The organism is Oceanobacillus sp. FSL W8-0428 (genome assembly GCF_038004405.1).
Lineage (GTDB): Bacteria > Bacillota > Bacilli > Bacillales > Amphibacillaceae > Oceanobacillus > Oceanobacillus sojae.
Genome location: NZ_JBBORB010000001.1, coordinates 173015 through 288357 on the forward strand (window position 1 = coordinate 173015; position 115343 = coordinate 288357).

The 115343-nt window shown below is 38.4% G+C and carries 95 protein-coding genes (2 of these 95 running past the window's edge); 25 read left to right on the plus strand and 70 right to left on the minus strand.

Annotated features, from left to right (window positions below; all coding sequences use genetic code 11):
• The 13 genes from MKY30_RS00780 to ilvD form a co-directional block, all read right to left on the minus strand.
• Nucleotides 1–845, minus strand: the 5' portion of a protein-coding gene (locus tag MKY30_RS00780; protein ID WP_339282780.1) for an ABC transporter permease. Its footprint begins 52 nt before the window's first position; only the first 845 of its 897 coding nucleotides appear in the window; its start codon is at nucleotides 843–845; its stop codon lies off the left edge, out of view.
• Between the two features lie 28 nt (nucleotides 846–873).
• Nucleotides 874–1836 (minus strand): oligopeptide ABC transporter permease, encoded by a 963-nt coding sequence (opp4B, locus tag MKY30_RS00785; RefSeq protein ID WP_147210594.1) that lies wholly within the window; start codon nucleotides 1834–1836, stop codon nucleotides 874–876.
• 7 nt (nucleotides 1837–1843) lie between these two features.
• Nucleotides 1844–2776, minus strand: coding sequence for an ABC transporter ATP-binding protein (locus tag MKY30_RS00790; protein WP_147210595.1), 933 nt, complete (start codon nucleotides 2774–2776; stop codon nucleotides 1844–1846).
• The gene (locus MKY30_RS00795; protein WP_341082542.1) at nucleotides 2763–3770 is read right to left on the minus strand and encodes an ABC transporter ATP-binding protein; all 1008 of its coding nucleotides are present in this window, start codon (nucleotides 3768–3770) and stop codon (nucleotides 2763–2765) included. Before MKY30_RS00795 ends, MKY30_RS00790 begins: the two co-directional genes overlap by 14 nt.
• A 1034-nt stretch (nucleotides 3771–4804) precedes the next feature.
• Nucleotides 4805–5821 carry a threonine ammonia-lyase gene (ilvA, locus tag MKY30_RS00800; RefSeq protein ID WP_156984923.1) on the minus strand — a complete coding sequence of 339 codons (1017 nt, stop codon included), beginning with the start codon at nucleotides 5819–5821 and terminating at the stop codon, nucleotides 4805–4807.
• 77 nt (nucleotides 5822–5898) lie between these two features.
• Complete coding sequence (gene leuD / locus MKY30_RS00805) at nucleotides 5899–6480, minus strand: 3-isopropylmalate dehydratase small subunit (RefSeq protein WP_339282784.1); 582 nt, start codon at nucleotides 6478–6480, stop codon at nucleotides 5899–5901.
• Nucleotides 6481–6491: 11 nt separating this feature from the next.
• Nucleotides 6492–7898 carry a 3-isopropylmalate dehydratase large subunit gene (gene leuC, locus MKY30_RS00810; RefSeq protein ID WP_147210599.1) on the minus strand — a complete coding sequence of 469 codons (1407 nt, stop codon included), beginning with the start codon at nucleotides 7896–7898 and terminating at the stop codon, nucleotides 6492–6494.
• A 101-nt stretch (nucleotides 7899–7999) separates the two neighbouring features.
• Entirely contained in the window at nucleotides 8000–9106 is a 1107-nt protein-coding gene (gene leuB / locus MKY30_RS00815) for a 3-isopropylmalate dehydrogenase (RefSeq protein ID WP_147210600.1), read from the minus strand.
• Nucleotides 9107–9124: 18 nt separating this feature from the next.
• The gene (locus MKY30_RS00820) at nucleotides 9125–10669 is read right to left on the minus strand and encodes a 2-isopropylmalate synthase (RefSeq protein WP_341082544.1); all 1545 of its coding nucleotides are present in this window, start codon (nucleotides 10667–10669) and stop codon (nucleotides 9125–9127) included.
• Nucleotides 10656–11693, minus strand: coding sequence for a ketol-acid reductoisomerase (gene ilvC, locus MKY30_RS00825; RefSeq protein ID WP_147210602.1), 1038 nt, complete (start codon nucleotides 11691–11693; stop codon nucleotides 10656–10658). Before ilvC ends, MKY30_RS00820 begins: the two co-directional genes overlap by 14 nt.
• A 104-nt stretch (nucleotides 11694–11797) precedes the next feature.
• Nucleotides 11798–12325, minus strand: coding sequence for an acetolactate synthase small subunit (gene ilvN, locus MKY30_RS00830; RefSeq protein ID WP_147210603.1), 528 nt, complete (start codon nucleotides 12323–12325; stop codon nucleotides 11798–11800).
• Nucleotides 12322–14043 carry a biosynthetic-type acetolactate synthase large subunit gene (gene ilvB / locus MKY30_RS00835; RefSeq protein WP_341082546.1) on the minus strand — a complete coding sequence of 574 codons (1722 nt, stop codon included), beginning with the start codon at nucleotides 14041–14043 and terminating at the stop codon, nucleotides 12322–12324. Before ilvB ends, ilvN begins: the two co-directional genes overlap by 4 nt.
• Nucleotides 14044–14882: 839 nt before the next feature.
• Complete coding sequence (gene ilvD, locus MKY30_RS00840) at nucleotides 14883–16568, minus strand: dihydroxy-acid dehydratase (RefSeq protein ID WP_147210605.1); 1686 nt, start codon at nucleotides 16566–16568, stop codon at nucleotides 14883–14885.
• Between the two features lie 518 nt (nucleotides 16569–17086).
• On the opposite strand from ilvD, the gene MKY30_RS00845 reads away from it, so the two are divergent.
• Together MKY30_RS00845 and serA are read left to right on the plus strand one after the other, a co-directional pair.
• Complete coding sequence (locus MKY30_RS00845) at nucleotides 17087–18244, plus strand: pyridoxal-phosphate-dependent aminotransferase family protein (protein ID WP_341082549.1); 1158 nt, start codon at nucleotides 17087–17089, stop codon at nucleotides 18242–18244.
• Between the two features lie 3 nt (nucleotides 18245–18247).
• Nucleotides 18248–19834: a phosphoglycerate dehydrogenase gene (serA, locus tag MKY30_RS00850; RefSeq protein ID WP_341082550.1), complete on the plus strand. Its 1587-nt coding sequence runs from the start codon at nucleotides 18248–18250 to the stop codon at nucleotides 19832–19834.
• A 105-nt stretch (nucleotides 19835–19939) separates the two neighbouring features.
• Here the strand turns inward: serA and MKY30_RS00855 are convergent, their stop codons facing one another.
• Complete coding sequence (locus tag MKY30_RS00855) at nucleotides 19940–20728, minus strand: HAD family hydrolase (RefSeq protein WP_147210608.1); 789 nt, start codon at nucleotides 20726–20728, stop codon at nucleotides 19940–19942.
• A gap of 139 nt (nucleotides 20729–20867) precedes the next feature.
• Here MKY30_RS00855 and MKY30_RS00860 point away from each other — a divergent pair, with 139 nt between their 5' ends.
• Entirely contained in the window at nucleotides 20868–21962 is a 1095-nt protein-coding gene (locus MKY30_RS00860; protein ID WP_147210609.1) for a branched-chain amino acid aminotransferase, read from the plus strand.
• 120 nt (nucleotides 21963–22082) lie between these two features.
• Here MKY30_RS00860 and MKY30_RS00865 read toward each other — a convergent pair whose 3' ends face one another.
• Nucleotides 22083–23000 carry an aldo/keto reductase gene (locus MKY30_RS00865; RefSeq protein ID WP_147210610.1) on the minus strand — a complete coding sequence of 306 codons (918 nt, stop codon included), beginning with the start codon at nucleotides 22998–23000 and terminating at the stop codon, nucleotides 22083–22085.
• Nucleotides 23001–23690: 690 nt separating this feature from the next.
• Nucleotides 23691–23891, minus strand: a complete 201-nt coding sequence (locus tag MKY30_RS00870; RefSeq protein WP_040978737.1) for an alpha/beta-type small acid-soluble spore protein — start codon at nucleotides 23889–23891, stop codon at nucleotides 23691–23693.
• A gap of 416 nt (nucleotides 23892–24307) precedes the next feature.
• On the opposite strand from MKY30_RS00870, the gene MKY30_RS00875 reads away from it, so the two are divergent.
• Complete coding sequence (locus MKY30_RS00875) at nucleotides 24308–24769, plus strand: SRPBCC family protein (RefSeq protein ID WP_341082552.1); 462 nt, start codon at nucleotides 24308–24310, stop codon at nucleotides 24767–24769.
• A gap of 81 nt (nucleotides 24770–24850) precedes the next feature.
• Nucleotides 24851–25717, plus strand: a complete 867-nt coding sequence (locus MKY30_RS00880) for a YitT family protein (protein ID WP_147210612.1) — start codon at nucleotides 24851–24853, stop codon at nucleotides 25715–25717.
• A gap of 75 nt (nucleotides 25718–25792) precedes the next feature.
• Here the strand turns inward: MKY30_RS00880 and MKY30_RS00885 are convergent, their stop codons facing one another.
• Both MKY30_RS00885 and mbcS read right to left on the minus strand, forming a co-directional pair.
• Nucleotides 25793–26731 carry a dipeptidase gene (locus MKY30_RS00885; protein WP_341082554.1) on the minus strand — a complete coding sequence of 313 codons (939 nt, stop codon included), beginning with the start codon at nucleotides 26729–26731 and terminating at the stop codon, nucleotides 25793–25795.
• Nucleotides 26732–26756: 25 nt separating this feature from the next.
• Entirely contained in the window at nucleotides 26757–28328 is a 1572-nt protein-coding gene (gene mbcS, locus MKY30_RS00890) for an acyl-CoA synthetase MbcS (protein WP_341082555.1), read from the minus strand.
• 212 nt (nucleotides 28329–28540) lie between these two features.
• Between mbcS and MKY30_RS00895 the strand changes: the two genes are divergently transcribed.
• Nucleotides 28541–29551: a YcjF family protein gene (locus MKY30_RS00895; protein ID WP_341082556.1), complete on the plus strand. Its 1011-nt coding sequence runs from the start codon at nucleotides 28541–28543 to the stop codon at nucleotides 29549–29551.
• Nucleotides 29552–29595: 44 nt separating this feature from the next.
• Here MKY30_RS00895 and MKY30_RS00900 read toward each other — a convergent pair whose 3' ends face one another.
• On the minus strand, nucleotides 29596–30153 hold the full coding sequence (locus MKY30_RS00900; protein WP_147210616.1) for a GNAT family N-acetyltransferase: 558 nt from the start codon (nucleotides 30151–30153) through the stop codon (nucleotides 29596–29598).
• Nucleotides 30154–30278: 125 nt separating this feature from the next.
• On the opposite strand from MKY30_RS00900, the gene MKY30_RS00905 reads away from it, so the two are divergent.
• Complete coding sequence (locus tag MKY30_RS00905) at nucleotides 30279–31049, plus strand: class I SAM-dependent methyltransferase (protein WP_147210617.1); 771 nt, start codon at nucleotides 30279–30281, stop codon at nucleotides 31047–31049.
• Nucleotides 31050–31093: 44 nt separating this feature from the next.
• Here MKY30_RS00905 and MKY30_RS00910 read toward each other — a convergent pair whose 3' ends face one another.
• The 4 genes from MKY30_RS00910 to MKY30_RS00925 all read right to left on the minus strand — a co-directional run bounded on the left by MKY30_RS00910 (nucleotide 31094) and on the right by MKY30_RS00925 (nucleotide 36571).
• Nucleotides 31094–32512 (minus strand): SpoVR family protein, encoded by a 1419-nt coding sequence (locus MKY30_RS00910; protein WP_371863295.1) that lies wholly within the window; start codon nucleotides 32510–32512, stop codon nucleotides 31094–31096.
• A 180-nt stretch (nucleotides 32513–32692) separates the two neighbouring features.
• Nucleotides 32693–33865, minus strand: a complete 1173-nt coding sequence (gene yhbH, locus MKY30_RS00915; RefSeq protein WP_147210619.1) for a sporulation protein YhbH — start codon at nucleotides 33863–33865, stop codon at nucleotides 32693–32695.
• 237 nt (nucleotides 33866–34102) lie between these two features.
• Nucleotides 34103–35998, minus strand: coding sequence for a PrkA family serine protein kinase (locus MKY30_RS00920; protein WP_341082557.1), 1896 nt, complete (start codon nucleotides 35996–35998; stop codon nucleotides 34103–34105).
• Nucleotides 35999–36130: 132 nt separating this feature from the next.
• Nucleotides 36131–36571, minus strand: coding sequence for a hypothetical protein (locus MKY30_RS00925; protein WP_341082558.1), 441 nt, complete (start codon nucleotides 36569–36571; stop codon nucleotides 36131–36133).
• Nucleotides 36572–36729: 158 nt separating this feature from the next.
• Between MKY30_RS00925 and MKY30_RS00930 the strand changes: the two genes are divergently transcribed.
• The gene (locus MKY30_RS00930; RefSeq protein WP_147210622.1) at nucleotides 36730–37527 is read left to right on the plus strand and encodes a Cof-type HAD-IIB family hydrolase; all 798 of its coding nucleotides are present in this window, start codon (nucleotides 36730–36732) and stop codon (nucleotides 37525–37527) included.
• Between the two features lie 117 nt (nucleotides 37528–37644).
• Here MKY30_RS00930 and MKY30_RS00935 read toward each other — a convergent pair whose 3' ends face one another.
• Nucleotides 37645–38187 (minus strand): GNAT family N-acetyltransferase, encoded by a 543-nt coding sequence (locus MKY30_RS00935; protein ID WP_341082559.1) that lies wholly within the window; start codon nucleotides 38185–38187, stop codon nucleotides 37645–37647.
• Between the two features lie 322 nt (nucleotides 38188–38509).
• On the opposite strand from MKY30_RS00935, the gene MKY30_RS00940 reads away from it, so the two are divergent.
• Nucleotides 38510–40561: a catalase gene (locus tag MKY30_RS00940; protein ID WP_341082560.1), complete on the plus strand. Its 2052-nt coding sequence runs from the start codon at nucleotides 38510–38512 to the stop codon at nucleotides 40559–40561.
• 140 nt (nucleotides 40562–40701) lie between these two features.
• On the opposite strand, the gene MKY30_RS00945 is transcribed toward MKY30_RS00940, so the two are convergent.
• From MKY30_RS00945 to MKY30_RS01020, 16 genes are all read right to left on the minus strand, one after another.
• The gene (locus MKY30_RS00945; protein WP_156984933.1) at nucleotides 40702–41526 is read right to left on the minus strand and encodes an aldo/keto reductase; all 825 of its coding nucleotides are present in this window, start codon (nucleotides 41524–41526) and stop codon (nucleotides 40702–40704) included.
• Between the two features lie 114 nt (nucleotides 41527–41640).
• Nucleotides 41641–42591 carry an MBL fold metallo-hydrolase gene (locus MKY30_RS00950; protein WP_341082561.1) on the minus strand — a complete coding sequence of 317 codons (951 nt, stop codon included), beginning with the start codon at nucleotides 42589–42591 and terminating at the stop codon, nucleotides 41641–41643.
• A gap of 39 nt (nucleotides 42592–42630) precedes the next feature.
• Nucleotides 42631–43410, minus strand: a complete 780-nt coding sequence (locus tag MKY30_RS00955) for an enoyl-CoA hydratase/isomerase family protein (RefSeq protein ID WP_341082563.1) — start codon at nucleotides 43408–43410, stop codon at nucleotides 42631–42633.
• A gap of 37 nt (nucleotides 43411–43447) precedes the next feature.
• Nucleotides 43448–44404: an NAD(P)H-dependent flavin oxidoreductase gene (locus tag MKY30_RS00960; protein WP_147210627.1), complete on the minus strand. Its 957-nt coding sequence runs from the start codon at nucleotides 44402–44404 to the stop codon at nucleotides 43448–43450.
• Between the two features lie 136 nt (nucleotides 44405–44540).
• Nucleotides 44541–46160, minus strand: coding sequence for a long-chain fatty acid--CoA ligase (locus MKY30_RS00965; RefSeq protein WP_147210628.1), 1620 nt, complete (start codon nucleotides 46158–46160; stop codon nucleotides 44541–44543).
• A 14-nt stretch (nucleotides 46161–46174) separates the two neighbouring features.
• Complete coding sequence (locus tag MKY30_RS00970; protein WP_156984936.1) at nucleotides 46175–47332, minus strand: acetyl-CoA C-acyltransferase; 1158 nt, start codon at nucleotides 47330–47332, stop codon at nucleotides 46175–46177.
• 466 nt (nucleotides 47333–47798) lie between these two features.
• Nucleotides 47799–49217, minus strand: a complete 1419-nt coding sequence (locus MKY30_RS00975; RefSeq protein ID WP_147210630.1) for a hypothetical protein — start codon at nucleotides 49215–49217, stop codon at nucleotides 47799–47801.
• Nucleotides 49218–49335: 118 nt separating this feature from the next.
• Nucleotides 49336–50295 carry a 5-oxoprolinase subunit C family protein gene (locus tag MKY30_RS00980; RefSeq protein WP_147210631.1) on the minus strand — a complete coding sequence of 320 codons (960 nt, stop codon included), beginning with the start codon at nucleotides 50293–50295 and terminating at the stop codon, nucleotides 49336–49338.
• Nucleotides 50292–51062: a 5-oxoprolinase subunit PxpA gene (locus MKY30_RS00985; RefSeq protein WP_156984938.1), complete on the minus strand. Its 771-nt coding sequence runs from the start codon at nucleotides 51060–51062 to the stop codon at nucleotides 50292–50294. The genes MKY30_RS00980 and MKY30_RS00985 overlap by 4 nt, the downstream gene beginning before the upstream one ends.
• Nucleotides 51059–51793, minus strand: coding sequence for a 5-oxoprolinase subunit PxpB (gene pxpB / locus MKY30_RS00990; protein WP_147210633.1), 735 nt, complete (start codon nucleotides 51791–51793; stop codon nucleotides 51059–51061). The genes MKY30_RS00985 and pxpB overlap by 4 nt, the downstream gene beginning before the upstream one ends.
• 158 nt (nucleotides 51794–51951) lie before the next feature.
• Nucleotides 51952–53178: a CynX/NimT family MFS transporter gene (locus MKY30_RS00995; RefSeq protein WP_147210634.1), complete on the minus strand. Its 1227-nt coding sequence runs from the start codon at nucleotides 53176–53178 to the stop codon at nucleotides 51952–51954.
• An 86-nt stretch (nucleotides 53179–53264) separates the two neighbouring features.
• A complete protein-coding gene (locus tag MKY30_RS01000; RefSeq protein WP_147210635.1) occupies nucleotides 53265–54488 on the minus strand; it encodes a NupC/NupG family nucleoside CNT transporter in 1224 nt (407 codons plus the stop codon).
• 157 nt (nucleotides 54489–54645) lie between these two features.
• Nucleotides 54646–55464, minus strand: coding sequence for a purine-nucleoside phosphorylase (locus MKY30_RS01005; protein ID WP_147210636.1), 819 nt, complete (start codon nucleotides 55462–55464; stop codon nucleotides 54646–54648).
• Between the two features lie 54 nt (nucleotides 55465–55518).
• On the minus strand, nucleotides 55519–56097 hold the full coding sequence (locus MKY30_RS01010) for a TetR/AcrR family transcriptional regulator (protein ID WP_147210637.1): 579 nt from the start codon (nucleotides 56095–56097) through the stop codon (nucleotides 55519–55521).
• 248 nt (nucleotides 56098–56345) lie between these two features.
• Complete coding sequence (locus MKY30_RS01015; RefSeq protein WP_147210638.1) at nucleotides 56346–57509, minus strand: toxic anion resistance protein; 1164 nt, start codon at nucleotides 57507–57509, stop codon at nucleotides 56346–56348.
• 13 nt (nucleotides 57510–57522) lie between these two features.
• Nucleotides 57523–58146: a 5-bromo-4-chloroindolyl phosphate hydrolysis family protein gene (locus tag MKY30_RS01020; protein ID WP_147210639.1), complete on the minus strand. Its 624-nt coding sequence runs from the start codon at nucleotides 58144–58146 to the stop codon at nucleotides 57523–57525.
• A gap of 364 nt (nucleotides 58147–58510) precedes the next feature.
• Between MKY30_RS01020 and coaW the strand changes: the two genes are divergently transcribed.
• Genes coaW through MKY30_RS01035 form a run of 3 tightly spaced genes read left to right on the plus strand, consistent with a single transcriptional unit; the run spans nucleotide 58511 to nucleotide 60769 of the window.
• Nucleotides 58511–59302 (plus strand): type II pantothenate kinase, encoded by a 792-nt coding sequence (coaW, locus tag MKY30_RS01025; protein WP_156984939.1) that lies wholly within the window; start codon nucleotides 58511–58513, stop codon nucleotides 59300–59302.
• 30 nt (nucleotides 59303–59332) lie between these two features.
• Nucleotides 59333–60487, plus strand: coding sequence for an MBL fold metallo-hydrolase (locus MKY30_RS01030; RefSeq protein ID WP_341082570.1), 1155 nt, complete (start codon nucleotides 59333–59335; stop codon nucleotides 60485–60487).
• 15 nt (nucleotides 60488–60502) lie between these two features.
• Nucleotides 60503–60769, plus strand: a complete 267-nt coding sequence (locus MKY30_RS01035; RefSeq protein WP_147210641.1) for a DUF3006 domain-containing protein — start codon at nucleotides 60503–60505, stop codon at nucleotides 60767–60769.
• Between the two features lie 96 nt (nucleotides 60770–60865).
• Here MKY30_RS01035 and pdxT read toward each other — a convergent pair whose 3' ends face one another.
• Together pdxT and pdxS are read right to left on the minus strand one after the other, a co-directional pair.
• A complete protein-coding gene (pdxT, locus tag MKY30_RS01040) occupies nucleotides 60866–61468 on the minus strand; it encodes a pyridoxal 5'-phosphate synthase glutaminase subunit PdxT (protein WP_156984940.1) in 603 nt (200 codons plus the stop codon).
• Between the two features lie 30 nt (nucleotides 61469–61498).
• Complete coding sequence (pdxS, locus tag MKY30_RS01045; protein WP_341082573.1) at nucleotides 61499–62389, minus strand: pyridoxal 5'-phosphate synthase lyase subunit PdxS; 891 nt, start codon at nucleotides 62387–62389, stop codon at nucleotides 61499–61501.
• Between the two features lie 114 nt (nucleotides 62390–62503).
• On the opposite strand from pdxS, the gene pdxR reads away from it, so the two are divergent.
• Nucleotides 62504–63901 carry a MocR-like pyridoxine biosynthesis transcription factor PdxR gene (pdxR, locus tag MKY30_RS01050; protein WP_156984941.1) on the plus strand — a complete coding sequence of 466 codons (1398 nt, stop codon included), beginning with the start codon at nucleotides 62504–62506 and terminating at the stop codon, nucleotides 63899–63901.
• Nucleotides 63902–64345: 444 nt separating this feature from the next.
• Nucleotides 64346–65761 carry an alanine/glycine:cation symporter family protein gene (locus tag MKY30_RS01055; RefSeq protein ID WP_147210645.1) on the plus strand — a complete coding sequence of 472 codons (1416 nt, stop codon included), beginning with the start codon at nucleotides 64346–64348 and terminating at the stop codon, nucleotides 65759–65761.
• 51 nt (nucleotides 65762–65812) lie between these two features.
• Here the strand turns inward: MKY30_RS01055 and purU are convergent, their stop codons facing one another.
• Together purU and MKY30_RS01065 are read right to left on the minus strand one after the other, a co-directional pair.
• Nucleotides 65813–66712 carry a formyltetrahydrofolate deformylase gene (gene purU, locus MKY30_RS01060; protein WP_147210646.1) on the minus strand — a complete coding sequence of 300 codons (900 nt, stop codon included), beginning with the start codon at nucleotides 66710–66712 and terminating at the stop codon, nucleotides 65813–65815.
• 180 nt (nucleotides 66713–66892) lie between these two features.
• The gene (locus MKY30_RS01065; protein WP_198048536.1) at nucleotides 66893–68416 is read right to left on the minus strand and encodes a TcaA 3rd/4th domain-containing protein; all 1524 of its coding nucleotides are present in this window, start codon (nucleotides 68414–68416) and stop codon (nucleotides 66893–66895) included.
• Between the two features lie 187 nt (nucleotides 68417–68603).
• Here MKY30_RS01065 and MKY30_RS01070 point away from each other — a divergent pair, with 187 nt between their 5' ends.
• Nucleotides 68604–69074: an Hsp20 family protein gene (locus MKY30_RS01070; RefSeq protein WP_156984943.1), complete on the plus strand. Its 471-nt coding sequence runs from the start codon at nucleotides 68604–68606 to the stop codon at nucleotides 69072–69074.
• Between the two features lie 224 nt (nucleotides 69075–69298).
• On the opposite strand, the gene MKY30_RS01075 is transcribed toward MKY30_RS01070, so the two are convergent.
• The 7 genes from MKY30_RS01075 to MKY30_RS01105 all read right to left on the minus strand — a co-directional run bounded on the left by MKY30_RS01075 (nucleotide 69299) and on the right by MKY30_RS01105 (nucleotide 75262).
• Nucleotides 69299–70261 carry a Gfo/Idh/MocA family protein gene (locus tag MKY30_RS01075; RefSeq protein ID WP_147210649.1) on the minus strand — a complete coding sequence of 321 codons (963 nt, stop codon included), beginning with the start codon at nucleotides 70259–70261 and terminating at the stop codon, nucleotides 69299–69301.
• 177 nt (nucleotides 70262–70438) lie between these two features.
• Complete coding sequence (locus tag MKY30_RS01080; protein ID WP_147210650.1) at nucleotides 70439–71389, minus strand: sugar kinase; 951 nt, start codon at nucleotides 71387–71389, stop codon at nucleotides 70439–70441.
• A 54-nt stretch (nucleotides 71390–71443) separates the two neighbouring features.
• Nucleotides 71444–72070, minus strand: coding sequence for a bifunctional 4-hydroxy-2-oxoglutarate aldolase/2-dehydro-3-deoxy-phosphogluconate aldolase (locus MKY30_RS01085; protein WP_147210651.1), 627 nt, complete (start codon nucleotides 72068–72070; stop codon nucleotides 71444–71446).
• A 56-nt stretch (nucleotides 72071–72126) separates the two neighbouring features.
• The gene (locus MKY30_RS01090) at nucleotides 72127–73131 is read right to left on the minus strand and encodes a LacI family DNA-binding transcriptional regulator (protein WP_147210652.1); all 1005 of its coding nucleotides are present in this window, start codon (nucleotides 73129–73131) and stop codon (nucleotides 72127–72129) included.
• Between the two features lie 251 nt (nucleotides 73132–73382).
• Nucleotides 73383–73694, minus strand: a complete 312-nt coding sequence (locus tag MKY30_RS01095) for a hypothetical protein (RefSeq protein WP_147210653.1) — start codon at nucleotides 73692–73694, stop codon at nucleotides 73383–73385.
• 153 nt (nucleotides 73695–73847) lie between these two features.
• A complete protein-coding gene (locus MKY30_RS01100) occupies nucleotides 73848–74531 on the minus strand; it encodes a hypothetical protein (protein ID WP_147210654.1) in 684 nt (227 codons plus the stop codon).
• A gap of 446 nt (nucleotides 74532–74977) precedes the next feature.
• A complete protein-coding gene (locus MKY30_RS01105; protein ID WP_147210655.1) occupies nucleotides 74978–75262 on the minus strand; it encodes a hypothetical protein in 285 nt (94 codons plus the stop codon).
• Between the two features lie 173 nt (nucleotides 75263–75435).
• Here MKY30_RS01105 and ppx point away from each other — a divergent pair, with 173 nt between their 5' ends.
• Both ppx and MKY30_RS01115 read left to right on the plus strand, forming a co-directional pair.
• Nucleotides 75436–76971 (plus strand): exopolyphosphatase, encoded by a 1536-nt coding sequence (gene ppx / locus MKY30_RS01110; protein WP_147210656.1) that lies wholly within the window; start codon nucleotides 75436–75438, stop codon nucleotides 76969–76971.
• Between the two features lie 191 nt (nucleotides 76972–77162).
• The gene (locus MKY30_RS01115; RefSeq protein WP_147210657.1) at nucleotides 77163–79244 is read left to right on the plus strand and encodes an RNA degradosome polyphosphate kinase; all 2082 of its coding nucleotides are present in this window, start codon (nucleotides 77163–77165) and stop codon (nucleotides 79242–79244) included.
• 185 nt (nucleotides 79245–79429) lie between these two features.
• Here the strand turns inward: MKY30_RS01115 and MKY30_RS01120 are convergent, their stop codons facing one another.
• Complete coding sequence (locus MKY30_RS01120; protein ID WP_147210658.1) at nucleotides 79430–80233, minus strand: MurR/RpiR family transcriptional regulator; 804 nt, start codon at nucleotides 80231–80233, stop codon at nucleotides 79430–79432.
• 166 nt (nucleotides 80234–80399) lie between these two features.
• Between MKY30_RS01120 and menC the strand changes: the two genes are divergently transcribed.
• Nucleotides 80400–81509 (plus strand): o-succinylbenzoate synthase, encoded by a 1110-nt coding sequence (gene menC / locus MKY30_RS01125; RefSeq protein WP_147210659.1) that lies wholly within the window; start codon nucleotides 80400–80402, stop codon nucleotides 81507–81509.
• A gap of 331 nt (nucleotides 81510–81840) precedes the next feature.
• On the plus strand, nucleotides 81841–83235 hold the full coding sequence (locus tag MKY30_RS01130; protein ID WP_147210660.1) for an L-cystine transporter: 1395 nt from the start codon (nucleotides 81841–81843) through the stop codon (nucleotides 83233–83235).
• Between the two features lie 73 nt (nucleotides 83236–83308).
• Here the strand turns inward: MKY30_RS01130 and MKY30_RS01135 are convergent, their stop codons facing one another.
• The 3 genes from MKY30_RS01135 to MKY30_RS01145 all read right to left on the minus strand — a co-directional run bounded on the left by MKY30_RS01135 (nucleotide 83309) and on the right by MKY30_RS01145 (nucleotide 84954).
• Entirely contained in the window at nucleotides 83309–84073 is a 765-nt protein-coding gene (locus MKY30_RS01135) for an SDR family NAD(P)-dependent oxidoreductase (RefSeq protein WP_147210661.1), read from the minus strand.
• Between the two features lie 101 nt (nucleotides 84074–84174).
• On the minus strand, nucleotides 84175–84537 hold the full coding sequence (gene crcB, locus MKY30_RS01140; RefSeq protein ID WP_147210662.1) for a fluoride efflux transporter CrcB: 363 nt from the start codon (nucleotides 84535–84537) through the stop codon (nucleotides 84175–84177).
• 24 nt (nucleotides 84538–84561) lie between these two features.
• On the minus strand, nucleotides 84562–84954 hold the full coding sequence (locus MKY30_RS01145) for a fluoride efflux transporter FluC (protein ID WP_147210663.1): 393 nt from the start codon (nucleotides 84952–84954) through the stop codon (nucleotides 84562–84564).
• A gap of 203 nt (nucleotides 84955–85157) precedes the next feature.
• Between MKY30_RS01145 and MKY30_RS01150 the strand changes: the two genes are divergently transcribed.
• Nucleotides 85158–85883, plus strand: coding sequence for a DUF3784 domain-containing protein (locus MKY30_RS01150; protein WP_147210664.1), 726 nt, complete (start codon nucleotides 85158–85160; stop codon nucleotides 85881–85883).
• Between the two features lie 43 nt (nucleotides 85884–85926).
• On the opposite strand, the gene MKY30_RS01155 is transcribed toward MKY30_RS01150, so the two are convergent.
• The 3 genes from MKY30_RS01155 to MKY30_RS01165 all read right to left on the minus strand — a co-directional run bounded on the left by MKY30_RS01155 (nucleotide 85927) and on the right by MKY30_RS01165 (nucleotide 91001).
• Nucleotides 85927–86820, minus strand: a complete 894-nt coding sequence (locus MKY30_RS01155; RefSeq protein ID WP_147210665.1) for a 3-hydroxyacyl-CoA dehydrogenase — start codon at nucleotides 86818–86820, stop codon at nucleotides 85927–85929.
• A gap of 164 nt (nucleotides 86821–86984) precedes the next feature.
• A complete protein-coding gene (locus MKY30_RS01160) occupies nucleotides 86985–90581 on the minus strand; it encodes a hypothetical protein (protein ID WP_341082578.1) in 3597 nt (1198 codons plus the stop codon).
• 258 nt (nucleotides 90582–90839) lie between these two features.
• Entirely contained in the window at nucleotides 90840–91001 is a 162-nt protein-coding gene (locus tag MKY30_RS01165) for a YjfB family protein (RefSeq protein WP_226895129.1), read from the minus strand.
• 509 nt (nucleotides 91002–91510) lie between these two features.
• On the opposite strand from MKY30_RS01165, the gene MKY30_RS01170 reads away from it, so the two are divergent.
• Nucleotides 91511–92647 carry a GGDEF domain-containing protein gene (locus MKY30_RS01170; RefSeq protein WP_341082580.1) on the plus strand — a complete coding sequence of 379 codons (1137 nt, stop codon included), beginning with the start codon at nucleotides 91511–91513 and terminating at the stop codon, nucleotides 92645–92647.
• A gap of 80 nt (nucleotides 92648–92727) precedes the next feature.
• Here the strand turns inward: MKY30_RS01170 and MKY30_RS01175 are convergent, their stop codons facing one another.
• From MKY30_RS01175 to hutG, 3 genes are all read right to left on the minus strand, one after another.
• The gene (locus MKY30_RS01175; protein ID WP_341082581.1) at nucleotides 92728–94737 is read right to left on the minus strand and encodes a putative bifunctional diguanylate cyclase/phosphodiesterase; all 2010 of its coding nucleotides are present in this window, start codon (nucleotides 94735–94737) and stop codon (nucleotides 92728–92730) included.
• Nucleotides 94738–95089: 352 nt separating this feature from the next.
• On the minus strand, nucleotides 95090–96286 hold the full coding sequence (gltS, locus tag MKY30_RS01180) for a sodium/glutamate symporter (RefSeq protein WP_445667705.1): 1197 nt from the start codon (nucleotides 96284–96286) through the stop codon (nucleotides 95090–95092).
• Nucleotides 96287–96327: 41 nt separating this feature from the next.
• Nucleotides 96328–97272, minus strand: coding sequence for a formimidoylglutamase (hutG, locus tag MKY30_RS01185; protein WP_147210670.1), 945 nt, complete (start codon nucleotides 97270–97272; stop codon nucleotides 96328–96330).
• A gap of 119 nt (nucleotides 97273–97391) precedes the next feature.
• Here hutG and MKY30_RS01190 point away from each other — a divergent pair, with 119 nt between their 5' ends.
• Together MKY30_RS01190 and MKY30_RS01195 are read left to right on the plus strand one after the other, a co-directional pair.
• A complete protein-coding gene (locus MKY30_RS01190) occupies nucleotides 97392–98276 on the plus strand; it encodes a LysR family transcriptional regulator (protein WP_147210671.1) in 885 nt (294 codons plus the stop codon).
• 164 nt (nucleotides 98277–98440) lie between these two features.
• Nucleotides 98441–99541, plus strand: coding sequence for a nitric oxide synthase oxygenase (locus MKY30_RS01195; RefSeq protein ID WP_445667728.1), 1101 nt, complete (start codon nucleotides 98441–98443; stop codon nucleotides 99539–99541).
• 72 nt (nucleotides 99542–99613) lie between these two features.
• On the opposite strand, the gene MKY30_RS01200 is transcribed toward MKY30_RS01195, so the two are convergent.
• The 7 genes from MKY30_RS01200 to MKY30_RS01230 all read right to left on the minus strand — a co-directional run bounded on the left by MKY30_RS01200 (nucleotide 99614) and on the right by MKY30_RS01230 (nucleotide 109085).
• On the minus strand, nucleotides 99614–100429 hold the full coding sequence (locus MKY30_RS01200; protein ID WP_147210673.1) for a flagellin N-terminal helical domain-containing protein: 816 nt from the start codon (nucleotides 100427–100429) through the stop codon (nucleotides 99614–99616).
• A gap of 200 nt (nucleotides 100430–100629) precedes the next feature.
• Nucleotides 100630–102153, minus strand: coding sequence for a histidine ammonia-lyase (gene hutH / locus MKY30_RS01205; RefSeq protein WP_147210674.1), 1524 nt, complete (start codon nucleotides 102151–102153; stop codon nucleotides 100630–100632).
• Nucleotides 102154–102301: 148 nt separating this feature from the next.
• Nucleotides 102302–102739, minus strand: a complete 438-nt coding sequence (hutP, locus tag MKY30_RS01210) for a hut operon transcriptional regulator HutP (RefSeq protein WP_147210675.1) — start codon at nucleotides 102737–102739, stop codon at nucleotides 102302–102304.
• Between the two features lie 141 nt (nucleotides 102740–102880).
• Nucleotides 102881–104161: a YjiH family protein gene (locus MKY30_RS01215; protein ID WP_341085581.1), complete on the minus strand. Its 1281-nt coding sequence runs from the start codon at nucleotides 104159–104161 to the stop codon at nucleotides 102881–102883.
• Nucleotides 104162–104360: 199 nt separating this feature from the next.
• Nucleotides 104361–105623 (minus strand): imidazolonepropionase, encoded by a 1263-nt coding sequence (gene hutI / locus MKY30_RS01220; RefSeq protein ID WP_341085583.1) that lies wholly within the window; start codon nucleotides 105621–105623, stop codon nucleotides 104361–104363.
• Nucleotides 105624–105738: 115 nt separating this feature from the next.
• Nucleotides 105739–107406 (minus strand): urocanate hydratase, encoded by a 1668-nt coding sequence (gene hutU, locus MKY30_RS01225; protein WP_147210678.1) that lies wholly within the window; start codon nucleotides 107404–107406, stop codon nucleotides 105739–105741.
• A 191-nt stretch (nucleotides 107407–107597) separates the two neighbouring features.
• Nucleotides 107598–109085 carry a response regulator transcription factor gene (locus tag MKY30_RS01230; RefSeq protein ID WP_341082588.1) on the minus strand — a complete coding sequence of 496 codons (1488 nt, stop codon included), beginning with the start codon at nucleotides 109083–109085 and terminating at the stop codon, nucleotides 107598–107600.
• 658 nt (nucleotides 109086–109743) lie between these two features.
• On the opposite strand from MKY30_RS01230, the gene MKY30_RS01235 reads away from it, so the two are divergent.
• The gene (locus MKY30_RS01235) at nucleotides 109744–112215 is read left to right on the plus strand and encodes a YheC/YheD family protein (RefSeq protein ID WP_147210680.1); all 2472 of its coding nucleotides are present in this window, start codon (nucleotides 109744–109746) and stop codon (nucleotides 112213–112215) included.
• 98 nt (nucleotides 112216–112313) lie between these two features.
• Here MKY30_RS01235 and hag read toward each other — a convergent pair whose 3' ends face one another.
• Nucleotides 112314–113141: a flagellin Hag gene (hag, locus tag MKY30_RS01240; RefSeq protein ID WP_147210681.1), complete on the minus strand. Its 828-nt coding sequence runs from the start codon at nucleotides 113139–113141 to the stop codon at nucleotides 112314–112316.
• Between the two features lie 471 nt (nucleotides 113142–113612).
• On the opposite strand from hag, the gene MKY30_RS01245 reads away from it, so the two are divergent.
• Complete coding sequence (locus MKY30_RS01245) at nucleotides 113613–113789, plus strand: aspartyl-phosphate phosphatase Spo0E family protein (protein ID WP_147210682.1); 177 nt, start codon at nucleotides 113613–113615, stop codon at nucleotides 113787–113789.
• Nucleotides 113790–114076: 287 nt separating this feature from the next.
• On the opposite strand, the gene MKY30_RS01250 is transcribed toward MKY30_RS01245, so the two are convergent.
• Nucleotides 114077–115343, minus strand: partial view of a methyl-accepting chemotaxis protein gene (locus MKY30_RS01250; protein ID WP_341082589.1) — the 3' portion only. The gene runs 707 nt beyond the window's last position; the window shows 1267 of its 1974 coding nt (coding positions 708–1974); its start codon lies off the right edge, out of view — the gene reads right to left on this strand; the stop codon is at nucleotides 114077–114079.

Genomic DNA, 115343 nt, shown 5'->3' on the forward strand with positions numbered 1-115343 from the left:
TTTCGGACAGCCAGCATCAATATTAAAATCAGTACTGCCGGCGGAACCCAAATCCACCATCTATGCTCTAAGGTTTGCGGGTTTGTTGCATAAGAAATCAATGTTCCTAAGCTTGGTGTACTTTCCGGCAATCCAAAGCCTAAAAAAGACAGTCCGGATTCTAAACCAATATTTGCTGCCAAATTCAACGTCATTGTTACAATAATTAACGATACAATATTTGGCATAACCTGTTTGAAAATAATATTAAAGTTGGATGTTCCCAATGTTTTCGAGGCCTGCGCGTAATCCAGTTCCCTTTCCTGTAACGCCTTGGACCGGATTAGCCGGGCAATCCCCATCCACATAAAAGCAGACATAATTAGTGAAAATGTTATTGTATTGTAATCCGGAACAATTACCACAAAACTAATAATAATAAATAAAAATGGTAAAATATTCATAAAGTCAAGAATACGCATCATCACGTTATCAACATGACCGCCATAATAGCCGGATATCAAACCATAGGCGATTCCAAAAACACCGCTAAGCAGCGTAACTAAAATACCAATAGTTAATGAATTCCTGGTTCCAATAATCAATTGACCAAAGACATCTCTTCCACCATAATCTGTCCCTAGAATAAAGTCATCGCCAGGTGGCTCATTTATTGCGAATAAATCAACCGTGACAATCTGGTCCTGGTCTAAAAATATGGATAGACCGTATACAAAAGCTGCGACTAAAACCAAAAATATTAAGGAAACAAGTGCCAATTTATCCCGATATAATTCTTTTAATAATACTTTTATAGCTGAAGGGGTTTTGGCCTGCTCCAATTCCTTCACGTCAGTTGCTTCCATCTATAATCACCTCAAAATTATTAAGATTCTACTTAATACGAATTCGTGGATCGACAATACTTAATATAATATCTGATAATAAAGCTCCCATGATTTGTGCTGTACCAAACAACAGTACAAGTGAATTTGCAACACTAAAATCTCGCTGTGTAATAGATTCTAAGAATAGAAGTCCCATACCCGGGTAGCTAAATATCTTTTCCACAAATACCGTTCCAGTGATTAACGTTGTAATTTCCCAGCCAAAAAATGCAGCAATTGGTAATAAAGAATTTCTAAATATATGTTTATTATATACTCTCTGTTCACCTGCCCCTTTAGCACGGGCTGTTATAATAAAATCTTTTTGCTTCGTATCAATAATTTCACTCCGTAGATATTGAACAGTTGAGACGACTTGAATTAAAGCTATCGATATTCCTGGTAAGAGCGCATGATAAACTTTACTTAGCCAATATGCGATAGTTCCCGGTTCAGTACCCGGCGCCACACTTCCGCTGGTTGGAAACCAGCCTAAATTATAACCAAAAATCCAAAGCATAAATAAGGAAAAAATAAACAGCGGTGTAGCAAATCCAATATAGGTATAACCAGTAATAGCCTGATCAAGCAGCGTATCATTAAAACGTCCGCTAATTAGTCCTAATGGAAGTGCAATTAAATATGTAAAGATTAATGTAACAACCGATAGAAGAACCGTATTTACCATTCGCTGGCCGATTAATTCTGTAACAGGCATTTTAAAACGGAATGACTGACCAAAATCGCCTTGCAGAATACCTCCGACCCAGTCTACATACTGTATATACCAAGGGTTATTTAAGCCCAATCTTTCCCGTTGCTGCTCGACTGCCGCCGGATCAATACTTGGATCAATCAGTCCCGATAAAGCATCTCCGGGCATCATCTGAGCTAATATAAACACAATAATACTCAAAATAATGATTTGCGGGATAGTAATCAATAATCTTCTGACTATAAATTTCCACATAAATTCATCAACCTTTCTGCGGCAGAGCAACACGATGTGTGTCTGAAATAGATTTCAATTGGAAAGCCAATCCGTCCTGATCGAAAAAATCATTATAGGATTGCGTGTATTCTTCCAATACCTTTTGCCGATTATGAAATTGCTTTTCACGATTTTTTGGATCAATATCCGGAATTGCAGCAATTAAACGTTTCGTATAAATATGCTGTGGATTTTCAAAAATATCTGCTGTACTTCCCTGCTCCACATATCTTCCTTTATACATAATCGATATATTGTCGCACATATGCTTCACAATCCCCAAATCATGACTGATAAATAAATAGGTCAGGTTGAGTTCACTTTGAATTTCCTTTAAAAAGTTCAATACTTGAGCCTGTACAGATACATCTAAAGCAGATACAGGCTCATCCGCTATAATCAGCTTCGGTTTTAAGGCAATTGCTCTGGCAACTCCAATACGCTGCCTCTGCCCACCGGAAAATTCATGTGGATATTTAAAAATACTGTCAGGACTCACATTAACGATGTCTAAGAGCTCCTGTACACGCTTTCTCTCTTCTTGCTTCGATAATTTTTCAAAGTTCCGCAGCGGCTCTGCAACAATATCCAGTACCCGCTTTCTCGGATTTAAAGAAGAATAGGGATCTTGAAAAATCATTTGTACATCTTTCCTGAATGCTTTATTTTTTGTTTTTTTATCTGTAATATCTTTTCCATCAAATAAAATCTTCCCGGAGGTTATATCCTCCAAGCCAATGATCGCCCGTCCTGTCGTTGACTTTCCGGAGCCGGACTCACCGACTAGACCATATGTTTTCCCCTGTTCCATCTCAAAGGATACACCGTCAACAGCTTTGATATGATCCACTGTCCGATTAAAAATTCCACCTTTTATCGGGAAGTATACTTGTAAATCTTGCACCTCAAGAAACGCCATTTGCCTGCTCCTCCTTATTATCCGGGAAGTAAAAATGCTCATAACATGTGCATCTGACAAAATGTCCGGATTCTACTTCATGTAATTCTGGATGCTCCTCATGATGTGAAGCATCAATCCAAGGAATCCGTTCTGCAAAACGGCATCCTGTTCTTGGTAAATTCTTCAAGGTAGGTACAACACCCTGGATTACATGAAGCCTGTCCTGTCCTTCAGCCGGTACCGAATTTAATAAGGATCTTGTATATGGATGCAACGGGTTTGCAAACAGTTTGTCTACAGGTGCAATTTCTACAATTTGCCCTGCATACATAACAGCTACACGGTCAGCCATTTCCGCCACAACACCTAAATCATGGGTAATCAAAATAATCCCTGCATGTATTTTTTCTTTCAGTTCACGAACTAAGTCAAGAATTTGCGCTTGAATGGTTACATCCAAAGCTGTAGTAGGTTCGTCAGCAATTAACAACTCCGGGTCATTAGCAATCGCTATTGCAATAATAACACGCTGTCTCATACCACCTGATAATTCATGCGGAAATTGCTCATAAACGCGTTCCGGTCTTGGAATTCCAACTAGGTTAAGCAGCTCAATAGTTCGTTTTTTCCTGCCCTGCTGACCAAGTTTTTTATTATGCAAAAATAAATTTTCTTCAATTTGTCTGCCTATTGGCATAAGTGGATTTAAAGCAGTCAGTGGATCCTGGAAAATCATCGCCATTTCGTCTCCACGTATTTTATTTAACTTTGAGTTCGACATCTTGACAATATTTTGATTATTTAACAAGATTTCTCCTTCAATTTTCGCTTTTGTATGCAGACGCATAATCGAGAATGCCAGAGCGCTCTTTCCCGAACCAGACTCTCCAACAATTCCCAATACTTCATTTTTATTCAAGGTAAGCGTTACATCATCTACCGCTGCGTAATATTCATCCCCAATACGAAAAGATGTTGAAAGGTTTTTTATCTTTAAAAGTTCATTACTCAACCTACATCCCCCTTAACCAAAATGTTTTTTCATTCTCTATGCTGTATGTTTCAGGCAATTCAAATTTTCAGCAAACCTCCCCTTTCTGATTTCCGAATAATCAGATGACGAAAATTTGAGTAATTTCTGAATAAAAAAATGCATGCACGATCATTCATTTTTAATTATCAATAATTAAAATTTTTTTGAACAAACATAACATGGTCTCGGCTTGGCTCAGCTCATCTACTAAATTATATTTTTCCCTGCTCTCAGCAGTAATCTATGATATAAATTTAGTTTCTCTAGTAAGCGATTTTTTCTATCTTGCGGACGATATGTAATATGTAAAGAATATAATTGTTGTAATTTTTCTGAAAATTGTCCGTAAATAAATAAGAAATTTTATCGCTTTAACAGGCTAAATTCTATTCTATTTTTATTAATCTTTGTTACCTCTAAAATGTTGCAATTTCATTTCAAAAATTTGAATTCGAAAACTTATCGTAAACAAATCTTAATATACTTTGAAATTATAGTTTATAACCTTGCTAAAATCAATAGGTTTTGACAAAAAATAAGATTGGCAGCTGTATACATAATTTCCTTTATGTCACCAAAAACCTTTAAAATCAAGGGATTATTCCAATAATTTACTAAAAAAATTAATTTAAATTTTTTCAATTTTCTTCTCATAATTTTGTGTCGTTTTATCAAAAAAATTATCTATATATCGTCATGAGTACCAAATATTAACTGTTTGAAGGAAGGAAAAAATACTTTTAAAAAAGGATAAAAATGGATAACAGCATGCGTTATGTATGAATTAAAATAAAAAAACAAAGTAAAATGGTTTTAGTATTCAGCCCTTATATTCCGAATCTAAGAAAGTATTTTTATAGATTTTCACAAAAAGAATAATTCATTATGAGAGTGTTACGACAATTTTGCATAAAAAAAAAAGTATTTATTGAGTCCTGCCCACAAATGAAAAAACTTCTAACATAATAAATAAAACTTCATTCAATGAGGATATCCTCATTGAATGAAGTTATTTATAAAGCAACATACGATTTTACTTTTTTCGGTTTATACTTTTCGGATAACTCTTGAATTCGCTGCATGTTCCCGATATCGAGGTTCCCACCACTCACGATGACTCCGCAATGTCTAGAACGAAGCTGATGATGATGTGCGAATAAGGCTGCCAGAGCAGCTGCTCCAGCTCCCTCCATCAATGTTTTATTCCGTTCAAGCATATATATAATCGCTGCAGCAATTTGCTCATCAGTTACAGTTACAATATCATCTACATATTCTTGGATAATTGGCAATGTATGCTTTCCAGGTTCTTTTACAGCAATCCCTTCTGCAATAGTATCCACTTGCGTCAGCTTTTTCACCTGCTTGGTATGATAGCTGTCATAAATAGCGGCAGCTCCTTCAGCCTGCACACCAATCACCCGGATATTCCGGTTGATATGTTTGGCTGCTACTGCAATCCCGCTAATTAAACCGCCGCCGCCGATCGGCACTAAAATGGTGTCTATGCGATCTTCCTGACGCAGCAATTCCATTGCAATAGTGCCTTGTCCAGCCATAATATCATAATCATCAAATGGATGAATATAGGTTGCACCTGTTTTCAGCTGATGCTCTAATGATGCCTGATAGGCCTCCTGAAAGCTTTCTCCTGTCAAAATGACGTCAGCACCATAATTTCTTGTTGCATTTACTTTAGCCAGCGGTGTTCCTTCTGACATGAATATTGTTGCCTTCACACCTAATTTTGACGCTGCATGCGCAACTCCTTGTGCATGGTTTCCGGCAGATGCTGTAATAACACCATTTGCAAGCTCTTCATCTGTCATTTGCATCAGTTTATAACTTGCGCCCCGAAACTTAAATGCTCCGGTTTTTTGCTGATTTTCCATCTTACAATACACATGCTTCCCTACCAAATCATCTGTTGTGTGCGATGTTAACAGCGGTGTTTGATGAACAATTGGCTTTAATTTCTTCCATGCTTGATATACTTTTTCACCAGTTAAGCGATCCCCAAGTGAATCCACACTCCTTTAATACTCTGATTGTTTCTAATCTTCTTTCTATCTCTCTATTTTCTCATATTTTTCTGTACTTAGCATTTTTAAGCACGTTTTTCTTCAAATGCTTGAATCGCATCTTCCTCTAGAAGAGTCAACGCAATATCATCCCAGCCGTTAAGAAGTTTCTCCTTATGATAAGGCGGAATATCAAATGAAACTACGGTGCCATCTGTATCTGTAATTTCCTGTTTTTCTAAATCAACATCTAATGTTAATCCCTGCTCCGCTTTTTTCATCCACTGCTGGACCTGCTCTTCATTCATTTTTATTACTAATATGCCGTTTTTCAACGAATTATTATAAAAAATATCTGCAAAGTCAGGAGCAATAATGACTTTAAACCCGTAATCCTCTAAGGCCCAAGGAGCATGTTCACGGGATGAGCCACATCCAAAATTATCACCAGCTAACAATATTGTAGCATTTTCATATTTGGGCTGGTTTAAGACAAAGTCATCACGTAAATTTCCATCATCATCAAAACGCCAATGGAAAAATAAAAACTCTCCAAATCCTGTACGTTCAATACGCTTTAAAAATTGCTTGGGAATAATCTGATCGGTATCCACGTTTCCACGATTCAACGGAGCAGCAATTCCTTTATGTTCTTTAAATGGTTCCATGCTTATTCCTCCTAACTCGGTACTCCGACAAATTGTCTCACGTCAACGAAATGTCCTTCAATCGCTGCTGCTGCTGCCATCTCTGGACTTACCAAGTGTGTACGCGCCCCGTTCCCTTGTCTTCCTTCAAAATTCCGGTTTGACGTTGATGCACATCTGCCGCCTGCTGGAACAATATCATCATTCATTCCAAGACACATACTGCAGCCTGAATTTCTCCATTCAAACCCTGCATCTATAAATATTTTGTCCAGGCCAATCTCTTCTGCCTGCTGTTTAACCAAGAATGATCCCGGCACAACAATCGCTTTAATGCCTTCTTTGACTTTCTTGCCTTCTACAATCTTAGATGCTTTTTTCAGATCACTTAGACGGGAATTTGTACAGGAGCCGATAAATACATGGTCCACCTCAATCGATGTGATTGGCTGGTTTTCATTTAAATCCATATATTTTAGTGCTCGCTCAACTTCCTCAGGATACTCAGCATCTTTAATAACAGGTGTAGCAGCGCTTACTGGCACACACATTCCCGGGTTCGTACCCCAGCTTACCTGAGGTTCAATTTCATCTGCATGTATTGTAACAGTGTGATCATATTCTGCATCCTCATCTGTTGCCAAAGCAAGCCATTCTTCTGCTAACGCATCAAATGCTTCTCCTTTTGGAACCATTTCACGACCGCGCAGGAATTCTACAGTTGTTTCATCTGGACTGATTAAACCGGCACGTGCTCCAGCTTCAATAGACATATTACAAATTGTCATTCTTTCTTCCATGGTTAATTTGCGGATAGCTTCTCCTGTATATTCCATCACATATCCCGTTCCAAAACGGACACCGAATTTTGCAATAATCGCCAGGATTAAATCTTTTGCAGTAACACCAGTACCTAAATCTCCAATAACTTTTACATTTAAAGTTTTCGGTTTGTCCTGCCAGATTGTTTGTGTTGCCAGCACATGCTCTACTTCACTTGTTCCAATCCCAAATGCAAATGCTCCGAATGCTCCATGTGTGGATGTGTGGCTGTCTCCACAGACAATCGTTTTTCCCGGCTGGGTTAAACCTAACTGCGGTCCGATAACATGGACAATACCCTGATCCGGGTGATACATGTCTGCCAGCTTTACTCCAAAGTCTGCACAATTCTTTTTTAATGCTTCCATTTGTTTGATAGAGATTTCATCCTTCATATTCTCTCTATTAATAGTAGGAACATTATGATCCATTGTAGCGAAAGTAAGATCAGGACGTCTAACCTTCCGTCCATTTAATCTTAAACCTTCAAACGCCTGCGGAGACGTTACCTCATGAACAAGATGCTGGTCAATATATAAAAGAGCCGGCTTTCCTTCCTCTTCTTTTACAACATGCTTATTCCAAATTTTTTCAAAAGCTGTCAAAGCCTTTCCCATTTTTTTACACCTCCGAAACGATATATATTGTTTTTAATACCGGAATCTCTTTATAATGAGTGTTCAAAAAGTCCTTTTTACCGTTTTTTTTGAACATCCTCTTATACATAAGAGCTACAAATAGAATCAGAAATACATTTCGTAGTTAAATTCTCGATTATCGCTTCTGTTATTTCTTCTGTACTCATTTGTTTTCCATCTTTTATATTTAAGTCTGATGTGTGATAGCCCTGCTCCAGGCAATCCATTACTGCTGTTTCAATTGCTTTTGCTTCTTCCTTCATTCCTAGAGAATATTCGAGCATTAATGCAGTTGACAGAATCATTCCGATTGGATTTGCAATTCCTTTTCCAGCGATGTCAGGAGCGGAACCATGAACCGGTTCATACATGCCCAGGCCATCTGTGCGGACACTTGCTGATGGGAGCATTCCCAGTGACCCTGTCAGAACAGAAGCTTCATCACTTAAAATATCACCGAATAAGTTCTCTGTTACAATAACATCAAAGCCGCTCGGATTTGTAATAAGCTTCATTGCTGCTGCATCTACCAGCAAGTGTTCTACTTTTACGTCTGGATAGTCAGCTGCTTTCTCATTGACAATTTCTCTCCACATCCGGCTCGACTCTAATACATTTGCCTTATCGACCGAGGTTAAATGTTTATTACGGATTTGTGCAGATTCGAAGCCTTTTTCAACAATTCTTTCAATCTCTTGTCTTGAATAGGCTAACGTATCTACGACATCCTCTCCGTTGTTTCTGCGTTCCCTCGGTTCGCCGAAATACAAACCGCCAGTCAGTTCACGAACAATCATCATATCTGAATCTTTGACAATCTCTTCTTTTAAAGGAGAAGCATGCAAAAGGGATGGGAATGATTTAACAGGGCGCAGATTAGCAAATAATCCTAAGCCTTTACGAATTCCGAGCAGCCCTTTCTCCGGTCTGAATTCAGGGGGCTGATTATCCCATTTCGGACCTCCGACTGAGCCCAAGAGAACTGCATCCGCTTCTTCACATGCTTTTAGTGTATCATCAGGTAATGGCACACCATAACGGTCAAGAGCATCTCCGCCAATAGCACACTCCTGGAGAACAAAATCATGATGATATTCACTTTCAATTGCTGCGAGCACCTTTTTAGCTGACTCCATAATTTCTTTACCGATTCCATCTCCAGGTAACAGGACGATTTTCTTTTCCATTATTATTTCTCCTTCTTTTCACTCGTGAACGAGCTGTTTAATAGTTGCTTTTTTCTGAACATAATAGCGATTTATCGCTTGAATAAGTGCATTGGCTGAAGCCTGCAGGACATCCTGTGCTGTGCCGCGGCCATTGTTAATTTGTTCATTTATTTTGATTTGCACATGTGCCTCTGCCAGAGCATCTTTTCCGCCGCCGACAGAATTCAGCTGGTAATCTGTCAAAGTGATTTCTTCATCTATTAAAGAATTAATTGTCTTATACAGCGCTTCGACACTTCCGCTTCCGTACTCTGTTGCTTCTACATTCACCCCGTTTGGAGCTTTTAAAACAACTGTTGCAGATGGTGTATCCTGTGTATCATAGGATACGCCGAATTGAATTAATTCGTATTTATCAATGTTGGAGGAATCTGTTTTGATTTCCATTACAATAGCATAGATATCATCGTCTGTTACTTCTTTTTTATGATCTGTCAGCTGTTTAAATTGTTCAAAAGCCTCTTTTAACTCTGCTTCTGTTAATTCAATTCCAAAGGTATTCACTTTATCTTTAAAAGCATGTCTTCCGGAATGCTTGCCGAGGAATAATGTATTTGGAGTTACTCCGACCAGCGCCGGTGTGATAATTTCATACGTCTCTGCATGCTTCAGGACGCCATCCTGGTGAATGCCTGATTCATGAGAGAAAGCATTTCTTCCAACAATCGCTTTGTTTGCCTGCACATACATTCCTGTCAATTTAGACACAAGATCACTCGTTCGTTTCGTTTCATCGAATTTCAAACTTGATGCATATGGGAAATAATCAGAGCGTACATGTAATGCTAAAGCAACTTCCTCTAACGCTACATTTCCTGCCCGCTCTCCGATTCCATTAATAGCACCTTCTACCTGAGTTACGCCATTTTGAATAGCAGAAAGTGTATTAGCTGCTGCTAATCCCAGGTCATTATGGCAGTGACAGGATAATTCTACTTTATCAATATTCGGTACATTTTCTTTTATATAACGGAACATGCTGCCATAATCCTCCGGCGTTGCATAACCAACGGTATCCGGCAGGTTAATGACAGTTGCTCCTGCATCAATGACCTTTTCAATAATCTCTGCTAAGAAGGCTTTGTCGGAACGAGTCGCATCCTCCGCAGACCATTCGACATGATTAAATTTTTCCTTTGCGTAGCGAACCATGCTCACAGCCGTTTCGACAACTTCCTCAGGAGACTTCTTCAGCTTATATTTCATATGAATGGGAGATGTAGCAATAAATACGTGGATAGCCGGTTTAGCGGCATCCTTTACTGCTTCATAAACTGCATCAATGTCCGATTTAACAGTGCGGGCTAAACCAAGAACAGTTGATTTTTTTATATTTTGGGCAATCGCCTGAACAGCTTCAAAATCTCCTTTGGAGGAGGCTGGAAATCCAGCCTCAATCCGATCCATTCCATATCTTTCAAGCTGTTTGGCAATCTGTAATTTTTCTTCTTTATTCAAATTAACTCCAGGTGACTGTTCGCCATCTCTAAGAGTTGTATCAAAAAACTTAATTATTGGCATGTGCTTTTTCATCCTTTTTTGCATCATCACTAATTGGATTTTTAATGAATGGCATTAAAGCACGTAACTCCCTTCCAACAACTTCAATTTGATGTTGATTTTCACGGCGGTTAATTGCATTAAATTGCGGACGGCCAGTCTGATTTTCAGAAATCCATTCTTTCGCAAATTTACCAGTTTGGATATCAGAAAGAATGTCTTTCATGCGCTCTTTCGTTCCTTCATCAACAACACGCGGACCAGATACGAAGTCTCCCCATTGTGCAGTATCAGAGATAGAATAACGCATATTTTCCAATCCACCTTCATAAAGCAGGTCAACAATCAGCTTTAATTCGTGTAAACATTCAAAGTATGCAACCTCTGGCTGATAGCCAGCTTCTGTTAATGTTTCAAAGCCTGCTTTTACAAGTGCTGTTGCTCCACCACATAATACAGCCTGCTCTCCAAACAGATCTGTTTCTGTTTCTTCCTGGAAGGTTGTTTCTAATACACCGGCTCTGGCTGCGCCAATACCATAAGAGTATGCAAGTGCTATATCTTTTGCATTTCCAGTATAATCTTGTTCAATTCCGTATAATCCCGGTACACCGGCACCTTCTTCAAATGTACGTCGTACAAGATGTCCAGGTCCTTTTGGTGCTGCTAAGAAAACATCTACGTTAGAAGGAGGCACGATTTGTGTAAAGTGAATATTAAATCCGTGAGCGAATGCAAGTGCATTTCCTTCTTGTAAATTATCCTTGATGCTTTCTTGATATACTTGTGGCTGCATTTCATCTGGAAGCAATACCATCACTAAATCTGCCTGAGCTGTTGCTTCTGCTACAGAATATACGTTAAAGCCGTCTGCTTCTGCTTTTTGCTGTGATTTCCCCGGGCGTAAACCAACAACTACCTCAAAACCGGAATCTCTTAAGTTCATTGCATGTGCATGACCTTGTGAACCATATCCAATGATTGCGATTTTTTTATCTCTTAGTACCTCTTTATTAATATCCTTGTTGTATAATACCTTTGCCATAATGTAATCTCCCTCTCATCTTTATCTATTTTTTTAATTTCACAGGATATGATGACTTCTGTATTGTCCTTTGGACGTTCTTAACAGAAGCTCCTGTCTTTCTATTATCCGTGAGCTGAAATACTATTTAGCTCACTAAAACCTTGTTCAGGCTGATAACCTCTTGGAAATGCTGTTAATCCAGTTTTCGTTAAGTCCTTAATTCCATATGGTCTGAGCAATGAAATTAACGCATCGACCTTTTCCGGCTTCCCGGTAACTTGTATTGTCAGACTATCCTTGCTGATATCAATAACATCTGCACGGAATGCAGAGATTAATGTCATAATTTCTGCTCTTGTCTGATTGGTAGCAACAACTTTTACTAAAGCAAGCTCCCTGGTCACAATTGCTTTATCTGTGACATCTAAAACCTTAATCACATCGATTTGCTTGTTCAGCTGTTTTGTTAATTGCTCCAGCTTCTGCTTATCGGAAACTTCAACGACAAATGTCATTTTGGAAATACCTTTCACATCCGAAGCTCCGACAGAAATACTTTCAATATTAAACTGGCGCCGGTTCAGCATTCCAGTTATTCTATTTAACACCCCGCCACGATCTTGTACTGTGGCAATGATTATGCGTTTCATTTTGTCACCCCAATCATTTCGTGCATTCCTTTACCCGGCGCAATCATCGGGTATACACATGTATCTCTGTCAATACGGCAGTCAATAACAACAGGACCATCATGTGAAAAAGCCTCTTCCAAAACTTCCGGAACATCTTTTTCATCTGATACACGCATTCCTTTAATTCCATAACTTTCCGCCAGTTTCACGAAATCAGGGTTTTCTGAAAATAAGGAGTGTGAGTAGCGTTTCTCATAAAAGGTTTCCTGCCACTGTCTTACCATTCCAAGCGCATCATTATTTAAAATAACAACTTTTACTGGCAGATTTTGAGATTTCAAGATAGCCAGCTCCTGCAATGTCATTTGAAAACCGCCATCTCCTACTACAGATATAACTAGATGATCTGGTTTGGCGATTTGTGCGCCAATTGCAGCAGGAAAGCCAAATCCCATGGTGCCGAGTCCCCCAGAGGTTACCCAATTGTCAGGGTTTTTAAAAGGATAAAATTGAGCTGCCCACATTTGATGCTGTCCAACATCTGTTGTTACAACTGCTTCTCCTTTAGACTTCTCATGAATCTGCTCTATCAGCCATTGCGGACTGATTGGATTGTCGCCCCGGTCATACCAAAGTGGATATTTCTTTTGATTGCTCTTTAATTTATCCAGCCATTTCGTATAATCTCCACGTTTCACTTCCTGCTGCAGCAGCACATTCAATGCCTGCTTTGCATCTGCCACAATCGGAATAGCTGTCTTCACATTTTTTCCTATTTCAGCAGGATCAATATCGATATGAGCCACTTTTGCATTTGGAGCGAAGTGCTGCAGATTTCCAGTTAAACGATCATCGAATCGTGCTCCGATATTGATAAGCAAATCACTTTCATAGATTGCTGTATTCGCTGTGTATGTTCCATGCATTCCGCCCATGCCAAGCGATAAATTATCGCCGCCGGGATAACTCCCCAGGCCCAGCAGTGTCGTAACAACCGGAATCTCCCAATTATTAACAAATTGTTTTAACTCTTCTGTTGCACCAGATAACAGAATTCCTGCTCCGGCAAGCAATACTGGTCTTTCCGCTTTGCTCAGCACATCTGTTATTTTTGAGATTTGCATCGGATTCGGATAAACAGTCGGCTGATAGCCGGGTAAATAAAAATCATCCTCATAATCATTAATAGTAACTGTTTCAGAGATACTTTTAGGAATATCAATCACAACCGGTCCCGGTCTGCCTGTAGTTGCAATGTGAAATGCCTCATTCACAATTCTCGGTAAATCTGCAATATTATTAACCTGATAATTGTACTTGGTAACTGGTGTAGTAATTCCTATCATATCCGCTTCCTGAAAAGCATCTGTTCCAATAACCTGCTCTGCAACCTGCCCCGTGAATACAACAAGTGGAATAGAATCCATCATGGCATCTGTTATGCCTGTAATTAAGTTAGTTGCTCCCGGACCAGAAGTTGCTATAACAACGCCCGGTTTTCCTGATACTCTTGCATATCCTTCCGCTGCATGTATGGAGCCTTGCTCATGTCGCGAAAGTACATGCTTGAAGGATGTATCGTTTCGATGCAGTGCATCATAAATTGGTAAAACAGCACCCCCCGGGTACCCAAATACAACTTCAACGCCTGCTTTTTCTAATGCCTGAACTAACAAATCAGATCCTGTGACCAAATTGCTCTTCACTTCTACTTCTTGATTTGCATTAACTTTCACAACAATGCCCCTCCTTTTTTCTTAAAAAACTGAACCTTTTGATTAAACTAACTATTTCCTGCAATGCGGGTTTGGAAGTTTTTATTTAAAATAATAAAAAAAGACCCTTTTCCCCCCATGTACATGTGTTTCTATCATGTATGGGGCGAAAAGGATCTGCTTTTCACGGTACCACCCAGTTTCGCAAAGTTCTTTCAAACTTTGCCTCAATAGCTGCCAGAGCTATGTTTGATAACAGGTACATTGATTACCATGCACCTGGTCACATATAATTGGAATGTTCCTTTCCATGTGACACTCAGGGACGATGTCGGAATAAGTAGCAATTCTGGGCTTCCAGCAACCCCAGATCTCTGTAAAAGCTATTCGTCTTTTCCTTTTTTCCCGTCAACGTATTAATTATATTTGTGAAGTAACAACTTCTCATTATCTTAAAAGTTGTTTTGTTAAGAAATATCTTATATTGCGAACAATCATATCTTGTTTCCGTATGATAGTCAATAGTATTTTGTAATTTTTTTAATAATTCTATTTAGTCTGATTTTATGTATGCGTTTTCATTGTTGTTATGCGTTACACTCTCATTTTTCTTTAAAATTATATTACAGTTTGTTTTTTGTTTGAAAATTATAGAGATACTTTTTTATTACTTATATCTGGTAATCCTAAAATGAAATCTCCCATATTTTTAATCATATACTTAATCAATGAATACTATCATTGTTACGTCAAATCTCCCTCAGGAAAGATTTTTCCAATTACATAAAAGTGCCATTGCACAATCAGTTACTTGATTGTGCAATGGCACTTATCATTCATTCTGTTCATAGAACCTATTTTTAATCCCGGTTCAAATAATCCGTAATCGCACCCAGAGAAGAACATCTTACATTATGTGCGTATTTGCCTAAGATACCTTTTTTATATAATTCTGGTGCTTTCCATGCTTGCCGGCGCTTGTCCAATTCTTCATCAGAAAGGTCCACAAAGATTTCTTTTGTAGATGAATCAATGGTGACACTGTCCCCTTCTTCGAGAAGTGCAATTGGGCCGCCAGATTGAGCTTCTGGTGAAATATGTCCAACTACTAAACCATGTGTACCGCCAGAAAAACGTCCATCTGTTAATAAAGCAACAGACTCTCCCATTCCTTTACCTACGAGAATACTGGAAATAGACAGCATTTCCGGCATTCCCGGCGCACCTTTTGGTCCTACATAGCGGATAACAAGCACATCGCCGTCTTTAATTTTATTACTCATTACAGCCTTTGTTGCCTCTGCTTCTGTATCAAATACACGTGCAGGGCCGGTATGTCTGGTTACTTTAACACCAGATACCTTTGCAACTGCACCAGTTGGGGAAAGATTCCCTTTTAGAACGATCAATGGTCCATCTTCTCTTTTCGGTTCGTCTAATGGCATAATTACCTTTTGACCTTCTTTTAATGATGGAGCATCTTCTAAATTCTCTTTGATTGTTTTTCCTGTTACTGTCATACAATCTCCGTGAAGATAGCCATTTTCATAAAGGAGCTTCATCACTGCCTGGACCCCGCCGACATTGTGAAGGTCCTGAAATACAAATTGGCCGCTCGGCTTCAAGTCAGCCAGATGAGGTACTTTTGCCTGGATACGGTTAAAGTCGTCAATAGTCAAGTCTACTTCTGCTGCATGAGCCACTGCTAATAAGTGAAGAATAGCATTCGTAGAACCGCCAAGTGCCATAACAACGGTAATCGCATTTTCGAAGGCTTCTTTCGTCATAATATCTTTTGGATAAATCTCTTTTTCCAGCAATGTTCTAATGGCTTTTCCAGCTGCTTCCACATCCTTCAGTTTTTCCTGAGATTCTGCCGGATTGGAAGAACTTCCCGGCAAACTCAGTCCCATTGCTTCTGCCGCGGAAGCCATTGTATTCGCGGTATACATTCCGCCGCACGCCCCTGCACCTGGACAGGCATGGCATTCTATGCGATTCAATTGCTTATCATCAATTTTTCCTGCATTATGCTGTCCGACACCTTCAAATACAGAAACTATATCAAGGTCCTTCCCATCAAGATTACCTGGTGCAATGGTCCCCCCGTATACAAAAATAGCCGGAACATCAGAATTGGCAATAGCCATCATACACCCGGGAATATTCTTATCACACGCTCCAATCGCAACAAGGGCATCCAGATTCTCTGCGCCGACAACTGTTTCAATTGAATCAGAGATAAGATCTCTGCTTGGCAAAGAATAGCGCATCCCCTGTGTTCCCATGGAAATCCCGTCTGATACCGTAATCGTATTGAAAATCAATGGTACCGCATCGGCTTGACGTACACCTTTTTTAGCAATTAATGCTAAATCATTCAAATGTATATTACATGGCGTTACCTCGGCCCATGTGCTGGCAACTCCGACCATCGGCTTTTTAAAGTCTTCATCAGTAACACCGACAGCACGCAGCATTGCCCTATTTGGAGCACGCATAGTGCCATCAAAAGCTTTACTTTTTGTTCTTAAATCTTTCCCCATTTTTACACCTTCCTTTTCGCCCTATTATAGGTATAATATTCCCATAGTTCAATCTATTTAGTGTTTTTTCTTTTTTTACAGATATTAAGGGAAGCGTTTTCTCTATTATAGTGAAGCAATTCTGTTCTTATAATATTCTCTATTATCATACAAACCTTTGATCTGTTGTTCTTATACAATACGAAACTTTATATTGACAATACATTGGATGTTGCTATATTGGTAAGAAATACTTTTTCATATGAATCTGCATTTTCAAATACTTTTATGTTAAAATATCCGTATGTTATTAAAAAATAACCAAACAACATCCGTTTTTAACTTACTGAAAGTATCTTATCTTTATAAAAAATAATTTATTGTTTGTTAATAAACAAATCAATTGATTTATTCTAAGAACATTACTTATTTTTATAAAAGATTGGGTTCATGAAGAGTTGCTATCATATCTAATAATGCCCGATTGGTATTATTTTGATATCCATTTATTAAATTTATTTCAAAGGAGCTTACCATTCATGCTAAAAGATCAGCACATCCTAAGAATACCCGGACCAAGTCCTATTCCCCCAAGTGTCGGGCGCGCAATGAACCAGACAATGATAGGTCACCGCGGGAAAGAAACGAAAGAATTATTAGAACGTATTCTTCCAAAGCTAAAATCAGTGTTTGGAACAAAGCAGGATGTTATTCCTGTTGCCGGGAGCGGTACAGCAGGATTAGAAATGGCTGTCAGCAATGCAGCACATCCAGGAGATGATGTTCTTGTTATCGTCAGTGGGGCATTTGGCGATCGTTTTGCAAAGATATGTCAAGCTTTTCAACTAAAATTACATCGGATTGATGTAGAGTGGGGAGAAGCAATTAACCCCCAAACTGTTCAAGAGTATTTACAAGAGCATCCGGAAATCAAGGTCGTCTTTGCTACATATTGTGAGACTTCTACGGGTGTATTAAATCCAATCGAAACCCTGGCTAAAACCGTACATGAATCTTCTGATGCACTTCTCGTTGTTGATGGTGTATCCTGTCTTGGCGGTGTGGAAGCCAACATGGACGAGTGGGGTGTTGATATCTATGTAACTGGATCACAAAAAGCGTTTATGCTGCCGGCTGGTCTGATGTTTATTGCAGCAAGTGAGCGGGCATGGAAGGTAATTGAGGAAAATCCGCAGCCGCGTTTTTATTTAGACATGCGTGTCTACCGAAAAAACTTAGAAAAAGTTTCCACACCTTATACTCCGGCTCTTTCTCTTTTATTCGGTTTGGAACAGGTCCTGAATCTGATGGAAGAAGAAGGATTGGAAAATGTATATCAGCGCCATATCTTAATGCGTGACATGACAAGAGCTGCTTTTAAAGCTTTAGATATTCCTTTATTAACAACGGATGAAGATGCTTCTCCAACCGTAACAGCTGTCCATCCGGCTGATTTTGATGCAGAAGCACTGCGTTCCGTAGTAAAAGAACAATTCAACCTGACTCTAGCCGGCGGTCAGCAGCATATGAAGGGTTCTATTTTCCGAATTGGCCATATGGGATATTGTTCTCCTGCTGATGTGTTACAAACTATCAGCCTGCTCGAGATCGGTCTTGTGAAAATAGGAAAAGATATTCAGCTTGGTAAGGGTGTTCAGGCAGCTCAAGAAATTTATTTGCAACAGGAGGAAAAGTAAGCCATGACATATCGTGTTCTAATTAGTGACCCGTTAAGTGAAGAAGGTATTAAACCGTTAAGAGAGACGGAAAATATTGAGATCGTTAAAAATCCAGGCTGGGATGAAACAGAGCTTTTGGAGAATATCGATCAATTTGATGCTTTATTAGTCCGCAGTCAGACACAGGTAACTCGTCCTTTACTTGAAAAAGCAGCACGCTTAAAAATTGTCGGACGTGCAGGAGTCGGAGTAGATAATATTGACTTGGATGCCGCAACAGAAAATGGAATTATTGTAGTAAATGCACCAAATGGAAATACCAATTCTGCTGCGGAGCATACTGTTGCAATGATTATGTCCCTATCCAGAAATATTCCGCAGGCTTTCCATGCTTTAAAGCAAAAGCAATGGGACCGTAAACGCTTTGTCGGTGTAGAATTAAAACAGAAAACATTAGGTGTTGTCGGTTTGGGAAGAATTGGCGCTGAGGTAGCAAAGCGTGCAAAGGGTCAGCGGATGAATGTTATTGCCTACGACCCATTCCTGACAGATGAAAAAGCAGAGCAGATGGGAATCAAGCGCGGTACACTGGAAGAGGTACTTCAGGCAGGCGATTTCATAACAGTTCATACACCATTATTAGAAGAAACAAGACATCTGATTAATGCAGAAGCTTTTGAATTGATGAAGGATGGTGTACAGATTGTCAACTGTGCCCGCGGCGGAATTATTGATGAAGATGCTTTATATGATGCCATTGTTTCTGGAAAAGTGGCTGGAGCAGCACTGGATGTATTTGAGCAGGAGCCTTTTACAGAGCATAAACTGCTTACTTTGCCAGAGGTTGTTGCTACACCGCATTTAGGTGCAAGTACAGTAGAAGCCCAGGAAATTGTCGCTGTTGATGTCAGTCATGATGTTATCCGCTTCTTAGAAGGAAAAGCCGTACGTCATCCAGTCAACCTTCCTTCTATTCCAAGTGAAGCGATGCATCAAATCGAGCCTTATTTCTATTTAGCAGAAAAGCTCGGTACGTTTATTATTGATTTAGCGAATGAAGTTATCAGTGAGATTCGCATTAGCTATTCTGGAGACTTAAGTGAAATAGAATCAGGCCCTGTCACACGTAATGCAGTGAAAGGAATTTTAAAACGTTACCTGGGCAGCCGTGTAAATGATGTCAACGCATTATATCTGGCTGATCGTAAAGGAATTACTGTCAGCGAAAGTAAAAGATCTGCACGAAAGGGATTTACAAACCTGATTACCATAGAAGTGATTGGGGCTTCTGGAAGCAGAAAAGTTTCCGGTACGCTTTTAAACGGTCTGGGACCGCGTCTTGTCCGTGTAGATGACTACCAGGTTGATGCTACACCGGAAGGCCACATGGTTGTCATTCAGCATATTGACCAGCCTGGTGTTATCGGACGCATGGGAAGTGCCTTTGCAGAGCATAATATTAATATTGCTACCATGCAGGTGGATCGTTCCGATGTAGGCGGCAACGCAATTATGCTGCTGACTATTGACCGTCATTTAGAAGACAAAGCGCTTGCTGAAATTGCACTATTGGATGAAATTAAATCTGTCACTGCAATTGATTTATAAGAAAAAAACTCTTTTCATTACGCAAAGACGTCTTTAACCGGTACATATCTGGTTAAAGACGTCTTTTTGATTTCCTATGCAATATTTAATTCTCCTGCTGCACCCCTAACTATAAGTTTGCAGGATATTCTTCAGTTCTTTAAGTGATTTTATTTCAAAATCTGGCTCAACGGCACTATTATTTTCTGCATCAAATCGATTAAGCCAGACGGATTCAATACCTGTCCGGTTCGCCCCAATAATATCTGTATTCAGATTATCTCCTACCATTATTGCATCTTCTGCTTTAATATCTAATGCTTTTAAAACAACGTTAAATATCTCTGGATCCGGCTTTCCAGTACCAATATCACCTGAAATAAATATTTTTTCAAAATACGGTATTAATTCAGGTGAAATCTCTAATTTAAGGTTCTGGAGACTTGGAGAGCCATTTGTAACTAGTGCAAGGCGGTAATCCTTCTCAAGCTCTGTAAGAACTGTAAGTGCATCCTCAAATAAACAAGGGCTCTCTATCCGATAAGTCCGGAAAGCTTTAGCCAGTTTTTTAGCAAGTTTAGGATTATTTACCCCGGTGTCTTCTAAACCCGCCCGCCAGGCTTTTTCTTGATATACCGGAGCGATGTCCCTGAGCTGTTGAAATTCCTCTCCAGGATCATCAAAGGTTGCCCACAGTCCTTCAAATGGGTTAATTCCAATTTTTTGCGTATATGTATAAGTCGGATAAGAAGCATACAGTTCTCTGGCTCGATCGCGAACATTTTTTTCTAATTCCTCTGGCGAGATCCCTGCTTCCTTTTCCGCAAGCTGACACGTCAAATTGAAAGCATCCTTGACACTTTTTTTATCCCACAGCAGTGTATCATCTAAATCAAATAATACCATTTTTTTCATTATTTATATCCCCGCTTTATTATTTAATTAGTACGCGTAATCATAATTTAATAAATTAATTTAAAATTTAGTCTTGCTAAAATCTTTCATATGTCTTATGATATATAGAAATTTAATCAATGGCAAGGAGACTTTTGATATGGAAGAACAAACTATTCGCGTACAACGATGTGAAACAAAAAAAGAAAAGCCACAGGATGATCAATTAGTTTTTGGTAAAATTTTCACGGACCATATGTTTGTGATGGATTATTCAGAACCGTTAGGGTGGCATAATGCGAGCATTGTACCATATCAACCACTACAAATTGAACCTTCTGCAATGGTATTCCACTATGCACAATCTGTTTTTGAAGGTTTAAAAGCCTATCGTACGGATAACGGAAGCATTGAGTTATTTCGTCCAGAGAAAAACATGGAACGTTTAAACAGATCGAATGATCGTTTATGTATCCCTCCGATTGACGAAGAATTTGCTTTAAAAGCAATTAAACAACTGGTTTCAATTGATCGTGATTGGGTCCCTCATACAGAAGGTACATCGCTATATATTCGTCCTTTTATTATTTCTACAGAAACTTACATCGGCGTATCTGCAGCTGCACATTATAAATTTATTGTTATTCTTTCTCCAGTAGGTGCTTATTATAAAGAAGGCCTTGACCCGGTTAAGATTGCTGTAGAAAATGAATATGTCCGTACTGTAAAAGGCGGTATGGGTGAAGCAAAAACCGGCGGTAACTATGCAGCCAGCTTAAAAGCACAGGAAATAGTTGCAAAAACCGGTTATACGCAAGTTCTCTGGTTAGACGGTGTTGAAAAAAAATATATTGAAGAAGTTGGAAGCATGAATGTTTTCTTCAAAATTAATGGAGAAATTGTTACACCCAAACTAAATGGAAGCATTCTTTCAGGTATTACCCGCTCCAGTGTAATTGAATTATTAAATTACTGGGATATCCCGGTAGTTGAAAAACGTATTTCTATTGAAGAACTTTACGAGGCTTATAAAAATGGAGAATTAGAAGAAGCATTCGGTTCCGGAACTGCTGCAGTTATCTCTCCAATCGGTGAATTAAAATGGGAAGATAAACAAATGGTTGTCAATGAAGGGAAAACGGGAGAAATTTCGAAAAAACTTTATGACACGATTACAGGTATCCAATATGGTCATATAGAAGATCCATTTAACTGGATGCAAAACATTGAAACGGGAAGCACTGTGAAACATTAATAAATAAACCAGGCCAGGTATTACTCCCGGTCTGGTTTTTTAGTTTATATAAATTTAAGAATTGATATCGTATTAAATCAAATATACCGTGTATGCTATATCGATTTTTTTACCATTTACTTATAGTAATTTATTACCGGCAGACTGCCACAATTGATACCATTCTTCTCTTGTCAATGTAATATCAGCTGCTTTTACCATTTCTGTCAGACGTTTTGGTGTCATTGTTCCGATAATGGTCTGTACATTAGCCGGATGACGTAAAATCCATGCTATGGCAATCGTTTCACGTGCCACGCCATATTTTTCCCCAAGCTTATCCAGTTCCTTATTTAATTCTGGATATGCATCACGGTCCATGATAAAACCACCGAAAAATCCATACCGAAGCGGCGACCAGGCCTGAATAGTCATGTTATTTATCTGACTGTAATCGATAACCCCACCGTCAAAATCCATTGCCTGATCAAATGATGTATTCGCATACAATCCTTGATTAATCATACCAGAATTTGTGATACTTAATTGCAATTGATTGGCTACCAATTCCTGATCAACATACCTTTTCAGCAGTTCAATCTGACGCGGCCGGGAATTACTCACACCGAAATGTCGGACTTTACCGCTTTTTTCCAGATCTGAAAACGCCTCTGCTACTTCTTCCGGTTCCATAAGGGCGTCAGGGCGGTGAATAAGAAACACATCTAAGTAGTCTGTTTTCAAGCGCTTTAAGCTATTTTCAACAGATGAAATTAAATATTCTTTGGAAGAGTCATAAAATCCACTGCGTATCCCTGCTTTTGACTGAATAATCAATTTTTCACGGATAGACGGATTCATTTCAACCGCTTCTGCAAATACTGATTCAGATTTTCCTTTTCCATAAATATCAGCATGATCAAAAAAGTCGATTCCATGCTCTAATGCATTATGAATCACTTTATTCGCTTCCTCTTTCGTGCTCTGGTGCATGACCATACAGCCTAAAGAAATGACTGGAACAGATAATTCGCTATTTCCTAATTGTATACGTTTCATAATATCTACCTCCTTCTTACATTTTATCACAAGGTTCGACAATACCGATAATATTCCGGATTTGTTTTTATTAGATATCTTGTTCGTAATACCTCTTCACTGCCTTTGATTTGATCCATCCGCGTGAATCAAGAACACATGCTAGAAGTTAAAGAGAAATAAATTACTTCAATTTATATAATTCACTTAAGAAAAACCATGAAAATCATTTGGTCTTTAAAATACTGGCGTTCTTGCCAAAGAGCTCTCCGCTCCGGGAAGTAGCTTCCATCTATATGAAATATGTTTCTTTTACTTTCTTACAAAAAATTTATGCTATTTCTAGTGGAAGAAATACACGGAGACTCCTGCGGGAAGCGCAAATGTCTTCGGTGGGACGAGTAATCGCAGTCCCAGTGGGAAGACCCCACAGAAAAAAAGTACTCTTCTTTTTTCTGCCGCAGGCATAAGTGCGACTTTAGCTCTGTCTGCGCCTGTCTGCTTGCCAATCGCTAAGTCTTTTTAGAGGAGGCTGAGCTCGGGACCCACGAAAAGCGTAGCGTATTTCTGGAGCGGCTACCTTCAACAATTTTATTTGCTTTCTTATTCTTTTAAAAATATAAGAAAATCCTGTAGAGAAAAACTGGTTCTCTCTACAGGATTTTCTATTATCACAATAAATCGGGGTAAATTTTTAAAGCTGTAAGTTGATTATTTTTTTTGATTCGCAATGCTGCCCTCAGCCATTTGAATCATTCGTTTAACCATCTCACCACCGACTGCACCGTTTTCACGGGCAGTGGTATCAGCTCCTAAATTCACATGCATTTCATCAGCGATTTCTTCTTTCATCTGATTTACTGCACGCTCTGCTTGCGGTACTAACAACGCATTTCTTCGTTTGTCAGCCACCTCAGACCCTCCCCTTTTATTCGAAAGCAAGTGTAATACTTGCTTGCTTTTATCTTGTGTAGAACGCAATAAACTATACCAAAAAATTTTACCTTCTTAACCGTTTTCAGTACACAATGATCAACATTTACAATCAGGAAACGAATTATGTAGTATTTAAGACAAATGAAAAGTTTTTGCATAAGTGGATTAAATAGTACATAAGTATATCAAGTGATTCAAAAAACTACAAGAGGATCTTCAAAAAGCCCAATAAAAATGACACGGCGAATTTCCGCGTTAACGAATTCTTTTCGGGCTCACGTATTATAAAGCATACGCTCCGTTCGAAAAAAATTCGTCGCCTTGAACTTCTTGGTCCTATTTATTGAACTTTTTGAACTCGAACTAAAGGAATTTTTAAGGAGGAACACTTGATGTTAAAAGCAGATTACAGCGTCAACATTGACCTGCCCCAATCAGAGGTATGGAGTTATTTAGAAGATTGGTCTCATTGGGCAAAGCAGGTCCCTGGTTATCAAACACATAAGAAAGTATCCACAGCTGACTCGATTTGGGAGCTGCATGGGAAAGTCGGCACAATCACTAAGGATCTCAAACTGTATGTCAGAATCGTGGAAATGACGTCTCCATCTACCGTTCAATTCCGGGTTCGTGATTCTGAAAACCGGTGTTTAGGAAGCGGCTGTTTTAAGCTTTCCGGGCTCACTTCCCGTTCCTCCGAACTGACCTGTTTATTGGAACTTGAATTAAAAGGGCTTACTGGGAAAATAAGCGCACCACTTATCGGCTCTCTTCTTCCAGCATTGCTTGAAAAATTTGTTCAGCGCATTATAAAGCCTTTAAAAGAGGCAGATTCTGTTGCTTTATCACTTTAAATGCATGCAGTTTACTCTTTCTCCCAACAGTGATACATTAATATAGGTTTCATTATCATTGTCGGGAAAGGAAATATGCACATGGATCAAGCAAAAAAACCTACTGTATTTAAAGAATATGCCTATATTATTATTGGAGCAACCATTGTCGGATTAGCATATAATATCTTCTTCCTGCCGGCGCGATTAGCTGCCGGCGGCCTATCAGGAATCAGTACCATTCTTTATGAGCTGTACGCTATTAACCCTGCACTCAGTCAATTCGTAATTAATATTCCTGTTTTTATTATTGGATGGATTGCCTTGGGAAAGGATTTCAGCATTAAAACGCTTGTAGGGACTTTTTGGGTTCCTCTCGCTATTTTTTTGTCAGCTGATATTCCCATTACGGTTACCAATCCATTCTTAAGTGCACTATATGGCGGACTTATTCTAGGGGCTGGTCTGGGTATTGTCTACAAAGGAAATGGATCAACCGGAGGTACAGCAGCTATTGCTCAAATTGTGAAGAAATTCACTGGTATTTCCAGCGGCTATTCACAATTTATTGTAGATGGACTCGTTGTTATCACTTCTATTTTTGTATTCAGCTTTGAGCTTACATTATTTGCGTTAATGGCAATTTATATCAGCGGTAAAGCAATAGACATTGTCCAATTACGTACCTCTGCAACAAAGCTGGTGATGATTATTACTGATGAGGAAGAAAAGGTACAGCAGCTTATCCAGAATGGCATTGACCGGGGGCTTACAAAAATACGGTCTGTCGGCGGTTACACAAAACTGGATAAAACGATGATCTTGTGTGTGGCGGAACAGACAGAAGCAGTTAAACTGAAAAAATTACTGCAGGAAGAAACTCCGGAAGCATTCACTATTTTTATCAGTGCTTCCGAAATTCTCGGGAGAGGCTTCTCACTTGATAAATATTATGGGCAAAAATTTTAACTTACAAATTTAATAAAGCTGGAATATCGGGAAAACATCCTGATATTCCAGCTTTTTTTAGTCTCCATACAGCAGCTAAGGAAGCATATTTATAAAGTTTTGATAAGCAAATCCTCTAACCTGCTCCTCTGAATAATGCTTTTGTAATTCATTCAGTAAACAATCGTAGCCTGATGAATTAGTGATATTATCAATATAACAGCTTATCCCATCAAAATCAGAGCCGAAGCCGATATTTTTTTCTCCGCCAAGAGCACAAACGTGGTCAATATGTTCACAAAGGTCAGCAACTGTTGCCGTTCTTGCATCTTTTTTCAGAAAGACTGGATAGAGCGCAAAATGAATAGGCGCGTTTTTAGCAATCAAAGCTTTCAGCTGATCATCGTATAAATTTCTGGGATGATCACAAATTGCCCGGACATTGGAATGCGAAGCAATTGGATAATTGGCAAGTTCCATCACATCCCAAAAAGCTTTAACGGAAAGATGAGATACATCTGTTAAAACTTTATTCTTATTATTTAACTGGACAACTTCCTTTCCGAGTGTTGTAAGTCCTGCCCCTCTCGGCTCCCCGGCACCATCTGCACATAGATTGGCAGGATTCCAGGTCAGTCCAAAGGATTTCACACCCATTTGATAAAGTTTTTGGAGCTTTTCGATATCATTGCCGATAGCTTCTGCTCCCTCTAAAGTTAACACCGCACCGATTTCACCTGGACCAAGTGTGTGAATATCCTTCCAGTCATGGATAAACTTTACGTTCTCATTCTTTCCAACAATTTCTTCATGAAAAAGGTTTGCTTGTTCTTCTGCATACTTCCATTGATCTATTGTAGTAACTGTTTCCGGATTCACAAAAATTGCAAAAAACTGGACACTGACATTTCCTTCTTCCAGTCGTTTCAGGTTTGTTTCTATCTCCGGTGCGTCTCGAAAATCAAGTTTTCTTTGCTCCAGGCGGGCTGTCTGAAGCTTTAATAGCGCATCACAATGTGTATCAATTACCTTCATTTCCTATTACCTCACTTTAGATGAATTAATTACTGTACTCTTGCTGTCTAAGCTCTATGCGACGAATTTTACCTGAGGTTGTTTTTGGCAATTCAGAAACAAACTCGATTTTCCGCGGATATTTATAAGGCGCGATCTCGTGCTTCACATAACTTTGCAGGGTCTCCACTACTTCATCGTTCCCGATAATATTATCCTGTAAAACAACAAATGCCTTCACTACATTTCCTCTTATCGGATCTGGGCTTGCAACAACAGCACATTCTTTTACATCAGGATGTTTTACCAAAGTGTCCTCTACTTCAAAGGGGCCGATTGTATAGCCGGAGCTGATAATAATATCGTCACTTCGGCCTTCGAACCAGAAATAACCTTCTTCATCCATGCTTGCCTGATCCCCGGTCACATAATAATTTCCGCGCTGTGACCTTGTTGTTCTTTCTTCATCTTTATAATAGCCTTTAAACAAGGAAGGTGTATCAAGTGGAATAGCAATATCACCTACCACACCAGGCTTTGTCAACTGACCATCTTCGTCAATAACAACCACATCATGCCCTGGAGTCGGTTTGCCCATTGCTCCCGGGCGTACCTCTGTTCCTTTTAAGAATCCGAGCAATAATGTATTTTCTGTCTGACCGTATCCATCTCTGACTGTCACGTCAAAATGCTGTCTGAATTTATCAATGACTTCACGATTTAAGGGCTCGCCGGCAGAAACGGCGCTATGCAATGCATCTAAGTGATAATCATCTAAATTGGAAAGCTTAGCCATTAAGCGATACTCCGTTGGTGTACAGCACAGCACATTAATCTGATGCTTTTCCAAAAGCTCTAAATATTTAGCTGCATCAAATCTGCCATCATAAACAAATGCAGTTGCTCCGGTTCCCATAATGGATAAAAACGGGCTCCATACCCATTTCTGCCAGCCTGGGGCAGCTGTTGCCCAAACTGTATCTCCGTCTTGAATGCTGAGCCAGTAGCGCGGTGCACTGGACATATGTGCAAATCCCCAGCCATGGGAATGAATAACTGCCTTAGGGTTACCTGTCGTTCCAGATGTATAAGATAAAAACGCAACATCGTCTCTTGAAGTTTTTACCGTTTCTAATTGATCGGAAACCTGGTTCTTCTCCTTATCAATGGATACCCATCCTTCTATCTCTTCGCCAATGCTGAATTTAATTAACTGTTCATATTCAGCAACCTTTTTAAATTCCTCCACACAAGCTTCTGTCGCAACAACAGCATTGATTTCTCCATGTGAGATACGGAATTGCAAATCCTTCGTCCGCAGCATTTCAGAGCTTGGAATAATAATGATTCCTGATTTTAAAGCTGCAATATATAATTCATAAGCCTCTATACAGCGCGGCAGCATAATCATCATTTTGTCTCCGCGTTTTAATCCATGTTTTAACAGGATATTTCCAGTCTTATTTGCATTCTTGATTAAGTTAGTATAGGTAATTTCTTTCGTATCCCCGTTTTGCTCTTCTAAAATTATCGCTTTTCTTCCTTCATCTGCTGCATATTTTTCAAACTCAGAAGTAATGTTATACCATTCTGGTGCAATTAGATCTGATTTCTTCATCGTATCCCTCCTCAGATTAGTACCTCATACTATATTCTAGTAATTATAGCAATAAATTAGAATAACTTCAAAAGGATTGAAATTTTCTGATAGTAAAAAATTATCCTATTCCTGCTCTTCTGCCTTTAAATAGCTAAAATTTTTTTTTCCATTAAATAATAGTGTATGATTATAATCAAAAGGGAATAGTAACACATGAAGGAGTGTTGATAATGTCAGCATTTAATGAGAAAGATTTTGACAAAGCTTATGATAAAGAAACAACTAAAATTAATAAACAATTAGATAAAGACATTATTTTTGCGATGATTGGTGATATCAACACTGGAAAATCCTCAACGATTAATCAGCTGATTGGTGACAATGTCGCTAAAGTCGGTGCACGTCCCGGGGAAACGATTGGTATTGATAAATATGTATACCGTGACAAGATTATTTTTGCGGATACACCCGGTCTTGATGATATTAATCAAACAAATTCTGATGAAACATTCCGTTTTTACCGCAGAGCGGATGTTATTTTATTTTTCTTAAACGCTGCTGGAACTGTTTTTTCAGAAGGTGAAAGAAGATCATTTGAAACAATTAAAAAAGAGAATAAGCACATCATTTTTGTTTTAAATAAAATTGATGCAGCAGATGATATTCCAGCGCTTGTTCAATATGTGAAGCAACATACATCGAATCGTTATCCTGTTATTCCGATTTCTTCCCGGACGGGAGAAAATATCGATAAATTAAGAAATGAGATTCTAGAAATTCTTAAAAAAAAAGAAAAGGAAATTCAATTCGCAAGGCTTATTAAAGAAAAATCTCAGACGGCGAACAAATGGATTTTAGCAGCCTCCGGATCGGCTACAGCTGTTGGGGCAGCTCCTTTTCCCGGATCTGATTTTATCCCATTAACAGGTATTCAGGTTGGGTTAATGATTAAACTGGCGACCTTATATGAAAAACCTTTATCCAAGAAGAAAGCTAAAGAACTGACGATCGCAACCATCACCGGGAATATCGGCAAAACGATTTTTCGCCAGGTATCCAAATTTATTCCAGGAGCAGGCTCCGTTATCGGCGGCAGTGTTGCGGGCGGTATGACACTTGCCATGGGGTATGCTGTAAAATATGCTTATGAAAATAATATTGACTTGAATGCAGAAACATTGAAGTCTCTGTACAGCTATTTTTATAAAAGAGGGAAAGAAGAACAGAAGGAAGATAAGTAATATTGAAAAAGTACATGCGGTTTAAACTGCATGTACTTTTTTCTTTACCCCTTAAATTCTTCTTTTAAAATGGAATAAATTTTTAAGTCCTCTTGCTTCCCTTTTCTTTGCATTGACTTTCTTAAAGTTCCTTCATAGGTCATTCCAGATTTCTCCATCAATTTGTAGGAAGCAATATTATCTGGACGGCATCTGGCATAAATTCGTTCCAGCTTTAATTCTTCAAATCCAAAACGAAATATTTCCCGGACAGCTTCTGTTCCAATACCCTTCCTCCAGTACTCTCTGGAAAGAACATATGCAAGCTCTGCAAAATAATGCTTCTGATTCCAGTTTAAATCAATTGTTCCAATAACACGGTTTTTCTTTTTCCAAACGATTGCCCATGCTCCCCCTGTACCTTTTTTATACTGAGCAAATAAAAACTCCATAAACGCTTCTGTATCTGCTATTGTTTCATGTGTTTCCCAAGTCAAAAACGTGGTCAGATCCGGATCGGAAGCATAGTCGTAAACATCCTGCAGATCTTCTCTCTTCATTTGCCTTAAAAGCAGTCTTTCCGTTTCCAGAACTGGAAATGGAATAAATGGACTTTCCTGCATTGCTTCTCCTCCTCTTTTATGTAAAAATTAAGACAATTATACACAAAAATATTAGCTTTTCCAAGTACTTTCCATTTTTAAGTTTAGATACACATTAAAATACTATTACGAAAGAGGTCTTTCCTATGTCCTACACAAAAATCAATGAAGCCATTTGGAATAAATGGAGTAAAGAAGGCTACCGCTGGACGCAGCCAATTTCCACAGAAGTATTTCAAAAAGCCAAAGAAGGTGTTTGGAATGTATTATTAACTCCGAGTATTCCTGTTCCCAAAACATGGTTCGGCAGTTTAAAAGGTAAGAAGATATTAGGCTTGGCTTCCGGTGGAGGCCAGCAGGGGCCGATTTTTAAAGCATTAGGAGCTGAGGTTACAATCATGGACTTATCTGACGCACAATTAGAAGCGGAGCGAACCGTTTCCGAACGGGAAGGTTACGATATTAAACTTGTGAAAGCTGATATGACAGAACGCTTTCCTTTTCCAGATGATTCTTTTGACCTTATTTTTCATCCTGTCTCCAATACGTATGTAGAAAACATTGAGCCAGTCTGGCAGGAATGCTATCGTGTTATGAAAACAGGCGGACAACTGTTGTCAGGCTTTACGAATCCTGAAATTTATTTATTTAATGATGCTGATAAGCTGGAGGATATTCGGGTTGTTCATCCGCTCCCCTATAACCCGTTAAAGGATTTCACAGAAAAAGAACGGGCAGAATTAATCGAAAATGATGGGGTTCAGTTCAGCCACACAATGGAAAGTCAAATTCGGGGCCAATTAAAAGCCGGTTTTTTGCTGAAGGATTTTTATGAAGATTTCGCGTCTACTGAGGATGATTATATTCTTTCTAAGTACTTTCCACAATTTTATGCGAGCCTGGCAATAAAATTATAAACAATCAGCTGACCAGACACCAGGTCAGCTGATTCAATAATTATTTAAATCCGCTGCTTATACATTTCTTTTCCATCGTAAGTGTAAAGTGTTTCTTTCCCTTCAACAACTGTTTCTAAATGGACAGATCTTCCCCATAACTGATGGATATATGGTAAAACATGCTCCAAATATTTAATATCCAGCTCAATATCCTCATAGCCGTGACGTAAATACAGCTCCCCATTCCGGAGATAGTCACCATTTTCTACTGTGATATATGGAAAGCCCCCATTTACACGCTGGGAGACAAGCTGATCGCGAATTTGTACATAATCCTTTTCTGTAATCCGATAATCTCTCCCTTTCTTCTCAAAAAGGTACATATCCTCTTTAGCAACTAATTCCTTCGTCAAATAGTTACGGATAAAAGAAATATCGGAATCCATTTCCCTTACTTCAAAAATTTTATCTCTTCCTTTATTCGGTTCACAGCCATTTCTTATCATTTCTTCGGTTGGGTTGTTATAGCGTTCTTCAATATCTTCAAAGATTTTTATCCCTAAGTAATAAGGATTGATTGATGTCCGGGATGGCTGAACAACACCAGCATTCAATTTAGCATATTCAAGCGTCTCTGCTGTTGTTAAATCTAATTCACGCATAATTCGCTGATGCCAATAGGAGGCCCACCCTTCATTCATTACTTTCGTTTCTAATTGCGGCCAGAAGTAAAGCATTTCCTCCCGCATCATCGTCAATACATCACGCTGCCAATCCTCCAGTTCTCTGCTGTATTCTTCAATAAATAATAATAAATCTTTTTCAGGAGAAGGGGGGATTTTCTTTTGCTTTTTTATTTTTCTCTTCTGCGAATGTTTTTCACTTGAATCTAAGCTCCACAGATCATCGTACTCTCCTCTTTTTTTATAGCTGTCTTCATCTGTGGTGTCGTCTTCTGTTTTGGGTGGCAGTTTAAATCGGACAATCGATGGATCAATATGCTCCTGAATCGATAAAATGGCGTCCAAAAAGCTCTCTACCTCTTCCTTCCCGTGCACCATTTCATAATGGGCAATACGCTCAGCAGTTGCTGTCATACTTTCCACCATATCTTTGCGGGTATTGGAAAAACGAATATTATTTTTAAAGAAATCACAATGTGCCAGTACATGGGCAATAATTAATTTATTTTGAATCAGGCTGTTTGTATTTAATAAAAAGGCATAGCATGGATCAGAATTAATCACCAGCTCATAAATTTGACTTAAACCTAAATCATATTGCAGCTTCATTTTATGGAATTGCTTTCCGAAGCTCCAATGGGTAAAACGCGTCGGCATACCGTAAGCTCCAAATGTATAAATAATATCTGCTGGACAAATCTCATAGCGCATCGGATAAAAATCCAGACCAAACCCTTTAGCTACCTCAGTAATTTCTTCGATAGCATTCGTTAACTCCTTTGTTCCGTTCAAGTGGATTCCCCCTTTAATCAGCTACTACTAGTCTATGTTTCCCGGATGAAATCTTGCCCTTCCTATATTTCTTTCGCAAAATAAAATAAGGAAACTCGCTTTAGCTAAACTTCTTCTGCAATAGTATTTATCAGCAATAAAACAGCCCAAAGAAATAATTACGCAAATCTTTGAGCTGTTATTTTTTTATACATGTTCTGCGGTCTTTTTAAAAAAGCTCTTCATGGCATGATATACATCTGCCTTTTCTTTTAATACATAATGCTTAAACTTAGGGTCTTCGATAGTTTTATAGGCATTCATCAAGGTTGAATAACGATTATAGCCGTTTACTTCCCCATAACCAAACATATTTGATTTCTCCATCAGCTGGTGGACTAACTCAATGCATGTCTTGTTATCCGAGCTGATATTCTCTCCGTCTGAAAAATGAAATGGATAAATATTATATCGGGACGGATTATATTTTTCCTCAATTACTTCCAAAGCTTTATAATAAGCAGATGAACAAATAGTTCCCCCACTTTCTCCTTTTGAAAAAAATGCCTCCTCCGTAACTATTTTAGCCTCGGTATGATGGGCAATAAATTCAAATTCCACACTTTCATATTTGGTTTTTAAAAAACGGTTCATCCAAAAGAAGAAGCTGCGAGCAATATACTTTTCAAAAGCCCCCATTGAAGCACTCGTGTCCATCATTGCCAGGACTACTGCTTTGGAATCGTGACGGATAACTTCATTCCAAGTCTTGAAACGCAAATCATCATTATAAATCGGTGTAATTTGTGCCTTTCCATCCCGGGCATTCCTTTTTAATGCTGTTAATATCGTCCGCTTCTTATCGACATTCCCCATTAATCCTTTTTTTCGTACATCATTAAATTCGACCTTTTCCGTAATAATCTCTGATTTTTCTTTTTCCTGCAGATTAGGGAGCTCTAATTCTTGAAATAATGCATCTTCTATCTCCGCAATGGATACTTCTGATTCATAATAATCCTGACCCGGCTTATCACCAGCCTTCTTTCCATTTCCAGCTCCGGCCTGCTGGCCATCACCGCTTCCGGGTGCACGGGCAACAACATCTCCAACTTCTGAATCTCCGTTTCCCTGTCCGACATGCTTTGATTTTTCATAGTTATACCTGATTTTATATTCATCCAGTGAACGAATTGGTATTTTTACCATATCTTTTCCATTGGACATAATGATGTTTTCTTCACTGACTAGATCAGGCAGGTTCTTCTTAATTGCATCTTTAATTTTTTCATTATGACGCTGTTGATCCTGATAACCTTTTCGGTGGAGAGACCAGTTTTCTTGGGAGACGACGAAATTATGCTCTTGCTCATTGGACACTCGAATCCTCTCCTTATATTTTAATTGTTTCCAATCATCAGTTTATGGTACAAACAGTTTTAGAAACATGCTTTATCTATTCTATGCAAGAGAGGATAAGTTATTGCAGACGGATTAAAAGAATTTGAGGTTTTTAGAAAACCTATTTTCTTTATCAGAAAAAATAAAAAGTGGCATCCATCTTCATCTGGATACCACCTATTATTTTTTCTAAGATAGAAGACCACAGCTATAGCTTTACCGATTTAATAGACTTCCCACATAACGCAGCAGTTCATTCGCAGACACCGAATTATACCCATGCTCATCAATAAGGCGGGCAATTACCTCGTTAATTTTCTTCAGCTGTGATTCATTTGGTGTTTTCGAGGATGTTGTAATTTTCACAACATCTTTTAAATCAGCAAATAATTTTTTCTGAATCGCTTCACGAAGACGTTCGTGTGATTGATAATCGAACCGCTTGCCTTTGCGTGCATAGGCAGATAAGCGGATTAGAATTTCTTCACGGAAACCTTTTTTCGCATTTTCAGAAATACCAATCTGTTCCTCAATCGAACGCATTAATTTTTCATCCGGATTCATTTCCTCTCCGGTAAGCGGATCACGTAATTTATTCTGGTTACAATAGGCCTCTACATTATCAAGATAGTTATCCATTAAAGTCTTCGCAGATTCTTCATAGGAATAAACAAAGGCTTTTTGAACTTCTTTCTTCGCAATTTCATCATATTCTTTTCGGGCAATCGAAATATAATTTAAATATTTATCCAAGTCATCCTTTGAAATAGATGGATGCTGATTTAATCCTTCTTTTAACGAACGTAATACATCCAGAGCGTTAATCGACGGAACTTCTTTACGGATAATCGTTGAGGAGATACGGTTAATGACATATCTTGGATCAATTCCTGACATTCCTTCATCTGCGTATTCATTTAATAGATCCTCTACATCAATTTGATTATAGCCCTCCACACTTTCTCCATCATAGAGCCGCATCTTTTTCACCACATCTACAGTCTGTTTTTTCGATTCCTTTAATCGGGTCAGAATGGAGAATATTGCTGCTGCCCGCAAGGCATGTGGAGCCACATGTACATCAGCAATATCACTTTCCTGAATCATTTTTTGATAGATCCGTTCCTCTTCACTGACCTTCAAATTATATGGAATTGGCATAACAATCATTCTGGAATGAAGCGCTTCGTTCTTTTTATTGGAAATAAATGATTTATATTCCGATTCGTTTGTATGAGCAATAATTAGCTCATCAGCAGAAATTAACGCAAATCTTCCTGCTTTAAAATTCCCTTCCTGAGTAAGAGAAAGCAGATGCCATAAGAATTTTTCATCACTTTTTAAAATCTCCTGGAACTCCATCATTCCACGGTTCGCTTTATTTAATTCCCCGTCAAATCGATAAGCCCGCGGATCAGATTCTGATCCAAATTCCGCAATCGTTGAAAAATCAATGCTTCCTGTTAAATCAGCAATATCCTGTGATTTTGGATCTGATGGGCTGAAGGTTCCAATACCCACCCTTTTATCCTCGGAGAAAAAGATCCGCTGCACCTTGACATCTTCAATCCTGCCGCCGTATTCCTTCTCTAAACGCATCGTATTCAGCGGCGATAAGCTGCCTTCGATCCGGATACCATACTCTTCATAAAAATCCTCCCGCAGATGTTGCGGTATTAAATGAAGAGGATCTTCATGCATTGGACAATTTTTTATCGCATACACTGCACCTTCATCTGTACGCGAATATTGCTCCAGGCCGCGTTTCAGCAAGCTGACAATCGTGGATTTCCCTCCACTGACGGGGCCCATTAATAATAAAATTCGTTTTCTGACATCTAATCTTCGTGCTGCCGGGTGAAAATATTCTTCTACTAAGCTTTCAATTGCAGATTCTAATCCAAAAATAGCTGTTCCAAAAAACTGATACATTTTGTGGTTATCCTTCTCTTTGACTCCCGCATTCTTTATCATATTATAGACACGGGAATGAGCAGTTTGTGCAATTGTGGGGTTTTCTTTTACCAAATCTAAGTATTCCGCAAATGTACCTTCCCATCCCAGTTGCTTTTCTGTTTCTCTATCATTTTTTACTTTGTTTAAAATATCCATCGCAGGCTCCCTCCATCTTGCAACGATTTCTATATCCTATGCAGAGGAAGTTTAAAACATGCTCTATGGAAATATTTTAGAAAAACAATCTGGCTCATTTTCAAACAAAAAAATATGGCAGGAAGTCCGCTTTTAATCAAGTACTTTTTCATTATATGTATCGAAGTCATACCTTTCTCCCTGAATAATCGTATACTGGGTTTTTCCTCGTTCAACAATCCAAACCATCACTTCAGCCTCATCTGTTTGCGCTGTAATAACAAATAAATCCTGGTCATCTGATAACCCGATTGATTCTATGTAATTATCTTGCAGCTCCCGGTCACGAATAAGTGTAATATTCATCATATTTACTCCATACATCGCTCGGACATCCTCTGCTGCTTCATTCGTTAATTCCTCTATTGGATGTGCTTCTAAATATTCCTCTGAAAAGTAAGAAGCAACATTTTCTTCCTCATCCATAAGGGCAGCTGTATACATATCATTTACTATCCGGGCACTGTTTGGACTTAAGCAGCCTGCCAGAAAAACCGGAATACACATTACAATTAGCAGTACTAAGCGTTTCATATCATTAACTCCTCATTTCTTCATCTATCCTGATTGTAAGCGATTTACATATGTTTGTGAAGAATAATTGAATTAGGTGGATAAAGGTCTTCAGTTGAATCTCGACAGAAGTTCCATCATAATAGGAAACGAATGATGAAGGTGAAATGAGGGATTAGATGGTATCAGATAAAAGCATTATTTTTTTCGATATTGACGGAACACTGTTGACGGAAGAGGAAAGAACACTGCCAGAATCAACGAAAAAGGCGATTTTCAAGTTAAAGGAGCTGGGTCATGAGGTTGCTATTGCAACAGGCCGGGCAAAATTTTTATTTGAAGATTTACGAAAAGAATTAGATATTGACACTTACATATGCTACAACGGGCAATATGTTGTGTTTCGCGGAGAAGTTATCTATGCAAATACTTTAAATCCAAAAGCTTTGGATGAATTAACAGCATTTGCTTTAAATAAAAATCACCCTGTTGTTTATATGAATGATAAAAAAATGACAACAAATGTACCTAATGACCATCCATATATCGTGGAAAGCATTTCAACATTAAAGGTAGATGCTTATCCATCCCAGGAGCAGGATTTTGTAAAGCATAATAAAATTTATCAGGGGCTCCTCTTCAACACAGAAGGAGAAGAGAAGCTTTATCAAGATACATTTACTGATTTTGATTTTATCCGCTGGCACCCTAAATCTGTAGATGTTCTTCCAAAAGGCGTTTCTAAAGCCCTTGGTATCAAGAAACTACTTAAATATCTTGATTTCTCTGCTGAAAGACAATACGCTTTCGGAGACGCTTTAAATGATTTAGACATGCTTAAAATGATTCCTAATGGGGTCGCTATGGGAAATGGTTTACCTGAAGTGAAGGAAGCAGCTGCTTATGTCACAAAGGATGTAAGTGACGATGGCATTTTATATGGCTTACAAATGGTCGGACTGTTGCCGAAAGATTGAGAGCTTGGTTAACCCGACCCTTGGTATCTAAAAGATTAACATCTTGCTAAGAAGTGGAATAAAGAGCTTTTCCCATGGGGCAGCTCTTTATTTTTTTAGCAATTTTTTTAAATCAGGTTATTGTTCAAGTATTCTAAAAAAGATAAGATCTATATACTCATCATCTTTTTTAAGATGTTCTTTCAAGGTTCCTTCTTTTTTCATACCTATTTTCTCCATGATTCTTCCGGAAGCCGGGTTTGTATGAAAGTAACGCGCAAAAACTTTATGATACCCTTTCTCTGCAAAAGCAAATTCAAGGACAGCCTCTGCTGCTTCTGTTGCATAGCCATTCCCCCAATATTCCTCACCGATCCAATAAGCTAATTCACCATTACTAAATTTTGACTGATTAGAGAGCGCTATAGCGCCGTACAGCTTTCCAGTCAATTTATCAGTAATGGCAAATTCAAAGCTTCTTTCTTCTTCAAAATTTTCAAAATGATCTTTTATCCAAATTAATGCATCCTCTTTATAATATAGATATGGAAGATACAAGGTATTTTTGTAAATATTATAGTTATTACATAGCCGGGTAACTTCTGGAGCATCTGATTCTTTAAACAGGCGCAGAAGCAGCCTGTCTATACCTATTATTCTTGCCTCCTCACTATAAGCCATTATCTTTTTCCCTTCTAATTCTTTATAAATTAAGGCTTTTTGTTTTTTTGAGATTGTTCTTTCATCCATTTTGCTCTGGAAAGCATTCCCCACACTCCCGCTATTGCCAATATGATAAAAATAATAAAATTAATCCAGCCCATATGCTCTCTCCTCTTTGATATCTGTCTACTTCTAATATTATTATATACACTTCAAAAAGCAATCTAATCATTTTAAATATAATGCAATATTTATCCTTCTCTGCCTCCAGTCATATATCCATTTTCAGGCGAATATACTCCTATTATTGTGAAGAAATTCGTCTAAAAGGAGGATATACATGACAGACAGCAATAACCGGAAACCGGAGGAAAATAAAAAAATCAGACAACTGGAAAAATTTTATAGAGAAAATGAAGGAAAACCGATGACAACGGATGAATCGGTTAAAATTTCGGATGATGAGAATACACTCAGTGCCGGAGATCGCGGACCGCAGCTTTTGGAGGATTTTATTTACCGTGAAAAGCTCTCGCATTTTGATAGAGAACGTATTCCAGAGAGAAATGTCCATGCGCGCGGCTATGGAGCGCACGGAATATTTGAATGCTATGAATCACAAGCAGATTTAACAGATGCACATTTCTTACAGGAAGCTGGCAGAAAAACACCTACATTTGTCCGTTTTTCACAGGTTGCCGGATCAAGGGGAGCTAACGAGACATTACGTGATGTGCGTGGTTTTGCAACGAAATTTTATACGGAGGAAGGGAATTTTGATTTAGTCGGCAATAACATCCCTATCTTTTTTATTCAGGACGGCATTAAATTCCCTGATTTAATTCATGCATTAAAACCGGAACCAAATACTGAAATTCCTCAAGGGCAGACAGCGCACGATACTTTCTGGGATTTTATCGGCAGTAACGAAGAATCGGCAGCGATGATGATGTGGATTATGTCCGACCGTACAATCCCGCGCAGCTTTCGGATGATACAAGGCTTCGGTGTGCATACATTTCGTCTTGTGAATAAAGAAGGTGTGTCACATTTTTGTAAGTTTCATTGGCGGCCAACCTTAGGTGTACACTCTCTTATTTGGGACGAAGCCCAAAAAATCGGCGGTGCTGATCCAGATTTCCATCGGCGGGATTTATGGGAGAATATTAACAAAGGGAATTTCCCTGAATACGAGCTGGGCATTCAAGTTATCCGTGAGGACCAGGAGTTTGATTTTGACTTTGATATTTTAGACGCTACCAAGCTGTGGCCGGAGGAGCTTATCCCCCTTAAAAAAATTGGGAAAATGACCTTAAATAAAAATGTCGAGAATGTTTTTGCAGAGACAGAACAGGTTGCCCTTCATCCAGGAAATATTGTGCGCGGAATTGATTTTACTAATGATCCGCTTCTGCAGGGCAGATTGTTCTCCTATGCAGATACACAATTTTATCGTGTTGGCACAAATTTCAAGCAAATCCCGATTAATTGTCCTATCCACACAGCACATAATAATCACCGTGATGGTGCAGCACGTTATGTTATTGATAAAGGTCAGGTTGCTTATCATCAAAATTACCTGGCTGACAACACCCCTTATACTGTTCCCGGCGATAAAGGGGGATTTGTCACCTATCCATCTCTTGTTGAAGGGAAAAAGGTGCGTAAAACAGCTCCCAGCTTTGAAGATCACTTTTCACAAGCAAAGCTTTTCTGGAACAGTATGAGTGATGTGGAAAAAAGCCATATCCTGCAGGCATTCAGCTTTGAGCTTGGGAAAGTGAAAACACCGGCAGTTCGTGAACGTGTGATTCGAATGCTTGCCCATATTAGCAGGCCATTGGCTGTTTCTGTTGCTGAGCAGGTTGGCGTACCAGCTCCGCCGGAGGATATTCAGGAATCCGATGTCACTGCTTCCTCACCGGCTCTAAGTATGAGAAATACGATTTTTACTGCAGATACCTTAAAGGTCGGGGTTATTATTGATGAGCAATATGACAGTAATGCCTTGGAAGCTGCTATGGCTTCATGGAAAAAAGCTGGATTGCAGCCTGTCTTTGTAAGCAGTAAACTTGGAACATTACAAGGAACAGGCGGAGATACGATTTCCGTTGATGACACATTTTTAACAGGATCCCCTCTGCTGTATGACGGTTTATTCGTTATCGGCGGTCCTTATGCTACAAGAGATTTTCATTTTATGGCGAATCAATTTATTGTGGATCAGTTTAATCATTATAAACCAATTGGAGGTATCGGCGAAGGAGCTGAATGGATAGAAGAAATCCACCTTCAAGATCGTCCCGGTGTTTTAGCAAGTAAGTCTCCAAACGAAGGCTTCTATAAAGCCTTTGTTAATGCAATGGCCAAACAGCGTTTTTGGAATCGGTAGGAAATGAAAAAACAAGAAAATCAATTGGTCTTTAAAACACTGATGTTCTTGCCAAAGTAAATGTCTACTACGGGAATCGCCCCGATCTATGAAGAAATGCTCAGCACTGGAAAGTTACCTGCGCTGAGCATTTTTATTTATTAATAGTCGTCTGGATTAGATCCGGAACGGCTATTTTCATTTAGAGCATCAATCTGCTTCATTTCTTCTTCTGTTAATGCAAAATCAAATATAGCTGCATTCTGAATAATTCGTTCAGGTGTAATTGATTTAGGGATAGTAATCACATTATGCTGAACATCCCAACGCAGAATAACCTGTGCTGCATTCTTCCCGTACTTTTCTGCAATAGAGACAAGTATTGGATGATCTAACAGCTGGCCACGCTTTAACGGAGACCATGCTTCCAGATGGATTCCCTGCTGTTCACAAAATGCACGTAATCCTTCCTGTGTTAAATGTGGATGGAATTCAACCTGGTTAACTGCGGGTATAACCTCGGCTTCCGGAAGCAGCCGCTCTAAATGCTGAATATGAAAATTGCTGACTCCTATTGCACGGACACGTCCATCATGATAGAGCTTCTCTAACGCTTTCCAGGTATCCACAAATGTTTCTTTCACTGGCCAATGAATCAGATATAAGTCCAGATAATCCGTATCTAATTTTTTAAGGCTTCGTTCAAATGCTTCCAAGGTAGATTCATAGCCTTGTTCATCATTCCATACTTTTGATGTCAGGAAAATATCTTTTCTTGGTACACCAGACTCCTTTATTCCTTGTCCGACACTGACCTCATTCTGGTAAAACGAAGCTGTATCAATACTGCGATAGCCGTGCTCCAATGCAATTTTCACTGCATCTACTGCAATTTGCCCTTCCTCAACCTTGTACACACCAAGTCCAAATTTAGGCATATCGACACCATTATTCAATGTAACTGTATCCTGCAAATGTCCACTCATATTTCATAACCTTCCCTTCCCGACTTTTCTTTCATCATATAATAACTGACACCAGAAAGGAAAGTGAAAGGAATCTGTAAATCAGAGTTTTCATGATTTATACAGCTGATGTTCCTATCTATGACTGCCAATATGATAAATATAAACACCTTCCACTAATTCCCGCTCACATTCACCCGCCAAACGTAAATATTCCAGATGAGCGGCCGTTTCACCAACTGCAAACCGGGTATCATGAACTGCCAGCTGTTTTGGAAAAAGCTTTTTCATTGTTTCATAGATAGTTAATCCGCTTTTCAGCATTTCCTGCAGGCTGTTTAAGCGTTTTTCATGATGTGCTTTAATTTCAGATATCCGCTTTGATGCATCCTGGAATGGGCTGCCATGTGATGGAATAATCCATTCTACATCCAGCTTCTTTATCTTTTCCAGGGATTTCAGATAATTCTCTAAAGGATTAGGATCACCGTGAAACCAGTAGGAGATATTCGGAGTAATTTTCGGCAGAATATGATCTGTTGACAAAAGCACACTGTTCTCCCCATTATAAAAGGTGACTAATCCATCTGAATGACCTGGTGTATGTATAATTTCATAGGCATATTTTCCAAATTGAATTGTTTCTCCTTCATTCAATAGGTTTTGAATCTTTGGATATGGTGTTACCAGCGGTGCAAATGAGGCTGTATTTCCTGCCAGTGCCCTGCTTATATCCTCTGGAATACCTGACCGCTGGTAGTTTTCCTGCAGATTTTTCAAAAAAGGCTTTTCCCAGGCCTGAAGAGCAATCTGTAAATCAATTTCTGGCATCCAGACCTCCGCACCCGTTTTTTTCTGCAGCTTTCCCGCATAACCAAAATGATCCGGATGGTAGTGTGAAATAATAATATCAGTAATCTGTTTTCCTGCTAATTCTTTATCCCATACTTTCTCAGTTTCTTTATTATGCAGCCCGGTATCTAGCATTTTATAACCGTTCTCCTCCTCGGCTAGAAAACAGTTTACATGATTCAGCCGAAAAGGTAATGCCAATCTGATCTGTTTGATTCCTAATTCATCTATCATGGAGATCACTTCCTTCTTAGAAATCTGGCTCTCTTTTCATTATTTTCCTTTAAATGCCGGATTTCTTTTTTCAAAAAATGCCTGAATGCCCTCTTTATTATCCTCTGATTGCAGCAGCAGGGTCTGAATCGCTGTTTCCTGCAAATCATTTGTACCGGTGCTCCATTCATCTGCATGGTTCACCATATGCTTTACAAATTTATTGGCAAGCGGCGGTCCGTTGACAATAAAACCAGCATAATCTGCAGCTGCTTCCAGCACATCTCCTTCTGTGACCTTGTTTACAATGCCACGATGGTACGCTTCTTCTGCTGATACAGGTCTTCCAGAAGAAATCCATTCCTTTGCTATCGCACTTGGCAGATTATCTGTTAATTTCTTTAATAAGCCCAGATCAGGTATTATTCCGACATTGGTAAAGCTGCATACAAAGGCTGCATCCTTTTTGGCTACTACAAAATCTGCTGCAACAGCAATGCTGAACCCTGCTCCTGCTGCAAAACCATGAACTGCACTGATTACGTATTTATCAAGCTGCCGGATGGTCTGAATAATTTCCAATGCCTGTTTCATATATTCCATTATTTTTACACTGTTATCCAGTGTGTGCAGTACTTCTAAATCACCGCCAGCTGAAAATATCTTTCCCTCGCCGCTGATAATAACTGTCTTAATAGCAGAATCATTCTCTGCATCCTTCAATGCTTCTACAAAACCATTTGCCATTTCAATCGAAAGGGCATTCCGTTTTTCTGGACGGTTCATGGAAATAAAAGCAATTGATTCTTTCTTTTCATATTTCACTGCATCTGCCATCATCTATCACTCCCTCATCTATTGTCATCATATAGTTTTTTCAAGTAAGTTGATGGATGTTTTTCGCTTGTTTATATGCCTGTTTTAATTCAGTAACAGCTTCCTGTACAGTCTGTGTTTTACTGGTCCCGCCGACACCTTGGCCGGCTCCCCAGATATCCTTCCAGACTCTAGCAGATGAATCAGAAAGCTTCTTAAAATCAAGCCCGGCTTTTTCTGGTAATTTTTCTGGGTCGAGACCGGCTTTAACAATGCTTGGTATCAGATAATTAGCAGGAATACCGCTAAAAGCAGGCGTATACATAATATCAGCAGCAGCAGATTGAATAATGGATTCCTGATAAGCAGCACTTGCTCCGCTCTCTGCAGTTGCAATAAAATGCGTACCAACATAAGCAAAATCAGCTCCTAACAGTTCTGCTGCCAATATCTGTTCTCCCTTTGTAATTGTCCCTGCCAAAGCAACCGGCCCATCAAAAAAGCTCCGTACCTCATCCATAAATGCAAATGGATTTAATATTCCTGCATGCCCTCCTGCTCCTGCTGCTACTAAAATTAACCCATCGCTGCCTTTTTCCAATGCTTTCTTGGCAAACTTTATATCAGTAACATCGGATAAAACAAGCCCGCCATAGTTATGAACAATCTTTACAACAGGCGAAGGATCCCCTAAGGAAGTAATAACAATTGGAGGCTGATGCTTTTCGATTAATTCCAAATCCTCATAGAATCGTTTATTGGAGGAATGACTGATAAAATTTACTCCCCAGGGAGCAATTTTCGCAGTTGGATCTGCTTCTGTCTTTTCTAGTAATCTCTCATTAATTTCAGTCATCCAGCTATCTAAAACCTCTTTTGTACGTGCATTAAGAGCCGGGAATGTTCCAATAATCCCAGCTTCACAAGCCCCGACAACCATATTAGGGTTAGAAATTAAAAACATTGGAGCCATAATAACCGGCAGCTCCATTCTTTTTTTTATATCCGTCAGCTGCATTTGAACATCTCCTTTTATATTAAAAAACGAACAATATATCTTCCTATTAGTAAAAACACTGCTGTGTCCTTATCATACTTACTTTTCATAGTGAAGAATGAATGGACGCTCCTTGCCTGAGTAAATATTTATTTCATTAAGATGGATCCGATAAGGAAAGCATTTCTTTCACCTGATTACGCAGTGCACGTTTTAAGAATTTCCCGACAGAGGTTTTTGGAATCTCTTCCATGAATAAAACCCGATCCGGGATCCAAAATTTCGCAAATTGCGGCTCTAAAAATTGTTTCACATCTTCTTCTGTCAGTGTTTCTTTTTCTTTTAATACCACACATGCCACAGGGCGCTCCTGCCACTTTGGATCAGGAACAGCAATAACAGAGGCTTCATAAACTGCTTCATGCGCCATTAAAGCATTTTCTATATCTACAGAGGAAATCCATTCACCGCCGCTTTTAATCATATCCTTTGTACGGTCAACTATTTTAACAGAGCCTTCTTCATCAATATTAATTACATCTCCTGTGTGAAGCCAGCCATCCCGGAAAGCGTCCTCACTGCGATCATTTTTATAATATGAATCTGCAATCCAGGGTCCTTTAACAAGCAGCTCGCCTATTGTTTCACCGTCATATTGAATTTCTCCATTTTCATTAATGCCTTTAATTTCAATCCCTGGTACAACCATGCCCTGGCGAGAGCGTAATTCCAGACGTTCTTCTTCATCAAGCTCCTGCTGATAGCTTTTTAAACGGGCTAATGTCACAATTGGCGAAGTTTCTGTCATTCCATATGCATGAACGAAAGGAATCTTATATTTTGATTCAAACGCACGAATCATTCCTTTTGGAGCAGCTGAGCCGCCGCAAAGTATACAGCGCAGACTGCTTGTATCATAATTTCCATTCTCCAGCGCCTGCAGAAGTCCCAGCCAGATAGTCGGTACTCCTGCTGCCATTGTAATTTTATGCTCCTCTATTAATTCAGCTAAGATTTGTGGTGTCGGCATTGGCCCCGGCAAAACTTGCGTTGTTCCAAACCATAACGCAGCAAACGGCATCCCCCAGGCATTCACATGAAACATAGGCACTACAGGCATTGCAATATCTCCCTCTGACAACCCTACAGTATCCTTTAACCCCAGGGCTAAGCTATGTAAATAAATTCCCCGGTGTGAATAAGCAACCCCTTTTGGTCTGCCTGTAGTTCCAGATGTATAACATAAGCCGGCCATGTCATTTTCATCAATATCTTCACAAAGCTCTGTACCCGGATCTGCACCTTCAAGTAATACTTCATAGGATGCAACATTTGTTAAACTTGTTTCAGGTAATACATCTTTATCCGTCATGACAATAATTTTTTCTACATCAGTGATTTGGTCTTTAACACGTTCAATTAACGGGAATAAGTCCTCGTCAACCAGCAATATTTTATCCTCTGCATGATTGATAATATAGGCAAGATCATCTGGTGAAACACGGATATTAATCGTATGCAGTACTGCTCCCATTGTTGGAATTGCAAAATAAGCCTCCAGGTGGCGATGATGGTTCCAGGCTATTGTTCCGACTCTATCTCCTTTTTTCACACCTAATTCCTTTAAGACTCCCGCTAACCGTCGTATTCGTTCAGTTATTTTTCTGTATGGAATGGTTTGAACTCCACCCAGGGTACGTGAAATAACTGTTTTATCAGGAAAATACTTCTCTGCATGTCTGACCATTGTTGTTAAATTTAACTGTGTTTGCATCATTTTAAAATTCCTCCCTACTCCCTTGTTAATCGTTCAATAATAGTACCATTAGCCATTCCCAGTCCTTCACACATCGTCTGCAGGCCAAAGCGGGCTTCGAGCCGCTCCATCGTATGCAGCATCGTCACCATCAGTCTGGCTCCGCTTGCGCCTAAAGGATGCCCCAAAGCAATAGCTCCTCCATCAATATTTACTTTTTCTTCATCTGCCTCTAATTCTTTCATCCACATCAGCGGAATTGACGCAAATGCCTCATTAACTTCAAAAACATCAATGTCCTCTAAGGATAAATCAGCCTTTTTTAAGATTTGCCTGGTAGCTTCAATTGGCCCTGTCAGCATCTCTGTTGGATCAGAGCCAATCACATTTCGTGCCAAAATACGAAAATGCGGCACAAAGCCAAGCTCTCTTGCTTTATCATCGGACATAATCAAAAGTGCTGCTGCCCCATCACTCATTTGGCTGGCGTTTCCTGCCGTAATTCCACTGTTCTCTGTAAATAAATCAGGTAATGCCTCCAGCTTCTCCATGGAGGTATTCTTTCTTGGTCCTTCATCTTGATAAAATTGAGCTGTTGTTCCATCAGCTCTTTTAACGGAAATCGGCATTATTTGTTGGTGAAAATAGCCTTTTTCTTGTGCTTCTATTGCGCGATTATGACTTTTGAATGAATATTCATTCATTTTATGGCGTGAAATACCCCACTTTTCCGCAATTTTAGCCGCTGCTATCCCTTGATGGACCATATCATATTGATTTTGTAAAACACTATTCCATTTCACACCCTCGTGATTGCTTCCCATCGGTACACGAGACATACTCTCTACACCAGCTGCAACAACGATATCCATATCACCGCTAATGATTGCTTGTGCGGCAAAATGAATTGCCTGCTGACCGGAGCCGCATTGCCGATCAATCGTCGTTCCGGGTACACTGGCAGGATACCCTGCAATAAGCGCTGCCTGCCTTGCAATATCAACCGCCTGTTCTCCTGTTTGTGTTACGCAACCCATAATAACATCATCAATTAATGTTGCATCCAGATTGGCCCTCCGTATTAATTCCTTCAAAGGCGCTGCAGCTAATTCTTCGGCTCTTATCTCACTTAAGAAACCATTCCGCTTTCCGATAGGCGTCCGTACTGCTTCAACAATGACAGCATTCCGCATCAATTGTCCTCCTTTTTCATTTTGAAAGGATATAATCCGTTGTAATTAAAAATAAATTGGTTCCCGCAAAGTCTGCAGAATTTTTATTTCGTATGTGATTCATCTGTAAGAACCTTAAATACCGGCACTTTCAGTAAACGCTTTCATAGATAATTTTATGTTGTTAAAAAATGAATGTCAAGTGCAAAATAACAGTACAAATAGAAAGCACCTGACTTTATACAACGAAGCTTTATTCAATGAGAGTTTATGGACAATTTTCCGTGATAGGTTACCCGATATTATTCTAATTGCAAGATGTATAGGATACAGAGGACTCTTCATGTACAATGATATTCTGATATTCTGATATTTTTTCCTTTTTTATATCTGCTATAGTTTTCAAAGGATTTTCAGCTAAGTAATGACCAGATCCGCACACTCTGTATTACTAAAGAATGTGCGGATTCGCAGTTTTTTATAAAAATCAACTTGCCACATACGTCATTACTTGAATATACGTCATCACAATCATATATAGAACAACCGCAAAAATGCCATTGAACTGAAAGCCGTTTTTAAAGCCGCTCAGGCCATTGGATCCGCTTAAAACAATAATCGGCATAATTACTGGTGATAACAAAATCGATATCGAGCTCCCTAATGTTACTGCCAGCACAATCAGCTCAGGAGGATAGGGCAGATGGATGGACTGGAGAATACCGGCAACCAATACCATTACTGTCAATGGTCCAAGACCGGCAAAGCCTAAAATAATTACCATAAAAGGAAGCAGATACAATAAATTGATAAATGGCGCAACTGCTTCCAATGCGTAGAGGCTGTCCACGACCCAGCCTGCAAATCCTGTTTTGGTCAGCCCGGCAATCAGCATGCCAGCACCGATCATTACACAAAGCTGATAGGATTTTCCTGCCATCTCTTCCTTTACATAAAGTGTTGCAATATGTGTTAATTTATATAGTCGTTTTTTCACGACATAATAGCTAAGTATCCATACTAAGATAGTTAAAGGTATCAGAACAAGAAGCTCCATATTAATCAATGCACTCAGAATAAAAATGGAACCAAAAAGGGAAACAAATAATATCACAAATTCACGGATAACCCGCTTCGTTTCCTGTTTGTTCTTTGTATGCTGCATAATCCCATCAATCTCGTGCCGGAGACCTCTTGTAAAATTAACGTTGTATTTTTTATTCTCTAACGGAAAGAACAGAATAGCCAGTATGCTCCCTGCTGCAGACACTCCTAGTCCCTGCACAATCGATTTCCATAATGAAGCATCCATGGCTTCTACCACATAGGCAAAGCTTGGGATACTGACTACCCACAGGACAGATAAAGCAAAACCGCGTAATATTGCTGTCCCCTTATATCTCTCCCATGCCTCTCCTTTTTCATCCTTTAAAATCATAGATACAAATTGATACAGCATTGGAATTGCACCAAATAGAAGAAAATAGGCAATAATTTGTGTAAAAGAAATCATACCAAAGTAAAATTTCTTACTTGTATTCACGAAACCATGTGCATAGCTGATAGCAGATTCTAAAAAAGCTTCCTCCCGCAGGACCCAGCTGACCATTGGTATGACAACTAATAACCCAACCATATTGCGCATTTGCAATAATCCTTCCCGCATTCCTGCTGTAAAAGAAGCATCCACCGAGAGGAAGATAATCACACCAGTTAGAAACAGCCCCAACGGCATCTTTAAATGCAATGGTCCATAGTAAACTGCCCCAAATAAAATAATTCCAAATCCAAAGAATACCAGCAGCGTTAAAAGAATATCAATGTGAAAAAAATAGGTGATGAAATGAATGATTGTGAAACCAATGATGCAGGTAGCTAACGCCCGGCTGATAAATTGTTTACTCATTATTGACAGTCTCCTATATTATTTTGTTATCTTTACTTTACCATGGAACCCTACTGTATCAAAGCCTTCCATTAAACCAGCTGGTGCCGGGTAAAGTCAACAAGAAATCCTCCTTCTTTTAAACGTGCTGCTGCAAGGCTGTCTGCAGCATTTTTAAAAAGCGCTGCTGCTGCAGATAATCCGCCTGCGCTCTTTCTAAGGATACAGATAAAAATTGAATCTCTGAACCGATTTTCTTTTGTACAAGAAGCGGAATATCTGTTGTAATAACAGTAGCGATTCGCGCGTAACCTCCAGTTGTCTGCCGATCAGATAATAACACAATCGGCTGCCCATTCGCCGGAACCTGTATCGTCCCAGGAAGCACAGCATCTGAAATAATATCTGCTCTGTCTGCATGAGACAATGCTTTTCCTTCCAAACGGCTGCCCATTCGATTCGATTGTTCTGTAATACGGTAGCTTTCCTGGTAAAATTGTTGATATGTTTTGTCGGAAAAAGCAAATATATCTGGTCCTGCAATCACTCTAATTGGACGATGCTGTTCATAATTTGGCACGTCTGTTTCTTTTAAATATCTTCCTGCCCGGATAGATTTCAGGTTCACATCCTCTGATAATAAGATATCTCCTTTTTGCAGGACCCTTCCCTCTAAACCGCCAATATTTGCCTGTGCGTAAGTTGACTTACTTCCCATTACTTCCTCAGCAAAAAAACCGCCACTTACTGCAAGATAAGCATACATTCCGTTAACTGGTCTGCCAAACGATAATATCTGTCCTGCGTAAACACGGAAAGATTTCCATGGATATAGAGGCTTCCCATCAATTGTTGCCGACAAATCTGCACCACCGATTGCAACAACAGTATCCTGTAAAACTTTCAGCTGGGGACCCATCAGCATAATTTCAAGTGTCGCTTCTTCCTCTTGATTACCTGCAAGCAGATTAGCAACACGATGTGCAAAGGAATCCATTGCGCCAGATGTTGGAATACCATATTTTTGATAGCCAACCCTGCCTAAATCTTGAATACTCGTAGATAAACCAGGTTTGATTACTTCAAAGATTTTTTTCAACTTGGATCACCTGCCGCACGTATCTGTATATGCTGACCAGATAATGCCTCTGCCAGCCTTCTCACAAAAACAGCTGCCTGTGCCCCATCGCCATGAACACAAATTGTATCGGCCTGAATAGCCACATCTGTTCCGTCCACTGCTTTAACTTTATTTTCCTTCACCATCCGGATAACACGGCTTAGACTTAAATCTACATCATGGATCAATGCATTTGGTGCTGATCTGGGTGTCAGGGTGCCATCTGGCTGATAATTTCTGTCTGCGAACACTTCTTCTGCTACTTGCAGCCCTCTCTTTCTCCCTTCCCTGACAAGCTCTGAATTGGCTAATCCAAATAGAATCATATGCTTATCAACACGATAGATTGCATCTGCAATTGCAGCGGCTAAAACTTTATCTGCTGCAGCCATCGAATAGAGAGCACCGTGAGGTTTAACATGACTGATTCCAGTTCCATAGATTTCCGCAAATCCTCTCATAGCACCAATCTGATAAACCATTAAATTGAAAACCTCTTCCGGCGTCACCTGCATCTTTCGCCGGCCGAATCCTTGTAAATCCAATAACCCGGGATGAGCACCAATTGCCACGTTATTTTTCACTGCTTTTTCTACTGTTTCCCGCATCACATTATGATCTCCAGCATGATAACCACAAGCAATATTGGCAGAGGTAATCCATTCCATCACCTCATTATCCTGCCCGATTCGGTATGCCCCAAAGCTTTCTCCTAAATCACAATTCAAATCTACAGACAAATTCATGATGGATCACCTTCCTTCTCTTCACTTATTTTTGGTTGATAGTCTCCATTTTGTACTGCATCTTCTATTTTATAATAGGTTTCTGAATCAATAGCTTCAAACTGGAGCGTATCGCCGGATCGAATAAGAATTTTGTTATCTTTCTGCGCATCATAAAGATGTACCGGTGTTTTCCCGATAATTCTCCAGCCTCCTGGCGAATCCAACGGATAGATCCCTGTCTGCTGATCTGCGATACCTACTGACCCGCGTTCCACTCTTTTTCTTGGGTTCTCCAGCCTCGGTGTAACAAGCTTCTCTGATAAACCGCCCAGGTAAGGAAAACCGGGCATGAATCCCATCATATAAACATAATAAAGCGGCTCTGTATGCAGGCCGATTATCTCTTGAACGGAAAGATTATGATATTCAGCAACATCGTCCATGTCTATAGCAAATTCTTTTTCATAGCAGACAGGAATCGTAACCTTTCTTGAAACTGGAGGAGCTGATTCGCTCATTAATTTTTGTAATTGATTCAGCTTTTTTTCGAGCTTCAAATATGTGATTTTACCCGGATTATAATAAATCGTCATACTGGTATACGCAGGAATCCACTCTGTGATTCCCTCAATTGGATAATTTTCTAACAGACTGGTAAAGCGATGAACATTTACATTTACCTGTCTGTCAATTGTATTGCCAAATTGGATACGTACTCCCCGGTCTCCGTACAATTGAATGGAATACATAATTCATCACCTATCCTTTTTTATTCTGAACTTTCTGCATTTCTATTGTACACCTATTTTTTGCAGAAACGAATAATTTGAGTTGAAGAGATACCATTTTTAATAGTTAAAAACCCTGTTAAGACATTTAAAAATCTTAACAGGGTGTCTCTTTAATTTTATTTTTTATTCTCAAGAACAAAGCGGTCCCTTCCAACCTGATAACCCAAAAATACAATACAGGCAGCTACTGTCATTAATACTAATAGAGAAACTGTCCATGTTGCTGTTAAATCATAAATAGAACCAATTGCAAATGGACCGATTGCTGCTAAAAGATAACCGACAGACTGTGCCATTCCAGAAAGCTCTGTTGCCTGTTCTCCATCTCTGGAGCGCAGACCGATAAATGTCAATGCAAGAGCAAAACCGCCGCCCAGTGCAATTCCAATAAACAGAAGACTGAACATGAGGACAGTCCAGGAGTTTCCAAGTAATAAACCGCCATAACCTAGTATTGCGCAAATTCCGATGGAGCTTGCAACAATGGATTGCTTCTTCATTCTTCCTGCCAAAATAGGTAAGAAAAAACTCGCCGGAAGCCCGACAATTTGCGTCAACGACAACAGCCAGCCTGCAGTTTCCATACTCATTCCATAATCATGTAAAATCTCCGGCAGCCAGGAAATAGTCACATAAAACATTGTTGACTGCAATCCCATATAGATAGCAACAATCCATGCTAATGGAGATTTCCACATACGGTTACCGGACAGTACTCCTCCAGAAGCCACTTGCATTTTTTCTTCCCGTTCTGTGTATTTATTAAGAATAATAACCCAAAGAACAATAGCGAGGATAGCAGGAGTTGTCCAAACAAGCAAAGATAACTGCCAGCCTAAACCAAAACCTTCTGCTAAAGGATGGCTCAGCCCGGAAGCGGAAGCTGCAAAAATATTCATAGCTGTTGTGTAAACACTAGTAAGCAGCGCAACCTTTAAAGGAAAACGATCCTTAATAACACTCGGAAGGAGAACATTACAAATTGCAATTCCTGCCCCGACAATAAATGTTCCAATCAATAATAAAATAAATACAGAAACCGAACGAACAAGAATACCAATGATAATTAAGACCAGTCCAATGACCAATGCTTTTTCCTTTGTAAATGTACGAGCAAGATTGGGAACCAGCGGAGAAATAACCGCAAAAGCTATCAAAGGTAAACTTGTCAACAATCCTGCTGTACCATTTGAAATCGCAATGTCATCACGTATAAAACTAATGATTGGCCCAACTGAAGTAATTGCCGGACGTAAATTAAAAGCGACAGCAATGATTCCAATAAGAAGAATAATAAATTGCAGCTGATTTGAATCTTTTTTCCTTTTTTCCATTCCTTCCATGATAAGCCTTCTTTCTAATTGATAACATACCTGATACTGTTATGAACTCTATTACATTGGATAAAAACTAGAATGTCTTATTAGTTTTACAGGAACATAGTAACAATAGCACCATTTAATAAATTTGCCAATGTTGCTCCTATTAATGCCTTCATCATAAGCCGTTGAATTTCATGCTTACGCTCCGGTACTATATTGGACAGCATTCCTACAATACTTCCTGCCGCACCAAAGTTCGCAAAGCCGCTTAGTGCAAATGTTAATACTGCAATAGATCTATCTGAAAATGACTCCAGCATTGCAGAAAACTGAGAAAATGCTACAAATTCATTAAGTAAAAATTTTTGCGCTAAGAGATTACCAGCTTGTACAGCTTCATTCCATGGAATTCCAATAACAAAGGCAATTGGAGCAAATATATAGCCAAGGACAAATTCCAATGAAAGATTTTCAAAGCCTATTAATGATCCTCCCCATCCTAAAATACCATTAACTAAAGCTAATAAACCAATAAAGGCCATTAGCATTAAACCTACATTGATTGCAAACTGCAGCCCTTCACGGGAACTAGTGAAAATAACATCAATTACATTCGTTTTTGCATTATCTGCTTTCTGAGATTCCTGAGCGATTTTCCATTCATTTGGATTTAGAGTTTCCGTTTCAGGGATTATAAACTTAGCAATCATAATTCCTGCCGGAGCTGACATAATTGCAGCAGACAATAAAAACTCTAATGGAATTCCCATTGCAGCTAAACTGATCATTACTGCCCCAGACACAGATGCCAGCCCACTGACCATTAATGAAAATATTTGAGATCTCGTCATATTTGATATGTATGGTTTAATAACAAGAGGAGCCTGTGTATTTCCCACAAAAATATTTGCAGCTGCTACAGCAGATTCAGAATAGGATGTTTTCATGATTTTCGAAATAAATCCTCCGATAAAACGGACAAGGTATTGCATAATTCCAAAGTGATATAAAAGAGCAATCAGCACTGTTAAGAAAATAATCATTCCAAGTACATTTACTGCAAAAATGGCAATTTCTCCATCTCCTGCAAGCGGACCAAAAACGAATTTAAGACCTTCCTGACCATAATTAATCATACCGTTAATTGCATTAGAAATAGTAACAAGAGCTCTTTTTCCAAAATCCCACTGTAATACGAGATAACCAAAGATAATTTGAAGTATAAATCCTATTGAAACAGTATAGATATTAATTTTTTTCTTCTTTTCAGATAATAAAAATGAGATAAGAATAATAACACTACATCCTGCCAATCCCCATAAAATATTCACAGATACACCTCTTTGCTGTTTGTCTACTTAAAATAATTGAACTCGTTATAAATAATAGAGATTAACTCTCATTTCAGATATCTGAAATGAGAGTTAATCTACCACTGTCAATTCTATTTATTTTAATATAAAATAAATTCATCCTGTATTCATTTACTTACATTTGATGAATAACTTCTTCAATAAGCTGAATAAACTTGCTGCGTGATTGTGCAGCAACTTCAATCACTTCATCATGGCTTAATGGCTGATCTAAAATGCCGCATGCCATATTTGTTAAACAAGAGATACCAAGCACTTTTAAACCGCCATGTACAGCAACAAGAGCTTCAGGAACTGTAGACATGCCGACCGCATCTCCGCCAAGCACCCGGATCATACGAATTTCCGCAGGTGTTTCGTAAACTGGACCGCTCCACCAGCTGTACACACCTTCCTGCAGGGTAATGTTATTTTCTTTAGCAATACCCTTTGCCAAATCACGAAGCTCCCGATTATATACTTCAGAAGCATCCGGAAAACGAGTTCCTAAATCATCATTATTTGGTCCTATTAATGGATTTGTTCCAGTCAGATTAATATGATCTGTAATCAGCATTAAATCTCCAGGATTGAAATCTGTATTTATAGCTCCACAAGCATTAGTAATAATCAGTTTATCCGCTCCAAGCGCTTGGATAACACGCACAGGGAAGGTTACTTCATCCAGTGAATAGCCTTCATAATAATGGTAACGGCCTTTCATGGCTACAATACGTTTTCCTTTTAGAGTACCAATGACAAGCTGGTTTGCATGCCCAATAGCAGCCGATTTTGAAAAATGTGGAATTTCTTCATATGGAATGACAACAGCATCTTCTAATTCGTCCGCCAAATCTCCTAATCCAGACCCGAGAATCATACCGATTTCTGGAACCAGATCTGCTTTACTTTGAATAAATTCTCTTGCTTCTTTAATGTGGTTTGACTGATGCATATTAATTTCCTCCTTTAAATGAATATATTATCAAACAGCCCCGCAGTAATTTTTTTATTTCTGCAATGATTGCTGACTGAAAATAAGTGGCAATATCCCGGCAGTGGTGCGCAGTGATTCAGCATGCTTACTGGCTAAAGCTGCTACCAATGCTCCTTGGATCATTGTGTTAATTATAGTGCCCAGTTTTTTTGCTATACTTTCTTTATACCCGTTTTCTTGAAGTTTTTTCATAAATTCTAGTGACCATGTTTCAAAAGCCCCTTCACAGGATTTCCGCAAATTATCATTTGTCGAAGAAGTTTCCAAAATCAGTGCTGCAATAGGTACCCCGACAAAATAACGGTTTTTTTCAAAACGGTCCGCACTATCTAAAATAAATGACTGAATTGCTATCAGTGCATCTTCATGCTTGGAAAGCTCTTCCTGAATAAAGGACCTGACTGCTTCTCTTGTCCACTTGACCGCTTCCAAAGCTATTTGTTCTTTTCCATCTGGAAAATGGTAATAGATAGAACCGCGTGGAGCTCCGCTTTGCTCTATAATCTCTTTTAGTCCCGTCCCCACATAACCTTTTTCTTGGATTAATTTGGCTGTTGTTCGAATAATTTCATCTTTTGTATTCTTTCTCATTGGACTGAAATATCCACCTTTTTAGAGATCGTTCATCTACTGTAAGCTATAAAAATTATAGCTTACAGTAGAATTAAACCAATCGGTCTACATAATAACAATAGTAAGTGATTGAAGATAAGGTGTCAATCGAAAATCAAATGCATCAAGTTATAATTTTAGAGGGTTTTTACAATTTAGTATAGGGGCAACAATAGAAGATATTTGTGCACTAAAAAACCAGGCTATACGCCTGGCCTTCTCCACATTTATTCTTTAAACTCCAGCATTTTATTTTTTAATTCCTCTTCCATGCTGATCAGCTCTTTTTCAGCTTCATTACGTTTCTTGCGTCCGTCTGATTGAATCTGTATGGTTTCTTCGATGGTAGACATTAATTTTTCCTGTGTCTGCTTCAATGTATCAATATCCACAAGACCACGTTCATTTTCTTTCGCCGTTTCAATTGTATTTTCTTTCAGCATATCTGCATTTTTTAATAATAAATCATTCGTTGTTTGTGATACCTGTTTTTGCGCTTCCATCGCATGGCGCTGTCTCAGCAGAGTCAAAGCAATAGCTACCTGGTTTTTCCATAGTGGAATAGCCGTTAAAACAGACGATTGGATTTTTTCCACAAGTGCCTGATTCGTATTTTGAATAAGACGGATTTGCGGGGCACTTTGCATTGTGATTTGACGGCTTAGCTTAAGGTCATGCGTCCGTTTTTCAAGCCGGTCCACAAATTGAAGCATATCATTTACTTCCTGTACATCCATCTGGCTCCCGCTTGTTTCCGCTTTTTGACGAAGCTGCGGGATAATATCATTATTAATTTCTTCTACCTTTAATTCTCCGGCAGCAATATAAATGTTTAAAGCATCGTAATAATCCCGGTTCATTGAAAATAGTTTATCGAGCATAACATTATCAGACAAAAGTAAGTCTTTATTTCGGTCCAGACGCACACTGATACGGTCAATCTGAGAACTAGTTTTTTGATAACGTGACAGCACCTCATTAACTGATTTCGACAGTTTTCCAAATAAACGTGATAAAAACCCGTTTTTTTCTTCCTGTAATTCAGAAGGATCGATATCCTCCAGCTTTTTCATCAGCTCCGTTAAAATGGAGCCAATTTGACTGACATCCTGTTTTTGGACATGCTCTAACATTTCATGGGAGAATTGATGTAATTTTGCTTGTGCTTCCACACCGTATTTTACTAAAGACTGCTGATTTGTCGTATCAATTTGCAGCGCTAATTGTTCTGCTTTTTTACGATGTTCAGCTGGAAGCTTGTCGACAAGCCTTGGCGCTTTTGCACTTTCTAAATTTTGATCTGAAGTACCCGTAGAAATTTCAGTTCTTTCCCCAAACGGATCATTTAATAAATCATTTATAGAATCATTAGAATGGTCTTTTTCAGTCATGTAGATATCCTCCTTATTTTTTAGATCGGCGCAGCGTCTGCTTTGCTACATCCAGCTCAAAATCCAATGTTTCTAAATCATCTCTGAGCATCACCTGTAAATCTTTTTTTATCGTCCGGTTGAAGGCAGTAAGTGTCTGCCTGGTCTCCTTTAACGATTTTTGCATCTCGATAGATGGGGAAGGCTGGCTGGAAAGGTAAGCATAACGCTCTGATAATTCCACAAGCGAGTCTAAATGGTTATAGAAAAAACTCTCTGCCTGATAGAATCGCATCGGTTCTTTTCTTGCGTTGTTATATATTTTTTGTGCAGTTCTTACGATAGCTAAGTTTTCCCGCGCATGCTGGAAAGACCGTACCTTGAATAAGGCTTTTTGCATGCGTGTTATCTTGCCTCTGGCTTCTTTTAAATTCGTATCAATAAATTTATATTCTTTTTTGGTTAATCCCTGACTTCTGACAAATCGATAATCCATGATTTGTTTTGCAGCTGCATAAGTCAATACGCCGCCGATTGCAGCAAAAAGACTAGTTAACAGTACAGTCTGTCCATATATAAAAAAGCTTACAAGCCATATAGCTGTCAGGCTGACAGCACCAACAAAGCTCTGCATTAAAAATTGCAATATTGCCCGCATACACTCACTCCTAAGTGATTAATCATTCTTGCCTAAGTATATTCGTCTATACTCTTTCTCTTATTATACTATTACGAATGACTGTTTTAAAAGTTTCAATTTCTTTTTATTTAAACCTGGCTTTATTTTATTTCTGAAAATAATTTTAGAGATTTTTATTTTTCTTATCCTTCATCTGCATTGGGACTTATTTTTTAATAGCTCCATTCATATTTGTTTATTAAATAAATTAGCTTGCGTTATCTAAACTCTAAATAATTATGATAATATAGGAATGAATGTTCTTATGTTAAGGAATGGTACAATTATATTAATTCTCTGTGATCACAAAATAGCTGCTTTATATTCAAGGAGGGTGTTTTTTATGGAACGAATCGGTATTGATGCAGGCGGATCTTTAATAAAAATTGCATATGAAGAAGAAGGCAGGCTTCGATTAAAGACCTATTCTGCCAAGCAGATTGATGAAGTGGTTCAATGGCTGGAAATGATTGCACCGGAAGCAGCTCTGCATGTGACAGGCGGCAGAGCCGAAGCACTGAAAGCTTCCAATAAATCAATTTCTATATTAAAGGAATTTAAGTGTGTCATAGAGGGAACAAAATATTTACTATTGAAAGAAAATAAGCTTCCAAAAACAGATTATCTTTTGGTGAATATTGGTACAGGCACCTCTTTTTTTCACAAAACAGACCGCTTATCAGGAACAGGAATCGGAGGTGGATTGTTTACTGGCATTGGCGCAATTATTGCAGGTACATCTGATTATCAATCTCTGGTTGAGCTTGCCTCTAAAGGAGATCGAAGCAAAAGTGATTTGATGGTTTCGGATATTTACCAATTTAACAATTCTCCTATTGAAGCTTCTTTGACTGCTGCTAATTTCGGAAAGGACCAGCTGGATAAATCGGTTTCTGTTGAAGATCAGATGGCGGCATTGACCCAGTTGATCGGAGAAACGCTTGTATTACTTTCCAGCTTAACAGCAAATTCATTAGAAACAAAAGAAATCGTAATGATTGGTGGATCATTAACTGGAAATCCGCTCTTAAAACAGGTAATTGCTTCTTTTGAAAGTATGTTTGATTATAACTTGACTTTTTTAGCAAAAGGAAAACATGCTGGCGCGATTGGTGCACTATATCACGATGAATAAAAAGATTTACATGTACGAGGAGAATGACATTTGAAAAAAATTATTTATTTTAGTTTTATTATTATGTTTGTATTGGCAGGCTGTCAGGCAGAGTCAGATTCAGCAGCACAATCCAATACAGTGGATGGTGCTTTCGGGGCGCACTTTATTGACGTTGGACAAGGTGACTCCACTTTATTCACTTTGGAGGAAGAAGACGAAGAAATCGTTATCCTCTTTGACACAGGAGACTGGCAGGGAAATGAAGTAGTACCTTATTTAGAGGAGCAGGGCATTACAGACATTGACCTGGTCATTATCAGTCATCCGGATGCAGACCATATTGGCCAGCTTTCCAAGGTTATTGATCATTTTGCTGTAGATGAAGTTTGGATGCCCGGCAATGAAAGTACATCTAATACATACCAGACAGCTATGGAAAAAATCCTATCCAAGGATATCGGTTATCATGAACCGCGGACCGGGGAAGAGTATGAATTAGGCCCACTCGAAATAGAAGTATTGTACCCTGAGGACATTTCTGGAAAAGTAAATGAAGAATCGATCAGTATTCGTTTAGCCTATGATCAAGTTTCATTTATTCTGACTGGAGATGCAGGAGTGAAGGAAGAAAAAGAGATGATGGAATCTTCTAATCTCGGCAGCACCTTTTTACATTTAGGTCATCATGGCTCTAAAACATCTACAGATCCGGAATTTTTAAATGCTGTTCAGCCGCATATTGCTATTTATAGTGCTGGTGAAGACAATTCTTATGGTCATCCAAGCCCGGAGGTTATTGAATTATTAGATGAGGAAAATATCGACTGGTATGGCACTGACAAAGACGGGACCATTGTGGTGACTACAGATGGAAAAGCCTATTCTATTGAAACAGATATGGGCACAAATATTACTGTTTCAGAACCGGATGCAGCGGAAGATAAGCAAGCTTCTGCTGACGAGGAAAACGAAGTTGCTTCAGAAGACATTTTAAATGATGAAAAGAATGATTCCAGCTGTATTGATTTAAATAATGCTCCCAAAGAGGAATTAACTGAAATTATTCATATCGGTGACGAACGAGCAGATCAAATAATAGATAAACGTCCATTTGCTGCTTTTGATGAGCTTGAGAAAATTGATGGGTTAGGTCCAAGCCGGATTGCGGATATAGACTCCGAGGATCTGGTATGTGACTTTTAAAGGAGATGGAAAAAGATGAAAGGAATCATTGATCGTTTTGAAGGAGAAACAGCGGTTATTTTAGTCGAAGCGGAGAACCGGGAAATTCTTGTTTCAAGCAGTGAACTTCCTGAAGAGTGTATGGTGAAATCAGTTGTGCGGATTGAGGAGTCAGAGGAACATACCCACCCAAGAATCACCCTCGATACAAAGGCAGACCAGGAGAATAAACAGCAATCGAGTGATCTACGAAAGGCTTTATTGAAACGAAAAAAAAGCAGTAAGTTGAAAAGACGAAAGTAGCATTAAAAAAACCTGAAAAAATGCAGCTGAAATCTCCATTTTTTCAGGTTTTCTTTTTAATCTTTTAAGGTTTAAAACCATTGGAATTCCTTTTAATTAAATCATTAACACCGACTTCTCTCCCACCATCGAAAGAAATAATTCCAAGAACTGGTTATCATCAGTCAGTTCCGGATGAAAAGCCGCTACAAGTAAATTATCTTCTCTTGCAGCCACAATTTTATTATCATACGCAGCTAAAACCTCTACATTTTCTCCAACCGATTCAATATATGGTGCACGGATAAATACTGCCGGATAAGCTTCCTTTATCCCTTTTACATCTAAGTTTGCTTCGAAGCTGTCCTTTTGTCTGCCAAATCCATTTCTTTTCACCTGGATATCCATCAGCTTCAAGCTTACTGGTTCTTCTGTTTCCACCTGACTTTTACCAAGAAGCACAAGACCTGCACAGGTTCCAAAGATCGGCTTTTTTAATTGAGCGAATTGCTGAACAGCTTCAATAAGATTATTTTTCTTCATCAAACGCCAGATAGCTGTACTTTCTCCACCTGGAATAATTAATCCATCTACATTCTCCAGCATTTCTTTATTTTTAATAAGAATCGGCTCGTGTCCTAAATCACGCAGTTGACCGGCATGTTCCTCTGTTGCTCCCTGCATGCTTAGAATCCCGATCCTGTACTTGTTTCTACTCATGCTGTTCACCTCTTTCTCCTTCAACATCACTTAAAAACTGCGATCCTGCATTCTGTCTTCAGGACGTAGTGTTTTCATATCAATCCCTTTCATCGCTTCTCCTAAGTCCTTAGAAAGCTCGCCAATTTTTTGATAGTCCTGATAATACGTTGTCGCTTCTACAATAGAACGGGCAAATTTCTCAGGATTTTTTGATTTAAAAATGCCTGACCCGACAAAGACGCCGTCTGCTCCAAGTTCCATCATAAGCGCAGCATCAGCCGGAGTTGCTACACCGCCTGCTGCAAAGTTTACTACTGGCAGTCTGCCTGCTTCTTTAATCTGCAGTAAAATTTCGAATGGAGCGCCAAGGTTTTTAGCTTCTGTCATGAGTTCATCCTCGTTCATATGTACAATTCTTCTTATCTGCGATTGTACTTCACGTAAATGACGTACTGCTTCCACAATATTTCCTGTTCCCGGCTCGCCTTTTGTGCGCAGCATCGATGCACCCTCGCCAATCCGGCGGGCTGCTTCTCCTAAATCACGGCATCCGCATACAAATGGAACAGTGAATGGCTTTTTATCCAGATGGAATAAATCATCCGCCGGCGTAAGCACTTCACTTTCATCAATATAATCCACACCAAGCGACTCCAGCACACGTGCTTCCACAATATGACCAATACGAACCTTCGCCATAACTGGAATAGATACAGCTTCCATTACTTCCTCTACAATGCTTACATCTGCCATTCTCGCAACGCCCCCGGCAGCACGGATATCAGATGGAACCTTTTCCAATGCCATTACTGCAACAGCACCCGCTTCTTCTGCGATTTTTGCCTGTTCCTTGTTGACAACATCCATAATCACGCCGCCTTTTTGCATTTGCGCCATTCCTCTTTTTACACGTTCTGTACCTGTAACTCGATCTGTCATGTTATTTCCCCCTAGATTCTTTACTGATTTTTTATTATTATAAAAATAATATGACATGAATGAAAGTGCCAATTTTATATATTTTAATGAGGTCAGATTTAAAGGAGGGGGAAAATGGATCTATTATCTGTCCATTTAGATGAAACGATAAGTACACCTTTATATGAACAGCTTTATGAGTTTATAAAACAGGAAATTGTGGAGGAGCGGCTTCCCTATGGGCAAAAGCTGCCTTCTAAGCGTAAACTCGCCAACCATTTAGAAGTCAGTCAAAACACTGTAGAAACAGCTTTTGAACAGCTTGTGGCAGAAGGATATATTACATCACGCCCGAGAAAAGGGTTTTATGTCCTGGCACATGGAGATTTAGAATTTGTGGAGCATCCAATAAAAAAAGAAGATCCTAAACTTGAGAAGGAACCAGCAATTTTATTTGATTTTTCTCCAAATAAAATTGATACCGAAGCATTTCCTTTTTCCCAGTGGAGACGTCTGAACAGACATGTTATTGATGAAGTGAATCATGATTTACTTTTACTTGGCAATCCTCAAGGAGACAAGGAGCTGCGTGAAGCTATCGCACACTATGTGTATCACGCACGCGGGATTGACTGCGATCCAGATACAATTGTTGTAGGAGCAGGGATTGAGGTTTTAATGCAGCAGCTTCTTTCTTTACTGCCAGGCTCAACTATATTTGGAATTGAAGATCCCGGCTATCAATTGATGGTGAAATTAATTACACATTTTGGTTTTTTAGGACGAGCCTTAGATATGGGTGAAGAAGGGGTTTCTATTGAAGCAGTCCGTCTTTTAGAGCCTGATTATATCTATGTAACTCCTTCCAATCATTTCCCATATGGAACAGTTACTTCTATCAACCGGCGTAATCAGCTATTACAATGGGTAAATGAAGCAGAGAACAGATTTATTATCGAGGATGACTATGATAGTGAATTTCGATATGTAGGGAAAACAATTCCTCCCATGAAAAAAATGGATTTTAATGACCGGGTTATTTATTTAGGCTCCTTTTCCAAATCATTAATTCCATCTTTGCGGATCAGTTATATGATTTTGCCAAAAACATTATTAGAGCAGTATCGAAGCAGACTTTCCTTTCATCATTCTACGGTTTCACGAATTGACCAGCACGTACTGGCACACTTTATTCAGGAAGGATATTTTGAAAAACATTTGAATCGGATGCGAAAAATCTACAGGAAGAAATTTGAGTTCGTACAGCAGCTTTTCGAGACTTATAAGCCTTCTATCCAGCTTTTGGGCGAACAATCCGGTCTCCATGTCGTCTGTGAAGTACGAAATGGATTAACGGAAGAAGAGATAATGAAAAGAGCCGTCCAACAAAGAATCAAGCTTTATCCAATCTCCTATTATGCATCTAAAAATGTTGTTGTCTCACACCCGCAATTTGTGATCGGTTTTGCAGGAATGAAGGAACGGGAAATAGAGAAAGCAGTACAACACCTTATTACTATCTTTCAGCCATAAAGGAAACTCTCAGTAAGACCAAATAAAAAAACTTTGGTATGACCGCCTTCTAATGAGACTGATACCTAGTTTATTTTTCCATCATAAAATCTATAATAATTTTAAGCATTTGCATAGTGTAGAAGAAACTTCTTCATCTATAAGTTTTCTTTATGGATAAGAAGTTTTTTCATTGCTACAAAACACTCTTACTTCTATGAATTTTTACAATTATTCCCCTCTTTAAAAATTAATGGAACTATTATAAATCTGTGCTATAATGTATTGTCTTTATCTAATACTATCAGTGTACAGTATTACATTCCTTGACATTTTCATCAGCTTAGAAATTCCTTACAAAGCAAGGTACCCTATGCAGTGTTAATTTTACCTTGCTTCATTTCTAATATTCCCGCAGATTTACACAGCAAAAGAAGCAGTCTTCAACCAGAAAGGAAGATAATAATGGATTTTATTTATACAATTTTAAATCATTTTAATGATTTTATCTGGACTTATATCCTGATTGTCGTATTAATTGGAGTAGGACTTTACTTCACTTTCAGGACTGGATTTGTCCAATTTCGTTTATTGCCGGAAATGTTTCGTACTGTATTCGACAAACGTTCTTATGATGCATCTGGTACGAAGGGAACTAGTTCTTTTCAGGCATTTGCAATCAGTGCCGCTTCCCGGGTAGGTACAGGAAATATGGCAGGAGTGGCAACGGCGATAGCTTTAGGCGGTCCTGGTGCTTTATTTTGGATGTGGCTTATCGCCATTATCGGTGCAGCATCCGGGTTTGTAGAAAGCACATTAGCACAGCTTTACAAAGAAAAAGATAATAATCAATATCGCGGCGGTCCTGCTTATTATATGGAAAAAGGTATGAATAAACGCTGGCTGGGAATTATTTTTGCGATTATGATTACCTTCACCTATGGATTTGTATTCAGCTCGGTACAGTCAAATACAATAAGTATCGCATTCGATTCACAATTTAACGTCCGCCCGATCTGGATTGCCATTATCCTGACAATCCTGACAGCAGCAGTTATCTTTGGCGGTTTAAAAAGTATTGCCAACGTCTCACAAATTATTGTTCCATTTATGGCAATTATTTACGTCGGGCTTGCATTGATTATCGTTATATTAAATATCACTGCAATTCCTGATATGTTTGTATTAATTTTTGAAAATGCATTTGGTATCCGTGAGGTTGCCGGCGGAGGCTTCGGAGCTGCTATTATGCTGGGTATCCGTCGTGGACTTTTCTCCAATGAAGCTGGAATGGGAGCAGCACCAAATGCTGCAGCAACTGCTGATGTGAGTCATCCCGTCAAACAAGGATTAGTACAAGCATTAGGTGTTTTCTTTGATACACTGCTTGTATGTACTGCCACTGGTTTAGTTATTCTGTCTGCAGGCGGTTTTGCCGGCAGTGATGCAGATGGAATTGCTTTAACACAAACAGCCTTCACACAAATGTTAGGAGGCTGGGCTGGTATATTTATTGCTATCTCTGTTTTCTTATTTGCTTTTACATCTATCCTTGGAAATTACTACTATGGGGAAAACAATCTGGCTTATATTAAAAATTCCAAGGTATTGATTTTTCTATATCGAATTGCTGCAATACTGATGGTAATCTTCGGTACATTCGCATCCTTTGATCTTGTCTGGCTATTGGCGGATATTTTTATGGCATTGCTTGCCTTACTAAACCTATTTGCCATCACAGCCTTGTTTAAAAAAGCCAATATTTTATTAAAGGATTACATGAAACAGCGGAAAGAAGGAAAAGATCCTGTATTTTATAAAGACATTTTAGATGACCAGTCCGGCATTGAATGCTGGGAACGCGAAACAGAAAAGAATTAATTATTTTTAAAACAAAGAGGTGGAATCAATTGGATTCCACCTCTTTGTTTTTTATTCAAATACAATTGTTTTATTTCCATATACGATAATACGATCTTCTAAATGCCACTTAACAGCCTGTGCCAGCACCCGGCGTTCAATGGACTGTCCAATCTTCTTCAAATCATCGACATTATGCTCATGGCTGACAGGCTCTGTTCCCTGCTCAATAATTGGCCCCTCATCTAAATCATTTGTTACATAATGGGATGTTGCACCAATCATTTTCACTCCTCTTTCAAAAGCACGTTCATACGGCTTTGCCCCGATAAAAGCGGGCAGGAAAGAATGATGGATATTAATAATTCTGTTTTTAAATACCTCAACAAATGTCGGCGAAAGGATTTGCATGTATCTTGCAAGAATGATTAGATCAATGTCATAGTCCTCTAAAATTTCTTTTTGCTTCGCCTCTATCTCTTGTTTTGTTTCTTTTGTAACCGGCAAATGATAAAAGTCAATTCCTAATGCTTCAACCATTTCCCGAGAATTTTCATGATTGCTGATAACCACTGGAATATTTGCCATTAAGTCCCCGCTTTGCCATTCCCATAGAAGCTCTAATAAGCAATGCGGCTCTTTGGAAACAAAGATAGCAATATTTTTCAACTCATGAACAAGGCTTAAACGCCATTCCATTTGAAAGCGTTCTGCTACCTCCTGGAATTCCTTCTTCAGCTTTTCAACATTTGTTCCCGGCTGATATTCAAAATCAAGGCGCATAAAAAATTCTCCGCCTTTTGGATTTACTGTAAACTGGTTAGATGAAACAATATTTGCCTGCTCATTCCATAAAAAAGTAGAAATTGCAGAGACAATGCCCGGCTGATCAGGACATTTAATGATTAATCTTGCTCTATTTTCATAACGGTCTTTATAAAAATCTGCCCGTTTATCTGTGTACATATTCACTGTCTGACTTCCTCGCTTCTATATTATTCGTAGAGTATAGATTAGCGGATAAGTGGCTGTCAGGTCAAGTTTTTTTATACAAATATTCAGTATGATCTTTTTCTAACTGCTTCCTTATCAAATATATAAGAAGCTGGAGAACATCGATTCAGATATTCTCCAGCCCCTACGCTTTATATTTTATTCATCCTCTTCATCGTCTGCGTCATCACTGCTTGAACCTGAAGCTTCATATACTTCTCCTGATCCATCATATAATTGGAACTCTGTTGCTGTAGTGTAGCTGGAATCATATAATCTTTCAGCTATCCACTTATCGTCCTGATATCTGATTTCAAGCAGGAGCGGCAGAGCGCCTTCTTCCTGGTCAGCTCCTTCTTCCAATGCACCTGTCACATATAATTCCACCGGCACCTCAAAATAAGGTCCATCATCACTGTACGTATACATTTCTTCTAAATCTGCAAAGCTGATACCAACCTCATCTAAGCTCCCTTCAAAGTAAAGCTCATCTGAAAAATATTCAAAATCAAATTCCATATCCTCTTTTACATAGTCTGATACGTATTCCATGTTAGAAGTATCATGATTCGCAATAGCTGCAATATATTCCTCAGCAAACTGGACAACGGAATCTGCCATATCCTCTTTAATTGTATCATTAAAGAAATCAATATTTACATCAACGAACCGGTCATCAATAGCAACAGGGTCCATTTCCATTGCTCCCCACGGCGTTTCAACATTTGTGTCTAATGTTAATGAGCCGTCTGTCAATATAGGACCGATATCAACAGAGTATTCTGTAAGATCAATTTCTACCGGCTGGCCGTCTATTGTAAAGGTGATTTCATCATACGGTAAATTTGTCTCCAGATTCGGATAGATAGTGACCTCTGATACATCAAATTCCAAAGAAGATGAATTATAATAATCAGCTAAAACCACTGTCTGCTCCTTTTCTAAATCTCCAAAATCTGTGCTTATCTTACTTATTGCCTCGTAAGCTCCTGGTGCAATTGGGCCGTATTCTATGGAATAGCTTGTTTGTTCACTGATATCAAACTCTTTCCCATTAAAGGTTGTTTGAACATCTTCTAAGTCAGAGTTGATAGATACATATTGCGGCTCCAGTTCAATAATATACTGCGTAAAGACAAGCATTCCTTTTTCATCTGCTTCTTCTACAGAAAAAAGAGTGCCATCAGATATTACCCGTTCCGGACGGTTCTCATTGATATTCACATTTCTGTGATTTTCTCCTGCCAGCTGTGCCAATGCTTTTGCCTCTTCTTCAGAAATTTCATTTCCATTCATACGTACAAGACTATGTAATTCATCTGCATCCTCTTCTACTAAAGCTTCTACAAATCTTTCAACAACTTTTTCTTCCGCGTAATACGAATTACCCCAAATATAAAATCCAATTCCAGCAATTGCTAAGACACCTGCAAGACTAAAAATCAGTTTTTGCTTTTTTGATAGCGGCTTCTTTTCTTTTGGCGTTTCCTGTCCGTACTGTGTTGAATTTTCTGATTTATCCTGCGAGGTTGATACCTGCGATTCTGCTTGATTATTTGTTGCTGCCTGTTCTTTTTGAGACTCACTTTCTGAAAGGATTTTATTTACTTTTGCTCCACAATTCTTACAAAACATAGCCCCTTCCGAAATGGGGTTCCCACATTCTTTACAAAAATCGCTCAATTTTTTCTCTCCCTTATTTTTATATTTCTCCTTATCCAGCTTATGTATTTCTGATATAGATAAAATAAGATAATTTATAATGATTTCAGATTAGATATACGGTTCTTTTTTTGCACACGGCTTTTACCCTGCCTGCATAGAATAGTTTTATCACGAAAATCAAAAGTTAGATAAAGGAGGTTTGTTGATGGATTCTAATAAGCATGATTCTCATTCTGATAAAAGAAAAGTATTCCCTGAGAACTGGAATATTGATTTTGCCCCCTTTCAACAATTTATGGATCGAATGGATAATTTATTTTCACGTTCTTTTAAATCCTTCCAGGGTCAGATACTTAATGATTTTCCCGCAGAAATAATCGAAGAAGAAAACAACATTTATGTAAAAGCAGAGGTTCCCGGATACCGCCGTCAGGATATTCGAATTGAAATGATAGGTAACCGTATTAAAATAAAATTAGAGAAGAAAGAAAGCCTATCATTAAGCACAGATACGAAGAACATTGATAAAACATCCATCCAGCAAAAAGAACGAATTATCACACTCCCTTTTAATATACCAAAAAATAGCACAACAGCAACCCTTGAAAATGGAATTTTAATCATAAATATTCCGAAACAATCCATATCATCCCATTTTATAGATATTGAAGAATAACGCACATTCAGAATTATATGCAAAAAGTCCTCCATAAATGATGAAAAAATCGCCGTATAGTAAGTCTATACGGCGATTAAGTTTATATTTTATTATGGACAATCTCTCCTCAGGAGAAGATTGAGAATTCCTGCGGAAGGTTGTCCCGATTGAAGATAGCAGACATTTGCTGATTAGATACGGAAAAACTATTTCCTTTATTTCTTGATTAACTCAGGACGGGCTTACAACCCTGCCTGGGCACGTGCGTCTTCTAAAACCTCAGCAACTGCGATAGTATGATTTATTAATTCATCATACGATTTTTTATTATTCTTTTTGATGATTTTATTAAAATAAATAAACTCATAAGCAAGTCGTGCGCGGTCCTGTTTTACAGAAATATCCTTTGTTTTTCCATCAATTGTGATTTTTACATTATTCACGCCATTTGCACCGGGCTTAATATACATATACCCGTCCTCTCCCTGAATGGAAACAAAATTTTCCCCTGTAGTGTCCTTTGAGCCAACACAGCTTGCTTGAAATCCAGAATAAGAGAGTAAAGCAATCCCTGAGGTATCTATCCCATTTTCAAATAAATTTGCTTTATATGTCACCTCTGTCGGCTTACCAAACAAACGCAATACAAAATGGAGATTATAGATATTAATATCAGATAATGCACCGCCAGCAAATGCAGGATCAAACATATTTGTTACCTCGCCAGCTTTTAATTGATCGTAACGGCTGGAATATTGGCTATAATTACATTGAATTAGCCGAATTTGTCCTAACCGTTCAATATGATTGGACAGCTCTAAAAAGTTAGGTAAGAACAGCGTCGGGATTGCCTCAAAAATAAACACATTATTCTGTTCCGCTGCTTCTTTTAATTTTTTTGCATCCGCTGCATTCGGTGTAAATGGCTTTTCACAAATCACATGCTTATGGTTCTCCACAGCTTGGAGCGCCTGCTCTGTATGCAGCTTATTGGGGGAAGCGATATATACGGTATCCATCTCCTCATCAGCAAAAAAATCTTCAAGGGATGTATACGTTTTAGGAATTTGATACTCTCCAGCTAATTCATCAGCTGTTTCTTGTTTTCTGGAATATGCAGCAACACAAGTTACTTCTTCAATCGGTTCAATTGCCCGTAACATTTCCTGAACAATTTTACCCGACCCAATTGTGCCCAGTTTCATACTAATCAACCTTTCTTGTTTATCATTTTAAACAATTGATAGCTTTACTAAAAGCATCCTTTTATACAATTTATGCAAAAAATGCTTACCCTTATCATAACATAGAATGCAAGTCATCTTCAGAAAAATCGTAAAAATTACCGCCTGCTGCAATCCCTAACCCTTTTTGAAGACATTTTACCGTTCTACTTTCTCTATTTCGCCAAGCCTTTCCTGCACATCCTCGTAATACGGCAAACCCTCATTATCTCCGGTAATACTTACAACCATAGAGCCAATTGTATTTGCGAAATGGAGGGAGCGTTCTAAATCCCAATCATGCAAATAACCATATAAAAAACCGGCATTAAATCCATCACCTGCACCGACTGTATCCACAACCTTTGTTGCCTTCACAGGATCTGCATATATGAGCTGTCCCTGATGGTATCCGGCAGATCCATGTTCTCCGCGTTTTACAATAATAGTTGGAATTCCAATTTCTTTTGTTTTTTCAATGATTGCTTTAGGATTACTTTCTCCAATAATAATATCCATTTCTTCATCTCCGGCAAGCAAAATATCCACATGTGGAAGGATATCTAATAAAACTTTTCTTGCTTCTTCTTTTGTCCACATTTTTAAACGGATATTTGGATCAAAAGATACTTTCACTCCATGTTTTTTGGCAAGCCGGATTGATTCCATCATGACATTTAAATTATCTCCCCCGATGGCAGGGAAAATTCCTGTGATATGGAGCACACGTGCATTTTTAATATAAGATTCATTTAATTCCTCCGGCTTCATCGTCAGCGTTGGTGATTTGTCCCGATAATAAAATGTCTGTACATTACCATCCTCCATAATTTCTTTAAAATACACAGAAGTAGGGTAACCTTTTACAAGCTTAAGCTCAGACGTATCAACCTGCTCTCCTCTGGCAAATGTGCGGATAGATTTTCCAAATTCATCATTACCCAGTCTGCTGATAAAACCCGTTTTTAATCCTAACCGGGAACAGCCAATCGCCAGGTTTAATTCTGCACCGCCAATATTTTTCTGGAAACCGTTAACAAATTTCATCGGCCCTTTTATATCTGGATTAAAGACAACCATTGCTTCTCCCATACTAATTACATCAATCATTTCTCTTCCTCCCAGCAGAAATTCTATAAGTATCTGTTTGTTGATAAAAATTTATTATTTTGTTAATGCAATAAATTCCTTTGCCCGTTCAGTTAAAGCATGATAATCATCTTCCGTTTTTAGTTTAGATGCATCTACTAAATTACTGCCGAGACCAACTGCTGCACTCCCGTTTCGGAGATAGTCTTTTAGATTATCCTTAGTAATCCCTCCTGTAACCATTGCCGTTACATGCGGAAGCGGCCCAAGAATATTCTTGATATATCGAGGTCCGGCTGCTTCAGCAGGAAATACCTTCACCATGCGGGCACCATGCTCATATGCTGTCAAAATTTCTGTTGGTGTAAAAACGCCCGGAATATGCTCCACTCCATACCTTTGACATAACTGTAACGTATCTTTATTTAACGTTGGTGCAACAACAAAAGAGGCACCTGCTAAAATTACAGCTCTTGCTGTTTCCGGATCTAATACTGTTCCAGCTCCCACCTTAACCGACTCGTCGGCGTTAGCAGCTGCTTCTGCGATAATATCATTGACATTTGGTGTTTCTGCAGTAATTTCTACATGGTGAATACCTCCTTGTGCCAAAGCATCCAGTATAGGCACAATATTATCCTTGTTAGATTTCCTGATAACAGCAACCACTTTTTCCCGTTTAATTCCTTCTATAATATTCATCAAAAACTCCTCCTTTTTAAGCTTGTCCATCTTTCTGTTTTCTACTGATAATTTTCTTAGCAGGACTCTCTCCGATTCAATGCTGGTTCAAACCGGATTATTTTGGAACGATGCTGTTTGTTCGGCTCTAGAATTAAAGTAAATAAAATCTCCGCTGCTCTTCTCCCCATTTCAAACGCCGGTTGTGAAATAGTTGTTAAAGGAGGGGTATAAAACGCAGCAAATGATACCTCATCCACACTAATTACAGCAACATCTGAAGGTATCTGCAGCTTTTCCTTTTTCAAAAAGGATAGTACCTCATGCAAGGTCAGGTCATTCATTGCAAAAATAGCATCCGGTCTTTCTTTTTGCTGAAACAGTTCCTGCAGCTTTTCCTTAATTTCTCTGATTTCTCCATTAATCGTTGAGAGCTTCAGCATATGGTTATCTTCTTCCTGTACTTTTTTGATAAATTCCTGCGCTCTCTCAACTCTCGGAGTAACCTGATGTGTAAAAGGAGGACCAACCATTGTTATATGCTTGTAGCCTTTGTGCATTAACTCATCTGCTGCAAGGGCTGCGGCTTTTTTATTATCTAATAGAATTGTATCGACCTTCAGCCCCTCGACAATCCGATCCATAAATACAATTGGGTATCCTTCCTCTGTCAGCTGTTGATACAGTGCTACATTGCCACCGGTTGGAAAAGCAATTATCCCGTCCACCTGCTTTGCTTTCAACATTTCAATATACTTCTTCTCTTTCTCCGGCTGATCATCTGCATTGCACACAATAAGGTGAAAATCCTTTTCATGGCATAAATCTTCAATCGCCCGAATAACCTGAGTTGAATATACATGAAGTATATTGGCTACAATGACACCAATGGTTGTTGAAGACTTTTGCTTTAGGCTTCTGGCTACCATATTGGGCTGATAGTTCAATTCCTTTACAGCCTGCTCCAGCTTCGTTCGGGTTTCTTTGCTCATATATTCAAATCTTCCGTTTAAATACTGCGAAACAGTACTTTTAGATACCCCGGCTTGCTTGGCAACATCTGTCATTGTTATTCTTTTCATCTGCTTCACCTATTAAAAATTATTTTAAAACGAACCTTACTAAATCGGTTTAGTAAACCGATTTAGTATAAGTATAAACAAATTGAAAACGTTTTACAAGTATTAATTGAATTACCTCATTATATCCTGGATAAAATCAAATCTATGTATTTTCTAAGGATACATAGATTTGATTCCCTTTACCATTAAAAATTTCCTTTTCTCCAGACCTAATCACCTTACAGCGCTAAAGCTTAGCATTCCTTTTAAATCTAAATAGATTGATTTCCTCCCCAATATGGAGCTGGATATCCATATGGCTCAGAGCTATAACGCGGGAAATTATCAATAGCCATCCCTGTGATTACTCCACCTAGAAACGGTATTCCGTATTGAAAGACCGGGTTTCCATAATACGGACCTCCAAATCCCGGACCAATAAGACCAGGGCCAAAAAAACCTGGTCCATAAAATCCTGGACCAAAAAATCCCGGACCCCATCCTGGTCCTCCAAAAAAGAGTCGGGAATCCATATTACTCTGATGATTCATCTGATTAGCGGGAAGCATATGTGTCTTATCCATTTCATGCTCACTCCTCTTTCTTTTTATCCAATCCTCTTTTAGTGTATGTGTTCACCCAGAAAATGAGTGGGCTTGGCTTTGCTATGCGAAAAATAGAGTTGTTCCATATTTATGCAAAATAAAAACTGCCAAATGGCAGTCTTAAAATTATCATTACTTATAAGTTGTTTCTTTCTCATAATAAATACCAACAGATTTTTTAGCTGTCCCGGTCTTGCCGTTTGGATGAGCTGGACTTACGACAGTATAAGAAACCATTTGATATATTAATTTTGAGTTAAGCTGGACACTTTCTACCTTTTTATTGTTGACTTTTTCAGGGACTGTATAAGATCCAGAGAATGATACAGTATAAGAACCTGTAACGTTAAAGCCAACTATCATAGAAATAATTGATGCATTTAAGCCAGAGTTTCCAGAGTAAATGGCCGGATAACTATTACTATCATTAAGATGGATAGTTATTCCCGAATCACTGACAACGCTATTAACTGCTGGGCCAAATTTGTTACTTCGTTTTAAAAATTTTATTTTTGAATTACCGTACTTATACCATTCTCCCGGTAATCGAACAGCTTGTAGAGGTAACATATTCTCTTCTTTAGGTATAACTTGAACTCCTGAAACGGACTCGTCATTAAGAAATTCTGTTACTTTTGCTTCTAATTCTTCTTTACTCTCAAAATCTTCATAGTACAATTCAATCGGGTTTGTAAATTCGCCAATCAATACATCCTCATCATCAAGTTCGATTTCCTCGTCTTCGGCTAATTCATCACCAAGTATGAGCTCATCCCTATCATACAAATCTTCATCTTGTGATTCAGCATTTGCCAAAGTAAAGGGAGCTATTGCTAAACACAAACAAAGAAAGATTTAAATAAATTCCGATTCATCAGCATCTTTCCTTCTGTCACGAATTTTTAATCAATAACTTTTTGTAAGCCATTACTTAATTATATATCGAAGCAGGAAGTTGTAACGAAAATTTCAGAATATATGAGAATATTATTTCATTTCACAAATTGTTCAAGCAGGTTTTAAGCTCTAGTTATTTAATAAAATATTCATTATCAAATAAAGATAAGCTTGTCCTTTTTTTAAAGCTTTAGATTAGAAAAGGCTGCGAAGTTTTTTCACATAAAAAAGTCCAAACTGTGATATGACATGCCCCCCATACTGGACTTTCACACTTGGATAGTCGTCATAACTGATATATCCATAAAAAGTAAGCAGAAATTCTCTGCTTACCTTTTCAGTAGATACTATAAACAGATCTATTATCAATAAGGATAATAACTATACGGCGGATACGGATAATAAGGAGGATACGGGTAAAATGGCGGTGGTCCCCCTGCACCATCAAGCAATAGTCCTGTTGCCAGCCCTCCCAGAAACGGGACCCCAAATCCCAAAACAGGATTGCCAAAAAAAGGTCCTGGACCATGATGATAAAATGGACGCCTGGTATCATAATTATATATGTGATTGTTAAATCCGGCATCGTTATAAAATTCATTTGGATACATTGCCTGCTGATTTCCTGAATGTAAATTTATTTCATTCATTCTATTACTACACTCCTCTCCCGATTGCTTCCTACCATGTTATGCATCCACCCAGAAAATGATAATCAAATTATTCCCCTTTTTCTGATAATACCACTGACTTTTAGACTTCTTCCGCTAAAAAATATGGTAAACTGAAAAAAAGAAGCGATGAAAAAACAGGAGGCGGAAAAATGAAGACACAGAATTATGCCATTATTGATATCGGCTCAAACACAATGCGTTTAGTTATTTACGAAAAAACAAAGAGCAACCGTCTGAAAGAAATAGAGAACGTCAAAGCCTCCTCCAGGCTGCGAACTTTTTTAGAAGAAGATAATACATTAAACCAAGCAGGAATTGACCGTTTAATAGATACACTGAAAAGTTTTCAGGAAGTGCTGGCAACCTATACACTGCAAGACACAATTTGTGCGGCTACTGCTGCTATCCGGCAAGCCGTGAATAAAAAGGAAATTGAAACACAAATCGTGCAAAAAACAGGATTGAATATCCGAATTTTAAGCGAAGAAGAAGAAGCCTACTATGGTTATTTAGCTGTTGTCCATTCCACCTCACTGAAAGAAGGAATTACAGTAGATATTGGAGGCGGCAGTACCGAGGTTACCTATTTTGAGAATCGTGAATTAAAGGACTCACACAGTTTTCCTTTTGGTGCGCTTACTTTAAAAGATTTCTTTAAAAAATCCATTCCGACTACAGAAGAACTCACAACACTGCGCCAATATTTAAGGGAACAATTTGCAACACTTCCATGGCTTAAGGATAGAGAAGTGAAATTAGTTGCTATCGGTGGAAGTGCTAGAAACCTGGCACAAATTCATCAAAATCTGGAGTCTTACCCATTAGCAGGGCTGCATGAGTATCAGATGTTTCAAAAGGATATTATAGAAGTAAGCAGTTACTTAACCTCGTTAAAACCATCTAAATTAGCAAAAGTAGAAGGTCTCTCTAAAGATAGGGCGGATATTATCATTCCGGCAATTGAAGTCTTTCACTGTCTCTATCAGACGATCCAGGCAGAAAGCTTGATTTTAAGCCGGAAAGGATTACGGGATGGCGTTTTATATGAACATTTAGCAAAAGAGTCTGATTCCTCCCTCTATCCGAACGTTCTGGAAGAAAGTATACAAGAGCTTGTAAATGATTATGATCTGGATCGAAAACATATCCGGCATGTCCAGAATTTAACTGAGCAGGTGTTTGATTTTTGTAAAGAGAATGGGCTTATTCAATTAGACAAGCAGGACCGCAAACTGCTTAAAATGGCGAGTTTTTTATTTAATCTTGGCGAATATATTGATTCCGAATCAAGTCCTCAGCATACTTTCTATCTCCTTGCCAACCGTACCATTGATGGTTTGGAGCATCGGGAACGTGTGAAGCTTGCACTTGTTGCATCTTTTAAAAACAAAACTGTTTTTAATCAATTCATCCAGCCATATAAGTCATGGTTTTTAAAAGACGAGCGGAGGAAGCTGTTGGAGCTGGGTTCTTTATTAAAATTCACCTACTGTCTGGATGCTACCAGAAGGCAAATCGTAGACCGGATTGATTTTAAATTAAAGAAAAAGAACATTCTTATCCGAGTATATACAAAAGCAAATGCAATGCCGGAAGAATATCAGGCAGAAAAGCAGAAAAAACATCTTGAAAAAGCCATTGGTAAAGATGTTGAATTAGAATTTATCGCAGATAGCCAAATGTAAAATCTCTGCTGAGTGATGTTTCATTTTATTACTTTTACGAAATGGTTTATTTATCTATTTTTGTAAGGAGGTATGTACCCAATACACCTCCAGTAACCCAGGATTGTTCACACAAATTTTACACCACTTTAACATACTTTATATAGAGAAAGCTTATGATATATATAGGACTATAAAAGGGATGGTGTTCTATGGGTCAACATACAAAAACAGCCAGCTCACCTGCCTCTTACAATAACAGGGAGCTGAGCTGGCTCTCATTTAATAAACGCGTATTAGAAGAAGCAGCTGATTCAGGTAATCCATTACTCGAAAGGCTGCGGTTTTTATCTATCTTTTCATCAAATCTGGACGAATTCTTTATGGTTCGTGTAGCCGGGTTAAAGGATCAGGTAAAGGCAGGATTTAACCGTCCTGATGACAAATCGAATCTGACCCCCAAGCAGCAGCTCTCTGCTATCGCATCCTTTAATCATAATCTGGTAGAACAGCAATACAGGCTGTATAAACAGTTACAGGAGCAATTAGAAGAAGAACAGATTCAACTTTTTCAAATGGGTGATTTATCAGCAGAAGAAATATATTCTCTTGAGCAATATTTTGATGAGCAGGTTTATCCAATTCTTACACCGATGGCAATCGATGCCTACCGCGCTTTTCCTATGCTGTTAAATAAATCTTTAAACCTTGCCATTCAATTAAAGGATGAATATGAACAAGAACAGCTTCATAAAAAAACAGCTATTGTTCAGGTACCTGCTTTACTGGATCGCTTTATCCGGATTAATAACGAGCATCACCATTATGTTTTATTAGAAGATGTCATTCGTTATTTTATTCATAAGCTCTTTAAAGGATATCGTGTTATTTCAACAAGTACTTTCCGCATTACACGAAATGCAGATATGAATATCCATGAAGACAGTGCACATGACTTATTGAAAGAAATTGAAAAAGAGCTGAAAAAGCGAAAATTCGGAGCTGCTGTCCGCCTTGAAATGAATAGTATGGAACAGGATCCGAATATTACCCCGTTTCTGCTTCATGAGCTGGAAATTCATGAAAAGGATCTGTACATTGTTGATGGACCACTTGATTTAACGTGCCTAAATGATTTCTATAATCAAGTAAAGCATGACCATGAGCAGCTTATTTATGAAACCTTCATCCCGCAGCCTGCACAAGATATTCATGAGGACGAGACTGTATTCGAAGCAGTCAGAAAAAGAGATCTCTTTCTCCACCATCCTTACGAATCATTTGAGCCGATTGTTGATCTTATGCGGGAAGCTGCTGATGATCCAGATGTACTGGCAATTAAGCAGACGCTCTACCGTGTCAGTGGAGATTCTCCGATTATTGCCAGTTTAAAGCGAGCGGCTGAAAACGGAAAACAAGTAACTGTTCTGGTGGAATTAAAAGCGCGGTTTGATGAAGCAAATAATGTAGAATGGGCCAAGCAGTTGGAAATAGCCGGCTGTCATGTTATTTATGGAATGATTTCTTTGAAAACGCATAGTAAAATCACGTTAATTGTACGTAAACAGGATAATCGGATTGAACGTGTTGTCCATCTTGGGACTGGAAATTATAATGATCAAACCGCCAAATTCTATACCGATATGTCTTATTTAACTACAAAAAGAAAATTTGGGGTTGATGCGACAAATTTCTTTAATTATTTGAGCGGATATACGGAGAAGCCTGCTTTTCATCATCTTTCCATGGCGCCTTTTGATATCCGTAATGATTTATTAGAGTATATTGACCGGGAGATTAAGTTTCACAAGCAGTTTAATAATGGCCGGATTATTGCTAAAATGAATTCTCTAACAGATAAATCCTTAATCAAAAAGCTTTACGAAGCTTCACAGGCTGGCGTTCAAGTTGATTTGATTGTCCGGGGGATATGCTGTCTGCGTCCCGGTATTCCAGATATAAGCGAAAACATTCGTGTAATCAGTATTGTCGGCCGCTTTTTGGAGCATAGCCGGATTTATTACTTCCACCATAATGGTGAAGTGAATATATTCTTATCCTCTGCAGATTTAATGACACGAAATATGGTTAAACGTGTGGAGCTCATGTTCCCAATCTTCGAAAGACGTATTAAGGAACGTATTTCTTCTATTCTGGATTTGATGCTGCATGATTCCGTAAAAGCAAGGAAGCAGGCAAATGATGGGACGTATTCCTATGTTATCTCTAATGATAATAGTACGTTAAACAGCCAATTAAAGTTATTTGAACAGGCAATGGATGTTTTTGTGTAGAAATGCAAAAATGCAACGGCGTAATAGAAAATCAAAGGCAGTTTAAAACTAACCTTTGATTTTCTATTTTTATTCCAGCCAAACATATTCCTAATGTCCCTGATTAAATTTTTCCATCCGATTCATTAACGCTTCTTCATTAAACTTCATCTCAAGGTAATAAAGTTTATGCTGCAATACAAAAATCATTTGATAAAGTAATTAAATGTCGGTGTCTTTTTCCCTTTGTCCGCTACTCCTCGAATGATTTTGTCTATTATCGCATTAATAAGAGATAAACTGACGGGTCCTTTCTGTAACAGAGAGTCTCCAGAATGTGCGGTATGAACAGGAAGTGTTATATCTGCAAATGGTACCGTCGGAGCAGCTAAAGAATCTGTAATGACAATCACTTTAATTCCTTTTCGCTGCGCATCTTTTGCTAATTGGATCGTGTCTACAGCATAGCGGTAGAAAGAAAAAACAATTAATGATGATTTTTTAGGTAAAAAATCCAGTACCCCTGCGTCACTTTCCGGTCGAAATAGACTGACGTTTCCTATAATGTAATTTAAGTTAAAGTATAGCCAATGTGCATAGCTATAGGAATGATAATATCCTGCGATGACAATCTGTTCACTTTGTAAAATTGTATCGGCTACTTTTTCTAATTGTCCCGCATCCAGCTGTTTATGCAGCCAACGGAGGTTCTCTATGTCTGCCTCCACAGAATCATGGAAAGTACTTTCAGCCGTTTCTTCTGCTGCTTGTGATAGATTTAAGAGCTCATTTCTTACTTCCTTCTGTAATTCAGCATAGCCTTTGTAGCCGAGAGCGTTACAGAACCGGAGCACCATCGTTTCACTGACATTAATCATTTCTCCAACCTTTTTTGCCGGATGTGTCGCAAAGGCAATTGGTTCATTTAATAAATAATCAGCAACCTTTTGCAGCCCCTTTGTTAAATTGGGCCAATATGCTTTTATACGCTCTTGATATATAGTTTCCATTCCATCCCTCTTTTGAAGTCTAAACAATTATTTTATATTGCTATAAAGTATAGACTTCATTATAATAGAATGCAATGTATGAATATACACGATAATGAAATAAGAATCAGTTATTATATTATTTAAGAGGTAATTTACTAGCAGTTACCAAAAAGGAGTTCTTCTCATGAAAATAATAGAAATTACAATGCACCGCATGAATATGCGAATGAAAAATCCATTTACAACAAGCTTTGGAACAGAACAGGATCGTGAATTTATTATTTTGGAAGCAAAGGATGAAGATGGAACTATTGGCTGGGGCGAGTGTGTCACATCCGAGTCCCCTCTTTATATTGAAGAATTTACAAAAGCTGCCTGGGTTATGCTGGAGGAATACTTAATTCCCCTTACACTGGGGCGTGAATTTAGCCATCCGGATGAGCTTACTGATTTATTCGAACCCTTCAAGCGCAATAATTTGGCAAAAGCAGCTATCGATGCCGCAGCCTGGGATATTTATGCCAAACAGCAAGGTATTTCCCTGGCACAGGCAATCGGCGGTTGCAGAACTGATATCGAGGTTGGAGTCAGCCTTGGGATTGAGGATGATATAGAAAAGCTTCTTAACAATATCAAAGAGAAAACAGAGGAAGGCTATAAGCGGATAAAAGTAAAAATTAAGCCCGGTAAAGATGTCGAGGTTGTTGAACAAATCCGCAAGCAATTTCCTGATATTCCGCTGATGGTTGATGCTAACTCAGCTTACACACTCGACGATATGGAAACACTGAAAAAACTGGATCCATTTAACCTTATGATGATTGAACAGCCTTTAACAGCCGGCGATTTAATTGACCATGCCGAGCTGCAAAAGCATATTAAAACACCAATTTGCCTGGATGAAAGCATTCATTCCTATGATGATGCAAGACAGGCGATTCAACTCGGCAGCGGAAAGATTATTAATATGAAGGTCGGCCGCGTCGGTGGAATTACAACAATGAAACGAATTCATGAACTATGTAAAGAAGCGAATGTACCAATGTGGTGTGGAGGTATGCTTGAATCCGGTGTAGGACGTGCACATAATATCGCAGTTACCTCGCTTTCTACATTCACACTGCCTGGAGATACTGCCGCTTCTTCCCGTTATTGGGAGGAGGATATTATCGATCCTGAGGTATATGTCAAAGATGGAATCGTACAGGTCCCTGCTTCCCCTGGAATCGGATATGAAGTTAACCGTGAAAAATTAGCAAAATACACTGTGGAGAAAAAAACCTTTAAGCAATAAAAACCAATAAAAGATGAGCTGTAAAAGATGTTTATCCCTTTTGAAAAGGAAAAATTATCTCACAGCTCTTCTTTTTTTGTCTTCGTTTAAATGTTATTTTAAAAATAGTACATATTAAGTACATAAGAGTTTTATGCAAAGGAATAAAAACTAACTGACTCCTGTAAATCGGCAATAGAAATAGTCAATATCCCATTATCTGCATATGATTAAAAAATAAGTAAAATATTGAAGCAACTAACTTGAAATCATAATTGAATCAATGTATAGTTTAATCCGTATTATTTTCATTGGATTTATTGGAAACATTTAATAAGGAGGATAACACCAAATGGATACTTGGTTTATAGTTTTAAATATTATTGTTTTACTTGCATTAATTGGTTTATTAATCTATATGCAGAAAAAACATGTCTCGTTTGCAAAGCGTGTATTTACAGGGATGGGGCTTGGAATTGTTTTAGGAGCTCTTTTTCAGGTTATTTATGGCGAAGGCTCAGATATTCTCACAGGAACTCTTGATTGGTACGGCATTGTAGGGAGCGGTTATATTCGTTTCTTAATGCTGATTGTTGTTCCATTAGTTATGGTTTCGATTATTCGTGCCATTATTAATCTAAAGGAAACAAAACAGCTCGGGAAAATGGCCGGCTGGGTAATTGGTGTACTTATTTCTACAACACTTGTTGCAGCAACACTTGGGGTTATAACCTCTCTTGTCTTCGATTTGAATGCAGAACAAATCGAAGCAGGTCATGAAGAAACAGAACGTGGTGCTACAATGGAGGAAAATTTTGAATCCATGGAAGAAGAAACGACACCACAGCGAATTATTAACTTTATTCCAAATAATATTTTCTTAGATATGACTGGGGAACGTTCGACATCTGTTATTGCAGTAGTTATTTTCTCTGTCCTTGTCGGAATAGCAACCCTTGGAGTAAGCAGAAAGCAGCCGGAGCAGGCTGAACGTTTTACAAAAATGGTTAATGCCGTATTTGCAATTGTAATGCGGCTTGTAACACTCATTTTACGTTTAACTCCGTTTGGAGTATTAGCATTGATGACGAACATGGTTGCAACGACAAACTTTGCAGGTATTGTACAGCTTGGTAAATTTGTAATTGCATCCTACGCAGCAATGATTGTGATGGTTCTTATCCACATGCTTATTATTAGCGGATTCAGATTAAACCCTGTTACTTTTATGAAAAAAGTATTTCCGGTATTGGGATTCGCTTTTACGTCCCGTTCCAGTGCAGGTGCCATTCCTTTGAACGTCACTGCACAAAAAGAAGCTTTAGGTGTAGATGATGGGGCTGCCAATATGTCAGCATCCTTTGGAGCAACAATGGGGCAAAATGCATGTGCAGGTATTTATCCTGCGATGCTTGCTGTTATGATTGCACCAACTGTTGGCATTGATCCAACCTCTCTTGACTTTATTGTACAGCTTGTATTAATTACAGCTATCAGCTCATTTGGTGTCGCCGGTGTCGGTGGCGGAGCAACATTTGCAGCGATTATCGTTCTGTCCTCTATGGGACTTCCAATCGCTCTGGCCGGTTTGCTTATTACTGTTGAGCCGCTCATTGATATGGGCCGTACAGCTGTCAATGTTAATGGCAGCATGGTCTCAGGTACTGTAACTTCCAAAGTGCTCGGAAACCTGGATGAAACGAAATTTAATGATAAAAATGCGGTTGTTGAAAATACCGGCATTTAAATTTTTCAATATAAATAGCAGCTATCTCCAGGAATTATAGAGATAGCTGCTATTTTTTTATTATGTGATTATGCTAGTCTGCCTGCATTCCTCCGTCCACATTATATAGTGCTCCATGTACAAACGAAGCTTCATCAGATGCCAGAAAACGTACGATTTGCGCAACCTCCTCAGGTGTACCGAACCTTCCAACTGGAATCCCCTGCTTAATGGCTTCTCCTGATTTCTCCGGCTCTCCAGGTGTTAAATTATTTTGAATATCAGCAAGCATCTGTGTATCAATTGCTGCAGGTGCTACCGCGTTTACACGAATTCCTGCCGGAGCAGCTTCCAATGCCGCGGTCTTTGTTATGCCTGCAACAGCATGTTTGGAAGCTATATAGCCCACCATTCCTGCAGAACCGATATATGCAGCGTTTGATGCTGTATTAATAATACGTCCATGCCCCTGTTCTTTCATTTGCGCAAGAACATGTTTCAGTCCCAAAAATACACCTGTTACATTAATAGACATAATCTGTTCAAAAGCGTCCTTCTCTAAATCTGTAATTTCTGCAACAGGTCCATTTATTCCTGCATTATTAAAGAAAACATCAATTCTTCCAAAATGACTAACCGTTTCCTGGACATAATTTTTCACATCGGATTCATTCGTTACATCCGCTTGAATAATAGCAACATTTTCCGGATTTGATGTGAGGGATTGCATTGCCTTCTCTAAGGATGATTCGTTAATATCAACTAGAACAACTTTGGCACCTTGATCCAAAAACAATTTTGCAGTTGCTTGACCAATTCCTCCTGCCCCGCCAGTTATCAGCACAACCTTATCCTGCATTAACATCTCTCCTCATTTTTTTATACATTTCATCTTCTATTTTATGATGGCGCTTCCATAAACACAAATAATCCGTTCAGCTAATTACATGTACGAAGTAATCAGCTAAATAAATGCACCATTGTTATCCCGATCCATACCGCTACAATACTTAATATGACAGATGTTATAACATATCGAAAAGCAATTTGCCACTGCTTATCCATCAGCAAATCAATAACTTCCTTCCCAAATGTAGAAAATGTTGTATACCCGCCGCAAAAGCCTACTCCTAAAAGAAGCCAAAGCTGTGAGGATAAATCAAGACCATATAAAATACCCAACAAAAATGAACCTGTCATATTAATTAGCCAGGTTGCAACAGGGAAGATGATTCTTTTTTCAGCCTTTAACGGCTTTATATATTCACTAATTATGTACCGTAATAATGCGCCAATTGCACCGCCGAGACCTACTAAAATCACAGGGACAACGCTCCTTTATATTTTTTATATTTCTTCCTTAAATTTTCGGGTCTTCCTTAACTGGGAATAAACAGCTCTTGCTGCCCAGACACCTGCCCCTGCAAAAGCAATTCCCACAGCCAGACTTATTCCAATATAAAGAAGAGCCATTGGCAGATTAAGAAGCAGCACATCTAATGCAAAGGTAGAAAACGTCGTAAAAGCTCCCAAAAAACCAGTGCCAAATGTCAATGCCCATACTTGACGGTCCTGTCTGGAAAGTGAAACAAGTGTAAGCAGAAATCCTAAAAAGAAGCAGCCTATAATATTTACCGCAGCAGTAGCTAAGGGAAATGGCTGCTCACCAAACCACAGACCGATTTCATAGCGGGCCATCGCTCCAAAAAAAGCGCCAACCATTACAAATAGACAATTCACCTAATCACCTGACCTTTATCCGTACATCATTTAATACAATTAAGAGTATATACAATTTAATCCTAACTGACGGAGAAAGCAAGTATTTTTGAAGGTACCGCCTTCACTTTTCGCGAAAAGTTTATTTCCCGTCATATCATTGAAACTTTTCGAGCCTTTCCCTCGTAATTAAAGTGCAAAGAAAAAATGGAGGGACGCACCCTATGGAATATTTATACGGAATTCAAATTTTCTTAATTCTTATGTTTTTCTTTTTCAGTTACCTCATTTTAATACGCAAAAACTATTATTTAATCAGCGGATTCAAGTCGAGTACGGCTGCAGAGCAGCAAAAGATGATCCAGGCAGGCTATCCACGTGCTGCCGGTAAGATGATGCTGCATGTAGCTATTGTTTTAACAATCGGTTTCCTGCTGCAGCTCTTGCACGTTCCTTATGCAATTGAGGGTTCTTATGTAGTTATGCTTATTGTTTTATTTATTGAAACCTTTTTGATGATGAAAAAGGTGAAAAGAAAATCTCAAAAGATAAACAAAACAGTTTTAATGTTATCTCTTATTTTAGTCATTATCGTTTTTGCTATCCCATTTATGCCGAACACACTGGAAATAAATAGGGACTCCTTTGAAATATCAGGCTTGTATGGTGAAGAATGGACGTTTTCAGATATTGAAGATATTTCCCTGTATGATGAGCTTCCTGAAGTTATGATTCGTACAAATGGCATTTCTTTATTTGGAAAACATCTTGGGAAGTATCATTTGGAGGGCTTAGGAGCCGGTAAATTATTTCTCCGTTCAAATGAAGCTCCTTTTATTGTCGTCCGCACGAAAGACAGCTTTGTCATTATGAATACAAATCAGTCTGATAAGACATTGGAGTCCTATCATCAGCTGGAGCAAGCCATTCAGCAGAATACCGATAATTAATAAAAGCTGCCTGAAGTTTAGCGGGCAGCTTTTGTTAATTAATTTATTTCAAAAAATCTGGATTTTCAAAAGCCGGATCAGGATATTTATAAAAACCTTCACCGGATTCAATACCAAATTTCCCTTTATCCAGATACTCTTCTTTTAAGAAACTCGCAACCTTTTCAGCTTTTTTATCACCAGCTTCCGCATGCGCCGCGGACAGATTATAAGGTGTGCGAATACCAATAACATCTAACGTAGCAAATGGACCCTTAGGCGCTCCGGTAGCTACCATCCATGTTTTATCGATGGTCTCTGCATCTGCAATTTCATTTACTAATAAATCCTGTGCTGCATCTAAGAATGGAACAAGCAAGGAATTTAAGATATAGCCTGGCTGTTCTTTGTATATAGGGAGTGCAACCATGCCGATTTGTTTCGCAAATGAGACAACATCCTCAAACACTTTCATGTCTGTCCCTTCATGCTTCATAATTTCTGCTGTATTGTTTTTCCAAATCTCATTTGCAAAGTGCAGCATTAAAAATTGACTTGGACGCCCTGTTGCTTCAGCAAATTGGCTGGGAAGCATAGTAGATGAGTTAGATGCAAAAATTGTTTTTTCTGGAGCAACTTCTGCTAATTTTTTATAGAAATCTAATTTAATTTCTTCTTTTTCAGGCACTGCTTCAATAATTAAATCAGCGTCTTTAACAGCTTCTTTTAAATCGATAGAAAAACTGATCCTTTCAAATGCTCCCTTCACTTCCGCATCTGAAGCATTTAAATCCTCTTTATAGCGCTGCTGCCATTTTTCCATGCGTGTTTTGGCTGCCTCGACAGCTTCGGCATTAATATCATATACCGTTACATTAAATCCTTTGTAAGAAACCTGATAGGCAATTTGGCTTCCTAATACGCCGCTGCCCGCTACTGTAACATTTTTAAATTCCATGAAAAATCCTTCTTTCTATTTTTTACAATTTTAGTATACTCCTAATGATGATAAACATAAACAAATTTGCTCAGAGGCAACTATTTTAAATTGAAGTTTATATTTTCAAATAAATAGAGCAGTCTGGAGCTGCGTTATTCATTAGCATCCCCAAACTGCTCTATTCAATTCCATTCTTTAAACCGGGCAATCATTTGCTTTAGCTTCTTCTCCAGCTTCCCTTCTCCTTCACGCTGTTTTTTCCATTCATTGTAGCTGGCAATACTGATAAACAACATTCCGGCAATCAGAAGATAAGCCCACCACGGGAGATTACCCCAATAAGGCCTTGTCTGATAAATAACATTAAACAGCAGCGTTCCAATTCCAACAAAGAAATACGACTTCAATTGATAACGCATCCCTGCGAGTAAGGAAATAATGGACAAAATACCAATAATTAAAGCATCTAAAATTGTTGCGCTTTGAATGGCATCAGCAATCAAATAAACAGTAACAACAATCAGCAGCGCTGTCTGTATATGCCGCATCAGCGATTGATAATCTTGCCACGTTTTCCGGGATAAAATAATAGCTAAAGCAAGCATCGGCAGTGCCTGAAGCTCTGCATAAATCACTTCTGGAATGATATCGGTATAATGATCAAGCACCAGATAATATGGAGGTAAACAAGCAATTCCGCCAACTGTAATAAATATTTTCTGCAGCATTTGACTTCCCAAACGATCCACCTGCAAGAAAAACCAGGAAGCAAACAATACATAAGGAATAACAGTCAGCCAAATATTTTCCAGCCCATTTACCGCGCTTAATGCAAAAACAAGATATGCAAGTGCCATCAAGGAATACCAGTCTACAGTCTGCACCCTTCCCTTGTTAGAGATGTACAGGCTTGTAAATAAATATCTTCCTGTCGCTGCTAAAATTCCAAAACCGAAACAGAAAACCAGCCATAAATCAATTTCTCCCTTAAATACTCCTTGCAGCTGCCATAGATAAACAGAGAAGAATAGAGGCAAAACAAGGAATAAGGTCCATTTTCGCCTATGCAGGAAATATAAATTCAGGATAACCAGCCCTGCAAAGCAGATGAGCTGCCAAAGCTCCTGTGCAGCTGCTAAAAATACTCCCATCGCTAAAACCAGATGCAGATACGGAATTAAAAACCAGTCTATCCGCCGCTTCCATACTACTGGTACTGCGGTCCAGACAGCAATTAAAACTATTCCGGCAACCAGCCAGGTATAAACAAACGAAAGAGCTGCCATCCAATCATAATAAGAAATGAAGGAAACCACTGTTCCTATGAGCATCATTGATCCAGCATATAAAGCAGTTTTTATTTCCCATTCTTTTCCCTTTGTCAGTGCGGTATAAATATAGACCGCCAACGGAACCAGCCAGACTGCCGGATAAAGAATAGGCCGTGCTGCACCATCCCCTGCGATGATCAGTACAAGGAAGAGGAGTACTGCATGCGCAAAATAAAAGAAATAAGGTTTTAAGCTGGCATCTAATTTACCTAAATAGCGTTCTACAGCTAAAAATAAAATTGGCAAACCAAGCATAAACCATACAAATCCCTCTAAAGTATTAATAGAAAATGGACTTAACAATGATACATAGAAGCCTAAGCTTGCAGCCGCAACCAAACTCCAGAATATATGCTTCTTCGTAAAATGGACAAGCCAATATATCACACCGATTCCTATCAATAAAATCATCGGCCTTACAATCATTTCATCGCCAGTAAAATCAGGGTAGAGCAGCAGCATCGCTAATAAATAGCTGCCTTGACCAGTATAAAATGTTGTCCGTGTTAATTCCTTCTGCTTTCTCTGCTTCCAAATAAGGCTGATGCCAAGCAGAATAATCCCCGCAGCTGCCAGCTGAAAAGGTAGATCCAGCTGAGTGCGGTAAACATATGATTTTTCTGCAAACTCAAAGTAAAGAATATACATTGCCAATAGCCAGTTTACCGGAACAGCCCAGGCAGCAATACGTTTCTCGGCTGGCTTTTCAGATGCAGAGGTCACATAAAAAGCAACAGCTCCTATTATTGTAAACATGCCTGTAACTTCAATAAAATCAAGGAATAAAAGCTTAAGCAATACAAGGATAGCAATCACCGGCATCGACCAGTAATACATACTTTTCTGTATCGCCTGCATATAAGGAATACGACTTTTGAAGCCGATGAGAAGAAATAAACCTGTCATATAGAAAAACATAAAGTTAAGAATACTTTCCGGGAAAAGCGGCTGAATAACTAATGACCAAAATTGTATACCAATAGCAATAAAGAATACTGGAGCAAGCCAGCGAAAAACGCCCCGCTTCGTTACTTCTGCAAGATACACATAGGTCCCAGCAATCACTATATACGCAAGAAGCATAAACCAGGAATCTCCGTCAGCCCGGATAATTAAGCCCTGAAATGTGACATACAGAAATGCAAAACCCGAAATAATTCCGCTGATATAATAAAAAGCCTTACTTGCAAAGCTATCCTTCCGCATTATATAGGCAAATCCCAAATAAGCAGCGCCCATCAATGCATAGATAATCGAATCTGCTGTATTTAAAATCGAATTCTCTGTCAGCTGATAAATTCCATAAGCAAATAATGCTGCAAATACAAATTGATACCCTTTCGTCTGATAAACGAAAACCATTGCCATATAGATAAAAGCTGTCAGGAGAACATTAAAGCTGTAAAATACGGCCTGATTATAAACAAACAGCATTAATAAAGTGGAGACGATAAGATTCAGCTGGGCATAGGCTGGCAGCTCACCTAAAAAGACACGTAAAATCTGTTTTTTCTCTTTCCGAAAACGGTGATAAGCAAATAACAAAACAGCATTATAAAGCATCATCAGGAAAAAGAACATATCCACCGGTATTTGGATAGCAGCTAGTAAAAAGCCTATGAAGAAGGATAAGAATAAATAAGAAATCCATACGAATAATTTAGCTTCTGTCTTATAAGCATTCCAAATATATAAAGGGAGCGGAACAAGTGTGCAAAGAATCCCGAGCCAATAACGTCCTTCTCCAGTTAAAGTTAAATAATCTCCAAATAATCCAAAATATCCAATTCCAATAATTGCAATCGGTAATAATAAACTTCCTAACGTCAAAAATGCAAAAGCAGTCTTTTCAATTTTAAGAAAACGGGATGATAAACCGCTTAATGCTAAAAAGAAAACAGAGACGCCAAGCAACGTGATAACCTTTAATAAGGCTCCCATTTGATCCCAGGTACTGGTTGCTACGACAAGACCACTGATTAAAAGAAATAAAACTCCGAGAATAAGCAGCCATGTAATATTTCTTTCCCGAATCTGTTCCGCAGTTTTCGGTTCACGCACTGGTTTATCTTTTTTCTGTACTGATTTTTCCTGCTGCTCTGGAGCTGACAGCCATTCTTTCTTATTCTTATTCCCTTCTAAAAAGCTTGTCAGAATTCTTTTGCCATACGCATTATCCGGTTTCGGAACGGTTTTTGCTGTCCCTTCAGGCTGATTTTGCTCTTCAGCATGGGGCACCTCTTCAGACAGAATTTCTTTTTCTCTCTGCATTTGAAGTTCATTAAGCTGCAATGCATCCATACTCTTATCAATTTGCTTCGCATACTCCTGATGAGCTGTCAGTATACGTTTATAATCCTCCATACTGATTAAATCTCTTTTTAGTAATTCTATTAATTCTTCCTGCAGAATTTGAGCCCGCGTTTTAGAATTTGAAATAATGCTCACCCTCCTTTACTAAGTTGAAGGATACTTTTATTTATTTGCTGCTATAGAGGATGTTCAATAACTCTCCAAATGACAAGCAGCCTCTCCAAAGACTATTGAACCAATCTGTTCTTCACCGGCCTACTCCCACTTCAAAATGAAGGCCTTCAACCAGTTACACTGCGATAAATAAAGGATAATAAAAGCCTCCACTTCTCATTTATTGAAGCGAAGGCAGCTCATTTCTTCTTCCTGTCTGTTCCACACAACTGAAACATTTTAAGCTTTTACATCAATGGAATGTCCTAAGTTTGGATGCTGCGGCTGATCCAGCATTTTAATAAGCTCTGCATTTTGTGCTTCCGCATGATCCATAACTTTTCCCATTAAGCTGAAGGACACCTGTGTCTGCAGGTTAGCCTGACTCATTATCATTGACATTTTTCCGACATCCACTTATACATTCACCTCACTTCGGAAGATTTTATGACTATCTTTATTTTAACATAAGTTATAAACCCAATCGCATAAATAATGAATATTTTCAGATAAAAACAGGGATATACAAGAAAATAATTGCTATTTTAATTTTTCAGCATCCTCTTAAAGGAAATTATTACATTTTGAAAGTTTATAGTAATTCTTGGTGCTACTAAAAGATTCATGATAAACTTTTCATGTTGGAATATTGAACTATTTCTAAAGGATCAGATAAAAAGAACCAGACACTTAACTATCTTTATACAAAATAAAACACGTTATAATTTTAACTGCAAATCAGCTTCTTTAAGTATATTCAAAAATAAAGTGCTCAAATGTACGCAGTCAGCACTGATAAACTATCAGAAATAACCAGTTACCTATCAAAGAAAAGACATTTTTTTAGATAGTCTAATAAATTTAGTATTGCCGAGGTTAGTATGGTAATGAAATAAAGGAGAGGAAACCGTTTGGCAGGTGGAAATATTATGTTCTATCTTTTTGATGATTTTTTTATTAATCTTTGTATAATAATCACCTTAACTGTTATTTACATACCACTTCGAACGAAATTGAAAATAGATACCCTCTCTAATTGGAAACAAGGGTTTATTGACGGCGCTGTTTCCGGGTTATCCGGCGTCTTATTAATTGTGTTTTCTATTAAGGTGGCAGAAAATGCATTGATAGACTTACGGTTTATACCTATTATGCTGCTTATCCTGTTTACAGGATTGTTTCCTGCTGTCATCGCAGGTATTGTCATTATTATTGGGAGATTTATGATAAGCGGAATGACAACTCTTTCCGCAACAACTATATGTCTGGTAATTTTATTAATTATTGGATTCCAGTTGATTCATAAGCTGTACCAGCCTAATAAAGCAACCTACAGTAAGGCACTGATTATGATTCTATATTCCAATCTGATATTTTTCTGCATTATGATGTTTTATTTAAATGATTATCTTCAATTACTGCGTTTTGTGCCTGTTTACTGTATTGTATCGATTATTTGCGGATTGATTGCTGTTGCTTTCTCAAAGCACTTGGACAGAACAGCAATGCTTTTGTCGAAATATGAAGAGGAAGCATCTAAAGATTTCTTGACAGGTCTACAAAATATGCGGGCATTTGAAACAACCTGGAATCAATTTATCGATAAATCCATCACGGAAAATGAAAAACTGACGCTGCTAACACTGGATATCGATTATTTCAAGCAAATAAATGATACATATGGACACCCGGTAGGAAATCAGATTTTAACAGAATTCAGTAATATTTTATTAAAAAATATCCGTTCATTTGATACAGCCTTCCGCAATGGAGGAGATGAATTTTCAATTATCCTGCCTGACTGCAGTCTTGAAAACGCATTAGAGGTAGCGAAAAGAATTCAAAAAGAAGTAGAAGCACATCCATTTCAAATTTCTAAGAAGAAAAATATTTGTGTGACAGTCTCGATTGGTGTAGCAACTTATCCAGACACTTGCACCAATCATCATCAAATCATCCAATCGGCAGATGAGGCTTTATACAAAGCAAAACAATCAGGGAAAAATAGAGTATACCCTTCTCAAACGTCAGTCCGGGAAGAAGTTTAAGGGATTTCCGGACTGACGTTTCATTAATAATAATGTAACAAACAGGCTCTCGAGCTGACAGCGCAAGTGGTTATACTACGTTATTTACTCAGCACCTTCGTCTTTAAAACTTTAGTCATTGCTTTTACATCAAGCGGCTTACTATAATAATAACCTTGAATTTCATCGATATCATGATTGCATAAAACATCGAGTTCTTCTTTCGTTTCTACTCCTTCAGCAACTACTTTCATACCGAGGCACTTTCCCAGCCTCACAATAGTCGTTGCGATTTCTTTTTTTATGGGAAAATCAGAAACCCCGCTGATGAGAGAGCGGTCAATTTTTAAAATATCTAAATCAAGCTTTTGTAAGTAAGCCAAAGAAGAGTATCCCGTCCCGAAATCATCCAGTGCAACCTTGATACCTCTCTTTCTCATTATTTTTAAAATTTGCTGGACATACTTTTCATTATCAATAAAGAGATTTTCCGTAATCTCAATTTGTATCCAACTTGGCTCAATTTGATATGTATCAAGATAAGACCAGAATTTTTTAACAAAGTCAGCTTGTAAAAACTGGCTGGGCGATATATTAACTGATACCGGAATCGGATCATATCCTTTTGATTTCCATAGCTGCAGCTGTTTACAAGCATTTTCTATTACCCAATCACCAATTTCATTAATCATTCCTACCTCTTCGGCCAAGGGAATAAACTCAGCAGGAGATATTTCCTCAAATTCCGGATGCTTCCAGCGAATGAGAGCTTCACAGCTTGTAACAATATCCTCATTTGGAGACACTTTAGGCTGATATACAATATAAAACTGATTTTTTTCCAGACCCATTCTTAAGTCATTTTTCACCTGGAATGCTCTTTGATTCGAAAACTTCATCTCTCTATCAAAGAATCTGTAATCATTTTTAAACAAGCCTTTTACACGATACATTGCCAGGTCTGCATGCTTCATGATAGCAGAGGCGTCCGGGCCAGCCTCTGGATAGGTTGCTACGCCAATACTGGCAGTCATATTTAACTGATATCCTTCTATAGAAAAAGGTTCTTTGAAACTTTCAATAATAGATTCTGCAAAATACTGCATGTCCACTGGAGCTGTAATTGAATGGATAACAATTGCAAATTCATCCCCACTGAGTCTCGCAGCCATACCCTTTTCACCAATAAGATTCTCAAAACGGCGGGCAACAGCTACAAGCAACTGATCGCCTATTATATGCCCCAGCGTATCATTTACGTATTTAAAGCCATCCAGATCAACAAACATGATTCCAAACCTGCCATTATTTTTTTTATTATATTCAATTTTTTTTATTAAATCGTCATCAAATTTCCGGCGGTTCACAAGCCCTGTTAAATGGTCGTAGAAGGCCATCAAACGAATCTTTTCCTGATTTTCTTTTTTATCCGTTATATCAAAACGCATTGCTATATATTGGATCGGCTTCCCCTTTCCATCGTTCACGGGAACTATGGTTGTATCCACCCAATAAAAAGTACCGTCTTTCGCGCGGTTCCTGATTTCACCCTTCCAGACTCCGCCAAAACCAATTGTCCGCCACATATTTTTAAAAAAATCTCTGGAATGATAGCCTGAATTAATCAGCTGGTGTGTATTTCCAATTAACTCACCTCTGGAATAACCGGATATTTCGCAGAAACGATCATTTGCATGTGTGATTTTACCCTGCCTGTCCGTAATTGCTAAAATCACAGATTGATCCATAGCATACTTAATATCTGATAATTCCTTTAATGCTGTCATTAACTGCTGATTTGCTTCTCTTTCATCTGTAATCACACCAAAAATTTCCGCACCATCCTCCGACATAAAACGATAGCCAAAAATGTTAAAAAGTAATATTCTCCCATTTTCCGCATCAAAGGATGCATTAAAATGAATTTGATTTTTTTCACCATTAACAAGTTTTGAGAAATTTTCAGCTACGTGAGGACCGATATTAGAAGAGAGCACATTTTCATAGTCTTCTCCAGAAAGGACATCTTTTGACTTATTTATTACATTACAAGATGTCTGCTCTGAAAAAAATATTTTTCTATTCTTAATTTTAAATACAACCTGAGCCAAACTCAATTCCTCCCCACAACCGACCCTGCAGAAATTTATATAGTATAAATATATCATGTAAACATAGTTAGCAACACACTTATTTCGACTTAATAAAACATTTTCTTCTAAATACATTTATTTTATTTTCTTCAATTTTTAATATTTTTCTATGATATTTAAAAGAGGAAATGAAAGAAAGAATAAAAATGTCGGCTGTAAATTCTGGTGTTCTGTGCCGGGCAATACTATTTTTCATTAAAAAATTATTCACTATGAAATAATGATTCTATCATGCTCACAACAAAAAAAGCCGGATAAAGTATCGGAAATATATACTTTATCCGGCTTTTATTATAAGATACTGCTTTTACTAACTGAATAAATTAATTGTCGTTATAATAATTGGTACTGCGAAAACATCAATTAGGAATGCACCAACCAGAGGAACAACTAAAAATGCTTTTCTGGATGGACCAAATTTAGATACGACTGCATCCATATTGGCGATTGCATTAGGTGTCGCTCCCAATCCATGCCCTGTAAACCCGCCAATCATAACAGCTGCATCGTAATTTTTCCCAAGCATTTTGAACAGGATAAATATGCTGAACAAAGCAATAAAGATAACTTGGACCAGTATGATAAGTAAAAGTGGTAAAGCCAAGTCAACTATTTCCCATAATTGAATGCTCATCAATGCCATGGATAAGAAAATCCCTAGTGTTATGTCCCCTATTATACCTATACTTTTCATTTGAATAACATTACCGGAAATCCGGTCAATGATATTTCTCACAATAACAGCAACAAACATCGCTCCTACATATCCAGGAAGGACAAATCCTGTCACTTCAGTAAACGAATCTCCCAGGAATGTTCCTAAAGCCATACAAAATACAATAATGAAGACTTGCATCATAAATGATTTTGAATTTATTTTCGTATCCTGCTGATTTACATTGCCCATAGAGGAATCAGAGATTTCCTCTGTTTCTGTCGGTTTTAATTGATATTTATTCATTAGATATTTTACAATTGGCCCCCCTATTAAACCTCCGGCAACTAAACCAACTGTGGCCGCAGCTAAACCAATCGAGAGAGCACCATCTACTCCTAATTCTTCGATAGTAGTACCAAATGCTGTCGCAGCTCCATGTCCGCCCTCCATGGATACGGCTCCAACCATCACACCGATTAGTGGATCGAGATGTAACAGCTTTGCCATCGATACACCAATGATATTTTGAGCAAGTGCTAAAAATCCACATGCCAGCCAATAAATAATTAGCAGCTTCCCCCCTATTTTTAGCAGCTTAAAGCTGGCTCCTAAACCGACTGTAGTAAAAAAGGTAAGCATAAATAAATTTTGCAGCGACGTATCCAGATTAATAATTAAAATATCGAACCCGCGTAAAAATGTAATTACTAGTGCAAATAACAAACCTCCGACAACTGGTGCCGGTATGCAAAACTTATTCAGGAATAGTATTTTATTATTCAGAAATGTTCCTAGCATGTAAACAGCCAAAGCAAAGAAAATCGTTGTAACCTGATCAAATTCTATCATGATGCCTTTCCTCCCTGTCTTCCCCTGTATGGATTTTATATTTACTTAGAAAATGTGTGGATAACCTCCGTAATCAGTGCTGCACCAAGTCGCGCTGTACGGTCATTTTCATCAACAGCGGGATTAACTTCAGATATATCGAAGCTGATGGTGTTATCTTTTGAAGCAATATAATTCAATAGCTTCCGAACATCTGATACTGCCAGACCAAACGGAGCAGGTGCACTGACACCCGGAGCTTCACTTGCTGAAATGGAATCTGTGCATAGTGTAAAAATGAGTGCATCATGGTCTGCGCTAAATTGGTCGATTGCCTGAAAAATACGCTGGATATCTCCTTTAACCTCATTTTCCAGAAAATATGAGCAACCAAGCTCATCAGCTGTTTGAAATAATGCTTTTGTATTAGAGAAAGGCTGAATTCCAATACATAAATAATTTGCATTTTTATCCGATTCAAGAATTTGCCTAAACATGGTTCCAGAGGATGGCTGCATATCTCTCCGCATATCAAAATGTGCATCAATATTAATGATTCCAAGACGTGCCTCCTTTTTCAAATAGGATCTTGCTCCTAAATAATGACCGAAAAAGGTTTCATGACCGCCGCCAATAATAATCGGAGCGGCTTTTTTAGAAAGCAGCTTTTCCACATGTACACCGAGCTCCATCTGTGCTTTCTCCATATGCCTGCCTTCACAGATGATGTTACCAGTATCTATAAGAGAATAACTTCCTAAAACGGAGCTGGGCATATTGGATAAAAAAGTGCGAATTTTATTAGGAGCTTCCTTTGCACCAAGTCTGCCTTTATTTCGCCGGACACCTTCTTCACATTCAAAGCCGACAAGTGCAATCATCTTCTCTGCATCATCTAACGTTTGTATCGTTTCTAAGTTTACTGTTTGGTGGAAACGGAAACTATTCCTGTCAGAGCTGCTGTCCTCTCTTCCTTTCCAGTACTCATTAGCAGGTGCTTGATACATATTTTTCCCTCCGTTGCATTAATTAATTTCTCTTCATTATAAATTTTGTATAGTATAATCACTAATATATATAATTTATTGTTTTATAGTTTAAGACTATAATTAAAGGAGAATTGTCTGTGGACTTGACTCAATTACAATACTATATCAAGGTAGTTGAAGAAAAAAGCTTTACAAGAGCTGCGGAACATCTGCATATTTCGCAGCCATCTTTAAGTATATCCATAAAGAAATTAGAGAACCATTTAGGCCTTTCACTTATTAACCGAAAAAAACCGCATATACAGCTCACCAAAGAAGGTGAAATTCTTTATTATCAAGCTAAAAAAGTAATTAATCAGATGAATAGTATGGAGGAGGAAATGAAACGGCTACGGTTAGAAGGTCCGTTAGAGCTTTCAATCAGTATGATCGAAACAGCTAAAAATTGGTTTAGTGAGGTTATCAAAAAAATCAAAACAAATTCGAATGATATTCACATTCAAATTTCTGAATTACTTAGCTTATCCGAACTTCAAAATGCTTTATTAAATTATGAAATCCACTATGCAATAACGAATTATTATATTGATACCAAAGAGCTGCAATCGATATTTTTATATGAAGAAAACCTTGTAGCTTTAATTCCAGACGACCATCCCCTCCAAACAAAAACATTCATTACTATGGAAGATTTAAAACACCCGCCTTTTATATTATGTAAGGAAGGATATCAGACCAGAAATGATATATTAAAAGCTTTTCAATATGCAAGCATCAGCCCTAATATTCAGTTTGAAATTGAAAGGTTTGAAACAGCCTATCACCTGGTAGAAAGCGGGCTTGGAATTACCATTGTTCCGGAAAACTATGTAAATAAATCACATCATTCAACAGTGCATATCAAAAAAATGAAAGATCAGGAGTTAAAGAGAAATGTTTATCTTGTCAAAGATCGAACCAGGTACCTTTCACCAATCATTCATAAGTCTATTGAAACCATCTGTACATTTCACAAATCATAATTTCATTTTGCTATAGGAAGGTATGTGACAGCAATATGAACAAATAATTGCCTCTTCCCTTCCTGTGCGTCAGATAAAATGGAAATTCATCCTTCTCTTCGTTAAAATATATACTATAAAATGCAGTCAACAGCTGGAGGTAAATTCCATTGAATAATTATGAAATGCAGCAGGAAGCCGAACAATTTTTAAAAACATACTATACGGAGACCGGAGCTCCTGCAGAAAAGTTAGAAGAAAGAATGAAAGAAGTAATTTCAGATATAAAAGCATTCGGTACATATACTCAAACCTACGATGAAATTGTTTATGGAGTAAAGCTGGCCTGGCGGAATTCGAACCGCTGTATCGGCAGACTGTTCTGGGAACGTATCGACGTAGCGGATGCCAGGCAGGCAGCCACAGAAGAAGAAGTATTCGAATTTCTGTTCAGTCATTTGAAAAATGCCTTTAATCAGGGAAGAATTAAGCCATATATCACGATATTCCCTGCTGTTTCAGCAAAAGAAGAGACCGTAAAAGTCTGGAACCATCAACTGCTGCGTTATGCGGGCTACGACTCTGGAGAAGGTATTATTGGCGATTCAGCTTCGCTGGAATTCACAAGGATTTGCGAGAAACTGGGCTGGCAGGGAAAAGGAACTGATTTCGATATTTTGCCCCTGGTTATTCAAATCGGCGACCAGCCACCTGTCTGGAGAAGCATCCCTGAAGCATTGATTCCGGAAATCCCAATGGAGCATCCAGAATATAAGGCGGTGGCAGACTTACATTTAAAATGGTATGCTATTCCGATTATTGCAGATATGCGCCTTGAAATCGGCGGACTGCATTATGTATCTGCTCCCTTTAACGGCTGGTATATGGGGACGGAAATCGGCGCAAGAAATTTCGCAGATGAGCACCGTTATAATTTGCTCCCCAAAATGGCAGAAATTATGGGCTTAGAGACAAAGCATGCCAGTAATTTGTGGCAGGACCGTGCATTGATTGAACTGAATGAAATGGTGCTCCATTCCTTTAAAAAACAAGGTGTATCCATCGTAGATCACCATACAGCCGCAGCACAATTCCGCATTTTTGAGAAACAGGAAGCAAAAGCAGAACGTGAAGTAACCGGAAAATGGACCTGGCTAATCCCGCCTGTTTCCCCAGCAACTACACATGTCTGGCATCAGCCCTATAGCAATGAGTTGAAGAAGCCGAATTTCTTTTATCAGGATAAGGCTTATCAAGAAATGAAGGGCTGTCCGTTTCATAGATAGAGCTAAGAGTGTTCTTTTTTAGGAGAACACTTTTAGTTATTTTTTTAAAACTTATACCCTCTACTGAAAATATCAATTTTGCAAAAGCTGTAATATCATCTGCGGCTGTTGATTAGCCTGTGCCAGCATAGCCATCGCAACCTGTGCCAGAAGACTATGCTTGGTGTATAACATCATTTCCTTTGCAATATCCGCATCTCGAATCCGTGACTCTGCCTGTGTTAAATTCATAACAGTATTGGAAAGGTTGTTAATCGTATGCTCCAGGCGATTTTGGATTGCTCCCAAATTAGAACGCTGGGACGATGCCCGCTTAATCGCTTCATCTAATATACCAATGGCCTCGTCCGCTCCTTCTTGTGTAGAAATATCAATTTCATCTACACCAAGAGCCGCTGCCCTTACATCACCAATAGAAATCTCAATATACTGTCCGGAATTTGCCCCAACCTGAATACGCTTATTTGTATAAGAGCCGTCTAATAAGGATTGCGTATTAAACTCTGTATCCCTGCCAATTCGAGTCAATTCCTCACGAAGTTGATTGATTTCATCCTGCAGTATCTCCCGGTCAAGGTCTGAATATGTTCCATTCGCAGCCTTTACACTCAGCTCCCGCATCCGCTGCAATATCGCATGTGTTTCATTTACTGCACCTTCCGCAGTTTGCAGGAGCGAGATCCCATCCTGCGTATTACGTATCGCCATATTCAAACCGCGAATTTGCGCACGCATCTTTTCTGAGATTGCTAAACCGGCCGGATCATCTGCTGCACTGTTAATACGCTGACCACTCGCAATACGGAGCATGGATTTCTGAGCCATTGCAAAATGATTATTCATATTATTATAGATTGCGAAAGCCATTACATTATTATTGATACGCATCGATTATTACCCTCCAATCATACTATTTTTAATATACTTGTTTATAGGTATATCGGCTGGTTGGGCGGGAATGTGAAGAGATTGGGAGAGCTTTTATTATTTGATGGCAGCTTTGAGGAGGAGTGCTTTACGAATTTTAAAAACCTAAGAGACAACTATCCCTGATAAAATGAGGAATGTTGTCTCCTTGTTATCCTGTTTTAAGAAATATAAGATCCTTTTTCAATAAAATTGCTGGTGTTAATCAATGGATTTAAGGCTTGATTTACCTTCTCTATGTCTTCAGAAAAAATCCTGTCTTCCGTAATGCTTGGAACCGCCTTACGCATCTTATTCCATTTTTCTTTTAATTTCGGTGCTGCATTTTCTACACCCCGATATTCTATTGCCTGCAGAGCACATATACATTCGATCGCTAATACGCGTCTCGCATTTTGTATGATCATCCCCGCATGACGTGATGCGATTGTTCCCATACTTACATGGTCCTCCTGATTTGCAGAAGAAGGAATTGAATCCACACTTGCGGGATGTGCTAATGTTTTATTTTCTGAAACAAGTGATGCTGCTGCGTATTGCATAATCATAGCACCGGATTGTAAACCGGGCTCCGGGCTTAAAAATGGCGGTAAATCATTTAACTGTGGATTCACCAGCCGCTCGATACGACGTTCTGATATATTAGCTAATTCTGCTACAGCAATTTTCATAAAATCCATCGCAAATGCAATGGGCTGTCCATGAAAGTTTCCGCCTGAAATAACCAGCTTCCCCTCTTCAAAAATAAGCGGATTATCCGTAGCAGCATTCATCTCTATCTCCAGTTTTTCTTTCACATAATCCAGCGCCTGCCATGACGCGCCATGCACCTGCGGAATACAGCGTAATGAATAAGCATCCTGTACGCGCTTTTCGCCTTGCTTTGTAACAAGACTGCTCCCCTCTAACCATTCACGCATTCTTTCTGCAACTGCCATCTGCTGCTGGTAGCCCCTTGCTTCATGTACAGCCGGATGAAGGGTATCAATGATTCCTTCCAGACCTTCTATCGTCATACCCGCAATCCACTCACTATCCAGGGCGATCTGTTCTGCTTCTATATAGTTTACAATTCCCATTGCAACCATGGCCTGTGTACCATTGATAAGCGCAAGACCTTCCTTCGCCTGCAAGACGATTGGCTGGATACCTTTATCAGTCAAAATTGGTGCTGCATTTACTGGTTTCCCCGCACCATCATAGACCTTGCCTTCTCCGATTAAAACAAGTGCCAGATGGGCCAGCGGAGCTAAATCACCGGACGCCCCCAGGGATCCCTGCTGCGGAATGACCGGATGTACATTTTTATTAATAAGCTCAGCCAGCAGTTCAACTAGAACAGCACGAACTCCTGAAAATCCTTTCAATAAAGCATTTAAGCGCAGCACAATCATTGCGCGTGAAACAATTTCAGGAAACGGCTCTCCAATACCGCAAGCATGTGAACGTATTAAATTTAACTGCAGCTTTTCTACGTGTTCCTGATCAATAATGACATCACTGAATTTGCCGAAACCCGTATTAATTCCATATACCGTTTCTTTATCTGCTACAATATTTTCTACCGCATATCTGCTTTCGCGGACTTTTTGCATGCTTTTTTCTGAAATCGATACTTTTTCTTTATCGATCAGAATTCTTTTCAACTGATTAATTGTTAAAGAATGGCCTGTTAACTCTATCATTACTGCTTCCTCCTTTTTCAAGCCTGCTTTATCAAATTACGCTGTAAACATAAAAAGGAGGTGATAACGGCATACTTAAGTAAGCCATCATCACCTCCTAACAACTCGTTACTATAGGTCATGATTACGTATTTAATTGATAAAATGATTAAATATGATTAATACCAAGACCGAGCGCTTCATGCTCCAGTCCTTTTATTGGTGCACCGATTGTTCCGTAAAAAGCGACAGCTATCCACTCGCCTTCTTTTTCTTCTTCATATGGTCTGCCGCGTACAACAGCAAAGCGAAGGCCTACTGTCCGCATTGTCTCTCCAATCGCCAGCTGTCCTCTTGTTACGCCTTCAAGCGCCTCGACAATCGTATGGTATAAAGCATGCGTTTCTCTGTAGATTCCCTCTTCAATCAGCCCGCTTCGTTTAACTGCCGTTTCTACAGATGATATAACCTTCTGCATGTTCATCGAGCCCACTTTTCCAAGGCATGTATCCACTTCGTTAAACATGGCATCAAAGGAGCTATATTCACTCTCGTCTAACATGGCAAGCAGCGTTGCAATCTTTCCAATTCTAATTTTCTGAGACATGTAAACGCTCCCTTTTACTCTCAAAAATAACACTATTTACTATTGGCTATCTATAATTATAATCTGAGTAATAAAAATAGTCCATTACTTATAGGAATAATATCTGTTCATTTCGATGTTTACCTGCTCTTTTTAACCTTGCTAAAGTAATAAATATGCAATTGGCGTTACAATAATGATTGTTAATATAGTACGCTCAATCCAAATTACAATCAGCTTAGGAACACTGACCGGTATCTCTGTAGACAAGATACATGGAATTAAAGCCGAAAAGAAAAGAATAGCTGATACAGATAAGGTAGCAATTACAAATTTCGTTATTAATGGCGCATCCGTAACGAGCAATGCCGGTAAAAACATTTCAGCAATCTCTGTAGCTGCTGCCTTAGCAGCTAACAACGGCTCTGGAACCTGCATAATCCATGTGAATGGATAAAAGATATAACCCAATATATCAAATACAGAAGTATACTCCGCTAAAATCAGCCCCAGCAGACCAATCGACATAATAGATGGAAGAATTGCCATTGTCATGATTAAGCCATCCTTGAAATTCATCCAAATATTTTTTGAAATTGCCGGTGCCTGATCAGCAACCTCCATAGCTTGTGACCATGCAACTTTTATTCGATTCTTTTTAATATTTTCTTCCGGATGTCCTTCTCCGTCATAATATTCCTCACTGAGTTTATTTAAAGGCCACATTCTTACTGTGATTGCAGTTACCAGGAAAGTAACAAATAATGTGACCCAAAAATACATATTCCAGATCCCCATCAAACCAAGTGTATTTGCTATGACAATCATGAATGTTACAGAAACGGTTGAAAATCCTGTTGCAATAATCGTTGCTTCTTTTATTGTATATTTTCCTTCTTTAAAAACCCGATTTGTAATTAATAAACCTACAGAATAACTTCCAATAAAAGATGCTACTGCATCAACTGCAGATCTGCCTGGTACCTTCCAAATTGGACGCATAACAGATTGGAGCAGAACTCCAAAAAACTCTAATAATCCATAGCCTACAAGTAAAGCCAGAAAGACAGCTCCAATAGGTACAAGAACTCCGACCGGAATAACCAATTTTTCAAAGAGATATGGTCCGATATTTGGATCAAGCAGCCAGCCTGGTCCAAATTGAAAAACTAACATAACCGTTACAGCTGCACCAGAAATCTTAAACAAAGACAAAACAATATTAACTATATCTTTATTCCAAGTACGATTTATAAATGGATATATTGCTCCAAAGATAATCATAATCAAAGCATAATAAGGAACAGCATCGGAAAAAACGGTTTGAACATAGGTTACAATATGATCAAGCGGAATCGATGATACTCCGTTTATTGTAATCGGGATAAAGAAAGTAAAAATTCCAATCAAACTAAACAAGAGAAACTTCAGCAAATTATTGATATTAAGGGATTGTGCGTGTTTAGGCTCTTTAACAGTTACGTCTTTTTGAACTTGATTCACTCTATTCACCCTTTTTATTTAAGTTTCGATACTACTGCTAAATATGACAATCCCCTTATTCTCTATTTGATAGTTCCCTTTAAAAACAGCAGTATTGTCAAGTCATTATTTTACATCGTGATCTAAGGGCAGATTATACTTATTGAAGCCGTCCTCCCACTACAACCTGCTTTCCGGATTTTATAACAGTATCTACATGATTCATCCCATACTGGTACGATAAAGTTAAATAATTAGGAACATCAAAAATGGTAATATCTGCTTTCTTACCACTTTCCAGGCTGCCCGCCTCATCTGCACAGCCAATGGCATGTGCTGCATTAATCGTTGTTGCAGTTAATACTTCCTCAGGTGTCATTTCCATCTTCAGACAGCCTAAATTCATAATAAACGGAAGAGAAATCGTTGGCGAAGATCCCGGGTTCTGATCCGTGGATAAAGCTACCGCAACCCCAGCATCGATAATCTTTCTAGCAGGAGCAAATTCCGCCATTAGGAAGAAGGCTGTTCCAGGTAATAAAACACCGACAACTCCCTGCTCTGCCATCGCTTTTATTCCTTCGTCGGATGCTTTCAAAAGATGATCTGCTGAAATTGCCTCGACCTCTGCTGCTAATTTCGCACCGGCATATGGTTCAATCTCATCAGCATGAATTTTAGGAATAAGTCCGTGTTTTTTTCCAGCCTCTAGTATTCGCTTTGACTGCTCGGGCGTAAATACTCCTCGCTCGCAAAATACATCGTTAAATACAGCTAATTTCCGTTCTGCTACTTCAGGAATCATTTCTTCAATGACCCGGGTAACAAACTTTTCCGGATTCTTTTTCTCATCCATCGGTACAGCATGAGCTCCCATAAAAGTAGAAATAATATCAACTGAATGATCCTTTTGCAGCTGCTTTGCCACTTCCAGCTGTTTCAATTCATGCTCCAGTGTTAATCCATACCCGCTTTTTGCTTCAAGCGTTGTCACACCATGCAATAAAAATTTATCTAAACGCTTTTTCGACTCTTCATATAACTTTTCATGGCTTGCCTTTTGTGTAGCACGGGTGGTTGCATGAATCCCCCCGCCTGCCTCCATTATTTCCATATATGTTTTTCCTTTTAAACGCATCGCATACTCATTTTCCCGTGTACCGGCATGAACAAGATGTGTATGTGGGTCAATCAGACCCGGTGTTACAATTTTACCGGTTGCATCGATTTGTACTGCATCTTCTATTTGTGTTCTGTATTTTTCACGGAGCTCTTCATCCGGACCCACTTCAACAATCCTTCCATCTTCAATCCAGATACTCCCATGCTTCATTATTGAAATCTTGGACATTTTCTCTTTTTTAGCAGGTGTATCAGAGTGCCCCGCCATTGTAATTACTTGATTCGCATTTGAAATAAACATCTTTTGTGCCAATGTTACTTCCCCTCCCGCATGCATGTTTTTAACAGTTTATAAAATGTAGCTGTATTCGTACATCTCTGAAAAAATATTTGTTTCCAAAAGACAGCACTTTACATTATTCATTTTTTAACATGGGAATGTTCACGTTCTTTTTACGCGCTGTTTCCTGTGCCAGCTCATATCCTGCATCCACATGACGGGCAATTCCCATCCCGGGGTCCGTAGTCAATACACGCTCCAGGCGTTTTTCAGCACCCTTCGTCCCGTCCGCAACAATGACCATCCCAGCATGTAGAGAATATCCCATTCCTACACCGCCGCCGTGATGAACACTGACCCAGCTTGCCCCGCCAACACTATTGATCAGAGCATTTAAAATTGGCCAGTCAGCAACAGCATCGCTGCCGTCTTTCATTGATTCTGTTTCTCTGTTTGGTGATGCGACAGAACCGGAATCAAGATGATCACGGCCAATGACGATTGGAGCACTTAACTCCCCACTGGCAACCATATCATTGATGATTTTTCCAAATCTCGCACGTTCCCCGTAACCAAGCCAGCAAATACGGGAAGGCAGGCCCTGAAAGCTCACCTTTTCTCGAGCCATCCGAATCCAATTACATAAATGCTTATTATCACTAAATTCACGTAAAACCACTTCATCTGTTTTATAAATATCCTCTGGATCTCCGGATAACGCCACCCAGCGGAACGGTCCTTTACCTTCGCAAAATTGCGGACGGATATAGGCAGGAACAAACCCAGGGAAATCGAAAGCATTTTCTATACCCTCGTCTTTTGCCACCTGGCGAATGTTATTTCCATAATCAAAGGTAACAGCTCCCTGCTTCTGCATTTCCAGCATTGCTTCTACATGCTTAGCAATACTTGCTTTAGAAAGAGTTGTATATTCTTTCTCGTCCTTTTTCCGCAAATCAGCAGCTTCCTCCAAGCTGAATCCTTCTGGAATATAACCATTTAACGGATCATGCGCAGATGTCTGATCCGTTAACACATCGGGAATAAATCCTTTCGCAATCATTTCTGGTAAAACCTCTGCTGCATTTCCTAATAGACCGATAGATAAAGCTTTCCTTTGGCTACGGGCCTCATCAGCCAGACGAATCACTTCGTCTACGTTATCTGTATACATATCTAAATATTTCGTTTCGATCCGACGATTAATTCGATGCTGATCTACTTCAACTGCAATGCAGACACCGCCATTCAAGGTTACAGCCAGTGGCTGAGCCCCTCCCATGCCGCCAAGTCCCGCAGTTAATGTAATGGTTCCAGCCAGGCTGCCTTTAAAATGCTGCTTTGCACATTCCGCAAAGGTCTCATAGGTTCCCTGCAAAATTCCCTGACTGCCAATATAAATCCAGCTTCCAGCAGTCATTTGCCCGTACATCATTAATCCTTTCCGGTCCAATTCATTAAAATGTTCCCAATTCGCCCAGGCAGGTACAAGGTTTGAATTGGCTATCAACACTTTGGGAGCGTCTTTATGAGATGGGAAAACGGCTACTGGTTTTCCAGACTGAATTAATAACGTCTCATCAACTTCTAATTCTGTTAAAGACTTAACAATGGCATCATAGCAATCCCAGTTTCTCGCTGCTTTTCCAATCCCGCCATACACCACTAAATCATCCGGATTTTCCGCTACATCTGGATGGAGGTTATTATTTAACATGCGTAATGCTGCTTCCTGAATCCAACCTTTTGTATTTAATTCCGTGCCTCTATATTGTTTTACTTCTCTTGACCTTGTCTCTGACATGACTTATTCACTCTCCCATCAATTCTGTATTCTGATAATTCTTATTTTACCAATCAGGGAGAGTGCAATATAGATAACTCCTATTCGAAATAATATAAAAATCATAGGTAAAGATAAACTTATATATAAAACGCTTTCATTTTATGATAATAATATTAGATTATTATAAAAATATAATATTTCTACTTCATTTATTGCAATCTCCATTCACGCGGAGTCAGACCGGTATGTGATTTAAACACACGGCTAAAATAATTTGGATTGCGGAAACCGACAGCAGCAGCAATATTTTGAATGGAATCATCCGTTGCACCAAGCATCTCCTTCGCCTTTTGCATTCGAATATAGATCAGCATTTCCCGGAAAGATTGCTGATATCTTTTCGACAGAATATGGCTCAAATAAGATGGGCTGCGGTGAACATGCGCAGCTACTTCCGTCAATGAAAGAGTTGCGTCATTATAATGATTCTCCATATAACCGATGGCCGCTTCGATAACATCTGCCCTCGCATATATATCCTGTTCCTTGACCGTTTGAAACAGATAATTAATAAACAGAATCAGCTCCTGGACAATACGATATAAAACCGGACTATATAATATACTCTCAAACACATTTTTATAATACGCTTCACTAGCCTTTGATTTCAGCCCTTTCCGGAACATAAACCGGCGTATCTGCGCGAGTATACTTGTTAATCGTGTCCGAAGCAGACCTGGCTCCGGATATGGAGACTTCATATTAAAAAATTCCTCATACAGCCAGCTTTTCAGCTTATCTCCCTGTCTCTCATCCAGCATAAAAACCCAATTTCTCTGCTCCTCCACAGTTAAAAAAGGATCAATATCTATCCATTCCTGAACATCTTCTGCCTGCAACACCTGCTTATAGCCTATAAAAAAGGTCGTTTCCATCATCCGCAATAGTTTCATATAAATCGGATGAAGAGAGTCCCCACTCCCTCTATTTACAACAATTGCAATAGGATTTCCTTCCGAATGCTCCCATTCTCTTAAGAATCGCTGCGCCTGCTTTACAGGTGCCGGAAAATCATGCTGGAACACGAGCACAATATTATCATGAGCAGAAAATACGGATGGCTTATAATCAAAATCAAATTGATCGATAAAATCTCTGAGATCATTTAATGTTTTTCGCTGCTCAGCTCCCAGTAAATATACAGGGTAAGGGAAGGAAACATGGTCGTCTATAAATAAAGCTTCATACCGCACAGTGTGCCCCAGTTCTGTAATCGTGTTTTTCTTACTTACAGCTGATAGATTTCCGATAGCCTGCTGTAAGGCATGCTTCATAAGTGATGGAGAGAGCGGCTTCACCCACAAATCAACTGCTTTAATAGACATTGCCTGCATTGCCCGCTCAAAAGTAGCCTCGGCAGTGATGGCGATAACCTGTCCAGAATATCTGTGAATAAATGATTTAACCATCTCCCAGCTGTCTTCCTGTATCATATCTAATTCTATACATAATATATCAGGCAGTTCATTTTCGAGAGTGGTCAGAACGTCTGTTAGTTGATTGGCTAATCTGGTCTTGTTTATTGGGAATGAATATTTTGAAAGCAGCCAATGGATGCCTTGAAGTTCTTCTTTGTCGCGATCCGCAATTAGTAGTTTGTAGATGGGAAGGACCTCCTTTGGTGATTTAATAATCATATAAATAAACCTATTTTTTTATAAACACATAGGCATTGATTAGTTCTTATAGAAGTACCTGATAATGTTTACTTTTCTCTAATATAGCTATTAATAATCTTTATAACTTTTAAAATCCTCTTTTTATACTTTAATTCGCTTCCTCTTACTTTTTTTCCTCTTCCAACCAGCATAACCCTATCTACTTGATCTCAATATTTACTTAACTGTTTACATATTTCTTCATCATTGGCTTCCAGTTTACTTTTAGGAGCAACAATTTCATTTATGGATGAATGATTATGGTATGAAAGTTTTCGAGCATATAAACTAGCTAAATTTAAAATGACTACTTTTGAAAATCCTCTAACATAAAAGTATATACACACTTTATTAACTGTGCAAAAACAGATATTCCATTAAATTTATGATATCTCTATAAAACTAAGTAATATAACTAATTTTTTCCTTCTAACACTAAGGTACAAATAACTATCCTCCCTTCTTCGTATTAATTTATAGTTATAATTCTATCTCGTATAATATAAACTTGAAGCTATAACTCCTTTAGTATTTCTCCTAACATACCGATAATAAACATGAAGGTTATCTCTTCATTTCATTTTATAACAGCATCTATTATTCCAAACATATTTTTTTAAGTCAGGAGTGCATCATTTTGCCTACAATAAATCAAAAGCAAATCAATCAATCATTAAACATCGTAAACACAATTATAGAAGCAGCTGAACATTTTCAAGGGTTAGTGAGAAAAAAAGAAAAAAATCAGGCTATTTTTATATTGGGGAGTATTGTCGATGGTATTCAGGCATTAAATCAAAATGGCTACATAAACAGTACACACCAAAATTTATCTGGTAAATTAGAGAAAAATTTATTATTAATTGCTAAAAATATCGAGAACGATAAATCAACGAAAATCCTTGAAATTACACAGTTTTCACTTATTCCTAACCTAAAAAAACTGCAGCTGCTATTTGAAGAAAATAACCATATAAATAAAGAAAAAGAGCAAATTAAAATCGGAGTTTACGGCATTCAAAATCCCCTCCTTTACTATCCACAGCCCCGAATTGAGGCAATGGTAAAAGAGAGTGAAAAACAAAATGCAATCTTATATTTTTTCGGAGATAATGATGTGAACTTCTCTGAGAAAATGATTGATGCAGTATCTTATCAGAATGGAGAAAAAAAGCAAGTAACCATTCCTTTTCCAGATGTAATTAATAATACTTCAGCAAAAAAGACACATATTGGGCGAAAATTGTTAAGGACAGTTCCATTTACAAATTATTTTCATGTTGGCAATAAAATATCCTTACCACAACGTCTCGTGCAAACAAGAAATAAATATGTGAAATTACTTGTGCCATTTCAATTATGTCATAATAAAGAAAAAATTCTGAACTTCATAGAGAGTAATAATAAAGTAGTTTTCAAACACTTGGAAGCAAATCGTGGTGAAAATATTTATTTTGTAACGAAAAAGAAACACCGGTATATTTTATTAGATCAAAAAAAAGAGAATATTCTTGTGGCAGAAGAATTTGAAAAATGGCTTGATGACATTATATTAAATCAAAAAGGCAGCTACATTATTCAAAAGTATATTCATACTCGTACAAAAAATAATGAACCTTATCATATACGTTCGCATGTACAAAAAAACGCATCAGGAAAATGGCAAGTCACCTATATTTATCCGCGTATCGGTAATAAAAAATCAAACCTAAGTAACATCAGCACAGAAGGAAGAATAGAAGACTTCCATGAATTTTTAATGAATGAGTATGGGGATAAGCAGGGGAAAAAATATGCAGAAGATATTCTGAAATTATCTATTGATGTAGCATGGAATTTAGATAAATTATATGGTATGGCGATTGATGAGCTCGGCCTGGACTTTGCAATTGATGATAAAGGGAAGATATGGATGCATGAAGCAAACAATGGGCCACAGACTGCTTTCCATGAAGACCAAAGAGCTGTGAATACCATTGGTTATGCAAAATACATTTATAAAAATGGTATTGTCCATTCACTTTCTGCTAATAGTATTCAAAAAAACCAATTTAACTCACATACTTCTAATTTAAGTACCCGTCATCATATGGGTAAAAAATTATTAGGTCTTATCGTTCCAAATATTGCGCAGATTACACCTTTACAAAGAGCACTTATAAGCTCTGCCGAAATGGAAAATATAGATATTTGTCTTATCCGGCCAAACGATATCGATTTTGAGAATTTACTTATCCGCGGGCATTTTTATGACAGAGAGAATCAAGAGTGGAAACCTTCTATCAGCTCTTATCCAGATATTATTTTAGATGAATTAAAAGCAAAAGATAATGAACATCTTAAATTTGTTTATGAAGAGCTTGAGAATATTCCATTTATCAATCACTGGTCTAATCAAATTGTAAATATACCTGAGCTGTACCAACAGCTAGAAAAAAATGAAAAATTAGCTCCCCTATTACCAAATTATGCAAGGATTAAAAAACTTCGAGATGTATTTCATTGGGTAAATAAATATCACAGTATTAAATTGATTTTGGAAGCAGAAGATGAAATTATGTATATTAACCAGCTGCAAAATAATAAATTTGAAGTAATATCACAGCAGAAAACACAAGTGTTCAGTGAGTTTCAATTGACTCAGCACTTCGAAAAAATCTTAGTAAAAAAACGTGTTATTGTAGAAGCAGATACTTATGAGTTTCCCAGAAAGCAATTTAATCTGCATTTAATTAGAGATATCAATATAAATAAGTGGAATATTGCAAATGTAACATTTCAAACTGCGAATAATGGAAATGAATTACTCCATACTAACCAAATAAGCTTTCTAAACTCTGACGAAAAACAGATAGATATTGATGAATTTAATTCGATAGAAGCAAATTTAATGGAATACAGTGAATTAATCGCAGCTGCTATCCAAGACTATTATTCGATGCTTCCACTAAATGAATTGGAAATTACATTTCAGCTTAGCAAGGATAATGAGATCGCTATTTCAAAAGTAAATCCTTGTGGTCCAGCATATACACTTCACCCTGAACGATATGCTAAACTAGTGATTAAGCTTGGAGTGCAATTGATTTCTTCAAATGAAGTATTATAAACCTAAAACAGGAATGAGTATTAGAAACTCACTCCTGTTTTTAAAAAATAAATTTATGGTTAAAAAAAGCCCCCATCCGGGAGCTTTTTATATACTTATTATTGTAATAATTGAAGTACACCTTGTGGAACCTGGTTAGCTTGCGCAAGCATAGATTGAGCTGCTTGAGAAAGAATGTTATTCTTTGTGAATTCCATCATTTCTTTCGCCATATCAACGTCTCTAATACGAGATTCTGCTGCTGTTAAGTTTTCAGCAGATGTACCTAAATTATTGATAGTGTGTTCTAAACGGTTTTGGTTTGCACCAAGGCTTGAACGAGCTTTTGAAACTTTAGCAATTGCAGCATCTACTAAAGCTAAGTCAGCATCAGCGCTTTCTCCACTAACTTCAAGACCATTTACACCTAAATCTTCGGCACTGAATCCTTCTCCTTCTGCACCTGAATTAATTACAACTTCTAAGGCTTGCTCTTGGTTTGCACCAATTTGCAATGTTCCTTCATAGCTGCCATCTAGAAGTTTTTTACCGTTGAACTCTGTACGTTCTGAAATTCCTGTTAATTCCTTATTAAGCTCATCAATTTCATCTTTGATTGCTGTTAGGTCATCAGATTCTAAAGTTCCTTCGTTACCAGCTTTTACAACAAGCTCTCTTTGACGCTGTAAAATAGCATGTGTTTCATTTAGAGCACCCTCAGCAGTTTGAATTAAAGAAATACCATCTTGTGAGTTTACAGATGCTTGTTCTAAACCACGAATTTGTCCACGCATTTTTTCTGAAATAGATAGACCAGCAGCGTCGTCCCCTGCGCGGTTAATCTGAAGTCCAGAAGAAAGCTTTTCCAATGAACTCTGTACTCCGTTTTGGTTTACTCCCAGCTGACGATGTGCGTTAATTGCGGAAATGTTGTGATTGATAATCATAATTTCTTACCTCCATGTAATTTAAAATTTTTGAGCCACATCCATGTGATCTCATCTATATTAACCATTTAGGTCAATATCAAAATAAATATTTATCGTTAAGGCCCTAACGAATCATCCATTGATGATCTATTTCTTATATCGGCAACTGGGACAAATTGTTTAAGCTTTTTTATAATTTTTTTTAATTCTTTTTTCAAATTTATTTTTCCTCACTTTTTGCTGCGAAAAAAGCCTCTATAATTCTATAAAAACATGCCATCCTCCTAATGAACACTTATCATAAAATCCAGTTCACCCAAACTTAATTTAAATATTTAACTTACTATTAAATACTCCCTTCCCATAAATTACAATAGTTGATTTATTTTATTTTTCTCCCCTTTCCTGTTAAAATCATGCTAAGAGCCTTATCATATCTTTTTATGCCATATCCAACTTCTGTTTGATAATTGGAGAGGGCGTGAGAGTATGTCAGAAATTAATAAATTGAACAAGCAGATTGAAGCGAAAAGAAAAGAAATGTATGCAGCTTATGAAAAAGATCCAAATGACCCAAATTTATTGAAAATATCACAGTCGCTGGATAACTTGCTAAATCAATTAGATCGGATTTCAAATAAAACTCCCATTCAACGGAAGATCTGATAGCTTGATTACAAATCTGCATGGTAGTCGTTTAATTGCTGCATATCTTATAAAAATAAGACGATTGCCAAGCTGTATAAGTAAAGATGCAAATAAATGATATGTATAGAAAGAGTAAGGCTGTACCCATATTTTGAAGCAAAAAATCAAATTGGTTTGTTTTGAAGTGGAAATGAATATAAATTCATTTGAAGTTTAAATAAAAAAGCTGAAGTACTTATATAGAAAAAAGAAGAATCTTCCTAATAACGGAGATTCTTCTTTTTTACTATTACGTTTTATTCCTCTTAATATTTATATTCCGCAATTTTTGATGTTAAATCCTCTGCCATGCTGGACAGGGATTTTGCAGATGCTGAGATTTCCTCCATGGATGCAAGCTGTTCTTCTGTAGATGCTGCGACCTCTTCTGAGGATAAGGCATTATCTCTGGCTATAGAAGCCAGGTCATTTGCAGTTGCTGTTACCTGTTGAACTGCTGCAGACATCTGCTCGGATATTGCCATTACTTCTTCCATCTGCGGTTTAATATCGCTGCTTGAACGCAGAATTTCTCCGAATTTATCAATGGCATCATAAGATACATCTAATCCATCATTTACATTGGCTGTCACTTCAGACATCTTTTCCACCGCTTTTTGAACGTCGTCCTGGATGCCATGAACAATTGAGCTGATTTCGCCGGCTGAGTTTTTGGATTCCTCCGCTAATTTACGAACCTCATCAGCTACAACAGCAAATCCTTTTCCATGCTCGCCGGCACGAGCTGCTTCAATCGCTGCATTTAATGCCAGAAGATTTGTCTGTTCAGAAATATCAGTAATAGCTTTTAAGATTGTACTTACTTGCTTCGAGCGTTCCAGTAAGGAGGCGATATTCAGGTTTGTATTATCTACAGAGGATTGGATAGAAGTCATTTGATTTAAAGTATCACTGACTGCTTTCCCTCCGACTTCTGCCTGTGTGCTCATTTGCGTCACCAATTCAGCAACATTTGTGGAGCTATCAACAATTCGACCGACCCCTGTCGATATCTCTTCTAATGAATTAGCGCTTTCTTCTGTTCCACTTAACTGTTTTTCTGAGCTGGCGGATACCTCTTGAATAGCTAAGGATACCTGTTCTGATGAGCTTGTCATTTGGTCAGCATTCGCATTTAATTCCTCTGCCGATGCGGCAACCTGCTGCGCATTAAATTCGACATCACGAACAAGATTTTTCAAGCCCTCCTGCATTTCATTAAAGGCCTGACCCAGCTCGTCAATTTCATCCTTTGTATTAATCTCAATTGAATGTGTTAAGTCACCTGTACTGATTACTTTAGCATTTTCTTTTAATTTACGAATTGGGCGGGTGATGGAACGGATTAAGAACAGGATGACTAAAGTTCCCACCAATAGTGTGCCAGCGATAACCGTTACCATTATCGTTAAAGTCGATGCTGCTTCATCCTGAATTTCGCTGTAATCAATCGTTCCCGCCAGCTTCCATCCGGATAAATCATTTGTGTCATAAACCATTATTTTTTCTGCATTATCATAGCTGTACTCAAAA

Excerpts from the sequence above, each read along its gene's own strand:
- MKY30_RS01090 (WP_147210652.1), bottom strand. The coding sequence starts at position 73,131 with ATGAAAAGAATAACAATGACAGATGTTGCCAAGCAAGCCGGGGTATCT.
- MKY30_RS01080 (WP_147210650.1), bottom strand. The coding sequence starts at position 71,389 with ATGATTGATGTAATTAGTATGGGAGAAGCAATGGTTGTCTTTAATCCA.
- ilvD (WP_147210605.1), bottom strand. The coding sequence starts at position 16,568 with ATGGGGAAAGATTTAAGAACAAAAAGTAAAGCTTTTGATGGCACTATG.
- MKY30_RS00920 (WP_341082557.1), bottom strand. The coding sequence starts at position 35,998 with ATGGATATTTTAAACAAAGTAAAAAATGATAGAGAAACAGAAAAGCAA.
- coaW (WP_156984939.1), top strand. The coding sequence starts at position 58,511 with ATGGAACGAATCGGTATTGATGCAGGCGGATCTTTAATAAAAATTGCA.
- MKY30_RS00935 (WP_341082559.1), bottom strand. The coding sequence starts at position 38,187 with ATGGCTTATAGTGAGGAGGCAAGAATAATAGGTATAGACAGGCTGCTT.
- pxpB (WP_147210633.1), bottom strand. The coding sequence starts at position 51,793 with ATGTATTCCATTCAATTGTACGGAGACCGGGGAGTACGTATCCAATTT.
- MKY30_RS01200 (WP_147210673.1), bottom strand. The coding sequence starts at position 100,429 with ATGCGTATCAATAATAATGTAATGGCTTTCGCAATCTATAATAATATG.
- ilvC (WP_147210602.1), bottom strand. The coding sequence starts at position 11,693 with ATGGCAAAGGTATTATACAACAAGGATATTAATAAAGAGGTACTAAGA.
- MKY30_RS01095 (WP_147210653.1), bottom strand. The coding sequence starts at position 73,694 with ATGGATAAGACACATATGCTTCCCGCTAATCAGATGAATCATCAGAGT.
- MKY30_RS01070 (WP_156984943.1), top strand. The coding sequence starts at position 68,604 with ATGGATTCTAATAAGCATGATTCTCATTCTGATAAAAGAAAAGTATTC.
- MKY30_RS01150 (WP_147210664.1), top strand. The coding sequence starts at position 85,158 with ATGGAATATTTATACGGAATTCAAATTTTCTTAATTCTTATGTTTTTC.
- mbcS (WP_341082555.1), bottom strand. The coding sequence starts at position 28,328 with ATGAAGAAATCAGATCTAATTGCACCAGAATGGTATAACATTACTTCT.
- MKY30_RS00970 (WP_156984936.1), bottom strand. The coding sequence starts at position 47,332 with ATGCGGAATGCTGTCATTGTTGAAGCAGTACGGACGCCTATCGGAAAG.
- MKY30_RS00900 (WP_147210616.1), bottom strand. The coding sequence starts at position 30,153 with ATGCAGGAAAGTCCATTTATTCCATTTCCAGTTCTGGAAACGGAAAGA.
- MKY30_RS01005 (WP_147210636.1), bottom strand. The coding sequence starts at position 55,464 with ATGCATCAGTCAAACCACATTAAAGAAGCAAGAGAATTTATTCAAAGT.
- MKY30_RS01105 (WP_147210655.1), bottom strand. The coding sequence starts at position 75,262 with ATGAATGAAATAAATTTACATTCAGGAAATCAGCAGGCAATGTATCCA.
- MKY30_RS01245 (WP_147210682.1), top strand. The coding sequence starts at position 113,613 with ATGTCAGAAATTAATAAATTGAACAAGCAGATTGAAGCGAAAAGAAAA.
- MKY30_RS01075 (WP_147210649.1), bottom strand. The coding sequence starts at position 70,261 with ATGAAACTGGGCACAATTGGGTCGGGTAAAATTGTTCAGGAAATGTTA.
- MKY30_RS00905 (WP_147210617.1), top strand. The coding sequence starts at position 30,279 with ATGTCCTACACAAAAATCAATGAAGCCATTTGGAATAAATGGAGTAAA.
- MKY30_RS00945 (WP_156984933.1), bottom strand. The coding sequence starts at position 41,526 with ATGAGTGGACATTTGCAGGATACAGTTACATTGAATAATGGTGTCGAT.
- MKY30_RS01165 (WP_226895129.1), bottom strand. The coding sequence starts at position 91,001 with ATGTCAATGATAATGAGTCAGGCTAACCTGCAGACACAGGTGTCCTTC.
- menC (WP_147210659.1), top strand. The coding sequence starts at position 80,400 with ATGAAAATAATAGAAATTACAATGCACCGCATGAATATGCGAATGAAA.
- MKY30_RS00960 (WP_147210627.1), bottom strand. The coding sequence starts at position 44,404 with ATGCAGCTGACGGATATAAAAAAAAGAATGGAGCTGCCGGTTATTATG.
- MKY30_RS00845 (WP_341082549.1), top strand. The coding sequence starts at position 17,087 with ATGCTAAAAGATCAGCACATCCTAAGAATACCCGGACCAAGTCCTATT.
- MKY30_RS01155 (WP_147210665.1), bottom strand. The coding sequence starts at position 86,820 with ATGGAATTTAAAAATGTTACAGTAGCGGGCAGCGGCGTATTAGGAAGC.
- MKY30_RS00875 (WP_341082552.1), top strand. The coding sequence starts at position 24,308 with ATGTTAAAAGCAGATTACAGCGTCAACATTGACCTGCCCCAATCAGAG.
- hutU (WP_147210678.1), bottom strand. The coding sequence starts at position 107,406 with ATGTCAGAGACAAGGTCAAGAGAAGTAAAACAATATAGAGGCACGGAA.
- serA (WP_341082550.1), top strand. The coding sequence starts at position 18,248 with ATGACATATCGTGTTCTAATTAGTGACCCGTTAAGTGAAGAAGGTATT.
- MKY30_RS00985 (WP_156984938.1), bottom strand. The coding sequence starts at position 51,062 with ATGAATTTGTCTGTAGATTTGAATTGTGATTTAGGAGAAAGCTTTGGG.
- MKY30_RS01195 (WP_445667728.1), top strand. The coding sequence starts at position 98,441 with ATGCAGCAGGAAGCCGAACAATTTTTAAAAACATACTATACGGAGACC.
- MKY30_RS01115 (WP_147210657.1), top strand. The coding sequence starts at position 77,163 with ATGGGTCAACATACAAAAACAGCCAGCTCACCTGCCTCTTACAATAAC.
- MKY30_RS00865 (WP_147210610.1), bottom strand. The coding sequence starts at position 23,000 with ATGAAACGTATACAATTAGGAAATAGCGAATTATCTGTTCCAGTCATT.
- hutG (WP_147210670.1), bottom strand. The coding sequence starts at position 97,272 with ATGTATCAAGCACCTGCTAATGAGTACTGGAAAGGAAGAGAGGACAGC.
- MKY30_RS00975 (WP_147210630.1), bottom strand. The coding sequence starts at position 49,217 with ATGAGTAAACAATTTATCAGCCGGGCGTTAGCTACCTGCATCATTGGT.
- gltS (WP_445667705.1), bottom strand. The coding sequence starts at position 96,286 with ATGATAGAATTTGATCAGGTTACAACGATTTTCTTTGCTTTGGCTGTT.
- ilvN (WP_147210603.1), bottom strand. The coding sequence starts at position 12,325 with ATGAAACGCATAATCATTGCCACAGTACAAGATCGTGGCGGGGTGTTA.
- MKY30_RS00930 (WP_147210622.1), top strand. The coding sequence starts at position 36,730 with ATGGTATCAGATAAAAGCATTATTTTTTTCGATATTGACGGAACACTG.
- hutH (WP_147210674.1), bottom strand. The coding sequence starts at position 102,153 with ATGATAGAGTTAACAGGCCATTCTTTAACAATTAATCAGTTGAAAAGA.
- pdxT (WP_156984940.1), bottom strand. The coding sequence starts at position 61,468 with ATGAGTAGAAACAAGTACAGGATCGGGATTCTAAGCATGCAGGGAGCA.
- MKY30_RS01120 (WP_147210658.1), bottom strand. The coding sequence starts at position 80,233 with ATGGAAACTATATATCAAGAGCGTATAAAAGCATATTGGCCCAATTTA.
- leuC (WP_147210599.1), bottom strand. The coding sequence starts at position 7,898 with ATGGGAAAGGCTTTGACAGCTTTTGAAAAAATTTGGAATAAGCATGTT.
- leuB (WP_147210600.1), bottom strand. The coding sequence starts at position 9,106 with ATGGAAAAGAAAATCGTCCTGTTACCTGGAGATGGAATCGGTAAAGAA.
- MKY30_RS00790 (WP_147210595.1), bottom strand. The coding sequence starts at position 2,776 with ATGGCGTTTCTTGAGGTGCAAGATTTACAAGTATACTTCCCGATAAAA.
- MKY30_RS01130 (WP_147210660.1), top strand. The coding sequence starts at position 81,841 with ATGGATACTTGGTTTATAGTTTTAAATATTATTGTTTTACTTGCATTA.
- MKY30_RS00925 (WP_341082558.1), bottom strand. The coding sequence starts at position 36,571 with ATGAAACGCTTAGTACTGCTAATTGTAATGTGTATTCCGGTTTTTCTG.
- hag (WP_147210681.1), bottom strand. The coding sequence starts at position 113,141 with ATGATTATCAATCACAACATTTCCGCAATTAACGCACATCGTCAGCTG.
- pdxR (WP_156984941.1), top strand. The coding sequence starts at position 62,504 with ATGGATCTATTATCTGTCCATTTAGATGAAACGATAAGTACACCTTTA.
- ppx (WP_147210656.1), top strand. The coding sequence starts at position 75,436 with ATGAAGACACAGAATTATGCCATTATTGATATCGGCTCAAACACAATG.
- hutP (WP_147210675.1), bottom strand. The coding sequence starts at position 102,739 with ATGTCTCAGAAAATTAGAATTGGAAAGATTGCAACGCTGCTTGCCATG.
- MKY30_RS00895 (WP_341082556.1), top strand. The coding sequence starts at position 28,541 with ATGTCAGCATTTAATGAGAAAGATTTTGACAAAGCTTATGATAAAGAA.
- MKY30_RS00995 (WP_147210634.1), bottom strand. The coding sequence starts at position 53,178 with ATGGAAGGAATGGAAAAAAGGAAAAAAGATTCAAATCAGCTGCAATTT.
- MKY30_RS00955 (WP_341082563.1), bottom strand. The coding sequence starts at position 43,410 with ATGATGGCAGATGCAGTGAAATATGAAAAGAAAGAATCAATTGCTTTT.
- MKY30_RS00820 (WP_341082544.1), bottom strand. The coding sequence starts at position 10,669 with ATGCCAATAATTAAGTTTTTTGATACAACTCTTAGAGATGGCGAACAG.
- MKY30_RS00855 (WP_147210608.1), bottom strand. The coding sequence starts at position 20,728 with ATGAAAAAAATGGTATTATTTGATTTAGATGATACACTGCTGTGGGAT.
- MKY30_RS01135 (WP_147210661.1), bottom strand. The coding sequence starts at position 84,073 with ATGCAGGATAAGGTTGTGCTGATAACTGGCGGGGCAGGAGGAATTGGT.
- MKY30_RS01085 (WP_147210651.1), bottom strand. The coding sequence starts at position 72,070 with ATGAATATTATAGAAGGAATTAAACGGGAAAAAGTGGTTGCTGTTATC.
- MKY30_RS01015 (WP_147210638.1), bottom strand. The coding sequence starts at position 57,509 with ATGACTGAAAAAGACCATTCTAATGATTCTATAAATGATTTATTAAAT.
- MKY30_RS01010 (WP_147210637.1), bottom strand. The coding sequence starts at position 56,097 with ATGAGAAAGAATACAAAAGATGAAATTATTCGAACAACAGCCAAATTA.
- MKY30_RS00940 (WP_341082560.1), top strand. The coding sequence starts at position 38,510 with ATGACAGACAGCAATAACCGGAAACCGGAGGAAAATAAAAAAATCAGA.
- opp4B (WP_147210594.1), bottom strand. The coding sequence starts at position 1,836 with ATGTGGAAATTTATAGTCAGAAGATTATTGATTACTATCCCGCAAATC.
- MKY30_RS00965 (WP_147210628.1), bottom strand. The coding sequence starts at position 46,160 with ATGATGCAAACACAGTTAAATTTAACAACAATGGTCAGACATGCAGAG.
- hutI (WP_341085583.1), bottom strand. The coding sequence starts at position 105,623 with ATGTTTATTTCAAATGCGAATCAAGTAATTACAATGGCGGGGCACTCT.
- pdxS (WP_341082573.1), bottom strand. The coding sequence starts at position 62,389 with ATGACAGATCGAGTTACAGGTACAGAACGTGTAAAAAGAGGAATGGCG.
- MKY30_RS00950 (WP_341082561.1), bottom strand. The coding sequence starts at position 42,591 with ATGATAGATGAATTAGGAATCAAACAGATCAGATTGGCATTACCTTTT.
- MKY30_RS01035 (WP_147210641.1), top strand. The coding sequence starts at position 60,503 with ATGAAAGGAATCATTGATCGTTTTGAAGGAGAAACAGCGGTTATTTTA.
- MKY30_RS00885 (WP_341082554.1), bottom strand. The coding sequence starts at position 26,731 with ATGAAGGTAATTGATACACATTGTGATGCGCTATTAAAGCTTCAGACA.
- MKY30_RS01055 (WP_147210645.1), top strand. The coding sequence starts at position 64,346 with ATGGATTTTATTTATACAATTTTAAATCATTTTAATGATTTTATCTGG.
- MKY30_RS00860 (WP_147210609.1), top strand. The coding sequence starts at position 20,868 with ATGGAAGAACAAACTATTCGCGTACAACGATGTGAAACAAAAAAAGAA.
- leuD (WP_339282784.1), bottom strand. The coding sequence starts at position 6,480 with ATGGAACCATTTAAAGAACATAAAGGAATTGCTGCTCCGTTGAATCGT.
- MKY30_RS00880 (WP_147210612.1), top strand. The coding sequence starts at position 24,851 with ATGGATCAAGCAAAAAAACCTACTGTATTTAAAGAATATGCCTATATT.
- MKY30_RS01230 (WP_341082588.1), bottom strand. The coding sequence starts at position 109,085 with ATGATTATTAAATCACCAAAGGAGGTCCTTCCCATCTACAAACTACTA.
- MKY30_RS01020 (WP_147210639.1), bottom strand. The coding sequence starts at position 58,146 with ATGCGGGCAATATTGCAATTTTTAATGCAGAGCTTTGTTGGTGCTGTC.